Source organism: Hydrogenophaga sp. (genome assembly GCF_051858985.1).
Lineage (GTDB): Bacteria > Pseudomonadota > Gammaproteobacteria > Burkholderiales > Burkholderiaceae_C > Hydrogenophaga.
In genome coordinates this window covers 837,911-952,063 of record NZ_JBHYGM010000002.1, presented here as the reverse complement: position 1 = coordinate 952,063, position 114,153 = coordinate 837,911, and the positions used below count along the sequence as shown (strand labels likewise).

Genomic DNA, 114,153 nt, shown 5'->3' with positions numbered 1-114,153 from the left:
GGTGGTCGAGCTCGATACCAGCGCGCCCTTTACCGCCGCGCGTGGGCGCAATGCCGGGTTCATGGCATTGCACGCATCGGGCGACCTGCCGGAGTTCGTGCAATTCATCGATGGCGACTGCCTGCTGGTGCCGGGCTGGATTTCTGCGGGGCTCGCGCACCTGCGGTCTCGGCCCGACCTAGGCCTGGTCACCGGCTGGCGATCCGAGATCCACCGCGATCGCAGCGTCTACAACGCAATCTGCGATTTTGAATGGCACCGGCCGGCAGGGCCGATCGAGGCCTGCGGTGGCGACATGATGGTGCGAGCCCAGGCGTTTCTCAACCTGAAAGGCTTCAACCCGCAGGTGATTGCGGCCGAAGATGACGAGTTCTGTGTGCGACTGCGCAAATCCGGGCTCGGCATTGAAAGGCTGCCCCTGCCCATGACCCAGCACGACGCTGCCATGACACGGTTCTCGGAGTGGTGGCGGCGAGCGGTGCGCAGCGGTCACGGTTTTGCGCAAGTGGGCCATCTGCATCCCGAGCACTTCCGGCCCGAACGCCGGCGCGTCTGGCTGTATGGCCTGCTGCTGTCGCTGGTGCTTGTCGCGGGGTTGCTGCTGGCGATGTCGGGCGCCTTGCTGGCGGGTGGGCTGCTGGCGGGCGCTGCGCTCTCGGTGTATGCGCTCTCATGGGTGCGCACGGTGCAGGGCCTGGCGCGTGCAGGGCTTCCCAGGAGCGAAGCGATGCACCATGGGCTGTATCTCTCGCTGTCCAAGTACCCGAACCTGATCGGCATGCTGACCTACTGGGTCCGGCGCTGGCAGCGGCGCGACATGAGCATCATCGAATACAAATGATCCAAGGAGGAAATTGACATGACGGCAAGCACCCAGACCCGCGTGGGCATCATCGGGGCCGGCTACATCGCCACCTGGCATGCCGATGCGATCCGCGCTACCCCGGGCGCCAGGCTCGTCGCGGTCTGCGATGCATCGCGCGGCGCGGCAGAGGATATGGCCCGGGCCTATGGCCTGCAGGCCTATGGCTCGGTCGACGACATGATCGCGGCTGGCGTCTGTGACGCGGTGCATGTCCTCACGCCGCCATCGTCGCACCGGGATCTGGCCGTGAAATGCCTGCGCGCGGGACTGCATGTGTGGGTCGAGAAACCCGTCGCCGTGTCGGCGGACGAAGCCGCGGAAATGCATGCCACGGCGCTGGAATCGGGGAAGGTGCTGGGTGCGGGACACAACTTCCTGGGCATGCCGTCGTATGAGCGGCTCAAGGCGATGGTTCAGGCCGGTGAACTGGGGCGCATCTCCACCCTGCAGCTCAACTGGAGCCTTCCCCTGTCTCCATTGCGTTCGGGGCCGTTTGGCCTGTGGCTGCTGCGCGAACCCAGGAACCTGCTGCTCGAACTCGGCCCCCACCTCTACGCATTCGCCGTCGACCTGCTGGGCAAGCCCGAGGTGTTGCACCTGGAACTGGGCCAACCTGTCGAGCTCTCCGGCGGAGGCACGCGGCACCAGAGCTGGCGCGTCCTGGCCAGGGCAGGGGATGTCGATCTGAGTTTCCACATTGCGCTGGTCGAAGTGGTGGAAGACCGCTCGATCACCGTGCGCGGATCTTCGGCGATGGCGCGGATGGACTTTGCCGACGACACACTCATCGTCAGCAAGGACAACACCGCCGATCTGGTGCTGAACCCGTTCCTGCACCAGATGTCGCTGGCTGGCCAACACCTGCGTGAAGGCATTGCCAACGCCGCTCGGCAACTGGTCTCACTGAACCAGAAGTCACCCTTTGCGTTGAGCTTTCGCAACGCTTTCGGCGCTTTCTACGCCGCCATCCAGGGGCGAAAGGCACTGGATGCGCGGTTCGATTTCACCTCCGCCACAGCGGTCATGCGGGCGATCGACGACACGCTGGCCCACATGCCGCCACAAGCCAGGGATCCCGTTGCGCCGCACGGCGCGCCAGTGCCCAAGGTGATGGTGATCGGCGGCACGGGGTTCATCGGGCGAAACCTCACCCGAATGCTGGTCGCGCGCGGCCACGACGTGCGCGTCCTCAGCCGGGGCAGCACGGGACCGTTCGATGACATCGCCGACCACGTGGAAACGGTCCCCGTGTCCCTTCGCGACCAGGACGGCCTGACGAAAGCGATGCAGGGGATCGATGTGGTCTTCAATCTGGCCAAGTCGATGGACAAGACCTGGGAGGCTGCCCTGGAGAACGATGTGGGCACGGCCCTGCGCGTCGCAGAGGCCGCGCTCGCCGCCGGCGTCAAACGCCTGATCTATACCGGCACCATCGCGTCCTACGACATGTCGGACCCGAACCGGATCATCACCGAGGACACGGGATTCGGCGGCGACATGAGCGACCGCAACCTTTATGCGCGTTCCAAGGCGGAGTGCGAAACGCAGCTCATGGCCATGCAGCGCACGCGGGGCCTGCCGCTGGTGATTGCGCGGCCGGGCATCGTGGTGGGTCATGGCGGTCCGCTACAGCACTGGGGCATCGGGCGCTGGCATGGGGCGGGCGCCGTCCGGATCTGGGGCCACGGCCGCAACATCCTGCCTTTTGTGCTCGCCGACGATGTGTCGGATGGATTGATCCGCATGATGGACAACCCCGGTGTCGTGGGGCGGTCTTTCAACCTGGTGGGCGACCCGATGATGTCGGCGCGGGATTACTTCGATGAGATCCATCAGGCGCTGGGGGCACGCATCACCGTGACCCCAGGCGCGCTGCACGTGATGTGGATCGCTGACGGCATCAAGTACTTCCTCAAGCGGCACGCACTGCGGCGCAAGGGTGCGGTTCGGGCTTCGCTCGCAGACTGGAAAAGCCGGGCGCATTTCGCCCGCTTCGACAACAGCCTGTCCAAGAGCCTGCTGGGCTGGGCGCCGGAGCCAGACCGCAAGGCCTTTGTCCAGCGCGGCATCGTGCAGGCGAATCTTTTCGGTCTTTAGGCGCCTGCCTCGGCCCTGGTGCCCTGCAAGAGGGCCGGACTCAGGCCAGCGCGCCCATGAAGCCCAGGTCGCGCGAGGCGAAGCGACCGATGTTGGGCAACACGGTCGGCAGGTTGCTGACGGACACGCCAAACCAGCGGGCCAGCGTCGCCGCGTATTCGTCCACCGAGGTGGTGGGAATGAGCGCACCGCGTCCCGAGTCGTCAGGGCCATTGAGGGCCACCGTCGGGAACTGGCCGTACACGCGGTTCCCCTGCACCGCCCCGCCCATCACGAAGTGATGGCCGCCCCAGCCGTGGTCGGAGCCTCGGCCGTTGTGCTGAAGCGCCCGGCCAAAGTCCGAGGCCGTGAATGTGGTCACCTGGTTGGCCACGCCCAGCGCTGCGGTGGCCTGGTAAAACGCAGCCATCGCGTCACCCAGTTCCTGCAGCCGCAGGTTCTGGTCGGTCAGCAGGTTGTCGTGAAAGTCGTAACCGCCTTGCTGGACGAAAAACATCTGCCTGCGCTGTCCCAGCGCCCCTCGCGCAGCGATCATGCGCGCGACCATCTGCAACTGCCTTCCCAGACCGGTGGCCGGGAAAGTGCCGCCCGCGGTGACCCCGTTGAGGGCATTGCTCACCAGGGCTTCGGAGTCGATGGCGCGGCTGGAAATGCGGTTCAGTTCGCTCTGAAGCAGATCGGAGCGGCCCTCGGTCATCAAGCGCCGCATGGCCGCTCCGCCAGTGGCCGATCCGTACAGCGAATTCAACGCGCCCACACGCACTGCCCCGTTGGTGGTCAGCTGGTACTGGATCGTGTTGTTCCCGGCCTGCATGATGTTGTTGCCGGCCACCGACATCGCGATCGAGATCCCGCTGCCCGCGTTGTAGCTGCCTGCCAGCAGGTCGCCCATGCGCCCTTGCCAGCCGGTCTGCGAAGCCCGGTCGGGCAACCCGGTCTGCCAGGCGCCTTGCTGGTCGGAGTGAGATCCCAACTGCTGTGGCACCGCCACGGTGGGTTGCCCGGAGTTCCATTGCGCCTTCGTGATGGGAACCGCGAGGGTGCCCACGTTGGCCATCAGGGCGATGCGCTGCTGGTTGAAGAGGGGCTGGATGGCGGAAAGTGAGGGGTGCAGGCCCAACGGATTGCCGCTGTAACCGGTCGGGTTGATCGCCAGCAAGTTTGCCGCAGGCAGTGCCAGCGAAGGGCGGGCCTGCTGGTAGCTGTTGTAGCCAGCGCCGCTGCGGGGGACCACGGTGTTCGAATGGTCGTTGCCACCGGCGAGGAAGATGCAGACGAGGGCTTTGTGATCGCCGCCAGACTGCGCGCTGGCGGCACCAGCGGCCATCAGGTTCATGGCGAAGGGCGTGCCAGCGAAAGCGGACAGGCGCGCGGCCTGGCGCAGGAAGTCGCGACGGGCAAGGGAGCGGTGGATGTAGGTCATGGTCACAATCTCATTTCTGCACAACGAACTCAGGCGAGATCATGGTGAGCGTGATGGCGGTGTGCACGCGCGCGGTGGCTTGGGAAGAGGGGATCGCATTCACGGCGCCCAGAATGACTTGCTGCGTTGACGGAGTCATGCGGCCGGCCACCAGCAGCAGATTCAACCGCTCGAGCAACGCGGCCGGATTGCCGGCGAGAGCAATCTCGGGGGCGTAATTCGGCGCCACAATGGCGCTCGACATGGAATTGAAGCCTCGCTCTACAACATGCGTGACAAAGTTGGCATAGCCAGTCGCCGTCGTTTCATGGGTGATCTGGAACTCCGGCGCCACCAGACCACGGCTCATCACTTCACCAGGCGGCGCGTAATCCGGGCGAAACCAGTTGAACACGCTGGGTGACCTCAAGGGGTTTTGCCCAAGACTCGACACGCTGTCCTCCAGGTTCCAGATGGCGTACCTGTCCTGGGGAGAGCGTGCATTGAAGGCGCGCATCCAGGCACCAAACCGCACCATGGGTTCCCGCAACTTGCCCCACGTTGCTTGATTGGCCAGGCTCGGGTCCCTGGCCTCAGGGTCCAACAGAACGGCTCGAATCACCGCGCGCATGTCACCCCGCACACCGTTGCCGTTGTTGTTGAAAGCCGATGCCACCCGGCCGACGTAAGCAGGGCTGGGGTTGCTGGTGACCAACCGCTGGATGAGCTGGCGTCCAATGAACGGGCCCACGTTCGGGTGGTTGAACAAAGTGTCCAGCGCGATGCGCATGCTGTTTTCGCCCGAGGTATTGGCTGGAATGGTCACACCCAGGAAGCGCTTTTCGCTGCTTGAGTGGTAGTTCGGGTAGTTCTGCATCTGCTCACGCCAGTTCCGCAGCGCTGGAGCCGGTGGCACCTCACCTGCCCATCGCCCCTCACTCTTGTCTGGGCCGTTCCAACTCCAGCCCGTGAACACCCGAGCCAGCCCGGAGACGTCGTTCTGGTTGTAGGTTGGAATGAAGTTGCCGCTGCCATCGCGACGTCGTGAGCCGTCCGCGTTCAGTTGCCAGAGACCGATGCTGAACAGCTGCATGACCTCGCGCGCGAAGTTCTCGTCGGGAATCCGTCCCGTCGCCGCGTCTTCGCGCTGATTGCGGAAATGCGAGAGGTAGTGGCCCATGGCCGGGTGCGTCGCCACCTGTTCCAGCAACTGCCGATAGTTGCCAAAGGCGTTCCGCGAAAGCATGTCCAGATAGCTGGCGTGCGCAGGCTCGGTGCCTTCAATGACGCTGTTGACCGTGGAAACGACAAAGATTTCGCTCAGCGCCAGCACGGTGCGCTGCCGGAGTTGATCCTGGCCGCGAACGGCTTGCAACCAGAAACTCTCCATCACCGCGTTGATGTACCCGGAGTTGCAGGTGGTGCAGCCCGGAGCGCCGCGGCGAACCACGGTGTAGTCCCAGTGGGTGTCGATGCTGCCGGTGTTGAACTGTTGCTCGATCCATGCGGCAGGACCGATGCTTGCCACCAGATCGATCTCCGCCATGTTGGGGCCGTAGGTGGCCTGCGTCAGGAAACGTGCGGCCTCGGTGCGCGCAGTAGGCACGGGAGCCGGCGCAGGCGCAGGCGCCGGCGCAGGCGCAGGTGCAGGTGCAGGTGCAGGTGCAGGTGCAGGTGCAGGTGCAGGTGCAGGTGCAGGTGCTGGGGCAGGTGCAGGAGCAGGAGCAGGTGCAGGTGCAGGTGGACGCGGTGCGGGGGCCGGAGCTGGAGCTGGAGCCGGGGCTGGAGCCGGGGCTGGAGCCGGAGGTTTTGGGGCTGGGGCTGGAGCCGGAGCCGGAGCCGGAGCCGGAGGTTTCGGGGCTGGAGCAGGCGCAGGCGCCGGTGCCGGTGCGGGTTTGTTGGGGGTGGCCGGGATCGGGGCGGGAGCCGGCGTCGGCGCCTGCGTGATCGGGCTGAGGTTGGTGCCGCCGTCGGCGCCAGCTTCGCTGCCACCGCCGCAACCACTCAGCACCGCCAGGAACAGGAATGAAACCGAGAGTTGCGACAGGCGGGAGCGATGCGCCTTCACGTGATTGGCTGGAGTGGACATGGGTTTCACAAGAAATGTGGGGAGGCTGTCGGTGGTCAAACCCGCTGGAACTCCAGGCGGCTTATGTGCTCAAACGCACAATTGAAGGTTAGTGTGACTGGTACAACTGCAATCCGAGAAGATGCGGCAGGACAGCCGGCCAGTTTCACGGCTTCGACGGGAACGGAGTATCGCCGCACTGCAGCATACCCAACCACCGGGGGTAAACGCGCGTAACGAATTGTGCCCTCTGAGGGGCGTCAGCACGGGGAAAAGGGCGCTTTTTACCCGCTGATGGGACCCACCGACGGACGACACAAATCGTCACGTTTGATACGGCGCGCGCCGCTCGGCCGAATCTGGCCGTCCTCCCGCCGGGGTTCAGACTGAAATGTCGCCCCGGGCCTTGGCGATGTGCGCCCGCAAAGCGCTGGCGAGCACATCCACATTGGGTGGTTCCATGAAGTCCATGTGCCTGCCAGGCACCTGCTCCACGGCCAATCCTGGCACCAGCGATTTCCAGCCATAGGCCGGTTCGGCGGCAGCGTCGCCTCCCGCCTGCATGAAGGCCACCGGCACATTGCTGGCCCGGGCGTTGTAGCTGCGCATGGCCTGGGTGTAGGCCTGAATCCGCAGGCCACCCGGCTCCTGCCGCGTGGCGACCTGGTCCCGGTAGACCTTGAACACGTGCGTCAGGTGTGCAAGACCGTGCATGGAGATCAGGCGCCAGCGCCTTCGCGCGGCTGCCCACAGGTGCCGCAGACCCCGTCCGGGCAACATGGTGTCGAGAAGAATCACCAGTCCGATGCTTTCGCCCGCCTCGCGCAGTCGCTGCGCCACCTCGTAGGCCAGCGCCCCGCCGATGGAAAAGCCACCCAGGTAGTAAGGCCCCTGAGGTTGGACGCCGCGAATCAGTGCGAGGTACTCCAGGGCCAGCTTTTCGACCGACACCGGGGGCGGAGGGATGTCGGCAGGCCATCTCAACAGGTTGATCTCGGTCTGCGAATACACGCCGTAAACCGGCATGTCCGGGTCCAGCCGGCGCGCGAGCGGCAGGTAGCGTTCCGCGCCAGCCAGCAGAAAGAGTCCAGGCCCTTTGCCCTGCGGCTGAAGAACCAGCACGGGGACTTCCGAGGTGCTCTGAGGCGCAGACTCCGAAAGGGCGGCGGCCAGCTCGGCCACCGTGGGGTGATCAAACATCAGGCGCATCGTGCACGGACGCTCCAGCGCCGACTCGATCCGGCCCATGACCCCGACGGCGAGGATGGAATGACCGCCCAGGTCGAAGAAGTTGTCGTGGACGCCGATCTTCTCGATCTTCAAGGCTTCCTGCCAGATGGTCAGGATGGTCGCTTCCGTGGCGTTGCGGGGTGCCACCATGGCCGTGCTCGACACCGTGGGATTGATCGCAACGAGGGAGAGTGCCTTGCGGTCCGTCTTGCCGTTGGGCAACAGGGGAATGGTGGTCAATTCCACAAACTGACTGGGAACCATGGGGTCGGGCAGCCACTGGCGCAGATGCTGCTGGAGCGTTTCGCGATTGGGCATGGGCCCTTCAGGCACCACGTACGCGACCAACCTGACCTGGCCAGCGGGGTCTTCCCGCAACATGGCGATGGCGCGCGAGACCCCCGGGTGGCTGAGCAGGTGCGATTCAATCTCGCCGAGCTCGACTCGAAAGCCGCGCACCTTGACCTGGTCGTCCAGCCGCCCGCCGTGTTCCAGCGAGCCATCGTGCCGCCAGCGCCCCCGGTCTCCGGTGCGATAGATGCGACGGTTTTCGAGGACAGGAGCCTCTGGCCGGTCGATGAAGCGCTCCGAAGTCAGTTCCGGGCGCTTGTAGTAGCCCAGCGCGACTCCCGTGCCGCCGATGTAGATCTCGCCAGGGACTCCGATGGGGGTCGGCTGAAGGTACTCATCGAGCACCTGGATGGAGGTGTTTGCCACAGGTAGGCCCAGCGCAATGGCCTGCGGCATGTCGGATGAAACCTTCCAGCAGCTCGACCACACAGTGGTCTCCGTGGGGCCATACATGTTCCAGACTTCGGCACAGCGCGGCATCAGTTGTGCGGCCAGGCTGGGCGTGAGCGGTTCTCCCCCCACCAACGCCTTCAGTGCGGGGCTTCCAGTCCATCCCGAATCGAGCAGCAGGTGCCAGCGCGATGGTGTGGCCTGGAGCACGGTGATCTGCTCACGGGCCATCAGGTCGGCCAGGGCACGGCCGTCGGTGGCCTCCGCTTCGCTGGCAACCACCACGGTGCCGCCTGTTCCCAGTGGCAGCAAAAGCTCCAGCACCGCAATATCGAAGCTGGGTGTGGTCACGGCCAGCAGGCGGTCCCTGGCCGTGAAACCCGGCTCGCTGGCCATGCTGGCCAGCAGGTTGACGACAGCGCGGTGCGGCACGGCGACACCCTTGGGCGTGCCCGTCGAGCCAGAGGTGTAGATCACGTAGGCCGGATCCTCAGACCGGGAAGATTCTCGGGGCTCGACCTCGAGCGGGGCGCACGACGACGCTGCGGCCAACGCCGCATCGACATCGAGCAGCAGGCTCGGCGGCTGGGTACGCGCAGGCGCCACCGATCCCTCGGTCACCAGGAGCACAAGATCCGCATCTTCGATCTGGTGGTTCAACCGCTGGCTGGGGTAGGCCGGATCCAGTGGTACATAAGCAGCGCCTGTTTTGAGGATGGCGAGCAGCGCAATGACGATATTCAGGCCGCGTGGCAGACAGATGCCGACCCGGGTGCCGCGAACGACGCCGCGTTGACGCAGCAATCGGGCCAGCCGGTTGGACGCTTCATCCAGCTCCTGGTGGGTCAGTCGGCTGTTGCCGGAGACCACGGCCACCTGCTGCGGAGACAGTTGCACGCCCTTTGCCACCCAATCCACCACCGTTGGCGCCGAAGGCAGCCCGTTGGGACCCAGCGACCAGTCTTGCAGGCGTGCAAGCTCCATGTCGCTCAGCAGCGGGATCGTGGACACGCGGGTCTCAGGAGTCTCCACGGCGTTGCGCAGAATGTTCTGGAGATGCTCCCCCATCCTCTGCACCGTTTCACGGGCGAAGAGGTCGGTCGCATATTCGATCACGAGCGAGTTGTCGTAGATCATGTCGGCGACGACGGTCAGGTCGAACTGGGTCGATGCCCGGTCGAAATCGAACCTCGACCAGCTCAGCCCTTCGAATTCGGTGCCGCGGACCTTGGCGTTCACCTGGTTGAACATCACATTGAAGAGCGGTTGCCGGCTGGAGTCAGGCCGTCCCGCCAGTTCGCGCACCAGCAATTCGATGGGCATGTCCTGGTGCGCAAAAGCCTCCAGAGACACTTCTCGCACACGCGAGAGCACGGTCAGGAAATCCGGGTCGCCGCCCAGGTCGGTTCGGAACACCAGCGTGTTCACGAACGTCCCCAGCAGGTTTTCGGAGGCCAGGTGATGGCGGTTGGCAATGGGCACGCCCACGGCGATGTCGGTCTTTCCGGTGTGACGCAGCAGCATCACGTTGAGTGCCGCGATCAGCACCATGGACACGCTGGCGCCGTGGGTCGCACCGAGTCGGCGCAAGCCCTGGATATCTTCCGCGCCGAGGGGCAGGCGCACGGAAGAGCCGCGGAAACTTTGCTGCCTGGGTCGTGGGAAATCCTCGTTCAATGGAAGGGGTTCGAGCCCGCTCAACCGGCGTGACCAGAACGCCGTCTCCTGCGTCCGCCTTGCACCTTCGAACCAGCCGCGGTGCCAACCCGCGTAGTCTGCGTACTGCACGGGCAGACTCGGCAGCGACGCCGTGTTGCCGCTCACGGCGGCGCTGTAGTGCACGGAGAGTTCGCGCACCATCTGTGCGAACGACCATTGGTCCGTGACGATGTGGTGCAGCACCATCAACAGCACGGTCTGCTGGTCCGACACGCGGATGAGCTGCACGCGGAAAAGCGGACATTGGTCCAGCTGGAAAGGCGTGCATGCCACCTTGGCGAGATGACGGTGCAGCACATCGTCGGACGCCGGCGAGTCGTTGGAACTGAGGTCCACCTGTTCGATGATCGCATCCGGCACTGGCAGGATTTCGCCCGCCAGGCCATCCGGTGTCTTGATGAACCGGGTGCGCAGGATTTCGTGGCGTTCCACCACCCGTTCCAGTGCGGCGGTCATGGCCTCTACGTCTACCACCCCCTGCAGCCTGAGCGCCACCGGCACGTTGTACGCGCTGCTTTGCGGTGCCAGTTCGTGCATGAACCACATGCGCTCCTGGGAGAAGGACAGGTTGACGCGAGTACCCGGGACGCGAGGTACCGGCGGTTCCGCTGGCTCCCGCATCAGATGGGTGGTCGAGTCCTTGCTACCTCGCTGGGTTCGGGCCACCTGCTGGGCCAGGCCGCGTACCGTGGGGCTTTCGAACACGGCCCGAATGGGCAGGTCGATGCCCAGCCTCGTTCGCATGCGCGAAACCAGCTGCGTGGCGAGAAGCGAGTCGCCACCGAGGTCGAAGAAATTGGCATCGGGCTGGACGATTTCCTGCCCGAGCACGTCGGACCACAGTGCGACCAGTGTCTCGATCAGTGCGGCATCGACGTCCCCCTCAGCCGCGAGGGGTGCTGACGTGGCCGGCTCTGACGCCAGCCGCAGGGTCTCGAAAGCGCCCTCCATGTACAGGCGCCGCGCGACGCCTCGCTGCGGTTTGCCGCTGGAGGTGCGGGGCAGGGAGCCCGCGCGCATGGGCACGACGTCGAGCAACTCCAGCTGGTGCTCGATGGCCACCTGCTTGCGGATGTTGTCCAGCAGTTCCTGCACCGCGCGGGCCGAGGGACGCCGGCTGCACTCGATCAGGATCACCACCGATTCCTTCAGCCCATTGTCGACCGAAATGGCAATGACGCCCCCTGCACGGGTGTTGACCTGCAGCTGTTCGGCCGTCCTTTCTATGTCTTGCGGATACAGATTGCGACCGTTCACCACAATCAGGTCCTTGAGACGGCCGGCCACAAAAAGCTCGCCCGCGTGCAGGAAGCCCAGATCTCCGGTCCGCAGGAAGTGGGTGTCGCTGGTCGCTTCGTCAGCCAGCGTGGCTCCGAAGACGGTTGCGGAGGCTTCTTCCTGTCCCCAGTAACCCTGGCCGACACTGGGACCCGCTACCCAGATTTCCCCGATGCGGCCGGCAGCGCATGGCTGGCCAGTGGCGGGGTCGACGATGCGCAAGTCGAAACCGGGCAAGGCCGGACCGCAACCCACCAGCGTCCGGGTGCCGGACGCCTGCACGGCAACGGGTTTCACATCATGCCGTTCCAGGGCCTGTGCATCCACCGTCAACTGAAGGAGCGGTGCTTTCGTGTCGCGCACCGTCACGGCAAGGACCGATTCTGCGAGTCCGTAGGACGGAGCGAGCGCGGCGGCGTTGAATCCAAAGGGCTGGAAAGCGTTGACGAACTCGTCCACCGTGGTCGCGCGCACCGGTTCTGCGCCGCAGGTCGCGAGTTGCCAGGTGTCCAGGCGCGCGCTCCAGTCGGTGGATCTGGCCAGCGCCTTGACGCAAGCTGCGTAGGCAAAGTTCGGCGCGCCGCTGTGCGTGATGCGGTGTTTCGCCACGGCCTCCAGCCATCGCAACGGGCGCAGCATGAACTGGGCGGTGGACATCAGAAACGAAGTCCCTCCTGAATAGAAAGGCTGCACCACACCATGCACCAGACCATAGTCGTGAAACCAGGGGAGCCACACCAGTCCTCTCATGCGGTGCGTATCCGGCCCATTCATCAGGGCGCGGCATTGCGCCAGCACGTTGCCATGGGTCACGATCACTCCGCGTGGCGCACTCGTGGATCCCGATGTGTACTGGAGATAGGCAATCTCCGACTGCACGGCGTCGTCCATCGCCGTGCACCCTGCAGGGGTTGGGCGGGGTGCACCCTGCAAGGTGCGAAGCGAGTGCCAGGGCAGTTCGGGGAGGTGAAAACGGGCAGCGTCGAGGTGGGTGTCGTGGGTCAGGGCCAATACCGCGCCGGAATCGGCGCTGATGCCTCCGAGTCTTGATCGGTCGCGGTCCACCGTGGCTGGATCAGGCGCGGGCGCCGGAATGGGAATCACGCCAGCCTGGATGCAACCCCAGAACAGTTGCACCGCCTCCAGATCGTTGTTGAACGCCAGCAGCACGCGGTCTCCCGGCGACGTGTGCCTGCGCAGATGACGAGCGACGGTTTCGACGGCTGCGCCGAGGGCCTCGTAGGTCATGACCTCGGATGCCTCGAGATCGTTGCCCACAAACACATAGGCAGGGCGATCGCCGCCCTCCGCGATCCGGGTGCGCAGGAGGTCTTGAAGGTTGAAATCTTCGGAGACCAGATCGAGAGTGGCGTTCAGATTCTCTGGGGACATTCCAGCAATGCTCTATACATGAACCTGTGATCGACAAGCGACCAGGCCAGACCTTCGTGTGTGGGTATGCAGCTTTCGCCCGGACTTCCCTTGCGGGAAAGGACGGTCGGAGGTCGAACCAGCTGATGCTGGCGGTGGGAAGAAACTCTCTTGCAAAATTTGCCGATGCGCTCCAGATGCCAGCTCCGTCGGCTCCCGGCGTGTCGCAGGACTGACATCCGGAATCCTTGAGAGCATCTTCATTCTAGGGCGGCATCTCCGCGGCTAAGGAACACCAGAGATACATTCCGGTAAAAGTGCGCAGACCACGGGCTGTTCTTGCAAAAAAAGGCGGCTGAAAAGTCTGTCTCCGCTTTACATTGACTGGTCGAAACTTAAGGAAATGAAATGAGCCATCGTGTCTGGAGACAGAAAACCCTGAGCGCCCATCGCGGTCCTTGCCTCGCCGTCCTGCTGGCAACCACGTTCCTCGCGATGAGTCCACAGGCTGAAGCCGCGCGCGTGGAGGAGGTGGTGTCAGGGCTCCAGCATCCCTGGGCGGTCGCCTTCATTGAGGACGGCAGGATGCTCGTCACGGAACGGCCGGGCCGGATTCGTGTCGTGGAGGCGAATGGTGAACTCGGCAAACCGCTGGAGGGTGTGCCGCAGCTCGGTGCCCTGCGAGCGCACCGGGGCATGCTGGACCTGATCGTCGATCGAGATTTCGCCACCAACCGGCAGTTGTACTTCTGCTTTGCAGAATCGGAGAAAACCAATCAGGACGTTGCCTCCACGGCGCTCGCGCGCGCCCGGCTGTCCGCCGACCGTCGCACGCTCGAAGACGTGAAGGTCATTTTCAGTCAGCGGCCGAAGGTCTATGCGGATCACCACTACGGATGCCGGATCGTGCAAGCGCCGGACGGCCATCTGTTTCTGACGCTCGGCGATCGCGAGGACTACAAGGAAAACGCCCAGAAGCTCGGCACGCACGACGGCAAGGTGGTGCGCATCACCACCGATGGCAAGGTGCCCGCCGGCAATCCTTTTGCCGGCAGAGCCGGTGCCTTGCCCGAGACCTGGAGCTACGGTCATCGAAACATCCAGGCAGCGGCGATGTCGCCCTCCGGAACACTTTGGGTGGGCGACCATGGCCCTGCGGGAGGAGATGAGCTCAATGTAGTGATGCCAGGCAAGAACTACGGGTGGCCCATAGTCACCCACGGTAAGGATTACGACGGCAAACCCATCGGTATCGGGACGCAGGCCGAGGGCATGGAGCAGCCTGTCAAGCACTGGGGAGATATGGCCCCCTCGGGCATGGTTTTCGTTACCTCTGATCGTTATGCACCAAGTTGGAAGGGCTCGCTGCTGATGGGTTCGCTGCGTGGAGCAGTCGTCCGGCTGGAGCTGGACGGCAATCGCGTCGTCAGGGAGTACAAGGCCTGGGATGGACGAGGTCACCGCGTGAGGGACGTGCGCGAGGCACCGGACGGCACGCTCTGGCTGCTGACGGATCACCCCACCAACGGCAAGCTGCTGCGACTGCGCCCGTGAGCGCTGAAAGAACGCCTCCCTCGCTCAGTAGGCGTTCTTCCCAGTCAGCGCGCCCACGGTCCGCAGCAGGATGGTCAGGTCCAGCCAGAGCGACCAGTTGTTGATGTATTCAATGTCGGCCTCGATGCGTTGCTGCATGCGATCGATTTCAATGGTTTCACCGCGCAGCCCACGAACCTGCGCCAGGCCGGTGATGCCGGGCTTGATGTTGTGCCGTGCGAAATAGGTGTCGATGCCCTGTGAATACTCTTTGTCATGCTGCACCGCATGCGGCCGGGGACCCACGAGCGACATTTCACCTCTGAGCACATTGAACACCTGCGGCAGTTCGTCCAGGCTGGTCTTTCGAAGGAAGGCGCCAACCCGGGTCACACGGGGGTCGTTGCGCTGCGCTTGTTTGACCACGCCGGCTTCAGGCTGGTGCACGAACATGCTGCGAAATTTCCAGATGTGGAAGACCTTGCCGCTCCAGCCCATGCGGGCCTGACGGAAGAAGACCGGCCCCGGGCTGTCCAGTTTGATCGCGAGGGCGATCACCAGCAGCAGCGGCGAAATCAACAGCAGGATCAGGGAGGCGAGGACCGCGTCTTCAATGGCCTTGAGCAGCAGGCGCGTTCCCGTCAAGGGGGTTTCGGACAAGGTCAGCACGGGCAAGCCCGCCATCTCGCGCACGCTGTGATTGACGAGCAGCATCGAAAAAATATCTGGCACCCAGTGCACTGCCACGTGCCGGTCCAGCAACTCGAAATACATGTCTTCAATCAGGTCGGAATCACCCAACGGAATGGCGAAATAGACGGTGCGCACCTCATGCCGATCAATGATGGCCAGCATCTCGTCCAGCGGGCCAATGACGTTGGGTTCGCGCAGGGTGCCGAAGTCGGAGGTCTCGTACAGGGACGGACCCGAACGGCCTACTCGAGCCCGGTTTGAGGAGGGCAGCTCCAGACAGCCGACGACCTTCTGGTTCAGCCAGGGATTGCGCGAGATCTTGTGCTGGAGGTAACGGGCCAGCTTGCCGGTGCCCACGATGAGCACGTTCTCGGTCGGCACGGCATGCCGCATCACGCGTGTCTGGATTTCTCGACTCAGGTACTGAAGCAGTACTTGCAGCAGATAGCCTGCCACATACAGCTGAGCCGCCAGAAGACGGGAGAACGCATCGCTCTGCTTGGTGGCAAAGCCCACCACCAGCAGGAAGCCGAAGACCAGCGACCAAGCCTTGAAGAGGGTGAGGGCTTTGCGTGCAAAGCTGCTGTTGCTCCTGTACACGCCGAACTGGTCGTAGGCAAACACCATGCTCATGGCCAGCAGGAGCAGCAGCACCGCGTACTCGGTCGTGAGGCCGCCAATGTGCTGGCGGACGAGCAGCAAAGCCAGCCCCACCACCGCGACCAGATCCACCACACCCTGAACCGCAGTGGAAATGCTCCCGCGGCGTTTGAGAATGGATCGCGGGGGACTCTTGGAAAGCATCATCTTCGGCCAGTATAGGGGGCGGCAGTGGTGGCTGGCAGCGAGCCTGCTCAGGCTCGCGCATCGCCCCACACGAGCGCTGCATCCTCGTCGCCCACGTACTGCGTGTCTCCATGACGGTCAACGCGGTACTGGGGTGACATGATGACTTCGCTGGCTATCTGCCCGGTGCCGATGCGCGTGTACTCGAACAGCACGCTGCGCTCCACCGTGCAGCCCGAGCGCAGGTGGCTGCCGTGCCCGATCCAGGTGGGCCCGATCACCCTGGCGCCTGACTCGATGCGGGTTCCCGACCCGATGTAGACAGGTCCTTCGATCTCCACGTTGTCCCAGTCCACAGACGTGTTCAGGCCCACCCAAACGCCCGGACGCACTTGCTTGCCCGGCATGTCCATCTGGGCGATCTCGCCACGCAGCACGCGTTGCAGCACCATCCAGTAATCGGAAAGGCGGCCAATATCAATCCAGTTGAAGAAGCGCTTCTGGGCGTAGAAGGGCAGGTCTCGCTCGACGAGCATGGGAAACAGTTCGCTGCCGATGTCGAACTGCCGGCCAGCGGGCACGAGATCGAGCGCGGCCGGTTCGAAGATGTAGATGCCCGTGCTGGCGGCGGTGGACAGGGCATCGGCCGGACGCGGTTTTTCCTGGAAGGAGCGCACGCGACCCTGTTCGTCGGCCACCACGACGCCATAGTTCTGCACCTGATCCAAGGGGACGTCCAGCGTCACCACGCTGGCAATGGCCTGTTTGTGGCGGTGCTCTGCCAGTGCCCCCCCGATATCGAGGTCGACAATGGCGTCGCCGCACATGACCAGGGTGGTCTCGTCAAAGAACCCACTGAAGTCCTGGATCTTGCGCATGCCGCCGGCAGACCCCATGGCGCGCGGCACGATGTCACCGTGTTCGCGCGCGCCTTCGTACGAATACCCGATCTCCACGCCCCAACGGCGTCCGTCGCCGAAATAGTTCTCGATCTTGTAGTGGTTGAAGGCCACGTTGATCATGATCTCCCGGATACCGTGGCGCGCGAGGTGCTCGATCAGGTACTCGAGCACGGGCTTGCCCAGGATGGGGACCATGGGTTTTGGGGTCTTCTGCGTCAATGGACGCACGCGGGTCCCCTGACCCGCTGCCAGAATCATGCCTTTGGCCAAAACAACGCTCCCTAGTTGAAGAACTGGTGTCTTTCAGTGTCACCCAGTTGAGGCGCGTTGCGCAACACCCGATTTGGGGTATCGCGTGACATATTCCCAGACCAGCTCCTGCATGACGCGCGCGGCCTGCTCGGAAGGTGCCTTGTAGTCCGTTCCATCGAGGCGCTTGAGTTGATGGGGCAAGCCAACCGGACTGCGGTGGTACAGCACGGCGTAGTGCGTCAGGGCCACCACATAGTTCCCCAGGTCGTTGAGGTGGATCGGGTCCTGCGTGCCATCGGCGTTGCGCGCAAAGAGGTCTTCGCGGGACTTCAATCCGGGCAAATCACCTTCCTTCTCGATGCGCCGCACCACCTGGGCCATCACCTGTCCCGCGGGAATCACATGCACCGGACCACCGGTGTCGCCATGCGCCAGTCCCTTGGCGAGCAGCTCACCCTCCCAGTAGCGCGCCAGATCCTTGTCCAGTCGTTCGAGCCAGCCCTCGGGGTCATCGAGCTGATGCCAGGTTTCGTAGAGGTAGACGCGGGTGTCGCTCCGGTGGGTGCGCGCTTCGCGAGCCCACTTCCGAAGGTACTCGGGGCTGTCGAAGTATTTGATGGCCGCACGGATCTCGACCATTTCGGTGAGGACGAGGGCGTCGAATGTGCCGCTGCGAATCGCCTCCATGGGATCCTGGTAGTTGGGATGTTTGTTGGACTCTTCAAAGCCCGACACTGGGATGTCCGGCTCCCAGTGTGCCTGCAGTGTCGCACCCCAGCCGAGCTGCGACCTGTGCTCGTGGCCGGCGCCGGCCAGCTGGTCCAGCATGACAGGCATGTCGTGGTTGACGAGGCTGTGTCCGATGTGGAAGACCCGCAGCGGTTTGTCCGGAGGCGGCAATGGCGACGTGTAGAGGAGGTTCAGCTCCTCCATGGGCATGGATTTCTGGAAACCACAGGCCGTCAATGCCAGCAACAGAATCCACTTGGCGGTGCGAAGAATTTGCATGTCTGATTCCTGCTCAAGCCCGAAACCGAGGGATTCTAGGCACGACCGCTGCTCTGGGCGGCGTCAATCGTGGAAAGTGTGAGTTTTTGACGATCGTGGGCGATACGGTCGGCGCCACGCACCTTGTAGACGAATAAAGTCGTGAAGATCCAGGCTGCAATGACATTGCCTCGCGTTCGCCTGCGCGCGCATGCCGCGCGAACGCAAGCCCACCAGCCACCTCATACTCACCAGAACCGCACTTGCGTGGCGCGAAAACAATGAACAGTTCCGGAGGATTTGCTCGAATGGTTCCCCATCGCGCGACGGTCTGGCGAATCGCGGTTTTCGGAACCGTGGCAGCAGCAGGTGTCGTCGTCCAGCTGGCACTGCTGAGCCTGTTCTTCCGCTGGCTGGGCCTTCCCTACACACTGGCCCTCGGTGTCTCGGTGGTGTTGGCGATGATCTTCAACTTTGTGGTCCACAACGTGCTCACGTTTGGAGATCGACGATTGAGGGGGGTGGCACAACTCAGGGGCCTGGCATCCTTCTGCCTGGCGAGTGCGGTGGGAGGCGTCTTCAACATGGCCACCGCGACCTACTTCTTTTCGATCGGTTGGCACTGGGCCCTTTCCGCGTTGCTGGGTGCGGCGGCGGGCGGGCTGGTCAATTACACCCTCGCGTCCCGCTTTACATGGAAGCCCAGTGAACGTTGAACTGCCGTCCAGTGCCGATGTGATCGTCGTGGGCGCCGGCGTGTTTGGTTGCGCGCTGGCCATCCAGCTGGGGGAACAGGGGCACTCGGTGTTGCTGGTCGAGCGCGAGGAACAGCCTCTCACCCGAGCGTCCTTTCACAACCAGGCTCGCGTTCACCAGGGATACCACTATCCGCGAAGCATGCTGACGGCCATGCGATCACGGATCAACTTCTCCCGCTTCGTTGCCGACTACGGCGATTGCGTGGACCAGACGCGCCCTGCCTACTACGCCTTGGCGAGGTCTTTCTCAAAGGTCAACGCCTACCAGTTCCGTCGGTTCTGCGAGTGCATTGGCGCTGTCGCACGGCCGGCACCCAGCGCAATCAAGACGCTGTTTCACCGCCGTCTGATCGAAGAGGTCTATCACGTCGAGGAGCCCGTCTTCAATGCCGACCGGCTTCGCGAACGGTTGCTCGAACAGATTGGCAGGAGCCGCGTTCAACTGGGTACCCATCTGGAAGTGGTCCAGCTCTCCCGAGATGAGGACGGGATGGGCGCTTCGCTGCGGCACATGGGGGCACCCGAACGCGTGGCCAAGGTGAAGACGAAGCTGGTGTTGAATTGCACCTACTCGGGCCTCAATGGGTTGTTGAGACGCAGCAACCTGGAAACCTACACGCTCAAGCATGAGCTGACCGAAATGGCACTGGTCTCGTTGCCCGAATCCCTGGCCAACCTCTGCATCACCGTGATGGACGGGCCGTTCTTTTCGCTGATGCCGTTCCCCGCTCGTCCCGGGCTTCACACACTGAGCCATGTGCGTTACACGCCCCACTTCTCCTGGTGGGAGCGCGGGCCTGCAGATCCCTCCCTGCCGTCGGGCACCTCATGGCCACAGTTGGCGAGGGAGCAGCGGTCCAACTTCCGTTACATGAAGGCCGATGCGGCGCGGTATGTCCCGGCGCTGGCGCAGGCGCAGCACCACGATTCGATCTGGGAAATCAAGACCCTGTTGCCCCGCAGCGAAGTGGATGACAGCCGGCCCATTCTTTTTTCCTGCAACACGCAACACGAATCCGTGATCTCGGTACTGGGTGGCAAAGTGGATAATTTGTACGATGCGCAAGACAAACTCCGGGAGCACCTCGATGCACATCCCTTGCGCCACATTGGGGGTGAAGCATGAAGATGGATCGCTTGGTTTCCGTCGTTGTTCCGATCCGGAACGATGAAGACATCATCGGGAGTTTTCTCGATGAAACGGTTCAGGTGCTGCGTGACCACTACACGCATTTCGAAGTGATTCTGGTCGATGACGGATCTCCGGAATCGTCTCAGCCGCAACTCCTCAAACAGCTCAGCCGTCACGAGGGCGTTCGACTGATTCAACTCTCTCGCCGGTTCGGCGAGGAGGTGGCGATATCGGCCGGACTTGAATCTGCCATTGGAGACTACGTGGTCGTGGCTTTGGCGAGTTCGGACCCGCCCGCGATGATCCCGGAACTCGTGCAGAAATGCCTTGAAGGGCACGACATCGCCTATGGCGTGCGAAGCCGGCCCGTGCAGTCCGGGCTTCTTTACCGCGCGCTTTCGTCCGCTTTCTACGCCTACTGTTCAAGGTTCCTCGACCTTGAAATCCCAGCCAATGCGACGCAGTTCAAATGCTTCAGCCGGCGTGCGGTGAATGCGCTGTTGCGGATCGACGACCCCAGCAGGTACCTGCGTGTGTTCAGTTCCGTGGTGGGATTCAAGCGGGTTGCGGTTCCCTACGACACGGTTCAACGCGGTGATGAACGAAAGGGTCGCAATGTCATCAGCAGCATCGGCGTGGCGATCGGCGTGGTCTTTGAGAATTCTGCGCATCCACTGCGGGTGGTGACCTGGCTGGGCATCCTGGCTGCACTGGCGAACATCGTGTACATCTTCTACATCTTGCTGGTCTACCTGTTCAAGGAAGACGTGATGCCGGGCTGGACCACCATCTCGTTTCAGATGGCCGCACAGTTCTGCTTCATCACGGCGATCCTCGCCGCGCTGGCTGAGTACATCGGTCGGATCATGAGTCGGCTGCAGGATCGGCCCAAGTACTTCGTGATGGACGAGCACGAAGGCACCATGAACCTGCCCGGACAGAAGGGCTGGAACGTGGTGGACGCAGCCGTTGCATCTGCCCCGCGCCAGGCGGTGGATCAAGTCGATCTGGCATTGGAGAAAGAACGTGACTGAAAGCAGCCCTACCGCCCTCATCGGTCATACCGGTTTTGTTGGCGGCAATCTGGTGCATCAGGCCGAATTCGGTGCCCTCTACAACTCCCGCAACATCGATGACATCGATGGCAAGGCGTATTCGCACATCGTCGTCACGGCTGCGCAAGCCCGAAAGTGGTGGGCCAACCAGAATCCGCAGGAGGACTGGAGCGGGATCGAGAGATTGCTGGCTTCGCTCGCCCGCTGCAGGGCCAGACAGGTCACCCTCATCTCGACCATTGATGTGCTGGGGTCTTCAGCGGGATTGACCGAGCTGGATGTGCCTGTTGCCGAAGAGATGACCGCCTATGGACAGCATCGATTGAAGCTCGAGGAAGCGGTCCGTTCGCAGTTCGAACAGGTGTTGGTGGTTCGATTGCCGGGCCTGTTCGGGCTGGGCTTGAAGAAGAATGTGATCTTTGATCTCCTTCAACACAATGCTCTGGAAAACATCAATCCCCGGAGCAGCTTTCAGTACTACGACCTGAGCAACCTGTGGAGCCACATCCAGATCGCCTGGTCGCAGAAGCTGGAGCTCGTGCATCTCTTTCCCGCACCGATCTTGACGAGCGAACTGATCGACACATTATTCCCGGGTACGGTGGTCGGCGCAACGGCAGCACCCGAAGCGCATTACGACCACCGGACTGTGCATGGGCATCTGTTTGGGGGTGACGACCGGTACGTGTCAGACAAGGCGACCGTGCTGCAACAGCTAGACCACTTCATCCAGTCCCAGCGGAGTCAGTCCTCGTGAAGCTCGCCGTCTCGAACATCGCTTGGACCGATGACCTGCACGATCAGGCGCTGGAGGTCTTGAGCCAGCACGCGGTGCAGGGCATTGAAGTGGCTCCCACTCGCCTGTGGCCCGCCTGGGAGGGCATGTCGTTGGCCAGTGCCGCTGCCCTCCGCGGAAAAATGGCGGCGTCTGGCTTCCAGATGCCGTCCATGCAGTCGCTGCTTTTTGGCATGCCGCAGCTCAATGTATTCGGGAGCGAGGCCGTCCAGACTGCATTGTTCTCGCATCTGGAGCTTCTGTTCCCTGTTGCACATGCCCTGGGTGTCCGAGCGCTCGTTTTTGGTTCACCCAGGAATCGTGACCGCTCCGGTCTCTCCGATGAAGAGGCGCTCTCCCAAGCCGTGGCTTTCTTCGGGCGCGTCGCCCGGCGGGCTCATGAGCACGACGTGATCCTGTGCGTGGAGCCCAACCCGCCTCAGTATGGCGCCAACTTTGTCACCGGCTGGAGAGATGCGTTGTCACTCGTCCAGGCGGTTGATGCCCCAGGATTCGGGCTCCACCTCGACACGGGTTGCATTCACATGAACGGCGATGACCCGGCTCAAGCCATTCGCGAGTGCGCCGATGCGATCTGTCATTTCCACATCAGCGAGCCGCAACTGGCCGATTTTTCCAGCCCTCAGGTGGATCACGCCAGCGCTGCGCAGGCTCTCAGAAGCGTGGGCTATGAAGGCTGGATTTCCATCGAGATGCGATGTGGTGATGCCCCGCTGGACGCCCTGGACGGAGCGTTGCGCATGGTGACTAAGAACTACCTGAACGATCTGGCCGCAGCATGACCACCCAGGACAAGAGCCTCGGCCTGGCATCCATCGTGATCCCGGCCTACAACGAAGGCGAAACCCTTGCGCGGACGATCGAGGATCTCGTCGGTGCGCTTCGAACAGCGGGCATCCGGTTTGAGGTCGTGATCGTCAACGACGGCAGCAAGGACAACACCGGCGAAGTGATCGCGGCGCTGGAGAGTGCGCACCCTGAAGTCAAGGGCTTCTACAACGCTCCCCGACACGGTTACGGATACGCGGTGCGCAAAGGCATCGACAGTGCCTCGGGTGACGCCGTTGCGATCGTGATGGCCGATGGATCGGACAGCCCGGCCGACCTGCTGCGGTACCTCGATCTGATCGAGCAAGGCTACGACTGTGCTTTCGGGTCGCGCTTCGGTGGAGGTGCCGTGGTGGAAAACTATCCCCCGTTGAAGCGGATCGTCAATCGGGCGGGGAACTTCATACTCGCCCGGCTGGTGCGATCCGATTACGACGACTTCACGAACGGATTCAAAGCCTACCGCAGGGAAGTGTTGGACCAGATGCAGCCCTTGCGCTCTGGCCAGTTCAATCTGACCGTGGAAATGTCCATGAAGGCCGTGCGCACCGGCGCCCGTTTTGGGGTCACCCCCAACGACTGGCGTCAGCGAGAAGCGGGTGCATCGAGCTTCGGGGTCGTCAAGCAGTCGTTGTTGTACCTGATGACGATCCACTGGGTGCTGACAGGTCGCACCCGGTACATGCAACACATCGAGAAAGCAGCTCGCGTGGATCCCGCGTGAGGACGGTGACATGACCACACTTCGCAAAACATCGCCTGGAAACGCGCTGTGTCTCGGCGCGATTCTGGCGGGCGTCTTGATCTATCTGGGCTATGCCCTCTATATCGACTGGACCATCGGGGGAAATTCGTGGAAGCAGGGCGACTGGCTGATCCACGGCCTGGGCGAACCGGTGCGGCGCGGTCCTTTCGGTAGTGCCTTGCTGACGTTGTCGGATGCCTTGGGTACCAGTCCTCTCGCGGTGCTGCTTGTTTTTCAGGGCCTGGTCATTGCCCTGATCTTCGGCGTGGTGGGTGCGGCCGCAATCAGGCTCGGTGCTCCGGTGAAACTGCTGGTTCTCCTGCTCTCGCCCGCGTTCGTGGTCTTGTTCTGGTTCAACGATCCGCAGGGCTCGGTGCGCAAGGAAATGCTGGCGTACCTGGCGTTTCTTCCGCTCATTCTGGCGTCAATGTCCGGCCGAGGGCGCCATCTGGCACTCGCCCTTTCTATGGTGGCGTACGGCCTGGCCGTCGTCGCGCACGAAGGCAATGTGTTCTTCCTGCCGTTCCTGTGGCTGGCCATGTGGCTCGTGATGCCTTCGCACACCCCTCTTGCCGCGCGCCTCGCCATCCTTTCGGTGCCTGGCCTGCTGGCGTTCGCCGCTGGGGTCTACGCCGTTCTTCACCCCAACGTGCCCGACACGAGGCTGATCTGTACGCACCTGATGCAGAGAGGCTTGGACCTGTCGATCTGCGACGGTGCCATTGCCTACATGGAAACCACACCGGGTGAGGGTCGGATGCACCCCGGACGCTTGTTGTCCACGCATTTCAGAAACTTCCTGCTGCTCTACGCCGCCTGCCTGGTGTCCTTTCGCCTGCTGTTCCAGGGTGCGCGCCATCCCGATGCCTGGTTTGCGGCGGTCCTGGTGTCAGGTCTGGCGTTCGTTCCGATGTACTTGCTGGCCGGGGACTATGGCCGTTGGCTCAACTTTCACATCAGTGCGCTCGTCCTGGTCCTGCTCGTGTATTTTTCAGAGCGGAGGCCCGACTGGCTTTACGAAGCTCCCCGCAGGCTGGACGTCGCCTGCGTCCTCGCGCTGCAGTTGCTGGTCGTGGGCATTTCCCACTCCCCTGGCGAACTGATCGATGGTTTCGTCGTCAAGCTCGCACGAGGGATGGCGTCCCTGCTCTGACGGTGTGCGCCAGCGTGTGCAACGGGATGTCGTGCTCCACAGCCAGCCGATCCAGCTGCGCCCGCGTGCGGCCCTGAAAGAAGCTGGCGATGGCCTCATGGGCATTGGGCTCGAACATCGTCAAAGGTCCTGACATCTCGAACGCGGCGGCCTTGCACAAGGCCTTGGCGAAGTGGGGCTCCAGCGCCGCAACGGCCACACGTCCATCGCGGCAGGGGTAGACACGGTACCCGGCGTGAGCGCCGCCCACCGCGCCCTGGGGTTGCGTGAGACCCCATGTCCGGGGCAGGGCAAGCCAGTTCGCTGCTTCTGACAGGGCCACTTCATGGAAGGAGCCTTTGCCCGTCGTCTTCAACGTCAGGACGGCGCGCAGCACCGCTTCGCTGGCCATGAGCGCGCCGCCCATGTCGGCGAACAGCGTCGCGGGCAGGTCCAACCCGGTGACGAGCCCTGCGTCAGCCAGGTAGGTGAGGTCGTGTCCGGGCTCTTCCGCACGATCGGCAGGCGCGCCGACGATGGCCACGACAGAGAGCGCGGGGTAGCGCACTTTGAGCGAATTCCAGCCCAGGCCCAGTTTGAGCAAGGCTGAGGGGCGGAAAGATGTCAGCAGCACGTCGGTCCGTGCCAGTTCCTTGTGAAGCCTGGCCTGGCCGCTCTCCGACTTCAGGTCCCAGCTGACCACTTTGACGCCGTCGTGGAGGGTGGCGTACGCGGCGGCGTTGTATTGGCCCATGGGATCGCCCGATGTGCCCGCGGCGGCGCCTTTCGGCGCGGGTGGCTCGGCCTTGAGGCAGGTCGCCCCCATGGCCCGCACACGCATGAGCGCGGCAGGGCCCGGCAGGTTGAGCGCGAGGCTGAGCACGCGCACGCCGCGCAGCGGACGAGGGGATCTGGAAGTGGGGCGGGCAGGGGGTGTCATGCGCCCCACTGTAAGCGCTTCAGCCCTCGCCGAAGTTCAGTGGCAACCCGACGTAGTTTTCGGCAATCGTGCGCCGGCCGTGTTCGGAATGGATGAGGTAGTCGAGCTCTGCCTGCTGCAGCTTGGCAACGATCGGCCCGTCTTCAGGGAAGTTGTGCATGATGCCTGTGAACCACCAGGAGAAGCGCTCGGCTCGCCAGATGCGCTTGAGGCAACGTTCAGAGTACCCGTCGATGCCGGCCTCGCTGCGCTCCTGGTAGAACTCGGTGATGGCGTTGGACAGGTACTTCACATCCGTGGCTGCCAGGTTCAAACCTTTCGCGCCGGTCGGCGGCACGATGTGTCCCGCGTCACCCGCCAGGAACATGCGTCCGAAGCGCAGCGGCTCGGTGACGAAGCTGCGCAACGGCGCAATGCTTTTCTCCAGGCTCGGACCTGTCACCAGATTCGATGCGGCTTCAGGGTCCAGGCGCAGGCGCAGCTCATCCCAGAAGGCGTCGTCGGACCAGGCTTCCACCTTGTCGGTGAGCGGAACCTGCAGGTAGTAGCGGCTGCGGGTGTGGCTGCGCTGCGAGCACAGTGCAAAGCCCCGTTCGCTGCGCACATAGATCAGCTCGTGGTGCACCGGTGGCGTGTCGGCCAGCATGCCCAGCCAGCCAAAGGGGTAGACCTTCTCGAATTCCCGGATGGCGCCGCGGGGCACGCTCGCGCGGCACACGCCATGGAACCCGTCGCAGCCGGCGATGAAATCGCATTCGATCGTGTGCGCCTGCCCGTCCTTCTCGTAGGTGACGCGTGGCTGAGCGGTGTCGAAATCGTGCACCTGCACGTTGGCGGCCTCATAGACGGTGGTGCGGCCCACCTTCTGGCGCGCCTCCATCAGGTCGCGGGTCACTTCCGTCTGGCCATAGACGGTCACGCGCTTGCCCCCGGTCAGGGCTTCCAGATCGATGCGGTGGCGCTGGCCATCGAACAGCATGTCGAAGCCACCGTGAGGCAGGCCTTCCTTGAGCATGCGCTCGCCCACCCCCACCTCCTGCATCAGGTCGGTCGTCACTTGCTCCAGCACGCCGGCCCGGATACGCCCGAGCACGTACTCGCCGCTCTGCCGTTCGAGAATGATGTTGTCGATACCTGCCTGATGCAGCAACTGACCGAGCAACAGGCCGGACGGGCCTGCGCCAATGATGGCGACCTGGGTGCGCATGGGTTGTCTCCTGTGGATGAATCGCCCTCGAGAATAGGAAGCCGCACCGCCGGGCGCCATGGCGTGCGCGGACCATTGCGCGGTGATCGGACCGATTGCGCGATCATCGCGCAATATGGGGCGCCGCTGGCATAATCCGTCCCATGAACACCGCCCAACCGGCCATTGCCAAAGCCGATTTCATTGAAGGCATGGCCAAGGGCATGGCCGTGCTTGAAAGCTTCGACACCGAGCGGCAGCGCCTGAACGCCACGCAGGCGGCAGAACGAGCCGGCCTGACGCGCGCAGCAGCGCGCCGGCACCTGCTCACATTGGCGCACCTGGGTTATCTGGAGTCCGACGGCAGCCACTACTGGCTCTCGCCCAAGGTGCTGCGCTTCTCGGGCAGCTACCTCGCTTCGGCCCGCTTGCCCCGGTTGTTGCAACCCACGCTCAATCGACTCGCCGCGCTCACCCGGGAATCGTTCTCGGCCGCGGTGCTCGACGGCGACGAGGTGGTGATCGTCGCGCGCAACGTGTCCATTGGAGGTCAGCGTTTGATGGCGTATGGGCTGCACCTGGGTGCTCGCCTGCCTGCGCATGCCACGTCCACCGGTCGCGTGCTGCTGGCGGCGATGTCCAGGCCGGCGTTCAACGCGTGGCTCAAAGGTCGTGAGCTGCCACGCCTGACACCGCGCACCACGGTGGAACACAAGGCCTTTCGCGACATCGTCGGGCGCGTGCGCGAGGACGATCTGTGCGTGGCCCAGGAGGAGCACGAGCTGGGCGTGCACGCGCTGGCCGTTCCGCTTCGAAACATGCAAGGTCGCACGGTGGCTGCGCTCAATGTGGTGGCTTCGCCGGAGCGACTTGAACTGGCCGCACTCCAGAAGGATTTGCTGCCATTGCTGCTGGATGCGGCGCGCGAACTGCGGCCGCTGCTCTGAGGCCTTCAGACGCCCAGATGCTGCTCCAGCAGCTCTGGCTGCGCATGCAGCTGCGCCGACGTGCCTTCGAACACCACCTGTCCCTTGACCAGGATCACGTTGCGGTCGGTGATCTGGGTGACGTGTTTCCAGTTCTTGTCCACGATGACGCTGCTGATGCCGCTCTCCCGGATGAGGCCGCAGATGCGCCAGATTTCGCGCGCGATCAACGGCGCGAGGCCCTCGGTGGCTTCGTCCAGGATCAACAGGTCGGGGTTGGTCATGAGCGCGCGGCCGATCGTGAGCATCTGCTGTTCGCCACCGCTGAGCTGCTGGCCGCCGTGGTTCAGGCGCTCGGCAAGTCGCGGAAAGGTTTCCAGCACGCGTTCGTAGGTCCAGTCGCGCTGCCCCCGCGTGCCGGGCCGAGCCGACATCACCAGGTTCTCGCGCACGCTCAGGTTGCCGAAAATGCCGCGGCCTTCTGGCACGTAGGCCAGTCCCTGGCGTGCGATCTCGAAGGTGGCTGCACCAGTCATGTCACGCCCTTTCACCTGGACCTGGCCGCCACTGGGCTTGACGATGCCCATCAGCGACTTCAGCAGCGTGGTCTTGCCCATGCCGTTGCGGCCCATGAGCCCGATGGTCTGGCCCTTGCCCACGCTGAAATCGACCCCCCGCAGGATGTGACTGGCGCCATAGTGGGTGTGCAGCGCGCGTGCCTCGATCAGGTTCTCTGCGCTCATGCGTGCTCCTCGCCGAGGTAGGCGGCCTGCACGGCGGCATCTGCACGCACCTGTGCCGGGGTGCCACTGGCGATCACCTGGCCGTTGACCATCACCGTGAGCTGGTCCGCCAGCGTGAACACCGCGTCCATGTCGTGCTCCACGAGCATCATGGCGTGGTCCTTCTTGATCTTCTGCAGCAGCGCCACCATGCTCTCGGCCTCGGCCTGGCCCATGCCGGCCAGAGGCTCGTCGAGCAGCAGCACCGTGGGCTCGGTGGCGAGTGTCATGGCGATTTCGAGCTGCCGTTGTTCACCGTGGCTCACGGTGCCTGCCACGGTGTGAGCGCGTGCGGTGAGGCCGGCCAGCTCCAGTGCCCGTTCGCAGCGCTCGTTGACCGCCTTCATCGTGCTGGCGGCCGACAGCCACCGCGCAGGATTCCAAGCGCCGTGCCGCTCGCGGGATTGCGCGGCCAGGCGGACGTTGTCCCAGACGGTGAAGGGCAGGAAGATGTTGGTCTTCTGGTAGCTGCGTCCCAGGCCCAGGCGCGAAATGCATTCGGGGCTGAGTCCGGAGATCTGTGTGCCGTTGAGCTGGATGCGTCCGGAGGTGGGCGGGAGATCGCCCGAAAGCAAGTTGGTCAAGGTGGATTTGCCGGCGCCGTTGGGGCCGATCACCGCATGGATGCGATCGCGGAAAAGATCCACCGACACGTCGTTCACGGCAGCGAGCCCGCCAAACCGTTTGGTGAGGTTCTGTGCGTTCAGGAGAAGTTCGCTCATGACCCGCTCCGTTTACCGGAGATCCTGTGCACGATCCCCAGCAGACCACGGGGCGCGAACACGACCACCAGGACGATGAAACCCCCCATGAGCAGTTGCCAGTGTTTGGTGAGGTCCTTGAAGAAGTGCATCACGTATTCGAAGGCGAACGCGCCCACGATGGCGCCGGCAAAATTGCCCATGCCGCCCAGGATCACCATCATGATGGCGTGCGCGCTCATGTGGAATCCCATGAGCTCCGGATTCACATAGCCGGTCTGTGCTGCCCAGAGGAAGCCCGCCACGCCGGCGAGCGCGCCCGCCAGCGTGAAGGCTGTGAGCTTGTAGCTAAAGGTGCCATAGCCGACGGCGCGCATCCGGTGTTCGTTCACACGAATGCCCGCGAGCACCCGGCCAAAGGGTGAAAACAGCAGGCGACGCAGGAAGGCGTAGACCAGCACCAGCACCAGCAGCGTGAAGTAATAGAAGGTGGTCTTGTTCTCGAGGTCGATGCCGGTCCAGCCGAAGAGGGAAGCGTCGGGGCGGAAGTTCACGTACAGGCCATCGGACCCGCCCAGTGCCTTGTTGTCGAAGAAGAGGAAGAACACCATCTGCGCGAAGGCCATGGTGACCATGATGAAGTAGATGCCGTGCGTGCGCACCACGAAGAAGCCGATCACCAGCGCCGCCAGGCCTGCGGCCAGCGCAGCAGCCGGCAGCGACCACCAGAGGCTGATGGGCACGTCGGCGGGCGTGAGGAAGGCCAGTGCGTAACCCGCGAGTCCGAAATAGGCTGCATGACCCAGCGAGACGAGACCCGTGACACCCTGCAGCAGATCCAGGCTCATGGCGAAGATGGCCAGGATCATCATCTGCGAGAGCATCTGCAGGTAGAAGTCGGTGCCATCGATGGGCACGAACGGGAAGGCTGCCAAAGCGAAAGCACCCAGCAGAAGGATGAGCTGGATGCTGCGCGGCAGTTTTTCGAGTTGGGCTTTCGGAGCGCTCATTGTTTGAAGAGCCCTTCGGGCTTGTAGAGCAGCACGACGGCCATGAGCATGTAGACGGCCATGCCGGCGATCTGCGGCGCCAGCACCTTGCCGAGCGTGTCCACCAGGCCCACGAGCAGGGCAGCCACCAGGGCGCCCCGCACCGAACCGATGCCGCCGATGACCACCACCACGAAGCACATGATCAGCACCGAGCTGCCCATGCCGGGGTAGACGCTGGAGATGGGCGAGGCGATCATGCCGGCGATGGCGGCCAGCGCCACGCCCAGTGCGAACACCACGCCATGAATGAGGCGGATGTTGATGCCGAGCGATTCGGTCATTTCACGGTTGAACGCCCCGGCACGGATCTTCATGCCCAGGCGCGTTTTCGAGATCAACAGGTAAAGGCCCAGGGCGAGCGCAATGCACACGCCCGACATCACCAGCCGGTACACGGGATAGGAGAGGTTGTCGGTGAGCGGGATCGACCAGTTGAGCATCTCGGGCACCTGAACCGAGTGCACGTCGTCACCCCACAGGATCGACCGGACTTCTTCAAAGATGTAGATAAGGCCGAAGGTCAGCAGAACCTGGTCCAGGTGATCGCGGTGGTAGAAGTGCCGGAACAGCAGCCACTCGAGCAGCCAGCCAAACACCACCGCAAGGAGGGTGCCCAGCACGATGGCCAGCACCAGGCTCTCCAGTTGGCCCGCGAGAAACCACGCCAGGTAAGCGCCCAGCATGTAGAAGCTGCCGTGTGCCAGGTTGACCACGCCCATGATGCCGAAGATCAGCGTGAGCCCGGCGGCCAGCATGAACAGCAACAGGCCGTACTGCAAGCTGTTGAGCAACTGGATCAGGAAATTGGCGAAATCCATGGGACGGAATGCGGGGGAAGGGCAGAAGAGACGAGCAAAAAACAGACCAGCGCCTCAGGGGCGCCGGTTTGCTGGTCAGTCAGATGACGCGGGGGTTCGATCAGCCCATGCGGCAGCCGGCGGCGGAGTCGGCCACTGCCTTCTGCGCAATGCCGATCACCTTGTTTTCCTTGTTTTCCACCTTGCGCAGGTACATGTCCTGCACCGGGTTGTGCGCCTTGCTCATGGTCCATTTGCCGCGCGGGCTGTCAATCACGGCGCCTTCCATGGCGGCGTACAGCGGCTTCTTGTTGTTGAGATCGCCCTTGACGGCGTTGGCGCCCTTGATCAGGAGCAGGCCCGCGTCGTAACCCTGCACCGCGTACACGTCGGGCTGCAGGCGGAACGCCTTGGCGTATTCCAGCCGGAATTGCTTGTCGCGTGGCGTGTTGAGCGAGTCACCATAGTGCATGGTCGTGAGCACACCATCGGCCGCAGGTCCTGCGGCTTCGAGCACGCCTTCGGTGAGGAAGCCCGAACCGTAGAGCTGGATGGACTTGTTCAAGCCCGCAGCGGCGAAATCGCTCATGAACTTGGCCGCACCGCCACCCGCAAAGAAGCAGGCCACGGCGTCGGGCTTGAGCGAGGCGATTTCTGTCAGCAGGGCCTGGAATTCCACGTTGGGGAAGGGCAGGCCGAGCTTCTTGACGATGGTGCCACCTGCGGCGGTGTAGCTCTGCTCGAAGCCTTCAAAGGCTTCGTCACCGGCGGCGTAGTTCCAGGTGATCCACACGGCCTTCTTGTGGCCGCGGTCGACCATCGCCTTGCCGAGTGCCAGCGTCGGCTGGGAGTTGGTGAACGAGGTGCGGAACACGTTGGGCGCGCACTGGGCGCGGGTGGCCACGTGCACGCCGGCGTTGGGGATGAGGTTGAGCACACCGGTGTCGCGAGCGACTTTGTGGATGCCCATCTGCACGCCGGAGTGCACGGTGCCCACCAGCACATCGACCTTGTCGCGCTGAACCAGGCGGGTGGCGTTCTCGATGCCCTTGGCCGGGTTGGATTCGTCGTCGACCTTGAAATACTCGATTTCGCGGCCGCCCAGCTTGCCGCCCTGCTCGTTCACGGCCATGCGGAAGCCGTTCTCGATGGCCACGCCGAGCTGCGCGAAAGTGCCGGTGTAGGGGAGCATGAAGCCGACGCGGACCTTGTCCGACTGTGCGCGAACGATTTGCGGCAGCAACAGGCCTGTGGAGGCGGCGCCAATCACGGCGGCGCTGCGGGTCAGGACGAGTCGGCGGGTGGTCATGGTGGGATCTCCTGTGGATGGTTTGCCGGGATGCGGTTCACTGTAGACGGCAGGGCGGTCGTTGGCGATACAGAATTACCCGTACTTTAGGCCTGAACAATTTAAAAGTGAATTTAGACCGACCTGACACGATGGCATGAGCAATAGTGCATCCGGCTGGCCTGCAATATATTGCATATTGGCAATCGCGAAGTCCGGGAAAACCCTCGATACCTTCCGACATGCGCGTAAGTGGTCTTACCAATGAATGTTTGGTTGGTTGGATCCTATGATGAGGAAACACAATCACCAGGAGACCTCATCATGCTCAATCGCCGCCACGTTCTTTCGCTGGCCACGCTGGCTCCCTTCGCCGCCCAGGTGGCTGCTCAGGACAACTGGCCACAGCGCCCCATTCGCATCATCAACCCCGGAGCACCCGGCGGGACCAACGATGTCCTGTCGCGCTACGTCACGGAACCGCTGAGCAAGATCCTGGGCCAGCCGGTCATCATCGAAGCCAAGGCCGGAGCAGGTGGGGCCATCGGCACGCAGTATGTGGCGCAGCAGCCCGCTGATGGCTACACCATCCTCACGCACCACAACGGATTCGTCACCACGCCGCTGGTGCGCAACAACGCAGGCTACGAGTTCAAGGACCTGGTGCCCGTCTCGCTGCAGGGCACATCTCCGCTGCTGCTGATGGCGCACCCGTCCATGCCGGCCACGCTGGCCGAGTTCGTCGGCTTCGCGCGTGCGAACCCCGGCAAACTGGAGTGGGGTACCGCTGCGCTGGGCGGCGTGGGCCATCTGGCCACCGAGGTGTTTCACGACATGGCCGGCATCAAGGACATGGTCAGGATCGCCTTTTCCGGGTCTGCGCCAGCCATCCAGGGCCTGCTCAGCGGACAGGTGAAGTACCTGATGTCGACACCGTCTTCCTCGACCGCCGGGCTCGTCAAGGAAGGGCGCCTGCGATACCTGGGTTTGTCCTACCCGACGCGCTCACCCGCCATGCCCGACCTGCCGAGCATCGCGGAAGCGGTTCCGGGGTTCTCCGCTGACGTCTGGTTTGGTTTTCTGGCCAGGGCGGGCACGCCGACCCCCATCCTCGACAAGCTCGCTGCTGCCATGTCCACGGTGCTGACCCAGCCCGAGGTGGTGGCCCAGTACCAGTCGGTGAACGTGCTGGCCCGACCGGGCCGCAAGGAACTCGGTGACATCCTCCAGCGAGAAAACGCGCTGTGGGGCAAGGTGGTGAAGGAGAAGGGCATCCGCCTGGATTGAAGCGGATGCCGGTCGCGCGATACTCGGTGCATGCGCGACTTCATCTCCCGATACCGCATCGCCTTTGCCGTCCTCGGCTCGGCGGTGGTCACCCTGCTGGCCGTGCTGGCGGTCATGAACTTTTCCAGCGGCGAACCGCACATCGAAAGGCGGCTGGAACGTCTGTACGACGTGGAGGAACCGCGGTTCCGGCAGGAACTCGGCTTGCTCCTGGGCCCGCCCTTCGTCAATGGCAACCGTGTGCAGGTGCTTCGAAACGGGGACGAGATCTTTCCGGCCATGCTCGCGGCCATTCGGTCGGCGCAGCAGACGATCACGTTCGAGTCCTACATCTACTGGTCCGGCGACATCGGGCGCGAATTTGGCGAAGCGCTGGCCGAGCGTGCACGCTCGGGCGTGCGCACCCACGTGCTGCTGGACTGGATCGGCAGCAGCAAGATGGACGAAGCCATCATCCAGACGATGAAGGACGCCGGGGTGCAGGTGCACAAGTTTCATCCGCCACACTGGTACCACCTGCAGCGCATGAACAACCGTACGCACCGCAAGTTGCTGGTGGTCGACGGCAAGCTGGCGTTCACCGGCGGCGTGGGGATTGCCCCCGAATGGACGGGCAATGCGCAGGATCCGGAGCATTGGCGCGATACCCACTTCCAGGTCGAAGGGCCGGTGGTGGCGCAGATGCAGGCCGTGTTCCTCGACAACTGGATCAAGGTCACGGGCGAAGTGCTGCACGGCGCCCCGTATTTCGCGGAACTGGATGACGTCGGGAACAGTGCGGCCCAGATGTTCAGCAGTTCACCCACGGGCGGCGCAGAAAGCATGCAGCTCATGTACCTGCTCTCCATCACGTCGGCCGCACGCACCATCGACCTGTCGGCGTCGTACTTCGTCCCCGACGAGCTCATGCTGGACGCGCTGATCGATGCCATGAAACGGGGCGTGCGTGTGCGCATCGTGGTGCCCGGCGAACACATCGATGCCGAAACCGTGCGCCTGGCCTCCCGCGCCCAGTGGGGGCCGTTGCTGGAGGCGGGCGCCGTGATCGCCGAATACAAGCCCACCATGTACCACTGCAAGGTGATGATCGTGGACAACCAGCTCGTCTCGGTGGGGTCCACCAATTTCGACAACCGGTCCTTTCGCCTCAACGACGAGGCCACGCTGAACATCCTCGATGCCGACTTCGCCAGGGAACAGACCGCCATCTTCGAGGCGGACCTCGCGCTTTCACGGCCGATCAGTCACCAGGAGTGGTTGAACCGCCCCCTGCGTGAGCGGCTGGCTGAGCGGCTCGCGTCGCTGATCGACTCGCAGTTGTAGCGGGGTTGGGGCAAAGGGCAGGCGGGTGGTGGCCCGGAGGGGATTGAACAATGCTAAGAAAGCCGCGTGGGTGCTAGGTTTCCCTTGTTCTGGTTCTCTCCGTTCCCCATCTTGTTCCCCCGTCCGCCTCGAACACTCAGTTGACTCTCTGCAATGTGCCTTTGTGGGCTGGCAGAGGCAACGGGCACTATTTGTCGCCAATTGCTGGAGCGCGACCAACGTTAACTGTATATTAATACAGTGTTCTATGAAGTTATCCCCCTCCGTCGCAACGCGCAGCGCCTGCACCCAAAGGACTGGCCGGCACCCGAGTTCGGTCGCATATCGATGGCCACTTGGCGCCCAGGACGCACTTCGTTCAACAGAACCGTTCGGGTAGCGACGCTGTATCAGCCAGCCGGCTTGCTGCAGCGGCCGGTGATGATCTTGATCGAACCAAAGATTACGCACTTGCCGCTCGATGGTGAGGTGTGGCTGGGCACCGAGATAAAGAGCACGGACGCAGGCATCAACGAGGTTGAACAGGCCTGGCTGGTACGCCATCGAAGTAAGGACGGCCAGCCGCTTCCGACGTTCGACCTGAAGCGCTGGAAAGAGATCAACGCCGCATCGGCCGATCAGCGCGACGTGCCTGTCGGCAAAGGCTGGAGCAAGCCAGGGCAAAAACGCTATGACGAGTCGCTATCGAGCACTGGCGTGTTTACCCCTGTCGAAAAAGATGGGACCGCATCGAACAGTTCAACGGGTGCAAAGCACCACAAGTCTTGAGCCTCCTCAACGGTCCCAGCGAGCCACTGGTCCACATCGGATACTCGATCGGGATCACGCTGCGTTTGTCCTGACGATTGAAGGCACGAGGCACCCTTGTTGCGGTCTAGGTTAGGCCGATGCATGCGGCTCACTAAAAGATGCCAGTTGGCCTGGGTCGCGCCTGTGGAGCGCTGTCCCGGAGCCGGAGGTTTTTACAGGTGGCCTAGCGGTCAGCCTTTCGCATCTGGCGTTGTTCGTCGAAATTACGCGATGCGGTGGTGCGTCGCATTTACAGATTAGGCCGGTGGAAGTAACTCCACCAGTTCCTCTATGGCGAATGGCTTGCGTAAAACATGATCGAAGACCACGTACATTTCCGAATCGCGCAAGGTGCCGGCGTGGCCGGTCATTCCAATTAACAACGGCGCCTCAGGTCCGAGGGCATCCCGAATCCTCATAGCCGCTGTAAGCCCACTCATGCGTGGCATGTCGATGTCAGACAGTACAGCGTCGTAAGCAGCGCCGTCAGCCGTAGCGGCCTCTAAAAGTTGCACTCCGTCGAAAGCAAAAGTGACGTGGAAATGTGCTGCCACCAACCCAAGAAGTGCGCCTAAAACGTCGACTGAGTCGCGATCATCGTCCGCAAGCAGGAGCTGTAATTTTGGGTCCATACCACAAGTTGGGCAAAACGCATGCCTGAGGAGATTCACGCTTGGGACGACTCTTATGACACGTCTTTGACGACGGACCTATTTCGCTAAAAAAGATTCCCGACCAACACGAAAAGTTGACGAAAAATCAGCAAGCGATAAAAATTTGCCGATGCGCCTACGAACAAGTTTGCTGCTGCTTTGCGCCGGAACAGCACTACCGCTGATCATTGCTTCCGCGGTCGCCGCGCTGTACGTCTTTCATCAAGAGCGTGAGACCCTGATTGCGGCCGCGTTGGCAAGAAATCGCGCTGCAATCGAAGCGGTTGACGCGGAGCTTCGAGGCACGATTAACTTGCTGAACTCATTGGCCACTCGCGAAGGGCTGCTTGCGGGCGATGGCGCCAAGTTCCACGAGATGGCTCAGGGCGTTCTTGCAAGCCAACCCCAACTACAGAACCTTGTTTTGACCGCACTGGATGGACGCCAATTGTCGAACGCAAGGCTTCCATGGGGAACGCCGCTTCTGCAAAATGTCGTCGACCATGCGTCTTTTGCTGCTGTCATTGCGTCTGGCCAGCCATCGGTGGGCGATCTCAGTTTCGCGCCGAAGCTTGGGAATGAGGCTGGTGTGGCCGTGCGGGTTGCTGTGATGAATGGTGGTGCTGTCGCGGCCGTGATCACCGCAGTAGTGCGACCCTCAATTTTTCAGAACACATTGGAGCGTCAGGGCATCCCACCGGGTTGGGTGACGGGATTAGTAGGTACTGATGGGCGCTTCATCGCCAGAGTCCCAAGCGTGCAACTCGGAAGCCACGCGTCGCCAAGTTATCTTCAGGCGACTCAAAAGGCGCACGAGGGCTGGTACAGGGGCGTTACCGTCGACGGGTACGATTCATATTCTGCTTTCACAAAGTCGACGCTTACAGGTTGGAGCATCGGGTACGGAATCCCGGCGCAGAGTGTCACCGCCGGCCCTAATCGCACGATGCTGCTACTTTTGTGGGGCCTTTCCGCATCCTTCTTTCTTGCTGCTGCACTGGGTTACTGGTTGCTTCTGCGCATAGCGAGACCCATCGGCATATTGGCGAAAGCGGCTCCCCGCCTTCGCGAAGGCCACCAGCCGCCGCCCACAAACAAGGCTATCCGCGAGTTGGCTGCACTTGCGTTGGCGCTCGATGAGACGGCCAAGTCGATTCGGGAGAAGGACGCCGAATTACTGCGACATAGGGAGGAACTCGCTGCACATGCGGACGTACTCAGCAAGTTGGATGCTGCCAAGACACGTTTTCTGGCCCAAGTTTCGCATGAGCTCCGGGGTCCTCTCGGAACTGTACGCAACGGGATAGAGTTGCTCGACATGGCTCCCGATGCAGCCCAACAAAGAAAGGTACGACTGATGATGCGCCGGCAGGTCGACCTGCTGACACGTTTGGTTGGTGATTTCATCGATATAGGTCGCATCGAAAGAGGTCAACTTGATCTGTCGCTGGCGTCGATGGATCTGCAGTCAATCCTTCAGGACTGCCTAGACGTAGCCAAGGTGGACGCGGATGCGAAGAACCAGATGCTGCTGGTAACGTATGCCGTGGGTAGCTTGGAGATAAAAGGAGATGCGGACCGTCTAACCCAGGTCCTCTGCAATCTGCTTAGCAATGCGGTGAAATACACCCAGGTAGGGGGCTTGATCGCGCTTCGCCTGCTGCGCGAAGGCGATGAGGCAGTTGTTGAAGTGCAGGACAACGGTCAAGGGTTTAGCGAGGTGGACGGCGATCGCATGTTCGAGATGTTTGTTCGCCTTGATGGCTTGAACGGCCCTGTCCATGGAAGCCTAGGGATTGGACTCGCAGTTACAAAAGCAATCGTTCAAATGCATGGTGGCTCGATCACCGCCAGCAGCGATGGCCGGGGCAAGGGAGCACTTTTCGTTGTGCGATTGCCAATCGAAGCGAAAGTCGACGCAACGGCTGCGCGATCCTCCTATGAAGCCCCGACGGAACAAGTTCGATCTCCAAGTGCTTAAGAATCCCATGGGGCGAGGTGTTGCTGGGATGGGAGCAGCATTTGCAAGCTATGCCGTCAGCAACATCACGGGTTTCCGCACGGCGCGTGAATGAATCTCTTCATGGAAATCTGTCACTGACGAGTCGAGCTTGATCTCGAAGAGCTCTAGCCAGCTCTCGCATCATTGGTCTAGTTGCTCCTTTCCAGCCGTTGCGGCTAACCGTGGCCTTGCCTTCCAGGCTCTTCGGCCCGGTGGACTTTTCCCAAGGCTTCCAGCATTTGATGGCCTCGCGTTGCCGCTCCCGTTGCTCCTTCGTCCAAGCCCGTGCCGCCATGTTGCGCCCCTACTAAAAGTTTGGTTGGCTCGTTTCCGTTTTTCTCGTGCGCGCGCGCAGGTGTGCGCGTACTGGTCTCGAAACTCTTCGCAGCCCCGTTATTGACCTGCTGGGGGCCGTTGGAGATGTTGGCTTGCTTGGCAAACACCACGGGCGGGTTTTTGATGTTGGCGAGCGTCTCCAGGGTGTTCCGGCATTGGCTTTGGGCCTTCAGCGCAAGGCGCATGTAGCTCTCAGCGACTTGTGGGTAGGTCCCCATGTTGAGATATGAACGACAAGCCATCTCCGCGAACATCGTATTCAGCGCCACGGCCTGGCTGTAGAGCAGCGTTTCTGAGCTTTGCAGGTTGCCGGCATGCACGTCTTTCATCGTCGCACGAAGAGACTTCACGGCCTGCGTGATGCCAACTTCTCCGTGCATACGCTTCCCAAAGTTCTGCATCAGCATCATGTTCGACACCATCCCGCCGATCGCGACATCCGCATAGAGCTTCTCTCGGTCCAGCGGGTCGCCCTCAATCTCCAGCACGTTGCTCGCCGGGGTTTTTTTGCTGTTCTCAGCGGGTGCTGGAGGTTCCTTCTTGGTGGGCTTCGCCAGCTTCTTACTCGGTGCGTTCATTTGATTTCCTCCGATTGTTTTTCAACGGCGCTCAAGGCAATGGCCGGAAGGAGCCCGAACTTCGCCAGCAGTTGGCCTACCTCGTGCGCGAGATCGACGCAGGAGGCGTGAAACCTTCCTACCCAAGGCATGCCCAGCCCCCGGAGGGTGGAATGCCTCCAGCGCATCGTGGTGAGATGTCCTCGGGTTTCGGCTGAAGAGCCAGCCAGGAACCGAGTCCCCGGTAGCAGTTCGTCATGCTCCTTCATTGCAGGAAGCCCTCGCAGTCACCGCATAGGGTGGCAACATGTATAGGTGTTCAAAAATTGAAGCAACGAGAGAAAAGGCGGGTATTTGCATCGGAACCTCGAAACGCTAGTGTTCATGCGGGGTTGCAGCCGTTTGGCGTCTGCGCGTCTGCTTCAGTTCTTGAACAAGTGGAGAGGCCACTGCTTCAGAAACTGAATCGATAAAACGGGTTGACGCTTCATTTTTTGAACCGATACGCTTCAATTTCTGAAGGCCCAATGTGTTTTTGGTGGTGGCGTGCGCGGCATGGATGGCGGCCTTTGCCTGGCTCAGGTTCGTGAACTGTCGCCACTCATGCGTGGCCGGTGTGGCTTTCACTCCTACCTTGGGATGCTCGAACACCTGTTCATCGGTGAACCGGTACAGGCTGCAGACCTTCTGCCCGAAGGCAATGCCCCCTTGCCGTGTCATGCTGATCAGACCGACCGCCTGCAGGGCTCGGAGGGCCTTGGCGAGCGTTGCCGACGACACCATGCCGTAGTGCTTCATGTCGCCAAGGGTGCAGCTGAGATTGCCGTTGTTCGTGCCCTGCAGCTTGCGGCGCATCGCCAGGTACAGACCCACGCTCGACCAGTCCAGGGCGCGCCAGGCCATTGAGTCGATCAACTCCCAGTAGATGCGAACGTGACCGCCTCGCGGATCGGCTGGCTTCTTCGCCATGGTCAGCCCCCCAGCATGTCAGCCATGCGTGCCAAGTGGGCGCGCTCGGACTGTTCTGCGACCTTGGCCACCTGCAGCGCACCAATAGGCAGAAGAGCTTCCACCTCGGCCCGGAGTATCGAACGCAGGACGCGCGCCGGCATGGCCTCGGCCTCCACGGTGTAGGTGATGTGCTGTGAGCGTTTGTCGCCCTGTTTCCGGGGCTTGGTGGGCAGCTCGTTGAGCGCGACCTGTTCCTCGTTGATGGCAATGCGGCGGAAATCGAGTTCGATGTCGCTGCGCAGGTGGGTCCGCAGCTCACGCTCCAGTGACTGATCAATCAGCACGCCCGCAGGATCGAAGTCGCCGATGTAGAACACCACCAGCGGTCGGGTGTCACCCAGCCTGTTGTGCGTCTCGGCGGCCTCATGCACAAACGACAAGCTGCTGAACCCACCACACGGGTAAAGATCAACGGCCAGTTCCACGCAGTCGCGATGTACCACCGAAGCGATGCTTCGTGATTCGGCCCATACCTCACACCGGAAGTCGGCTTCGCGCCAGAGGTCGGCCCTGTAGAGCCCAGCCATCTGCCGAACAAAGTCGCCTGCGTTGCTAAAGGTGTTGACGAAGTATCCGCGCCGGCTCATGTCGGCGATCCAGTTGTATGGGATGCGGCCGGACCGGCGCAACTTCACGCACCGGTCCTGAACGTGTCGGTATCCTCGATCGGACTTTTCCACCGGCTCGGGCAATCTGGGGTCTGTCATCCGGTAGAAGACGTGGCGCACGCTTTGCGGGTGGTCCTCATGCAGGACTGCAATGATCTGTTCGTCGAGCAGATTCATTCGGGTCGATGAGCGCCGATCACGCTTTATCGCGCTGGCCCCATAGAGACGAGGTTTCACACGGTGTCCCCAGCCTCTAGGTCTTCTAGTCGCGAGCGCAGAGCCGTCAAGTCGGGGCAAACACGCGCCAAACCTTGGTGGATGGTGAAGTACACAACCGGCCCGTCGATCGGGCCCGACCTGTACGCTCGAGCGCCCCTTCGACTCGCCCGGGCGCGCAGGTTTGTCCACTCATTGAACAACTGGGTAGCGGAGTTCATACTGCCACCTTGGCGCGCAGCCAGTTGGAGACCTGGCCGGCAACCCAGCGGGTGCAGCGCGTGCCATCTTTGATGGGCTTGGGGAATTTGCCCTCAGCCACCCTTCGGCGGATGCTCGATTCAGAGAGTCCAGTGACTTCGATTACCGTCTGAATTTTGAGCAGAGCTTCCGGGATGTTTAGAGATTGGACCGATTGAAGCGGAGGCCTCTGACGGAATGGGAGCGGGTCGGTATGCATGGGGCATCTCGTGGTTGAACACGGATTCCATGGTCGTGCGTTAGCGGGTTGATGTCACTACCGGCTTGCCTGCAGACCGGCCGGTTTGCCAGCAGGCGGGGCATCTCTAAGCCACACTTCTCGCAACTGCTTCTCTGTCACTTTGACGAATCGTTCGTTCCATAAGCGAGCGCAATAGTCGCGCGCAAAGGCTGAACGATTTCCATCGTATGCCCCTCGATGAGTGGCCCACTCAGCGCGTATCCATTCGCGTGCTTGACGACCGTCGCGATGTTTGGCGTCCGCTCCGGAACGCGCGAGAGCGATCCGAGCCGAAGCAACACTTACCAGATTGGGACGTTGGCCCCCCATTAGTTGCACTGCGGCCTCCATCGCGCGCGCCAGCCCTACGCTGCGGGCTTGTTCATCAACCAAAGTTTTGCCGTTTTGAAGGACGGCTCTTTCGATGTTGAAAAAGAACGCGTCATAGAAAAATGCAAAGGCTTGGTCGTCGCTGAAAACTTCACGCTCTGGGTCTAGCAGGTCCTCTTCATACAAGGAACGGCTCGCAACACGCAACTGCAGAAGCGTGCCAAACCGCCTTTTCGCGAGAAGGCGCACAGTTCTGACGGTCTCCCACACAGGAACTCGCCAAAGGAACCCTTTGTCTTTGGGTCCAAGAATTGGATAAGCGAAGCCTACGAAAGAAACCGTGGAAGGTATGACATCGAATTCCGGAATCTTCACCCAGTTGTTGGGGTCGTTCTGGTGTACTGCCCAGTTGAAGTTCTTCTGCATTTCAAACATGCGCCCCTCGCGCCCCTGATTGAGATGCCAGCCCAGCCCGTCAGGGAAGCGGGTTTTCGGGGATCAGCCTAGGGCTGGCAAAACTGAAATGCCCGAAGGCGTGATAGCGAGTTAGGTATAGGCCTCAGCGATCGAATGATCTGCCGGACCTTTTCGCCTCCGGTACGGCGCAGGGCCTTCCGGTTTCTATCGCTTCTTGCCAAGCGTGGGTAAACCTCCTGATGAAATCTTGACCCAGCCTGTTCCGCGCTTGCTGGACAGTCGAGCCCATGGGCTAGGCTTGGCAGTTCCAGTTGATCGCAGTTGCTTGGCAGAAAGTGGCGCCTCTGGAGCTTTTGTTGCTATCAGTGATTTAAGAAGCTTGCGCACCTTAGAAGAGGCCCCGGCTCTCCTTGTAAGTTCGGCCAGTGCCGTCTTGTCCCCATCGCGGGCATATGCGCAAAGCTCCACCGTGACCAAGCTTGCCGCGTTGCCCTTGATTCGTAGTTTCACCATTGCAGAATCCACTTGGTCATGCGCGCAGCGGCACCACGTCGGCACCCGTGCGCAGCTTGTCTAGATAGTTTGCCCACTGGGTCATCATGGCCCGGCGCTTGTCGATGAATTGCGCGCGGTCATACGCGGCACCCAGCGGACCACTCTTACCGTGGGCTAGTTGTGCCTCGATCACATCGGGGTCGACGTTCATCTGCTCCACCATGATCGTCCGCGCCATAGCCCGAAACCCGTGTGCCGTCATGTCTTCGTTCGCGTAGCCCAGCCGGCGCAGGGCTGTGCGGATGGTGTTGTCGCTCATTGGCCTTTCACCAGTCAGCAGTGACGGAAACGCGTACTGGCCATGGCCGGTCAGGTTCTTCAGGTCTTTCAGAATGGCGACAGCCTGCGATGCCAGCGGCACGATGTGCGGACGCCCATTGAGCTTGCCGACCTTGGTACGCTTCATGTCGGCAGCGGGAATGCGCCACACCTTAGCGTCGAGGTCGACATCCGCCCACTTCATTTGACGGATGTTGCCGGGCCGCTGAAAGAGCAGGGCGGACAACTGGAGCGCGGCGCGTGTGGAGGGCTGACCTGAGTAGGTGGTGATCGCTCGCATCAACTCGCCGGCCTGCTTGGGGTCGAGCACGGCAGCCATGTGCTTCACGGTAATGGGAACCAGGGCGCCGTGCAGGTCGGGTGCAGGATTGCGCTCACAGCGCCCCGTGGCGATCCCATGCCGAAACACCTGGCCGCACCATTGACGCAACGTGTGCGCGCTCTCATGGGCGCCCCTGGCTTCCACCTTGCGCAGAACGTGCAGCAGCATTGGGGCGGTGATCGTGGACAAGGGCAGGGCGCCCAATGATGGGAATACATCCTTCCCCATCAACGAGAGCCAGCGTTCGGCGTAACGGGTGCTCCAGGCTGGCGACTTCACCTTGTGAAACTCTCGCGCAACGGACTCGAAAGTACCGTCCGCATCGATGCGATTCGAGAGCTTTTCGAGTTGCCGGCGCTGCGCTGGGTCCACCCCAGTCGCATGCAGTTTGCGCGCATCGTCGCGTGCGAAGCGAGCAGCTTTCAACGTGACTGCGGGATAGCTCCCGAGAGCGAGTCGCTTCTCCTTGCCTCCGTGCCGGTACTTCCAAAACCAGCGCTTCGATCCCGTGGCCGCGACTTCGAGATAGAGGCCACCAGCATCTGCATATCGAGCGCGGGGCTTGTCAGTGCCGCAGGAAGCGTTTCTGCATTGGGCTTCAGTCAACATGGGGGAACAACCTTGAAAATCCAGGGGAAAGCCCCTTCGTTCCCCCGGTTTGTACCCCCCTTCGACGTGCGTTGCAATGGCGCCTCATGACGGAACATGACGCGCATAGTGTGGCAAGCTATTGATCTGAATAGGGATTTTGACGGAACATGGCGCAACATGATTTGTTGCTATGGCCTGCCCGGAGGGACTCGAACCCCCGACCTGCTGCTTAGAAGGCAGCTGCTCTATCCGGTTGAGCTACGGGCAGACAGGGTGACCGGCGATACAAAAAAGGCCCACACTGTGGGCCTTCTTGTTTTCGATCAATGGTCGGAGCGGCGGGATTCGAACTCGCGACCCTCTGCTCCCAAAGCAGATGCGCTACCAGGCTGCGCTACGCTCCGACTAAGCGGTGAATTGTACCTGCTGCCGGCGTCATCTTCCCGGCCTCACCGTTTTTCGTACTGCGTCTTGCCGAACAGCACGTCGCGCGACTTGTCGTCGGTCAGCGGTTTGCGCGCATCCGCCAGCACCGCCACGCCCCGCTGGACCGCCGGCCGCGCTGCAATCGTGTCGAACCATTGCTTCAGTCGCGGGAAGTCGGCCCAGTCGATGCCCTGGTTCTGCCAGCTCCGCAGCCACGGAAAGATGGCGATGTCGGCCACGGTGTACTGGCTGCCGGCAATGAACTTGTGCTTGGCCAGCTGTCGGTCCATCACGCCGTAGAGCCGCTTGGCCTCGTTGGTGTAGCGGTTGACGGCGTAGTCGATCTTCTCCGGCGCGTAAAGGCGAAAGTGATGCGCCTGTCCCAGCATGGGTCCCACGCCGCCCATCTGGAACATCAGCCATTCGAGCGTTTCCCACCGGGCGCGGTCCGTCCTGGGCAAAAACCTGCCGCTCTTGGCGGCGAGGTACAACAGGATCGCACCGGATTCGAAGAGGCTGATCGGCTTGCCGTCCGGCCCCTGCGGGTCCACCAGGGCCGGGATCTTGTTGTTGGGGCTGATCTTCAGGAACTCGGGCGCGAACTGGTCGCCCTGGCCGATGTTGATGGCGTGGGCCTGCCAGTCGCGGCCCAGTCGGAGCCCGCACTCCTCGAGCATGATGTGGACCTTGTGGCCGTTGGGCGTGGCCCAAGAATAGACATCGATCATGGCAACTGGCCTTTCATGGCGCGAGGGCTGTTGGTTATGCTTGCTGGAAATTCACTCTACGGGAAAACACAAGTCCATGTTCGAGCGACTGGGAAAAGCGTTGGGCGGTCTTTTGGCATCCTCAGATCCTTCGGGTCCGCTGGCGCAGTGGGCCCTGTCGCAAGGGCTGGCTTACAAGTCCATGTTCGGTGGCGCGTACGCCATGGTGGGTCAGTGGCAGGGTCGAGGTGTGCGCATCGAATGCGGAGCGCCTTCGCGGCCTTACCTGCACGGCATGGAACTCATGGGCCGTGCCGATCTCGGGTTGGCCACGCCGGCCAGTGTGGTGTTGCTCAACCGCTCGCTCAAGCGCGCACTCGAGCAGCAGGCGACCGCGCTGTATGCCAGCTACACCGACAACCTGCAGACCAGCGCGGCCATGCTCCCGGAGGAAATCCGCTGGCTGGCGATGTACCGGGACGCGGGTTGGGCCGGGCCCGACGAGGCGTTCTGGGAGCGATACGCCGTCCTCACCGACTCGACGGAGGTCGCGAAAGCCTGGATCGACGCGAACGCCGTTCAGCGCCTCATGGAGTGGCCAGGCGACACCGTCACCCCTGCCACCCCTCTGCTGTTCATGTTGCTGCGCGGCAAGGTCTATCTGCGCATGCAGATCGACCAGACGCGTGACGAGCGTGCCGCATTGAATGCCATGGCGCTGTTCCGGCACCTGAGCGACCAGGCGAGCGCATTGGCCACGCCGCCCTGAGGCAGCGCGCTCGTCTTCAGAAGCCGCGCGTGACCGGCATCTCCACGTCGGTTTTCACCATCATGTGGCGTGCAAGCTCGAGCTTGGCGATCGACTGGCGATGCACTTCGTCAGGGCCGTCGGCCAGGCGCAGCGTGCGTTGGCTGGCATAGGCGTAGGCCAGCGGGAAATCGCCGCTCACCCCGCCACCGCCATGCGCCTGGATGGCCATGTCGATCACGTCGCAGGCCATATTGGGTGCCACCACCTTGATCATCGCAATCTCGGCCTTGGCCACCTTGTTGCCCACCGTGTCCATCATGTAGGCTGCCTTGAGCGTGAGAAGGCGCGCCATCTCGATGCGGCAGCGGGCATCGGCGATGCGTTCGTGCCACACCGATTGGGCCGACACCGGCTTGCCGAAAGCCACGCGGCTGTTGAGCCGCTGGCACATGAGTTCCATCGCGCGCTCAGCGGCACCGATGGATCGCATGCAGTGGTGAATGCGCCCAGGGCCGAGGCGGCCCTGGGCGATCTCGAAACCACGACCTTCGCCCAGCAGGATGTTGCTGACCGGCACGCGCACGTTCTCCAGCAGCACTTCCATGTGGCCATGGGGTGCGTCGTCGTAGCCGAAGACCGAGAGCGGGCGAAGCACCGAGATGCCTTTGGTGTCGGCCGGCACCACGATCATGGATTGCTGCGAATGGCGCGGCGCGTCCGGGTTGGTCTTGCCCATGACGATGTAGACAGCGCAACGCGGGTCGCCCGCGCCGGACGACCACCACTTGCGGCCGTTGATCACGTATTCGTCGCCGTCGCGCTCGATGCGACACTGGATGTTGGTGGCGTCCGAAGATGCCACCTCGGGCTCGGTCATCAGGAAGGCCGAACGGATTTCGCCGCGCAGCAGCGGCTCCAGCCATTCGTCTTTCAATGCCTCGCTGGCATAGCGCTCCAGCGTTTCCATGTTGCCGGTATCCGGCGCGGAGCAGTTGAACACCTCGGCCGCGAACGGCACGCGGCCCATGATCTCGCACATGGGTGCGTACTCGAGGTTGGACAGGCCCTGAGGCGCTCGCGGGCTGCGCGGCAGGAACAGGTTCCACAGGCCGGCGGCCAGCGCCTTGGGCTTGAGTTCTTCGATGATGGCGGTGGGCACCCAGGGGTTGCCCTTGGCCCGGTTGGCCGAGATCTCCTCAAAGAAGCGTGCCTCGTTGGGATACACGTGCTGATCCATGAACGCGAGCAGGCGTTCGCGCATGTCCTTGACCTTGTCGGTGTAGTCGAAATTCATCGTGTCTCCTGTGGGTGAGGCGTGGTCGCCTGGGGAAAAAGGGATCAGCCCGCGCTGGCGAAGCGCCAGGCCAGCTCTGCCATGGGCCGGGCGCCCGCCGCCGATTTCACGGCTTGCGCGCTGGATGCGGTGCCCGCTTCCACCCGCTTGGCAATGCCTTGCAGGATGGCCGCCAGGCGGAACATGTTGTAGGCCAGATAGAAATTCCAGTCGGCCTTGAGTTCATCGGGCCTGGCGAAGCCGGTGCGCTCGCAATACAGCGCGATGTAGTCGGCCTCGGACGGGATGCCCAGGGCCGGCAGGTCGAGCCCGGCGATGCCTCGAAACGCGCCGGGAGGAATGTGCCAGGACATGCAGTGGTAGCTGAAATCGGCCAGCGGGTGGCCCAGCGTGGACAGCTCCCAGTCAAGCACCGCGAGCACGCGCGGCTCGCTGGTGTGGAACATGAGGTTGTCGAGGCGGTAGTCGCCGTGCACGACCGACAGCAGGGATTCGTCGCGCGCCATGTCGGGCACATTCTTCGGCAGCCAGTCCATGAGCCGGTCCATCGCTTCGATGGGCTGCGTGACAGACGCCTGGTACTGCTTGCTCCAGCGGCCGATCTGTCTCTCGAAATAGTTGCCCGGCTTGCCGTAGCCCTCCAGGCCGATCTCCAGGGGCTTGACGGTGTGCAGTGCCGCCATCACGCGGTTCATCTCGTTGTAGATGGCGCCGCGTTGATCGGGCGTCATGTCGGGGAGCGACTGGTCCCAGAGCACGCGGCCATCCATGCATTCCATGACGTAGAAGGCGCGGCCAATCACCGATTCGTCTTCGCACAGTGCGTGCATGCGGGGCACGGGCACGCCGGTGCCGTGCAATGCGCTCATCACGCGGAACTCGCGCTCGATCGCGTGCGCTGAAGGCAGCAGCTTGGCCACGGGCCCGGGTTTGGCGCGCATCACATAGGCGCGCTGCGGGGTGATCAGCTTGTAGGTGGGATTGGACTGCCCGCCCTTGAACATCTCGACCGTGAGCGGACCCGCGAACCCTGGCACCTGGGCCTCGAGCCAGCTTGCAAGCGCCGCGTCGTCGAACGCATGCTGGTCTGCGACGGGCCGGGTGCCGGTGAAGTTCTGCTGGTCGCTCATGAAGCCGGTCCGCGTTTCGAGGTGGAAGAAAGGGAAGACCCAGCCGGCAGGTTCAAGCCGCTGCTCAGGACTCCGACTCGGCAATGCGCATGAGCATGTCGCGATTGCGCACGACCAATCCACCCTGTTCGATCCGGATTGCGTCTTCGCGCTCCATGGACTTCAGTTCCTGGTTCACGCGCTGGCGCGAGGCACCCAGCAACTGCGCCAGTTCTTCCTGAGCCAGTTGCAGGCCGATTCGCATCTCGCTGCCGTCCGACAGGCAGGGCACGCCATAGCTGCGCACGAGGTGAAGCAGCTGCTTGGCCAGCCGCGCGCGCAGGGGCAGGGTGTTGAGGTCTTCCACCAGACCGAAAAGCGTCCGGATGCGACGTGCCTGCAAGCGCATGAGCGCTTCGTAGAGCTCTACGTGCGTGCTGAGAATCTTCTGGAAATCGGTGCGGGCCACGCAGAGCATGGTCGTGGGTCCGTGGGCATACGCATCGTGCGTGCGCTGATCGCCGTCGAACATCGCCACGTCGCCAAACCACACACCGGGCTCCACGTAGGTCAGAGTGATCTGCTTGCCCGAGAGCGAGGTCGAGCTCACGCGCACGGCGCCCTTGGCCACGGCAGACCATTCCGAAGGAGGATCGCCCCGGGCGACGATCAGGTCGCCGTCCTTGAACCGCTTGACGTAGGCGCATCGGAGTATGTCGTGACGCAGGGAAGGAGAAAGGCTGGTGAACCAGCGACCGTTGTTGATCGCCTCGCGTTCTTCCATTGTCAGAATCGGTTCGTCCATGGGCTGTCTTTTGAGTGACTGGGAAAGCGATCATTGTCGCCACAGGGACGTGGCGACCGGATCAGGGTATGCGCGCAGGGCGCGCGCATGGGATCGATCAGCGGTAGCTGGCCGGCCGCTTTTCCATGAACGCGCTGATGCCTTCGCCGGCGTTGGCATGGTGCAGGCAGCGCACGAAGTGGTCGCGTTCGGCGGCGAGTTGCGCGTGCAGCGCCTGCGTGGGCGCTTCGTTGGCCAGCTCCTTGATGGCCGCCAGGGCGTTGGGCGCGCGCGCGTTGAGGCGCTCGCTCAAGGCCAGGGCTTCAGCCAGGGCCTCGCCCGGCGGGCTGACCTGGTTGATGACGCCAAGTTGCTGCAGGCGCTCGGCGCCGATGCGCTCGCCACACATCAGCAACTGCAGCGCCGTGGCGCGGGGCAGGGCGCGCATGAGGCTCCAGGTGGCGCCGCCATCGGGTGACAGGCCCACGTTGCTGTAGGCCATCACGAACACGCTGTTCTGCGCAGCCACGACCAGATCGCATGCGAGCACCAGCGAAAAGCCGGCCCCGGCGCACGAGCCTTCCACCGCCGCCAGCACCGGCTTGGGGAAGGCGCGGATGGTTTCCACCCAGTTGTGCAGTCCTTCGATGCTTTGAGCCTGCACCTCGGGCGGCTGCTGGCGGTTGGCCAGCAGCCGCTGAAGATTGCCACCGGCGCAAAAGTGGCTGCCTTCGCCGGTGATCACGACGCTGCGCACCTCGTCGCTGCTTTCGGCAACGTTCAGCGCCTCGACGCCGGCGGCGTACATGTCCGGGCTCAGGGCGTTGCGGTTCTCGGGGTTGCTGATGGTCAGCACCATGGTCTGGCCATGGCTGTGGCTCTTGAGGCTGGCGGTCATGGGGTGTTCTTCATTCCTCGTGGGTAAGACTCAGGCCCAGCGCGCCGCGCCGGCGCAGCCAGGGAGACGGGCGATAGCGCGGATCGCCGTATACGGTCTGCAGGTTGAACAGGATTTCGAGCACATTGGTGGGCCCGATGCGGTCGCCCATGGCCAGAGGGCCGGCGGGGTAGCCCAGACCGAGCGTGACCGCCACGTCCAGATCGGCTGGCGTGCAGATCCCTTGCTGGCACATGTCGGCCGCGATGTTGACGATGGTGGCCACCACCCGCTGAGTGACAAAGCCTCCGCTGTCACGGACCACGCTCACTGGTTTGTCGTCGCGCGCGAAAAGCGCGTGCGCGGCAGCTCGCATGTCGGGCCGCGTGGCGGGGTTGGTGGCCAGCACGCGTCGGCGCGTGGCGGCATCCTCCAGCATCATGTCGATGCCCATGGTGCGGGTGGCGTCCAGCCGCTCCACGGCGGCCAGGGTGGTCACGTCCAGGCCCAGCGGAGCCACCAGGATCAAGGCAGTTGCCGAAGGCGCTGCGCCGGTTTCGATGGTCGCCCCCAGGTTCTTGAGCAATTGGTAGAGCTCCTGGCGTCGCGCCGCCTTGGGAGACACCCACACCGGCGGCAGGTCGGCCACGTCGGGAGCCGGTGGCTCGGCAGCCATGCGCGCCACACCCTTGTCGTAGATGTAAAAACCTTCGCCCACCTTCTTGCCCACGACACCCCCGGCCAGGCGTTGTGCCGTGATCACGCTGGGCCGGTAACGCGGCTCCTCGAAGTACTGGTGGTAGATCGACTCCATCACAGGGTGCGATACGTCCAGGGCGGTCAGGTCCATCAACTCGAAAGGACCGAGTCGAAAGCCCATCTGGTCCTTGAGGATGCGGTCGATCGTGGCGAAGTCGGCGACCTGTTCACCCACCACCCGAAGCGCCTCGGTGCCGTACCCGCGCCCGGCGTGGTTGACGATGAAGCCGGGTGTGTCCTGGGCCGCGACCGGGGTGTGGCCGAACTGGCGGGTGTAGTCGGTCAGGCGCTGGCAGACCTCGCCACTGGTCTTCAGGCCGGCAATGACCTCCACCACCTTCATGAGCGGCACCGGGTTGAAGAAGTGGTAGCCCGCGAGCTGTGATGGGCGCTTGAGCGCGGCCGCAATGGCAGTGACCGACAGCGACGAGGTGTTGGTGGCCAGCACCGCGTCGGACTGAACGATGTCCTCCAGATCGGCAAACAGGCGTTGCTTCACGTCCAGCCGTTCAACCACCGCTTCGACCACCAGGTCGCACGGCGCCAGGTCGCTCAACGACGTGGCGAGCTGAACGCGTTCCAGGCAGGCCTCCATGGTGCCGGCGTCCATGCGGTTCTTGCCCACCAGCGTCTGCCAGGTGGTCTGAAGCGCGTCCCGGGCGGCCTGGGCGGCTCCCGGCTGAAGGTCGAAAAGCCAGACCCGGCTGCCGGCCTGCGCTGCCATCTGGGCGATGCCCCTGCCCATGGCACCGGTTCCAACAATGCCTGCCGAGGGAAAAATGGGTTGCATAAGTGTGTTGTATTTGGAATGAGACGCCCGGCGGCTATGACAAAATGACCGAACGAAAGAACGAAGGACATCCAACGTGCGCCAGACATGGACAGCCTGTATTTTGCTATCAACTGCCATGGGCAGTTCGGCAGTGACCTTGGGAAGGCACAGTGGCGCGGCCCTCATCGGGCAACCCCTTGATGTCCGGGTGCAGCTCCTCGTCGCACCGGAGGAAGACGCCACCAACCAGTGCGTGAGCACGGACGTGTTCTACGGCGATGCCCAGGTGTCCGCGGGCGCCGTGCGCAGCACGCCGCAGAGAGCCGCAGGGGCCGACGCCCAGGCCACGGTGCGCATCCAGTCCGCCCTGCCGGTGAACGAGCCCATCGTCACGCTGTACGTGAAAGCCGGCTGCAGCAATCCTTTCACCCGACGCTACGTCCTGCTGGCCGAACTGACCTCCGAGCCCAGTGCGGCCAGTTCTGCTGCGACGGCGCCGGCGCTGGCAGCGCCCGCGCGGCCACCCGCAGTCGAATCGTTGGCACCGCCGCGTGCCGCAGCGCCTCGGTCCGAGGGGAGTGCGGGAGCATCAGGATCGTCCTCGCGCCCGTCGACCGCCGCAGCGAACCAGGCCAACCCCCGTCCGGCCGCACCCACGACCCGACCACCGAGCGTCGTGCGCCGGACCGCGCCCGCCCCGGCGCCAGCACCGCGCCTGCAACTCGATCTGGTGGATCTGGATCCCGGCATCGAGCGCGACCCCACCCTCCGGCTTTCGCAGTTGATGCTCACCGAGCCCGAAGCCTCTGAAGAGGCAAGGGCAGCTGCCGCGGAGCGCTGGAAGGCGATCAACGCCACACCCGAGGACATTCTTCGCGATGCGCGCAAGCTGACCACCGTGGAAGCCGAAGCTGCTGCCTTGCGCGAAGCGCAGACAAGGGACCAGACCAGCCTGGCGGAACTGAAATCGCAGCTGGCACAGGCGCGAGACGAGCGCTACAGCAATCCGCTCGTCCATGCGCTGGGTGCCTTGTTGCTGCTGGCGTTGCTGGCGTTGTTGTTCGTGTGGAGGCGCAAGTCCCGGTCGCCGGGATCCGAGGCATCTCGCGCGTGGTGGTCGTCTCATCCCGACGACAAGTCCGCGGCCGACAAGCTCGGCGCACCGGTGGTTCGCGAGCCGCCTGCGCCTGCGGTGGTGGCGGCGGTGGAAGAGGACAAGGACATCGATTTCAACCTCGACGACGATTCGTCGTTCGACGTGCTGAACCCCAAGGCGGGGACCGTGCGAAGTGGCCGGGCACCGCTGTCGTCAGACCCCGTCCTCGCCCTGCAGACACGCGACAAGCGCGAGTTTTCGTCCAGCGCCATCGGTGGTTCGCGTTCCATTGCCACCGAGGAGCTCTTCGACATCCAGCAGCAGGCCGACTTCTTTGTCTCGCTGGGTGAAGATGGCCAGGCGATCGAAGTGTTGCGCAACCACCTCGCGGAAAGCCACGAGCCCAGCGCGCTGGCTTACCTCGACCTGTTCAAGCTCTACCACCGCCTCGGCAGGCGGCATGACTACGACCAGTTGCGAGACGAGTTCAACCAGGTGTTCAACGCCGGCGCGCCCCCGTTTGATCACTACATGGACGCCGGCCGTGGCCTGGAGGCCTACGAGACCGCCTTCAGCCGCATCCAGTCGCTGTGGCCAGAACCACGTGTGCTCGACCTCATCGAGCAGTCGATCTTTCGCGATGCATCCGACGACGAAGTCGAAGTTTTCGATCTCGAGGCCTACCGGGAGTTGCTGCTGTTGCACGCGATCGCCAAGGACCTCATCACCCGCGATGGCACACACCCGGCGGGGAACAGCGAGTTCCGCCACACCGCGGTGCAACCCCTGAAGGCGGCTGGCCGCCTGCTCGATGGCTCGCCCATCGCCCAGAAAGGAGTTCCACAGGATGTTCGAGAGCGAAACACCGAACCGATGGGGCTGGACGCCATGACGCCGGCATCTTCCCGCCTGGGGCTGGACGTGAATCTGGACGACCTTTCGGAGTTCTCGGCCTTCGAGGCCTCGCTGCCGGAGGTGGACGTCACGATCGAACCCACGGCCAAACCGTCTGAAGAGGATCGCCCCGGGGACTCCCGCGGCAACTTGATTGATTTCGAGGTTCAGGATTTCATGCTGCCGGAGCGCAGCGACCTCAACACGCCCGAAGGCGACCCTGACAAGAAGCCCTGAACAGCAGGAGGGGTCAGCGCCGCACCTGCAAAGCGCCCGGATTGACGATGTTGGTCGGGGTGCCCTTGATGAAGTTGACCACGTTGTCGAACGCGGCCGCGAAGTACATCTCGTAGCTGTCCTGCTCGACGTAGCCGATGTGTGGCGTGCAGATGCAGTTTTCCAGCCGCAGCAACGCATGTCCCTGGAGAATGGGCTCCGACTCGAAGACGTCCACCGCGGCCATGCCAGGATGGCCTCGATTGAGGGCTGCGATCAAGGCTTCAGGCTCAATGAGTTCCGCGCGCGAGGTATTGACGAGCAGGGCGCTGGTCTTCATGCGCGCCAGGTCTTCCGCTTTGACACACCCCGCGCTTTTTTCGCTCAGGCGCAGGTGCAGTGACAGCACGTCGGAATGCTCGAAAAGGGCCGTCTTGCTGTCCACCACATCGTGTCCGTCCGCTCGCGCACGGGCCCGCGCCTCCTCACTGCCCCACACCACGACCCGCATGCCGAACGCCCGGCCGTAGCCTGCCACCAACTGGCCGATGCGCCCGTAGCTCCAGATGCCGAGCGTCTTGCCTCGCAGCACCATGCCAAGACCAAAGTTCGAAGGCATTGCCGCCGCCTTGAGCCCGGCCTGCTGCCAGGCACCGTGCTTGAGGTGCGACACATATTGCGGAATGCGCCGCATGGCGGCCAGCACCAGGCCCCAGGTGAGCTCGGCCGTGGACACAGGGGAGCCCACACCTTCTGCCACGGCGATGCCGCGTTCCGTGCAGGCCGCGACATCGAGATGGCTGCCCACGCGCCCCGTCTGCGCAATCAATTTGAGGCGCGGCAGCTTCTCGACGAGCTGGCGCGTGACCTGTGTGCGCTCGCGAATCAGGACCAGCACGTCCGCATCGCGAAGGCGGATGGAGAGTTGCCCAACACCCTTGACCGTGTTGGTGAACACCTTGGCAGGATAGGGCTCCAGCTTCTCGGCGCATCGCAGCTTGCGCACCGCATCTTGATAGTCATCAAGGATCACAATATTCATGACCCTATTGTGCCTTCCCCTCCATCTGCCGCGCCGGGCCAGGCCGATGCGAAGCGCTCAGGCTGCGCGTGCGGATACCTCGGTCTCCTGATCTGCCAGCCGGTCCAGTTCGGCACAGACATCGTTGATGCGGCCCGAAATCACCAGCCGCACGCCAAAGGATGGAGAAGGCCTGGGATCGACCTGCCGCAGCACGCGGACGCGGCAGGGACCAGGGGTTTCAGAGCGCATGGCCGGCGCAACGCGTACGCCCTGCAGAGCGGGCCCATCGGCCACACGGCCCAGCCAGCCAGCGCGCGCAAAACGCTGCACCGCGCGACTGACCATGGGCTCGTTGGCCGCCTGCGTGCGACGCCCGGAAGGCTCAGGAAGCCAGCAATCGATGAGCTGCAGTGGCGCGCGCCAGGTGTTGGTGTTGAAGAGGATTCCCATGCGAAACTCCTTGGTGGGGGTTGAACACAGGCAGGATTGCTTGAAGGTCGCCAACGCAGGGATGTGTCCTGATGCGAAGCGCAAAGGCTCGCCGGACCAAACGCCCGCCACCTGCTGAGGCGACACGACCGGAGTCGGTCAGAGCTGGAAACTGTTGCGAATCAGGCCCACTGCCAGTCCCTCGATCTCGAAGGGCTCGCCCGGCTCGACCACGATGGTCTGGTAGTCGGGGTTCTCGGCATGCAGTTCGATCAGGTGCTGGCGCCTCATGAACCGCTTGACCGTGACGTCATCGCCCAGACGGGCGACCACGATCTGGCCGTTCTTGGCTTCCTTGGTGGCCTGCACGGCGAGCAGGTCCCCGTCCATGATGCCGGCGTCACGCATGGACATGCCTCGCACCTTGAGCAGATAGTCCGGCGCGCGCTGGAACAGGCTGCGCTCGACGTGGTAGGTCTGATCCACATGCTCCTGGGCCAGGATGGGCGAACCCGCCGCCACGCGACCGATCAAGGGCAGCATGAGCTGGGAAAAACCGGGGAGCGGCAGTGTAAGCTGGCGGGCCCGGGAGTCGTTGATGGAGCGCAGGTCCTCGCTGCGCAGGCGGATGCCGCGTGAGGTGCCGCTGACGAGTTCGATGACGCCTTTGCGGGCCAGTGCCTGGAGGTGTTCTTCGGCGGCATTGGCCGACTTGAAGCCCAGTTCGCTGGCGATCTCGGCCCGGGTGGGCGGTGCGCCCGTGCGGGCAATGGCCGTCTGGATCAGTTCCAGAATCTGCTGCTGCCGGGCGGTGAGCTTGGGCGCGGAAAGGGGCATGTCGGACATGGGGACCTCGTCGGGAACATGGCATGGGCCGGGGAGGACAAGCCAGGCTGGGCTGGAATACCCATACCTGTTTTCTTATCCAGTGGCTGTATTTTTAACCAGTTTCGGAGACTTGGCAAGTGGCGCAGGCAATACAGGGTCCTCGGTTGGTGTTGCTCGGCACGGGAGGCACCATCGCCGGTCGAGCGGTGCAGGCTGCAGACAACGTGGGGTATGTGGCAGGCCAGGTGGGCGTGGCCCAACTCGTGACCGCGGTGCCTGCGCTGGGCAGCGTGTCGCTGGATGTCGAACAGATCGCCCAGATCGACAGCAAGGACATGTCGCTGAGCGTGTGGCAAACGCTGGCCAGCCGCATTGCGGCCCATCTGGAACGCCAGGAAGTTCAGGCCGTGATCGTCACGCACGGCACCGACACCATCGAAGAAACCGCATTCGTTCTGCAGCGTTTGCTGCGCCCGGCCAAGCCCGTGGTGTTGACGTGCGCCATGCGGCCATCAACCGCCCTAGCGCCCGATGGTCCGCAGAATCTGAGCGATGCCGTGGCGGTGGCCCGCCATGCGGAAGCTGCCGGCGTTGTGGTGGTGTGCGCCGGGCAGGTGCACGGCGCCCGCGACGTCGCCAAGAGCCACACCTACCGGCTGGACGCTTTCGATTCGGGCGATGCCGGCGCGCTGGGGTGTGTGGAAGAGGGGCAGGTGCGTGCATTTCGCCCTTGGGACTCGGCTGGCGAATGCACTCCGTACGACCCGAAGGCGCTGGCGCGTTTTGTCGCCGTCGAGGATCTGCCGCGCGTCGAGTTGATCACCAGCCACGCCGACACCGATGGCAGCCTGGTTCGGGTCTTGCTCGCGCTGCCGCACGCCAGGCCATTGCGGGGGATCGTGGTCGCGGGCACGGGCAACGGCACGGTCCATCACCTGTTGTCTGACGCGCTGCGCGACGCCCAGGCGCAAGGCATTCGGGTGAGGCTCACTACCCGCTGTGCTGGCGGTCGGGTGGTGCCGCATCCGGGGCTGGCCTTCGAGGATGCGAAAGGTCTTTCGCCCGTCAAGGCGCGTCTGGCGCTTGCGCTGGACCTGTTGTTGGAGGCTTGAGCCGTGCTGGTCGCGCTGGGCGCTCATCCCTGGGCTTACCCCATGCTGGAGGTGGTCCACCTCGCGGGAGTTGCGCTGCTGCTCGGCAACCTGGTGCTTCTGGAGCTTCGCGTCTTTGGATGGGGCAAGGCCTTGCCCTTGGAGCCGCTCGCGCGATTGAGCCTGGGCCTTGCCGTGAGCGGCTTCGCGCTGGCGGCACTTTCGGGTTTGCTGATGTTCGGCACGCAACCTGGGGAACTGTTGGCCAACCGCGTGTTCACAGCCAAGATGGCATTGATCATGCTGGCCGGCTGCAACGCTGGCTGGTTCCATGCGCGACGGTCCCTGCAGCTGCAGGACCGCACGGCCCGCGTTTTGATGTCGTTGTCGACCGTGATGTGGCTGCTGGTGCTCACCTGTGGGCGCTGGATCGGTTATGTATGAACCAGACCTTGAAGGAGATCCGCATGCAGAGACGTGATTTGATGCAGGCCGGCGCATTGCTGGGCCTCACCGGGTGGGGCTCTGGCGCCCTGGCGCACCATGGGTGGAGCAGCTTTGACCAGGACCGGCCGATCTACCTGGAAGGCAAGGCCGTCGACGTGAAGTGGCGCAACCCTCACGTGGAGCTGGTACTGGAACTGCCGGACAACCTGATATTGCCGGCCGACCTGTCCAGGCGACCCTTGCCCGCGCAGACCGCCGGGATCGATGGTCCGGCGTTGCTGGGCAAGACGGTGCTGCCGAGCCGGCGAGAGAAGCGTTGGGAGATCGAGCTCGCCCCGCTGTTTCGCCTGGGGCAGTGGCAGATGCCCGAGATCAAGGTGGGCACGTCGCTGAGCGTGGTCGGCTTCACCTTCAAGGACGAGAAGGGTGAGGCGATCCTGCGAGCCGAATACATCTTCCTAGACGGCAAGACCTACGGGCTGCGATCCAGCCCGGCCTGAGGGCCTACTTCGAGAGCGCTTCCAGGGCGCGCGCCGTGATCTCGTCAACCGTGCCCATGCCGCTGATGGCGCGGTACTTGGGTGCGCCAGCCGGTTCAATGCGGGCCCAGCTGCTGTAGTAATCCACCAGTGGACGGGTCTGCGCGCTGTAGACCTCCAGCCGTTTCTTCACGGTTTCTTCGCGGTCGTCGTCGCGCTGAATCAGCGGCTCGCCCGTGACGTCGTCCTTGCCGTCCACCTTGGGCGGATTGAACTTCACGTGGTAGGTGCGGCCCGATCCGGGGTGCGAACGGCGACCGCTCATGCGTTCGATGATGGCCTCGAAAGGCACGTCGATCTCCAGCACGTAGTCCAGCTTCACGCCGGCCGACTTCATGGCGTCGGCCTGGGGGATGGTGCGAGGGAAGCCGTCGAACAGAAAGCCGTTGGCGCAGTCGGGCTGGGCGATGCGTTCCTTCACCAGGTTGATGATGAGGTCGTCACTCACCAGGCCGCCTGATTCCATGACCGCTTTGGCTTGCAGTCCGAGCGGGGTGCCGGCCTTCACCGCAGCGCGCAACATGTCGCCCGTGGAGATCTGGGGAATGCCGTATGTCTGGCAGATGAACGTGGCTTGCGTTCCCTTGCCGGCCCCAGGAGCACCCAACAGAATCAGTCTCATCGCTTTCCTTGTTCAGAGTTTCAATGGCTTGGCCGCCGGTCTCCAGCAGCGCGCCCGGGCCTGGGACCCGGGGCAACCGTTCGAGGATAGCACGGGCATTCCGGCGCCCGGCTTACAGCATCTGGTGCCGGTTCACCGGGGAAAACGGGGTTTCAGCCAGTGCGAATCAGGGCCCGCACGCGATCGAGGTCGGCGGGTGTGTCCACGCCGGGACCCGGCGACAAGTTCGTCACGTGCACGGCAATGCGGTACCCATGCCAGAGCACGCGCAGTTGCTCCAGCGATTCGGTGGCCTCCAGTGGAGCGGGCTCAAGCCGGGGGAACTGGCGCAGGAATCCGGCTCGATAGCCGTAGATGCCGATGTGGCGCAGCGGGGCTGGCGAGGGCAGGGCGGTGAGTGGCTCTGCCGAAGCCAGAGAGCCCAGGCCGTCGCGCCACCAAGCGATCGGCGCGCGGCTGAAGTACAGCGCGGTTCCCAGGCGGTCCAGCACCACCTTCACGACATTGGGGTTCATGAACTCGTCGGGGTGTGCGATTGCGTGGGCCGCGGTGCTCATCACGCAGTCGGTCCGGCGCGTCAACTCGGCGGCCACTGCGTCGATCAGCGCGGGCTCGATGAGGGGTTCATCGCCCTGCACATTCACCACCACCTCGTCGCTGGCCACATCCAGCAGGTCGCAGGCTTCAGCGAGGCGATCGCTGCCCGAGGCATGGTCGCCGCGGGTGAGCACCGCTTCGACGCCATGAGCCTCGCAGGCCTGGACAATGCGAACGTCATCCGCGGCCACCACGCAGCGCCGCGCGGCGCTCTCGCTCGCACGGCGTGCCACGCGCACCACCATCGGCAGGCCGCCGATGTCCGCCAGCGGTTTGTCGGGCAGCCGGCTCGACGCCAGGCGGGCGGGTATCAGGACGGTGTAGCCAGCCGATGCGCTCATTCCAGCGGCGTGGGCGCTGAAGGGCGCGCCGCTTCTTCTTCCGTCAGTGGGCGCGCTTCGTGTTCCAGCAGGATGGGGATACCGTCCCGCACCGGGTACGCCAGGCGGGCGCTGCGCGAGAGGAGCTCCTGCTTCTCGCGATCGAAGATCAGCGGTCCCTTGGTGACGGGGCAGACCAGCAGTTCAAGCAGTTTGGTGTCCATGGCGCGATGATAGTCGCGCCAGGTGCGCATCCACCTGGTCGAGGAAGGCGCGTTCGGGCGCCAGTTCCAGTGGCACTGCCCAGGCCTGCAGCGAGCCACCAGCAGGCAGAAGCGGGAAGAGCTTGACCGCATCCTTCTCGGTACAGATCAGGGGATGGCGGGCGCTGCGGACGGCCGCTTCGTAGTCCGTGGCGTCTGCGTGGTCGGGCAGCGACACGCAGTCAGCCAGCGTGAGACCCCGCTCTCGAAGCATCTCGAAGAAGACTTCGGGTCGCGCGATGCCGGCGATGGCCACCAGCGGCTGTCCATGCAGGTCTTTCAGCGGCTTGTGGTGTCCGTCGGGCGCCACGGCCGAAGCGGCCAGCTGACGCACCGCGTTGAACACGGGCATGCCATCGTGCGGCGACACGCTGCGGATGGCGCATCCGGCGCGACCCTGCTGGAGCACGAGATCGGGACGGCCCGGAGAGCCCGGGGCCGGCGGCCAGGGCTCCCGAAGCAGGCCGGCGGGCAACAACCATCCGTTGCCCAGTCCTCGCTCGTCGAACACCGCCACTGTCAGGTCGCGTCCCAGGGCCAGGTGCTGCATGCCGTCGTCGCAGATCAGCAAGTTCACCTCCGGATGCGCCCGCAGCAGGGCCTGGGCCGCCTCCACCCGACGGCGCGCCACACACACGGGTGCGCCCGAGCGCCGACGGATCAGCAGCGGTTCGTCGCCAGCGTGGTGGGCAGGTGTGTCGGGCTCGACGTGCACGACGCCGTCACCACGCCGCCCATGTCCGCGCGAGATCACGCCTGGGCGCCAGCCTCGGGCTTGCAGGTGCGCGACCAGCGAGAGCGTGGTCGGCGTCTTGCCGGCGCCGCCCACCACGACGTTGCCCACCACGATGACCGGAACCTCCAGTTTGTGGGTTACGCGCAGACCCAGTGCATAGAGCCGACGGCGAAGCGCGATGAGAAAGCGGTAGATCAGAGAGACGGGCCAGAGCGAACACGCCAGCGGGCCACGACGTTGCGCACTTTGAAGCCAGGCTGATGCCCAGGCCGCTCGTCTGTTGGCCTGGCTCATGACGGGCGCCGGGCGGATGCTGCCCGCGTCAGGGTTTGCCGCGGGCGGCCGATGCACCCGTCTGCTGCGTGGCAAACGTGATCTGCACCAGGCCGGCGCGGCGCGCGGCATCCATCACGTTGATAACCGACTGGTGGGTGGCGGCCGCGTCGGCGCTGATGACGATCACCGTCTCGCGACTGTTCTGGCCGGCCTGAGAGAGCACTCGAGTCAGCGCATCCACGCCCACGCCTTCGAGGATCTGACGGTTGATGGAATAGCGGCCATCGGCGCCAACAGCCACGACCACCTCGCGCGGATTCTGCTTCGGAGCTTGCGCATCGGCCACGGGCAGGTTGACCTGCAGCTCCGTGAACTTGCTGTAGGTGGTGGTGAGCACCAGGAAGATCAGCACCACCAGCAGGATGTCGATGAACGGGATCAGGTTGATCTCGGGCTCATCGCGCGTTCCGGGGCGAAAGTTCATAGCGGCGTCCGGCGCAGGCTCAGCAGGTGGCGGGTGAAGCGCTCGGCGGCAATTTCCATGGCCAGCAGGTAGTCGTCCACCCGAGCCCGGAAGTACCGCCAGAAGATGAGGGCGGGGATGGCCACGATCAGCCCAAAGGCCGTGTTGTAGAGCGCGATGGAGATCCCGTGGGCAAGCTGGCCGGGGTTGCCCATGCCGGGCACGGCGCCGGCGGCGTCCGTGGCCTGGGAGCCGAAGATCTCGATCATCCCGATGACGGTGCCCAGCAGGCCCAGCAATGGCGCCGCGGACGCAATGGTGGCCAGGGCTCCCAAGTAGCGCTGCAGCTTGGCAGCAGCCTGGCGACCCGCGCCTTCCAGGCTCGCACGCAGGTCGTCTTCACTGGCGCGCGGATTGCTGTTGAAGGTCCGGAAGCCGCTCGCCAGCACCGAGCCCAGCACCGAGTTCTGTTCAAGCTGGGTCACCACGTCGGGACCGGGGATGCCGTTGCGCGACACCATGATGGCTTCGTCGAGCAACTTGGGCGGCACGATCTTGCTGGATTTCAGGCTGATGAAGCGCTCGATGACCAAGGCCAGACCCAGCACGGAACAGATGATCAGAGGCCAGATCGGCCAACCGGCGGCTTGTATGATGGAAAACAAATCGGGGCTCCTGTCGTCGGCCACCCGAAGGGGGGGCCCGTACGGTCGAACGATTATGTCTCAGCCCCTGCGCTTCCCCGGGGTGGCCATCCCCTCCAGCACGCCGGATGTCGGGCCACATCCACACGCCCGCTCAAGCCGCATGCCATGCACAGATTCTGTGGATAACTTTGTGAAGAACGCGCCCGGATCCGGTCCCGAAGCGGCTCGCAGCGCGGTCTGCGACGGATCGATGACAAAACAGGCAGGTCAAAAAGCTTTGAAATCAACGCACTCGCGCCAGCGCCGCGCCCCATCTACGCGCCCGCGCCTGAAAACCAGCATCTGCGCGGCTTGTGGACACATTTGCATGAGAAACGCCCGTGGCTGAATCCTTTTCTGACGCCGATGCCCGCACGGCGCGGCGAGTGTGGGCGGTTGGGCCGCTGATGCGAGCGGTGGCGGACACCCTGGCTGCTCGCTTCAATCCTGTGGCGGTTCGGGGCGAACTTTCCGGCTTCTCGCGCGCAGCCAGTGGTCATTGCTATTTTTCCCTCAAGGACGAAGGCGGGCAGGTGCGCTGCGCCATGTTTCGACGGGCCGCCGACCAACTCGATTTCACCCCCCGAGATGGCCAGCTAGTGGAGGCACGCGGCAAGCTCGACGTCTACGGACCGCGCGGCGATCTTCAGCTCATCGTGGAGAGCCTCAAGCCCGGAGGTCAGGGCACGCTGTTCGAGCAGTTCCTCCAGCTCAAGGCGCAGCTCGAGGCAGAAGGCTTGTTCGAAGCCGCGCGCAAGCGGCCGTTGCCGGCGCAGCCACGTGGCATCGGCGTGGTCACCTCGCTCGGCGCAGCGGCCTTGCGAGACGTGGCGACCGCGCTCAGGCGCCGCGTGCCGCACATCCCGGTGGTGATCTACCCTGCCGCCGTACAGGGCACGCATGCGCCTGGCGAACTGTGCGCGGCGCTCCAACTGGCCTACTCCAGGGCGGAATGCGATGTGCTCCTGCTGGTTCGCGGCGGCGGATCGCTGGAAGACCTCTGGTCCTTCAACGACCCCACGCTGGTGCGCACCATTGCCCGGGCAGCCATGCCGGTGGTTTGCGGTGTCGGCCACGAGACCGATTTCACCCTGGCCGATTTCGTGGCCGACCTGCGCGCGCCCACGCCCACCGCCGCCGCCGAGCTCTGCGCACCGCCCCGCGATCAGCGCCTGGGCGAACTGGATTACCTGGATGAGCGCCTGACGTCCACCGCAATGGGCATGCTGGACCAGCAAGGCCAGCGGCTGGACCGGCTGGCGCAGCGGCTCGGGCGCCCATCGACCCGCCTGCACGACAGCCAGCAGCAACTTTCACGCCTGCAACACCGCCTGCAAAGCGGCGTGCTGCTTTCAGCGCAGTCGCAACGCAACCGACTCCTGGCCCTGAAGACCACCTTGCCGCAGGCGCGCCAACGGGCGCTGGACCGGCAGAACACCCGCCTGCAGCGCGCCGAGGTGGCGCTGGGCATGCTCGATCCGCGCCTGGTGCTGCAGCGCGGCTATGCGTTCCTGACCGACGAGCAGGGTCGCGCACTCACGCGCGCCACACAGGCCTCCCCCGGACAGGCCGTGCGAGCCACCCTGGCCGACGGCGAACTCGGCCTTCGGGTTGATTCCTGAGCCTACGTTCGCGGTGCGAGAAACCATGCTCGCCTTGCCGTTGGCAGCCTTGCCTACAATGCATCGCTGTTGACCTGCTGCTCCTTGCGCCGCAGCCAGGCACGTGTCACTACTCCAACACAAGAGGACCCCCCATGGAACACACCCTGCCCGCATTGCCCTACGACCTGGATGCACTGGCTCCGCACTACAGTCGCGAGACCCTGGAGTTTCACCACGGCAAGCACCACAACGCGTATGTGGTGAACCTCAACAACCTGCAGAAGGGCACCGAGTTCGAGAGCATGGACCTCGAGTCCATCGTGAAGAAGTCCAGCGGCGGCATCTACAACAACGCCGCCCAGATCTGGAACCACACCTTTTTCTGGAACTGCATGAAGCCCAGCGGCGGTGGCGAGCCCTCAGGCAAGCTCGGCGAAGCGATCACGGCCAAGTGGGGCAGCTACGCCGCGTTCAAGGAAGCCTTTGTCAAGTCGGCTGTGGGCAACTTCGGTTCTGGCTGGACCTGGCTCGTGAAAAAGGCCGACGGCACGGTGGACATTGTGAACATGGGCGCCGCAGGTACCCCGCTGACCACGGGCGACAAGGCCTTGCTGACGGTGGATGTGTGGGAGCACGCTTACTACATCGACTACCGCAACCTGCGCCCCAAGTTCGTCGAGACCTACCTCGACAAGCTGGTGAACTGGTCTTTTGCCGAAAAGAACTTCGGCTGAAGCTGCCTGGCACATGAGCAGGGCTCGAGGGGCAAACCTTCGGGCCTTTTTTCTTGATCGCGCGCGAAAAAAATGAAGATTTTCGGGTCGCTGTTCTGCATTGTGGGAATGGCGTTCCAAAATCGACGGTCTGCGCGGGTCTGGGAAAGCAAAATCACGGGTGGTCCCGGACGCATGCCCGGACGACTTGACCGGCACGGCCGGCGGCCTACCCCAACAATCCCTGGAGATACGCAATGAGCAGCCAGCAACCCACCATCATCTACACGCTCACGGACGAAGCACCCCTGCTGGCCACCAGTGCGTTTCTGCCCATCATCCGCACCTTCGCCGCACCTGCGGGCGTGAACGTGGCCACCAGCGACATCTCCGTGGCCGCTCGCGTGCTGGCCGCTTTTCCCGAGTGCCTGACCGAGGAACAGCGCGTGCCTGACTATCTGGCCGAGCTGGGCAAGCTCACCCTCAAACCGCAGGCGAACATCATCAAGCTGCCCAACATCAGTGCCTCGGTGTCTCAACTGATGGCCTGCATCAAGGAACTTCAGGCCAAGGGCTACAAGATTCCGGACTACCCTGAAAACCCGAAGACGGACGAGGAAAAGGACATCCGTGCGCGCTACTCCAGGTGCACGGGCAGCGCGGTCAACCCCGTGTTGCGCGAGGGCAATTCGGACCGCCGCGCCCCCCGGGCCGTGAAGGAGTACGCGCGCAAGAACCCGCACAGCATGGGGGAGTGGAGCCAGGCGTCGCGCTCGCACGTCTCGCACATGCACGCCGGTGACTTCTACCATGGCGAAAAGTCCATGACGCTGGACAAGGCGCGCGACGTGAAGATGGAGCTGATCACCACGAGCGGCAAGACCATCGTGCTCAAGCCAAAGGTGTCGCTGCTGGACCGCGAGATCGTGGACTCGATGTTCATGAGCAAGAAGGCGCTGCTGGCCTTCTATGAAAAGGAGATCGAGGACGCCCACAAGACCGGCGTGATGTTCTCGCTGCACGTCAAGGCCACCATGATGAAGGTGTCCCATCCCATCGTCTTTGGCCATTGCGTGAAGATCTTCTACAAGGAAGCCTTTGAAAAGCACGGCAAGCTGTTCGACGAGCTCGGCGTCAACGTCAACAACGGCATGGTCGATCTCTACAACAAGATCGCCACGCTCCCGCAGAGCAAGCAGGACGAGATCAAGCGCGATCTGCACGCCTGCCATGAAGGCCGCCCCGAACTGGCCATGGTCGATTCCGCCAAAGGCATCACCAACTTCCATTCCCCGAACGACGTGATCGTTGATGCGTCCATGCCCGCGATGATCCGCAACAGCGGCAAGATGTGGGGCGCCGACGGTCGACTCAAGGACGTGAAGGCGGTCATGCCGGAGTCGACGTTTGCCCGCATCTACCAGGAGATGATCAACTTCTGCAAATGGCACGGCGCATTCGACCCCAAGACGATGGGCACCGTGCCCAACGTGGGTCTGATGGCGCAGCAGGCCGAGGAGTACGGCTCGCACGACAAGACTTTCGAGATCCCCGAACACGGTGTGGCCAACATCACCGACCTGGCCACCGGCGAGGTGCTTATGAGCCAGAACGTGGAACAGGGCGACATCTGGCGCATGTGCCAGGTCAAGGACGCTGCGATCCGCGACTGGGTGAAGCTCGCCGTGAACCGGGCGCGCAATTCAGGCATGCCCGTGGTGTTCTGGCTCGACCAGTACCGTCCGCATGAGGCGCAACTCATCACCAAGGTCAAGATGTACCTGCACGAGCACAACACGGCTGGTCTGGACATCCAGATCATGAGCCAGGTGCGAGCCATGCGCTACACGCTGGAGCGTGTGATCCGTGGCCTGGACACGATCAGCGCCACCGGCAACATCCTGCGCGATTACCTCACCGACCTGTTCCCCATCATGGAACTGGGCACCAGCGCCAAGATGCTGTCCATCGTGCCGCTGATGGCGGGTGGCGGCATGTACGAGACCGGTGCCGGCGGCTCGGCGCCCAAGCATGTGCAGCAACTGGTGGAAGAGAACCACCTGCGCTGGGATTCGCTCGGCGAGTTCCTGGCCCTGGCCGTGTCGCTCGAAGACCTGGGCTTGAAGACGGGGAACGCGCAAGCCAAGATCCTGGCGCGCACGCTGGATTCGGCGACCGGCAAGCTGCTGGACAACAACAAGAACCCGTCACCGAAGACGGGACAGCTCGACAACCGTGGCAGCCAGTTCTACCTGGCGCTGTACTGGGCGCAAGAGCTCGCGGCGCAGACGGAGGACGCGGCACTGGCGGCGAAATTCGCGCCTCTGGCGAAACAGCTCGCCGACAACGAGAAGACCATCGTCGCCGAACTTGCTGCGGTGCAGGGCAAGGCGGTTGACATTGGGGGGTACTACAAGCCCGACTTCGACAAGCTCGAGACCATCATGCGTCCCAGCAAGACGTTCAACGCCGCACTCGAATCGATCAAGGCCTGAGGCGGCCAGCAGGCCGGGGAATTCCCCGGCCTAACGGGTGAAGGGACCGCCCGACAACCTTGAGCCCGCCTTCAGGCCCCGCTTGCCAAACCAGCCCTGGTGCATTTCCAGCACATAGCGCACCGGCTTGGCAGAGCAATGTGAATCCAGGCTCTGGGGCTGCATGTCCGCCAGGTTGACGATGGTGCCGTCGTCCGCCACAAACGCAGCCGTGAGGGGCAGCAACGTGTTCTTCATCCAGAAGCATTGGCTGGCGGGCTGCTCGAACACGAACAGCATGCCCTCGTTGGCCGGCATCTCCTTGCGAAACATCAGCCCGGTGGCCCGCTGTTCGGGTGTGCTCACCACCTGGGCGTTGATCAGGAACATGCCTGCCGACAGCTGGACCCGGGGCAACTGCAGCTGAGGCGCATCGGCTTGCGACCAGACAGGTCCGGTGGCAGCGAAAAGCAGGCAGAAGAGGGGGATGAGAAGGCGTTTCATGGGGGCAGGGCGTTGGACCGCGATCAGGGCCGCATTGTGCGCCACCCGTCTCGCATGCAGGGCCCGGACTAGAATTTCCCCCTCATCCCGCCATACGCAGACGCCAGCCCATGTACCAGCACATCCAGGTTCCCGCCCAGGGTCAGAAGATCACGGTCAATGCCGACATGTCCCTGAACGTGCCTGACGAGCCCATCGTGCCGTTCATCGAGGGAGACGGGACTGGAGTGGACATCACGCCTGTGATGCTCAAGGTGGTCGATGCCGCTGTGGCCAAGGCCTATGGCGGAAACCGCAAGATCCACTGGATGGAGGTGTACGCGGGCGAGAAGTCGACGCGCGTGTACGGGCCGGACGTCTGGCTCCCGGAGGAAACGCTTGCCGTGCTGCGCGAGTACGTGGTGTCCATCAAGGGGCCACTGACGACGCCGGTGGGCGGCGGCATCCGCTCCCTCAATGTGGCCCTGCGACAGGAGCTCGACCTTTACGTGTGCCTTCGCCCGGTGCAGTACTTCAAAGGCGTTCCATCGCCGCTCAAGGAGCCCGAGAAGACCAACATGGTGATCTTCCGCGAGAACTCGGAAGACATCTACGCCGGTATCGAATACGAGGCGGAGTCGGAAAAGGCGAAAAAACTGATCAGGTTCCTCACCGAAGAGATGGGGGTCACCAAAATTCGCTTCCCCAATACATCGGGCATCGGTGTCAAGCCGGTTTCCCGGGAAGGCACCGAGCGCCTGATGCGAAAGGCGGTTCAGTACGCCATCGACAACGACAAGCCCAACGTGACCATCGTGCACAAGGGCAACATCATGAAATACACCGAGGGCGGGTTTCGTGACTGGGCCTATGCGCTGGCGCAGAAGGAATTCGGCGCCCAGCCCATCGACGGAGGCCCGTGGTGCCGTTTCAAGAACCCGCGAAGCGGACGCGACATCTTGATCAAGGACAGCATTGCCGACGCTTTCCTGCAGCAGATCCTGCTGCGTCCGGCCGAATATTCGGTGGTGGCGACGCTCAATCTCAACGGCGACTACATTTCTGACGCCCTGGCGGCACAGGTGGGCGGTATCGGCATTGCGCCGGGTGCCAACCTGTCGGACACGGTGGCCTGTTTCGAGGCGACCCACGGCACGGCGCCCAAGTACGCGGGCAAGGACTACGTGAACCCGGGTTCGGAAATCCTTTCGGCCGAAATGATGCTCAGGCACATGGGCTGGAAGGAAGCCGCTGATCTGATCATCAGTTCCCTGGAAAAGGCCATCCTCAGCAAAAAGGTGACCTACGACTTTGCCCGCCTGATGGATGGAGCCACGCAGGTGAGCTGCTCGGGGTTTGGCGAGGTCATGATCGAGCACATGTAGCTCGGGGCCTCTCCGGGCCTCCGTCTGTCGGCGCGTCGGGCAGACGAACAGCGGTTCGAATGACGGCTTTCTTCACGGTTTTCCTGCCGGCTTTGGATTCACAATGAGGCATGGACGATCGCGCCGCTGCCAAGCCTCCACGGAGTCCGGGTTCAGGCTTCCCAAGCCAGATCCGGATCATCCTATGCCCGCACGTCGTTGCGGACACGGGCGCGCCGCTAGAATCATTTTCATGGCCACCCAGAACCCGAAAAAACCACCCACTCCCGTTGCTCCGCCCAGTGTGGGCAGCGACGATTCGGTGGTGCTCGAGCGTCGCGCACAGCGCACACAACCGCCCCAGATGTTCCAGGTGGTGCTGCTCAACGACGACTTCACCCCCATGGAGTTCGTGGTCCACGTCATCCAGGAGTACTTCAGCAAGGATCGGGAGACGGCGACCCAGATCATGCTCAAGATCCATCTGGAGGGAAAAGGGATCTGCGGCGTCTATTCCCGCGACGTGGCGAGCACCAAAGTGGATCAGGTCCTCCAGGCTGCCCGCGCATCGGGGCATCCTTTGCAATGCATGAGTGAGCCGGTTGAATAAACCCAAACCCACCCCATTTGAACTCCGTACCCCATACTTGAATCCAGAAATCGATTGCTCATCTCCTCATCCCCATCCCAAAGGACGTGCCCATGATTGCCCAGGAACTTGAAGTCAGCTTGCATATGGCCTTCGTCGAGGCCAGGCAGCAGCGGCACGAATTCATCACTGTCGAGCACCTGCTGCTTGCCCTGCTTGACAACCCCAGCGCAGCCGAGGTGCTGCGAGCCTGTTCGGCCAACATCGACGACCTGCGCAAGTCCCTGACGAATTTCATCAAGGACAACACACCCCAGGTCGCCGGGACCGATGAGGTGGACACCCAGCCCACCCTGGGATTCCAGCGCGTGATCCAGCGCGCCATCATGCATGTGCAGTCCACTGGCAACGGCAAGAAGGAAGTCACCGGCGCGAATGTGCTTGTGGCCATCTTCGGCGAGAAAGACTCGCACGCCGTGTATTACCTACACCAGCAGGGCGTGACCCGCCTGGACGTGGTGAACTTCATTGCCCACGGCATCCGCAAGAGCGACCCGCCTGAGCCCACGAAATCGGGCGAAAGTGCTGCCGAGAACGAGGAAGCCGGCGAAGCCAAGGGAAATGAAAAGGCTTCGCCCCTGGAACAGTTCACCCAGAACCTTAACCAGCTTGCCAAGGACGGCAAGATCGACCCGTTGATCGGGCGCGAGTACGAGGTCGAGCGCGTGATCCAGATCCTGTGCCGTCGCCGCAAGAACAACCCGCTGCTGGTGGGAGAAGCTGGCGTGGGCAAGACCGCTATCGCGGAAGGCCTGGCCTGGCGCATCACCCAGGGCGACGTGCCCGAAATCCTTGCCGACTCGGCCGTGTACTCGCTGGACATGGGTGCGCTGCTCGCCGGTACCAAGTACCGGGGCGATTTCGAGCAGCGACTCAAGGGTGTGCTCAAGTCGCTCAAGGACAAGCCCAATGCGATCCTCTTCATCGATGAAATCCACACCCTGATCGGGGCCGGCGCGGCCTCGGGCGGCACGCTGGACGCGTCCAACCTGCTCAAGCCGGCGCTTTCCAGCGGCCAACTCAAGTGCATTGGCGCGACCACGTTCACCGAGTACCGTGGCATCTTTGAAAAGGACGCCGCACTCTCCCGCCGGTTCCAGAAGGTCGACGTGGTCGAGCCCACGGTCGAGCAGACGGTCGACATCCTCAAGGGCCTGAAGTCGCGCTTCGAGGAACACCACAACGTCAAGTACGCCCTGGCTGCTCTGCAAGCGGCGGCTGAACTGAGCGCCAAGTACATCAACGACCGGCATCTGCCCGACAAGGCCATCGACGTGATCGACGAGGCGGGTGCTGCGCAGCGCATCTTGCCGGTGTCCAAGCGCAAGAAGACCATCAGCAAGGCCGAAGTCGAGGAAATCGTGGCCAAGATCGCACGCATTCCCCCGGCCAACGTATCGAACGACGACCGCAGCAAGCTGCAGACGCTGGAACGCGACCTGAAGAGCGTGGTGTTTGGCCAGGACAAGGCGCTGGAGATCCTGGCTTCTTCCGTGAAGATGGCGCGTTCGGGCCTCGGCAAGAACGACAAGCCGATCGGCGCGTTCCTGTTCAGCGGCCCTACGGGCGTGGGCAAGACCGAGGCCGCCAAGCAGTTGGCCTACATCATGGGCATCGACCTGATCCGCTTCGACATGTCGGAGTACATGGAGCGCCATGCCGTGAGCCGCCTGATCGGCGCACCTCCCGGATATGTGGGCTTTGACCAGGGCGGATTGCTGACGGAAGCCGTGACCAAGAAGCCGCACTGCGTGCTGTTGCTCGACGAGATCGAGAAGGCGCATCCGGACATCTTCAACGTGCTCCTGCAGGTGATGGACCACGGTACGCTGACCGACAACAACGGGCGCAAGGCCGACTTCCGCAACGTCATCATCATCATGACGACGAACGCGGGTGCCGAGACCATGAACAAGTCGACCATCGGCTTCACCAATCCGCGCGAGGCGGGCGACGAGATGGCCGACATCAAGCGCCTGTTCACGCCGGAGTTCCGCAACCGCCTGGACGCCACGGTGAGCTTCAAGGCGCTTGATGAGAACATCATCATGCGCGTGGTCGACAAGTTCCTGCTGCAGCTGGAAACGCAGCTGGCCGAGAAGAAGGTGGAAGTGACCTTCACCGACGCGCTGCGCAAGCACCTGGCCAAGAAGGGTTTCGATCCGCTGATGGGAGCTCGCCCCATGCAGCGCCTGATCCAGGACACGATCCGCCGTGCGCTGGCCGACGAACTGCTCTTTGGTCGCCTGACGGAAGGCGGTCGCCTCACCGTGGACATCGAGACCAAGCTCGACGAAGCAGGCAAGGAAACGCAGGAAGTCCAGCTCGACATCCAGCCCCTGCCGAAGAAGGAAGGCAAGGCCAAGCCCGAGGAAGCCACCGCGGGCTGAGATAGCCGTCGCCATGCACAAGGCCCGGTCTTGCCGGGCCTTTTGCTTTTCGTGGTGATGGGGCCCCGAGCCTCAGGGTGCTGTCAGATACGCCGCCCGAATCGCTTCGATGCGCTGCCGGTTGACGCCGAAGTCCTCCCGCCCCAGTCGGCTGGCACTGCGCAGCTCAATCACGCCAGCGGTGGGATTGGCCCAGAATTCCAGATCGTCGACAAACTTGAGCCAGCGCGTCTGTGCCTGGGCTTGGAGGTAGTCGGCGCGCTGCTCGACCACAGTGATGCCCGGAAAGGTACGCAGCGCGGTCTCCAGCGAACGGATCGACTCGGTAGGTCCACCCGCCTTGAACGGCAAGGGATCGATGGCGGCGTAGCTGCGCTGGGGATGGTCCGGGTACAGCGCCGCCTGGCTGCTCACACTGTTGCGGGTGAGCGAAGGCGGTTTCAGGCGGCCCTCCTTCACGCCCAGGTCGCCAGGGCGCTGCCCACCCAGCAAGCCGACTTGCGCGGCCACAAGCGCCAGAACGATGGCCGCAAGAACGATGTAGAACGCGATTTTCATGGGATCTCCGATCAGCGCTTGCCGCCCAGCAATCCGCCGAGCACGCCGCGCAGGATCTGCCGCCCAAGCCCACTGGCCACCGTGCGCGCGGCGGTCTTGGCCATGGTCTGCACCAGGCCGTCGTATTGACCGCCGCGAGGGCCGGTGCGGCCAAAGAGCGCTTCATTGATGGCGCTCTTCTCGACTGGCGTTTCCTTGGGAGTGCCGGGAATGCGCGGGGTCCTCGCGGCGGGTTTGGCGGCTTCGGGCTCGGCCTCGGTGCCACGGGCACCGGCATGGTTGCGGAACATCTCGTAGGCGCTCTCGCGGTCCACCACCTTTTCGTACACGCCCGCCACCAGCGATTCCTGCCGCAGCTGGTTGCGCTGGGCATCGGTGATGGGGCCGAGTTGACTGCCCGGCGGAATCACGAACACGCGCTCGGTTTCGCTGGGCCGTCCTTTCGAGTCCAGAAGGCTCACCAGCGCTTCGCCCACGGCCAGCTCGGTGATGGCGGCCTCAATGTCCAGGCCAGCCTTGGGTCGCATGGTCTGGGCGGTGGACTTCACGGCCTTCTGGTCGCGCGGGGTGAATGCGCGCAGCGCATGCTGCACCCGGTTGCCCAGCTGGCCCAGCACGCTGTCGGGAATGTCCAGCGGGTTCTGCGTCACGAAGTAGACGCCGACGCCCTTGGAGCGCACGAGGCGCACCACCAGTTCGATGCGCTCGATGAGCACCTTGGGTGCCTCGTTGAACAGCAGGTGGGCCTCGTCAAAAAAGAAGACCAGTTTGGGCTTGTCGGGGTCTCCGATCTCGGGGAGGGTCTCGAACAGCTCCGACAGCATCCACAGGAGAAACGTGGCGTACAGGCGCGGCGCATTCATGAGCTTGTCGGCCGCCAGGATGTTGATCACGCCCTTGCCATCGACCGTCTGCATGAAATCGCTGATGTCAAGCATCGGTTCACCAAAGAACTGGTCGCCGCCTTGCTGCTCGACCTGCATCAGCCCGCGCTGGATGGCGCCGATGCTCGCTGCGCTGATGTTGCCGTACTCGGTGGTGAACTGCTTGGCGTTGTCGCCGATGTGCTGCAGCATGGCCCGCAGGTCTTTCATGTCCAGCAGAAGCAGCCCGTTGTCGTCGGCGATCTTGAACACGAGGTTGAGCACGCCCGCCTGAGTGTCGTTCAGGTTGAGCATGCGTGCCAGCAGCAGTGGCCCCATGTCGCTGATGGTGGCCCGCACCGGATGGCCGAGTTCGCCAAACACGTCCCAAAGCGTGGTCGGGCAGGACTGAGGGGCCGGCAGGGTGATGCCACGTTCCTGCAAGACCTTGGTCAGCTTCTCGCCGAAGCTGCCCTTCTGGCTGATGCCCGACAGGTCGCCCTTCACGTCGGCCATGAAGACTGGAACGCCGATGTTGGAGAACTGTTCAGCCAGCGTCTGAAGCGTCACCGTCTTCCCCGTGCCGGTGGCACCGGTGATCAGCCCATGGCGGTTGGCCAGTCCCGGCAGCAACTGGCAGCTGGTGTGGGCGTTCTGGGCGATCGGCATCGGTTCGGCCATGGCGGTTCTTCCTGGAGGTGCGTTGTTCGGGGCAGGGCGGGTGAAAACGTAAAATCGCAGGCTATTAGATCAAAGCCAGAACAGGCTGAAGGACAAATTTCGTGGCCGGACACAGCAAATGGGCAAATATTCAGCACCGCAAAGGTCGTCAGGACGAGAAGCGGGGAAAGATCTGGACGCGCGTCATTCGTGAGATCACCGTCGCCGCTCGCCAGGGTGGTGGCGACCCGGCCATGAACCCCCGCCTGCGCCTGGCCATCGAGAAGGCCAAGGCCGCCAACATGCCGGCCGACCGCATCAAGTACAACGTCGACAAGGCATCGGGCAACCTGGAAGGCCAGGCGCTCGAGGAGATCCGCTACGAGGGCTATGGCATCGGCGGCGCGGCGGTGATCGTGGACACCATGACCGACAACCGCGTTCGAACCGTGGCCGAAGTGCGCCACGCGTTCAGCAAATACGGCGGCAACCTGGGCACCGACGGCTCGGTGTCCTTTCAGTTCAAGCACTGCGGCCAGATCATCTTTGCGCCTGGCACGTCAGAAGACAAGGTGATGGAGCTTGCCCTTGAAGCCGGTGCGGACGATGTGATCAGCGACGACGAGGGCGCCATCGAGGTGCTGACTTCACCAATGGACTTCGAAGCGGTGAAGAACGCGCTGGAAGCTGCTGGCCTGAAGCCGGAAGTGGCCGAGGTGACGATGAGGGCTGAAAACAGCATCGAACTCACAGGCGACGAGGCGGCGCGCATGCAGAAGCTGCTGGACGTGCTCGAGGACCTGGACGACGTTCAGGACGTGTTCCACAACGCTGAAATCGCCGAATGAAAGTCCTTGTCATTGGCGGTGGTGGCCGCGAACACGCGCTGGCCTGGAAGCTCAAGCAAGCCGAAGGTGTGACCGAGGTGTTTGTGGCACCCGGCAATGCCGGTACCGCGCGAGACCCGGGGCTCACCAATCTCGCCATCAGCGACAAGGCCGCGTTGCGCGAATGGGCGATGAACAACGGGATCGGCCTGACGGTCGTAGGACCTGAAGCGCCGCTGGCTGCTGGCGTGGTGGACGAATTCCGCGCCCATGGGCTGGCGATCTTCGGCCCCACCCAGGCCGCTGCTCAGCTGGAAAGTTCCAAGGCCTTTTCCAAGGCCTTCATGGAACGCCACGGCATTCCCACCGCGAAATACCGGACCTTCACCGACGCCGACGCTGCGCACGCCTACGTGACTGCCGAGGGCGCGCCCATCGTCATCAAGGCCGACGGGCTGGCCGCTGGCAAGGGCGTGGTGGTGGCCATGACGGTGGCCGAGGCGCACGAAGCCATCGATTTCATGTTGGTCGACAACGCCCTGGGTGTGGTGCACAACGAGGGCGGCGCACGCGTGGTGATCGAGGAATTCCTGGCCGGCGAGGAAGCCAGCTTCATCGTGCTCTGCGACGGGGAACACGCGCTGGCCCTGGCCACCAGCCAGGACCACAAGCGACTGCTGGACGCCGACCATGGACCCAACACCGGTGGAATGGGCGCGTATTCGCCCGCGCCGGTGGTCACGCCGGTGGTTCACGAGCGGGCCATGAACAAGGTGATTCTTCCCACGCTGCGTGGCATGGCGGCCGATGGCATCCCCTACACCGGCTTTCTGTACGCGGGCTTGATGATCGCGCCGGACGGAACCGTGAAGACGCTGGAATTCAACTGCCGGATGGGCGACCCGGAAACCCAGCCCATCCTCATGCGCCTGCGCAGCAACCTCGCGCAGGTGCTGCTCAGCGCCACGCGCGCCGAGCTGGACCGTGTCACGCTGGAGTGGGATCCGCGCGTTGCACTTGGGGTGGTGCTGGCCGCCTACGGCTATCCGCTCAACCCCCGAAAAGGCGATGCCATCATCGGCTTGTCAGCCGACGAGCCCGACTGCATGGTGTTCCACGCGGGCACCACGCTGGCTGGAGCGCACGTGCAGGTGTCGGGCGGGCGGGTGCTGTGCGTCACGGCCTTGGCGGAATCCGTGTCCCAGGCGCGCGAGCGCGCTTACGAAGCCGTGGCATCCATCGCCTTTGACGGCATGCAGTACCGCCGCGACATCGGGTACCGCGCGCTTTGAACGGTCCGCTCGACTATCCCGGGCCTCACGAGGTGCGTTTCAAGGGTTCCGCCCTGGCGCGAGCGCTTCTGGGCAGCATCGGCTGGAGGTTGCAGTACGAAGGCTTCCCGTCGCTGCAGGGTGTGGCCATCATTTACCCGCACACCAGCAACTGGGACTTTGTGGTCATGATCCTCGCCAAGTGGGCGATCGGCATACCCGCCCGCTTCTGGAGCAAGGATTCTCTGTTTCGCGTGCCGCTGCTGGGGCGCTGGCTGAGCTGGCTGGGCGGGATCGCCTTGCAGCGCGGTTCTCCGCAGGGCATGGTGGGCAACATGGTGAACCTGATGAATCAGCACCGGCAGGAAGGCAAGGTGCTCTGGCTGGCGCTGTCGCCCGAAGGCACGCGCCGTCGCATGCCCGGCTGGCGCAGCGGTTTCTACCGGGTGGCGCTGGGTGCAGACGTGCCGGTGGCGCTGGTTCACCTCGATTACAGTCACAAACTGGTCAAGGTCATGGATTTCCTGCGCATGAGTGGAGACATCGAAGCCGACTATGCCCGCATTGCCGCCGCTTACGAGGGTGTGGGCGGATTGCGCAAGGACGGCGCCAGCCCCGTGCAACCCTTGGCCAGGCCTTTTTCTGCCGATACGGTGTGAGCATGCAACAGAGTCCCCAGTCACTGGTTCGTGAGTACCTCGTCGATCTGCAGGAGCGAATCACCTCCACCGTGGCTCTCGTCGATGGCGGTCGCTTCGTGGTCGATTCGTGGACAAAGCCGCGCGGCGAGGCGCTGCAAGGCAATGGCGTCACGCAGATCCTGGAGGACGGCGCTGTGTTCGAGCGCGCCGGGTGCGGCTTTTCCCATGTGAGCGGTCCGCGACTGCCGCCCTCGGCCACGCAGCACCGGCCAGAACTCAGCGGCGCCCCCTTCGAAGCCATGGGGGTCTCGCTGGTGTTCCATCCGCGCAATCCCTACGTGCCCACGGTTCACATGAACGTTCGCATGCTGGCGGCCAAGCCCGCCGGTGGCGAGCCGGTATGCTGGTTCGGTGGTGGCATGGACCTCACGCCCTACTATGGTTTTGAGGAAGACGCGGTGCACTTCCACCGATCCGTCAAACAGGCCCTGGATCCTTTCGGTGTCGACAAGTACCCACGCTTCAAGAAATGGTGCGACGAGTACTTCTACCTCAAGCACCGCGACGAGCAGCGCGGCATCGGAGGCGTGTTCTTCGACGACTTCTCCGAACTCGGCTTCGACGGCAGTTTTGCCATGATGAGTTCGGTCGGTGACGCCTTCCTCGACGCCTACCTGCCTCTCGTGGACCGCAGGAAGAACACACCCTATGGCGAACGCGAGCGAAGCTTCCAGCTCTACCGCCGCGGCCGTTATGTCGAATTCAACCTGGTGTGGGATCGGGGCACCCACTTCGGCCTGCAATCCGGTGGGCGCAGCGAGTCCATTTTGTTGTCCATGCCACCGCTGGTCAGTTGGGCCTACAACCGGAAGACCAAGAAGGGCACGCCCGAAGAGCGCCTCTACAAGGATTTTCTGGTGCGCAAGGACTGGCTCTGATGGCCGCTCGGCGCGTGGGGATGTTCGGCGGCGCTTTCGACCCGCCCCACCGCGCCCACCGTGCGCTGGCGGAGACGGCGCTCGAACAGCTCCAGCTGGACGTGTTGCACATCCTGCCCACCGGCCAGGCCTGGCACAAGTCGCGCACGTTGTCAGCAGCAGAGCATCGCGTGGCCATGTGCCAGCGGGCATTCGGGGATCTGCCGCGGGTGGTGCTGGACGAGCGGGAAATCCATCGCCTGGGGCCGAGCTACACCGCCGACACACTGAGCGAACTGCAGCGCGAATACCCGGGCGCCGAGCTCTTTCTTGTGCTGGGCGCTGACCAGTTGCTTGCCTTCAAGACCTGGGTGCGCTGGGAGGAAGTGCTGGAACTTGCCACGCTGGCGGTGGCCAACCGCGCGGCCGACATTGGCGCCCACGCCGCGCTGGACCAGACCAGGGAAACCGATCTTTCGGGGGTTGAACTCCCCTTTCAACCGCTGCGCATGCCGCTCAGGAACATCAGCGCCACCGATGTGCGAGCGCGCGTGGGCCAGTCGGCACCCGATGCCGGCGCGCTGGGCGTTCTGGTGCCAGAGGCCGTCGCAAGCTATATTTCACAACACCACCTCTACCAGCCTCCTCAATGACCAGCGAAACCACAGCCAAAAAAGACATCCAGAAACTCCAGCGTGCCATCGTCGATGGGCTCGAGGACGTGAAGGGTCAGGACATCGTGGTCTTCAACACCGAGCACCTCTCCCCGCTCTTCGAACGTGTGATCGTCGCCAGTGGCACGTCGAACCGTCAGACCAAGGCCCTGGCCGCGAGCGTGCGCGATGCCGTGCGGGAGGCGGGCTTTGACAAGCCGCGCATCGAGGGTGAGGAAAATGGCGAGTGGATCATCGTGGATTGCGGGGCGGCCGTGGCACACGTGATGCAGCCCGTGATCCGCCAGTATTACCGCCTCGAGGAAATCTGGGGTGCCAAGCCCGTGCGCGTGAAACACGGTGCCGAAAAGCCCGCGGCGCCGGTGAAGCCTGCCGCGAGGAAGAAGCCGGCCAAGGCGCCCGAGGTCGCACCGGTTTCTGCCAGGACCGTGGCGCGCAAGGCGGCTTCCAAAGCCGCACCGGCGCCGGTGGCGACGAAGAAAACCCCTGTCCGCAAGGCCACGCCGACCAAGACTTCTTCGCCGAAGAAGGTGGTGGTGGTTGGCAAGCCCGCGGCGAAGAAATCCGCCGCGAAGCCCGCTGGCCGAACCCTCAGCAAGCCGGCCGCCAAGAAGAAGGCATGAAGCTGCTGATCGTCGCGGTCGGGCAGAAGGTGCCCGACTGGGCCCAGACCGCCTACGACGATTACGCCAAACGCTTTCCACCCGAGTTGCGGGTGGAAATCAAGACCGTGAAGACCGAGCCGCGTGCTTCCAGAACGCTGGAGACGCTGTTGTCCGCCGAGCGGGAGCGCATCGAAGCCGCCGTTCCGCGCGGCAGCAGAGTGGTCGCGCTCGATGAGCGAGGCACCACCCTGACCACCAGAGCGCTGGCGGTGCAACTGCAGGCGTGGCAACTGGAAGGTGATGACGTCGCGCTGGTGATCGGCGGACCGGACGGGCTTGACCCGGCTTTTCGCGCTGCCGCACACCAGCGCATCCGCCTGTCCGACCTGACCTTGCCGCATGCCATGGTCAGGGTGCTGCTGATCGAGCAGCTCTACCGCGCCTGGTCCATCAACGCCAACCACCCCTATCACCGCGAATGAGTGATTTCATCTACCTCGCTTCGCAGAGCCCGCGCCGCCTGCAACTGCTCGAACAATGGGGCGTGCGCTGCGAGCTGCTGCTGCCCGACGCCCTCGAGGATGCGGAGTCGCTGGAGGCGGTGCTGCCGGGCGAAGCGCCTGCAGCCTACGTGCAGCGCGTGACGGGGCTGAAGTTGCAGGTATCGCTGGCGCGCCTCAAGCGCCGCGGCCTGCCCAGCGCGCCCGTGCTCTGTGCCGACACCACCGTGGCACTGGGTCGACGCATCCTGGGCAAACCGGCCGATGCCGCCGAGGCGCGCGCCATGCTCACCGCCCTGGCCGGCCAGCGCCACCGCGTGTTGACCGCCGTGGCCGTGGGGCGCGCAGGGCCGCGCACGAATCGCACCTGGCGCGCGTTGTCCACTTCGTGGGTAACGTTCGAGCCCCTGAGCCCAGCACGCATCCGGCGTTACGTGGACGGGGGCGAGCCCATGGGCAAGGCCGGCGCCTACGCGATCCAGGGCAAGGCCGGGCTCTGGGTCAGCCACATCAGCGGCAGTTATTCGGGCATCATGGGATTGCCCGCGCACGAGACGGCACAGGTGCTCTCGGCCGCTGGCGTGCCACTGGACTGAACCACCACAACAATGCCACGGAGACGGCCGACATGAGCCAGGACATTCTGATCAACTGGTCACCGCAGGAAACGCGTGTGGCGGTGGTGGAGCAGGGGGCCGTGCAGGAAGTTCACCTGGAGCGCACGCTCGAGCGCGGTCTGGTGGGCAACATCTACCTGGGCAAGGTGTCGCGCGTGCTGCCGGGCATGCAGTCTGCATTCATCGACATCGGCCTGGACCGCGCGGCGTTCCTGCACGTGGCCGACCTCATGCCCAACATCGCAGCCAAGCACGCGGCGCCGCGCGAGCGGGCGCCGCAGATGGGCGTGGGCGACGCCGAGGCTGCCGCACCGGCTGTGCCGGCCACGGTGGTGAATAGCGCACCCAAGGTGCTCACGCCCAATCCGGTGCTGCCCATTGAACGACAGATCTTCGAAGGTCAGGCGCTCATGGTGCAGGTGCTCAAGGACCCCATCGGCACCAAGGGCGCGCGCCTGACGGCGCAGATCAGCATCGCCGGGCGCCTGCTCGTGTTCCTCCCGCAGGACAACCACATCGGCGTCTCGCAGAAGATTCCGCCGGCCCAGCGCGAGGCCTTGCGGCAACGGCTGGTGAGGCTCACGGCCACCAGCGACGGCAGCCCGGCGGGCGGCTTCATCCTGCGCACCAACGCAGAGGACGCCACCGACGAAGAATTGGTGGAAGACACGGCGTATCTGCGCAAGACCTGGTTGCGCATCAAGGAAGCGTCCACGCGACAGCCCTCGGCGACGCTGTTGCACGAAGACCTGAACCTCATGCAGCGCGTGCTGCGGGACCTGGTGGGCGCACAGACGCAATCGATCCGCATCGATTCACGCGAACAGCACGGCCTGCTCACCGCCTTCGCGGGCGAGTTCATGCCGGACACCGTGACCAAGCTGCAGCATTACAGCGGCGAGCGTCCGATCTTCGACCTGTTCAACATCGACGAGGACATCGTGCGAGCGCTCAGCCGCCGCGTGGATCTGAAGTCCGGTGGCTACCTGGTGATCGACCAGACCGAGGCGCTCACCACGGTGGATGTGAACACCGGGGGCTTCGTGGGGGCACGCAACTTCGACGACACGGTCTACCGCACCAATCTCGAGGCCGCGCAAGCCATTGCGCGGCAATTGCGCCTGCGCAACCTGGGCGGCATCGTCATCGTGGATTTCATCGACATGGTGCGCGAAGACCACCGCGAATCGGTGCTCTCCGAGTTCCGCAAGCAGCTCGCGCGCGATCGCGTGAAGACCATGACGGGCGGTTTCTCCCAGCTCGGCCTGGTGGAGATGACCCGCAAGCGCACGCGCGAGTCGCTGGCCCACATGCTCAGCGAATCCTGCGCGGCCTGTTCGGGGCGGGGCGTGGTGAAGACGGCGCGCAGCGTGTGCTACGACATCCTGCGCGAGATCCTGCGCGAGGCGCGTGCCTTCAATCCGCGCGAATTCCGCGTGGTGGCTTCGCCCAAGGTGATCGAGTTGTTCCTCGATGAGGAACGGGCGCATCTGGCGGGTCTCTCGGACTTCATCGGCAAACCGATCTCGCTGCAGAGCGAGAACTCCATGACGCAGGAGCAGTACGACATCGTCCTGCTCTGAAGCGCCTGGCTGCGCTCAGCCGCTGGAGCCCAGCCCTTGAGAGTGCAGTCGCGCGTAAAGGCCGTCGGCCGCGAGCAATTGCGCGTGCGTTCCCTGCTCGGTGATGCGGCCCTCGGCCAGCACCACCACGCGGTCGGCGTGCTCGATGGTGGACAGGCGGTGGGCGATCACCAGGGTGGTGCGCCCTTTCATGAGACGCGCCAGCGCTTCCTGCACCAGGCGCTCGGATTCGTTGTCCAGGGCCGATGTGGCTTCGTCCAGGATCAGGATGGGTGCGTCCTTGTAGATCGCCCTGGCAATGGCCAGGCGCTGCCGCTGTCCACCCGAGAGTTCCGTGGCGTTGTGTCCCACCGTGCTGTGGACGCCCTGGGGCAGGCGCGTCACGAGCTCGCTCAGGTTGGCCGATGCCAGCGCCGCGTGCACGCGCTCGATATCGATCTGCGCGTCGGACGCGCCCAGCGCCACGTTGGCGGCCAGTGTGTCGTTGAGCATCACCACGTCCTGGCTCACCATGGCGAACTGGCGCCGCAGGTTGGCCAGTTCCCAATCGGGCAGGGCCACGCCGTCCAGCAGCACCTGGCCTTCGTCCACCTCCACGAAACGCGGCAGCAGGTTGACCAGCGTGGTCTTGCCCGAACCCGATGGACCCACCAGGGCGAGCACCTCGCCGGGCTTGATGTCCAGCGAAATGCCACGCAGCGCGGTGCGTCCGTGCTCGTCTGCCTGACTGGACTCAGCGCCTTCCTTGGCCGGATATCGGACCCATACCGAACGCAGCTGGATCTCGCCCAGCACACGTTCGGCGCGGTGGGAGCCGCCGGTCTGTTCCGGTGTGTGCTCGATGAGTTCGAGCCCGCGCTCGAGGGCAGCCAGGCCACGCGTGACGGGCGCGGTGATCTCGGCAAGGTGCCGGATGGGCGTGATCAGCATGAGCATGGCGGTGACGAAGGCCACGAAGTTGCCCACCGTCACGCCGCTGGAGCTGCTTTGCCAGAGCGCAACGGCGATCACCGCCGAGAGCGCCGCCGAAGCCAGCAGCTGCGTGAGCGGCGTCATGGCGGCCATGGCCACGGTGGACTTCAGCGCCAGGCGCCGCAGCGCCACGCTGAGCAGGTCGAAGCGTTCGGACTGGCGTTGCTGCGCACCGTGCAGGCGAACCATGCGGTGGGCCAGCGCGTTCTCTTCGACCACATAGGCCAGTTCGTCGGTGGCGTGCTGGTTGTCGCGGGTGAGCTGGTAGAGCCGGCGCGATAGCACCCGCATGATGAAGATCAGGCCCGGGAACACCGTGAGCACGATCAGGGTGAGGCCCCAGTTCAGGTAGAACAGATAGCCCAGCAGGGCGAGCACGGTCAGGCTGTCCTTGGTGAGCGTCAGGATGGCAGAGACCAGCATCTGCGAGCCGTTCTGCACCTCGTACACCAGGGTGTTGGAAAGCTTGCTGGCGCTCTGCCTTGAGAACAGCGTCATCTGCGCATCGTTGAGCTTGATGAACATGGCCCGCCGCAAGTTGAGCAGACCCAGGCTGGCGGTGTAGGACAGGGTGTACTGCGCCACGAAGCCGGCCATGCCGCGCAGGCCGAACAGGCCCATGAGCGCCACGGGCACCATCCACAGCGGAATGCTTCCTTCGGTGAACCCCTGGTCGAGCAACAGCTTGAGCAGGGCGGGAATCATGGGCTCGGTGAGCGCGCCGATCACCGTGCTCACCGCGGCCAGCACGATGCCTGTCTTGGCCGAACGGAAATAAGGCCACAGTCGCATGAGGCGCTGCGACAGGGTGCCCTCCAGAGGCTTGTGCGGGGTGTTGGCTTCGGTCAATTGCAGGTCGATTCGGGATTTCGCGGGATTCTGCGGAACATTGCGCGGCGGCCGGAATCAAGCAGCCACCTCCAAACCCCTGACCGCGCTCACATCTTGTCACGGTAGGGGGTAAGGCCTCCGTTATTATCAGTTGGTTGGTACCGGCAACCCGAGCCGGGCCGCCACCCAGGAAAAGCGACACACACAGGATGCTGGATTTGACCCGACCCGAAATGCTGGCCCCCCTTCCGAGACGACGCGTGCTCGGCCTGGTTTCTTCACTGCCGCTGCTCACCTGGCCCCTGACCGAGGCACGCGCCCAGTTTCGCGTCGAGGTGTCTGGTGTGGGTCTCACCCAGTACCCGATTTCTGCCGTGGGCTTCCGTGGCAACGACGTGGCCAGCGAGAACATCGCAGCCATCGTTCGTGCCGACCTGGAGCGCAGCGGCCAGTTCCGTTTTGTGGAACCCATCAGCGCCGGGCTGGACGAAACCTCGCGTCCCGATCTGGGGCCCTGGCGAGAGAAGGGTGCCGACTCGCTGCTGACCGGCAGCGTCACAAAGCTCGCGGATGGTCGCTTCGACGTGCGCTTCCGACTCTGGGACGTGGTGCGCGGACAGGACCTGGGTGGCTTGAGCTACCCGGTAAGCGCACAGGACCTGCGCCTGGCGGCCCATCGGGTTGCCGACCATATCTTCGAGAAGATCACCGGGGTGAAGGGCGTGTTCTCCACGCGCATCGCGTACGTCACCAAAGCGGGGCCGCGCTACAACCTGTGGGTGGCCGACGCCGATGGCGAGAACGCACGGGCCGCGCTAACCAGCCCGGAGCCCATCATCTCGCCAAGCTGGGCCCCCGGCGGCGCACAACTGGCCTATGTGTCCTTCGAGGCCCGCAAGCCAGTGATCTATGCGCACGACGTGGCGTCCGGCAAACGTCGCCTGCTGGCGAACTTCAAGGGCTCGAACAGCGCACCGTCCTGGTCGCCCGACGGCCGCTCGGTGGTGGCCACGCTCTCGCTCTCCGGCAACACGCAGATCTACGCCATGGATGCCGCCGGCGGCGAGCCGCGCCGACTGAGCCAGACCGCGAGCATCGACACCGAACCCGTGTTCAGCCCCGATGGCGCCAACATCTATTTCGTCAGCGACCGAGGTGGTTCTCCGCAGATCTACCGCATGAGCGCGCAAGGCGGCAGTGCGCAACGGCTCACCTTCAACGGCAACTACAACATCTCGCCCGCCCCGAGCCCGGACGGGCGGTGGCTGGCGTTCATTTCGCGCATCGGCGGAGGCTTCCGTCTGCACGTGATGGACATCGCCAGTGGCACCGTCACTGCGCTCAGCGAATCCAACGCCGACGAAAGCCCGAGCTTCGCCGCCAACAGCCGCATGATCATCTACGCCACGCGCGACCGTGGACAGGAGGCGCTCATGACCACGACCGTCGACGGGCGCATCAAGACCCGTCTGGCAGGTTCGCAAGGCGACATCCGCGAGCCGGAATGGGGTCCGTTCCTGCGCTGAGCTGACCCTCGCCAGCCGGTCCGATTCCTGCATTCACCCAACCGTTTTTTCATTCCATCCGATTCAGAGGAAATCCCATGTCCCACATCCCAACTTCCGCCCGACTTGCTCCCCGTGACCGTCTTGCCCAGCGCTGGCTGCGTCTGATCGCCGGCCTGGGCATGGTTGCCGTGCTTGCCGCCTGCAGTTCCGGCGTCAAGCTCGATGACGTGCCCGTGGAAGACCGCGCTGGTACCGCCACAGGTGCGGGTGGCGCCGGTGCCGGTGGCCAGGGTGGTGCGGTGGATCCGCGCGGTGTCTCGGGCGTGTCGGTGGCCGGCTCTGACGCCGCGCAACCCAATGCACTGACTCGCGTGGTGTATTTCGACTACGACAGCTTCGAGGTGAAGGCGGAGTTCGCTGCCACGCTGGAAGCCAATGCGCGTTACCTCAATGCCAACCGCACGCGTCGTGTCGGTCTGGAAGGCCACACCGACGAACGCGGTGGCCGTGAGTACAACCTGGCGCTGGGCCAGAAACGCGCAGAGGCCGTTCGCCGCGCGCTCAGCCTGCTCGGCGTGAGCGAAGCGCAGATGGAGGCGGTGAGCTTCGGTGAAGAAAAGCCGGCGCAGACGGGCCTGGACGAGTCGGCCTTTGCCAAGAACCGCCGCGTTGAACTGACTTACCGTTGATTTCCATGGCGAACCCGCTGCGCTCCGCACCTGGCCTGCTGGGCTCGTGCGCCCTGGCCGTCGCGGCCCTCTGGCCTGTGCATGCCCACGCCATCTTTGGCGACGACGAGGCACGCCGGGCCATCATCGAGTTGCGTCAGAAGGTCGACAAGAACCAGGCGGACACGGCCGCTGCGAACGCCGAGGCCAGGGAAAATTCGGCTGCCACCAGGCGCAGCCTGCTGGAGTTATCGAACCAGATCGAGCAGTTGCGAGCCGAGCTTGCCCGACTGCGCGGACAGAACGAGCAACTCGCGCGCGAAGTTTCTGAACTCCAGCGCCAGCAGAAGGACGTGCAGGCCGGCGTCGAAGAGCGCCTCCGTCGAGTTGAGCCGCTGCGCATCGAGCACGACGGCCAGAGCTTTACCGCCGCGCCCAACGAGAAGCGCGACTTCGACGCGGCCATGGACCTGCTGCGCAAGTCCGAGTTTGGCCCGGCGGCAACGGCGTACGCGGGCTTCCTGCAGCGTTACCCCGCCAGCGGTTACACGCCCTCCGTGCTCTACTGGCAGGGCAACGCGCAGTACGCCAGTCGCGCCTACAAGGAGGCCGTGGAGAGTCACCGCCGACTGCTGCGCGATTTCCCCGACCACATGCGCACGCCGGAAGCCATGCTCGCCATGGCCAATAGCCAGTTCGAGCTGAAAGACCCGAAGGGCGCTCGCAAGACGCTCGAGGATCTGGCGAAGGCCTATCCGCATTCCGAAGCCGCGGCCGCCGCGCGCGACCGCATCGCCCGCCTGCGCTGAACGCTGCGGCACGCATGCCCTCGCGGGCGTGCGGGCGAGGGCCCCCACCTACAATGGCGGCCATGGAAATCGCCGACCTACTCAAGTTGCAGACCCAGGTGCTCTGGGCAGCATTCGCCGTGGCCGTGGCCTTTGGCTTCATTGCGCAGCGCACCCATTTCTGCACCATGGGCGCCATCAGCGACATCGTAAACATGGGCGACTGGACCCGCATGCGCATGTGGGGCATGGCGGTGGGCGTGGCGATGATCGGCTTTTACGGCATGGCCTGGCTGGGCTGGATCGACGGTGGCAAATCGATCTACACATCGGGCCGCATCATCTGGCTTTCGGCCCTGGTGGGCGGCGGATTGTTTGGTCTGGGCATGGTGTTGGCCTCAGGCTGTGGCAGCAAGACCCTGGTGCGCATCGGTGCGGGCAGCCTGAAGTCGCTCGTGGTGTTCTTCGTCATGGGCTTTGCCGCCTTTGCCACGATGCGTGGCGTCATGGCGGTGCTCAGGGTGAACACCGTGGATCGCGTGGCCTTCGAGATTCCGGCCGGGGGTGCCATACCTTCCTGGTTCTCGAGCGGCATGGGCGTCGATCCCTCCATCACCGGACTGGTCGTCGCGCTGATCGTGGGTGGTGCGCTGTTGGTGTGGGCGTTGGTTGGTCCCGGCTTTCGCACCTTCAACAACCTGCTAGCCGGTCTGGGCATTGGCCTGGTGATCGTGGTCATGTGGTGGGTGAGTGGCCATTTCGGCTTCGTGCCGGAGCATCCCGAAACGCTGGAGGCCGTCTACCTCGCCACCAACACCGGGCGCATGGAATCGCTCACGTTCACCGCGCCCATGGCGTACACGCTCGACTGGGTGATCTTCTTCAGCGACACCTCCAAGGTACTGACCTTCGGCGTTGTCACCGTGGTGGGCGTGGTGGTGGGTTCGCTGGTGTGCTCACTGATCGAAGGCAGCTTTCGGTGGGAGGGCTTTCGCACCACGCAAGACACCGCACTTCACCTCGCCGGTGCCGCGTGCATGGGCGTGGGTGGGGTGACGGCGCTGGGTTGCACGGTGGGGCAGGGTCTCTCGGGCCTGTCCACCTTGAGCATCACCAGCGTCATTGCGGTGACCGGCATCGTCCTCGGCGCCATCGTCGGGTTCCGGTTCCAGATGTGGCTGCTGGATCGCGAGTGAACGACGACACGCCAGGCGCCGAGTCCTTCGAACGCCGCTTCGGTGGGCTGCGGCGGCTCTACGGCGTTGAAGGCGCGCAGCGCATCTTCGATGCCCATGTCGTGGTGGTCGGCATCGGTGGCGTGGGCTCGTGGTCTGTGGAAGCCCTGGCCCGCAGCGGCGTACGCCGACTCACGCTGATCGACCTGGACCACGTGTCCGAATCCAACATCAACCGCCAGATCCATGCGATGGAAACCACGCTGGGTCAGGCCAAGTCCGACGCCATGCGCGAACGCATCGCACTGTTCCACCCCGCCTGTGTGGTGGACGTGATCGACGACTTCGTGACGCCTGACAACTGGCCGGGCGCGTTGAACGCCTTGCCCGGGATGGCGCAAGGTTTGCCTTCGGCGCTTGTGGATGCCTGCGACCAGGTTCGCGCGAAAACCACCCTGGCGGCCTGGGCGCAGGCGAATCAGGTTCACTTTGTGACCGTGGGCGCCGCCGGTGGGAAGCGCCAGGCCCAGCAGGTGGAGGTGGCCGATCTGGCCGAGACCACACACGACCCGCTCCTGGCCCAGCTTCGGTACCGCCTTCGCAAGCAGCATGGGGGTGCACGCAGCGGCCGCATGGGCGTGGCCTGTGTGTTCAGCAGGGAACCCGTGGCGCCGCCCGATGCCTCCTGCGGCATTGAATCGGGAGACGGCTCGCTCAACTGCCATGGGTACGGATCGGCCGTGAGCGTGACGGCGACGTTCGGCTTCAGTGCGGCTGGCGCGGTGATGAACGTCCTGGCCGCTGGCGCGGTAAAAAAGAAAGGCGCTGCTCAGAGCGCCGCAACAATGACGCTATAATTTGAGGCTTCGCGTAGCAGTCCACAAGACTCGAATCCAGGCTCGGCGAGCTCGTTTTCACGCACATCCCCCCGGGGGCGTTAGCTCAGTTGGTAGAGCAGCGGACTCTTAATCCGTAGGTCGAGTGTTCGAGTCACTCACGCCCCACCAGCGTTTCTCCGCTGGTTGTCCATGGCAACCAGGCCGTTTTTGATGGGACGTTAGCTCAGTTGGTAGAGCAGCGGACTTTTAATCCGTTGGTCGGCAGTTCGAGCCTGCCACGTCCTACCAGACAGCCCCCACGGGGCTTAAAAAGCCTGCTATCTAAACCGTAGCAGGCTTTTTCTTTTGCATCTCCGCACCGGTGGCGCGCCCATCACCCGCAGTGTGCACATTTCAATGCGACTTTGTCCTACAGCCGACGTGATCTTCGCGCGCGAAACTCCGGCGTCCCCGTCGTCAACTTTTTCCTCTGTGGAGGCCGCATGAGATCCGCTGTGGAGTTCTGCATCTGTGGAATCGCCCTGTTCGTCGCCGTCGTCTCTGGCCTCTACCTGGCCATTGCGCTGGGTTTCGGGGAGCCGATCTGGGAGCCTCTGGCGACGATGGCGGTGGCCATCGGTGCCATGGGCTTGTTGGGATTGTTGCGGACGGACGAAGACCTTGAGCAAGGACTTCACAGCGTGGTGGTGGAGCCCGACTCGCCGCATTGATCCCGCTCAGGCGCCGGCAGTGGCCTGCGCCTGCGTCGGCTTTCGAAGAAAGAGGTTGGGCACGAGGGTGGACTGCACGACCTCGCCGCGCTGGTTGATCACGTCCCGGGCGAACTGGATCACGCCGAACGCGGGTTTGCGGGTGGGGCGCTTGGAGGTGACCGTGACCTTCACGTGAAGGGTGTCGCCGGCCTTCACGGGATGAAAGATCTCCCATTTGTCCAGGCCCAGCATAGCCACCACGCGGCCGTGCTGGAATCCTGTCTGATAGGTAAGGCCTGCCGCTATCCCGAAGACCATCCAGCCGTGAGCCAGTACTTCGCCATACGGCTGCTGGCTGCAGAACACGTCGTCCACATGCGGGGCATTGAAGTCGCCCGACATGCATGAAAAATTGACGATGTCTGCCCGCGTGATGCTGCGTGAGGGGGAGATGAAGACGTCACCGACGTCGAGCTCTTCGTAGTACCTGCCGCGCGTGGGGCCTTGAGGGGTGGTGGTCATGCTGCTCCTAGATCATTGGGTCGATGATCCAGAAGTGTATTATGGTCTGACCATTTTCAAGCAAGCCACCCCCGGCTCTGGATCATTTCTTCTTGATGAAGCCGTAGATCACCAGCAGGATGATGGCGCCGATCACCGACGCAATGAACCCCACAGGCTCGCCTTGTTGGTAGAAACCGAGCGCCACGCCGAGGTAGCCCGCGAGGAAGGCGCCAGCCACGCCCAGGATGGCGGTCATGATCCAGCCCATGCCGTCGTCGCCGGGTTTGAGGGCCCGGGCGATGAAGCCGGCGATGAGACCGATAAAGAGAGTTCCGAGAATCGACATCATGGCGGGGGCCTTCCTTTGAAATGAGGGATCCCTCAGGATACCTCAGGCCCCCACCGCGTCGATGGCTTCCTGCAGTTCCAGCCATCGAGACTCAAGGGTCTCGTTCTCGTCGTTCAAGGCCTTGAGGCGCTTGCCGGCATCGGCAATCTCGGCCGGACTGAGCGGTTGTCCCATGGCCGCTTCGAGGCGTTGCTTCTCCTGCGCCAGCGCGGCCATGCGTTTCTCGGTCTGTTCCAGTTCCTTCTTCAGCGGCCTGGCTTTCTCAGCCAGCTGCTGCCGACGCTGCTTCTGCTCGGCCGCGGGTACCACCACCACCGGTGCGCGCTGCTGCTCACGCTGTTCCTGCCGTTGGGCCTCGCGCGACTGCTTGGCCATGTCCAGCAGGTAGCGCTGGTAATCGTCCAGGTCGCCATCGAAGGGCTCGATGCCGCCGCGCGACACCAGCCAGAACTCGTCGCACACCGCACGCAGCAGCGCCCGATCGTGGCTGACGAGCATCACGGTGCCCTCGAATTCATTGAGCGCCACCGACAGCGCTTCCCGTGTGGCGAGGTCCAGGTGGTTGGTGGGCTCGTCGAGCAGCAGCAGGTTGGGGCGCTGCCACACGATCATGCAGAGGACGAGACGCGCCTTCTCGCCGCCGCTCATGCTGCCCACGGTCTGCTTGACCTGATCGCCGCTGAAATTGAAATTGCCCAGGAAGCTGCGCAAGTCCTGTTCGCGCGTGGGCTGGCCGCTCAAACGGCCTTCGGCGGTGCATTCGCGCACCAGTCGGATCATGTGCTCCAGCGGCGTATCGGCGGGGCGCAGCACGTCCAGTTCCTGCTGGGCGAAATACCCGATGTTCAGGCCCTTGCCCTCGGTGATCTGGCCTGCCAGTGGCTGCAGGTCGCGCGCAATGGTCTTGACCACGGTGGACTTGCCCTGGCCGTTGGCTCCGAGGATGCCGATGCGCTGGCCCGCCAGCACCGAGCGGCTGATGTTGCGCACGATGACGGTGGGTTCGCTGCCTTCGTCGGGCGGTGGATAGCCAAAGCTGGCGTCTGCCATGGCCAGCATGGGGTTGGGCAGGTTCTGCGGCTCGGCAAATTCGAACGTGAACTCCGCGTCGGCCAGTACCGGGCCGATCTTCTCCATGCGCTCGAGTGCCTTCACGCGGCTTTGCGCCTGCTTGGCCTTGCTGGCCTTGGCCTTGAACCGGTCGATGAACTTCTGCAGGTGCGCCATCTTGTCCTGCTGGCGTGCGTAGGCCGACTGCTGCAGCGCCATCTGTTCGGCCCGCATGTCCTCGAAGCGGCTGTAATTGCCTCCGTAGCGCGTGAGCTGGGCCGCGTGAATGTGGATCGTGACGTCCGTGACGGCGTCGAGAAACTCCCGGTCGTGGCTGATGACGAGCATGGTGCCTTCGTATCGCTTGAGCCAGGCTTCCAGCCAGACCAGGGCATCCAGGTCCAGGTGGTTGGTGGGTTCGTCGAGCAGCAGCAGGTCGCTCGGGCACATGAGCGCGCGCGCGAGCTGCAGGCGCATGCGCCAGCCGCCCGAGAAACTGTCAACCGGTCGCTCGAGCTCGTCGGTGCGAAAGCCCAGGCCCAGGATGAGGGCCTGCGCGCGGGCAGCGGCGTCGTGCTCACCGGCGTCGTGCAGAGCCATGTAGGCGTGGGCCATGCGTTCGCCGTCGCCGCTGTCTTCGGCTGCGCTCACTTCCTCACGCGCCTGCAGCAGGGTCACGTCGCCTTCGATGACGAACTGCGTGGCCGGCATGTCGGTCTCGGGCATGTCCTGGGCCACCTGCGCCATGCGCCATTGCGGTGGCACGTAGAAGTCGCCCTTGTCTTCGTGCAGGGTGTGGTTGAGCAGGCCGAACAGGCTGGACTTGCCGGCGCCGTTGCGGCCGACCAGACCGACTTTCTCGCCGGGGTTGATGGTGCAGGAAGCGCCATCGAGCAGCACCTTCGCACCGCGGCGAAGGACCAGATTTTTCAGGGTGATCATGGGGAGGGCGCTTGCGAGAGCGGCAGCGCCAGCAGCGATTCGTGGGTGAGCAGAAGGACCTGGTCGTCGCCGGCGCTGGTGGCCAGCCAGACGGCTTGCAGACCGGGGAAGGCGGCCTCGAAGTGCTCGCGTTCGTTGCCGATCTCGAGCACGAGCACGCCGTGGGGGGTGAGGCATGACGGCGCGTCGCGGAGCAGGGCGCGGACGAAGTCCATGCCATCGGTGCCTCCGGCCAGCGCCATCACGGGTTCGGCGCGGTATTCCGCCGGCAACAACGCCATGCTTTGCGCGTTCACGTAAGGCGGATTGCACAGGATCAGGTCCCAGGGACCCGGGCAGGCGGCCAGACCATCGGACTCGACCAGCGCGATGCGGTCGGCCAGACCGTGGCGGTGGACGTTGATGCGGGCCACTGCGAGGGCATCGGCGGAAAGGTCGGCTCCCGTGACGCGCACGTCCGGGTAGGCCAGGGCCGCCAGCACCGCGAGGCTGCCGTTGCCCGTGCAGAGGTCCAGCACGTCACGGGTGCCTTCGTCCAGCCAGGGATCGATCGAACCTTCGGCCAGCAGTTCGGCGATGAAGCTGCGCGGCACGATGGTGCGTCGGTCGACATGGAAGGACACGCCCTGGAGCCAGGCTTCCTGCGTCAGGTAGGCGGCGGGCTCGCGGGAGTCGATGCGCCGCTGGACCAGCGCCAGGGCGCTCGACTGTTCGTCTGCCGTGACCGGACGTTGGGCCAGCGCGTCCACATCGCTGTCCAGCGGCAGACCGAGCTGCCACAGCACCAGCCAGACGGCTTCGTCGCGGGCGTTGGTGGTGCCGTGGCCGTAGGCGAGCTGCGCCGCTTGTAGCCGCTGGCACGACACGTCGAGCAGGTCGGACAGATTCACCGGCTCCCTTTCACGCGCCGGCGCCGGTCGCGCTCGAGAGCAACTCCAGCGTGCGCCGGTAGACGTTCTTCACCGGTTCGATGTCGGCCAGCGCCACGTGCTCGTCGATCTTGTGGATCGTTGCGTTGGGCGGGCCGAACTCGATCACCTGGTCGCAAACCTGCGCAATGAAACGCCCGTCGCTGGTGCCGCCGGTGGTCGACAGCGTCGTCTGCACGCCCAGTTCGTCCACGATCGCCTGGCGCACCGCGTCCACCAGGGTGCCGGGCGGCGTGAGGAACGGCCGGCCGCCGAGTGTCCAGGCCAAGTCGTAGTCGGTACCTTCGGCCAGGCCGTGGCGCTGCAGCAGTTCACGCACACGCTGCTGCAGGCCTTCGGGCGTGGACTCGGTGGAGAAACGGAAATTGAAGTCGATCACCACGGTTCCGGGAATCACATTGCTCGCACCCGTTCCAGCGTGGATGTTGCTGATCTGCCAGCTGGTCGGCGGAAAAAACGCGTTGCCCTCATCCCAGGTGGTGGCGACCAGTTCGGCCAGCGCGGGTGCGGCCACGTGGATGGGGTTCCTTGCCAGATGAGGGTAGGCGATGTGGCCCTGCACGCCTTTGACGGTGAGCTTGCCGCTCAGGGTGCCCCGCCGGCCATTCTTGATCATGTCGCCGGTGCGCTCGACCGAGGTGGGTTCGCCCACGATGCACCAGTCCAGCCGTTCACCACGTTGCTTCAAGGTGTTGCACACGATCACGGTGCCGTCCACCGCAGGGCCTTCCTCATCGCTGGTGAGGAGGAAGGCAATGTCGATGCCAGGTTGCGGATGGGCGGCCAGGAACTCTTCGCATGCCACGACCATGGCCGCGAGCGAGGTCTTCATGTCGGCGGCCCCCCGCCCGAACAACTTGCCGTCGCGGTGGCCGGGCACGAAGGGATCGCTGGTCCAGGCATCCAGCGGGCCGGTGGGGACGACGTCGGTGTGGCCAGCAAACACGAGCGTGGGACGCAGTCCGGTGCCGAGCCGGGCCCAGAGGTTGGTGACGCGGAAATCCGCCGGTCCGCTCTCCAGCGTTTCGCAGGTGAAGCCCATGGACGTCAGCCGCTCAGCGATCAGCGCCTGGCAGCCCTCGTCCCGGGGGGTCACGGAGGCGCGCGCGATCAGTTGCTCGGTGAGTCGCAGGGTGGCGGACATGTGGAGGTCAGAACTTCACGTCCAGCGTGAACTCGGTGAAGGTGGCCACGTCGGTGTTCTCTTCTTCGCCCGGCGAGGCAGCGTCGGCCGCCTTGGTGGAGTTGAAATCGTTCTGCAGACGCCAGAGCAGGTTGTTGGGGGAGTCGGCGTGGGCCAGGCCTTCGTTGCGCGACACCAGTCCGTCGCTGATGAGCCGGGAAAGGTCTTGCTCGAAAGTCTGAGAGCCCTCGGCCAGCGATTTCTCCATGGCTTCGCGCACACCCGAGAAGTCGGCCTTCTGGATCAGGTCGGCAATCAACGACGTGTTGAGCATCACCTCCATGGCCGGAACGCGCCCGCCGGTGTGGGTGCGCAACAGCCGTTGCGAGACGATGGCGCGCAACGCGGCAGCGAGGTCGCCCAGCATGGTGGGACGCACTTCCACCGGGTAGAAGCTCAGGATGCGGTTGAGCGCCTGGTAGCTGTTGTTGGCGTGAAGGGTGGCCAGGCACAGGTGGCCGGACTGCGCGTAGGCGATGGCCGCCGACATGGTCTCGCGGTCGCGGATCTCGCCGATCAGGATCACGTCCGGCGCCTGGCGCAGGGCGTTCTTGAGGGCGATCTGCAAGGAAGCCGTGTCTGGCCCGATCTCGCGCTGGTTCACCACCGATTTCTTGTTGCGGTAGACGTATTCGATCGGGTCCTCGATCGTGAGCACGTGTCCGGTGGTGCGTTCGTTGCGGTGATCGATCATGGCCGCCAGCGTGGTGCTCTTGCCGGCGCCGGTCGCCCCCACCATCAGCACCAGGCCGCGCTTTTCCATCACCAGTTCGGCGAGCACCGGCGCCACGTTGAGGGAGTCCAGCGCAGGGATGTCGCCCGGCACGAAACGGATCACCACCGCGATGTGGCCGCGCTGGCGGAAAGCACTGACGCGGAAGTTGCCCAGGCTGTCCAGCGGCACGGCCATGTTGAGTTCGCCGGTTTCGTGCAACTCTTCCATGCGCGTGGCCGGGACGATTTCGGAGAGCAGGTTGCGCGGCGCTTCCGGCGGCAGCACCTGGCTGTTGATGGGGATGGTCTGCCCGTTGATCTTGATCATCGCGGGCGCATGCGCCGTCAGGTACACGTCCGAGGCCTTCTTGTCGGCCATCAGGCGCAGGATGCGTTCCATGGTTCCGCTGCTCATGCCGTGTTCCTTTGTGGATTCAAGTTGCCGGAGCGACCTGGCCTCAATCCCTGAGGAGGTCGTTCAGACTGGTTTTCGAACGTGTCTGCGCGTCCACCCGCTTGACGATGATGGCCGCGTACAGGCTGTACTTGCCGCCGTCCTTGGGCAGGCTGCCGCTGATCACCACCGAGCCCGAAGGCACGCGGCCGTAGCTCACTTCGCCCGTGGCGCGGTCGTAGATGGGGGTGCTCTGGCCAATGTAGACGCCCATGGAGATCACCGAGTTTTCTTCCACCACCACACCCTCGACCACTTCCGAGCGTGCGCCGATGAAGCAGTTGTCTTCAATGATGGTGGGGCCAGCCTGCAGGGGTTCGAGCACGCCGCCAATGCCGACACCACCCGAGAGGTGCACGTTCTTGCCGATCTGGGCACAGGAACCCACGGTGGCCCAGGTGTCGACCATGGTGTTCTCATCCACATAGGCGCCGATGTTGACGTAGCTCGGCATGAGGATCGCACCCTTGGCGACGTAGCTGCCGCGGCGTGCGACGGCCGGCGGCACCACGCGCACGCCGGTGGCCTTCATCTCTGCTTCGCTCAGGTGGGCGAACTTGGTCTTGACCTTGTCGAAGAAAGCCAGGTCGCCGCTGCGCATCACCTCGTTGTCCTTCAGGCGGAACGACAACAGAACGGCTTTCTTGATCCACTGGTGCACCGTCCACTGGCCCACGCCCTGCCGGGTGGCCACGCGAAGGCGGCCCTTGTTGAGCTCGGCAATCACGTGCTCGACCGCTTCCAGCACTTCCTTGGGCGCGGAGGCAGGCGAGAGTTCGGCGCGGTTGTCCCAGGCGTTGTCGATGAGGGTTTGCAGTTGTTGGGTCATGGAACTTGGAACAAATGTGAACAGGAGAGGGACGAAGAGGAGCCGCGCCTCAGACGCGGCGCGAAACGAACTCGACGATGCGGCTGGCGGCTTCGAAACACTCGGCGGGTTCCGCCACCAGCGCCATGCGAATCCGGCCCGTGCCGGGGTTGACGCCGCCGGTCTCGCGGGCGAGGTAGCTCCCGGGCAAGACCGTCACATTGTATTGAGCCAGCAACTCGCGGGCGAAGGCCTCATCGGGACTCAGGCCCCCGCTGGCCCGGGCAAAGGATGCTGGCACGCCCGCCCACAGATAGAACGCGGCATCGGGCAGGGCGACGTCGAGCACCTGGGCCAGCAGCGGGGTGACCTGGGCGAATTTCTCGCGGTACTGGCGCCGGTTGTCCACCACGTGGGCTTCGTCGTTCCAGGCGGCGATGCTGGCGGCCTGGACCGCGGGACTCATGGCGCCGCCGTGGTAGGTGCGGTAGAGCAGAAAGGCCTTGATGAGCGTGGCGTCGCCGGCCACGAACCCGCTGCGCAGGCCGGGCACGTTGCTGCGCTTGGACAGGCTGGTGAAGCTCATGAGCCGCGGGAATCCGGTGCGGCCCAGGCGCTGCGCCGCCTCCAGGCCGCCCAGTGGCGGTTCTTCCCGGAAATAGATCTCGCTGTAGCACTCATCGGAGGCAATCACGAAGCCATGCCGGTCGCTCAGCTCGAACAGGCGTTGCCATTCCTCCAGGGGCATCACGGCGCCCGTGGGGTTGCCGGGCGAACACACGTAGAGCAATTGCGTGCGGGCCCAGACGGCCTCGGGCACGCTGTCCCAATCAGTGGCGAAATTGCGCGCCGCGTCGCTGGCCACGTAGTGCGGCTCTGCGCCGCCCAGGAAGGCCGCACCCTCGTAGATCTGATAGAACGGATTGGGCATCACCACCGTGGCGCCTTCGCGCGTGGGATCGATCACCGTCTGCGCGAAGGCAAACAAAGCCTCGCGCGAACCGTTGATGGGCAGCACCTGGGTGGCCGGATCGAGCGCGATGCCGTAGCGCCGCTGCACCCAGCCTGCACAGGCTTTGCGCATGGCGGGTTCACCTGCGGTGGCGGGGTAGCCGGTGAGGCTGGTGTCGAGCGATTCGGCCAGCGCCTTCTTGAGAAAGTCGGGAGTGGCGTGGCGGGGTTCGCCGATGCCGAGGCTGATCGGTCGCAGGGCCGGGTTGGGGGTGACGTCCGAGAAGAGCCGGCGCAGCCGTTCGAAGGGATAGGGCTGCAGGCGCGCGAGCAATGGATTCATGGCAGGGGATTATCGGGGCTGCTGCCCACGGTATCATCGACCACCGCGGCGGCGCAGACGTCGCGGTAAAAATGCCTTTGAATTCAATCACTTGGCTTTGCCACGGGGCCTTCCAGCGTGCGTCTCAACTCGATCAAGCTCTCCGGCTTCAAGTCCTTCGCCGAACCGACCAACTTCATGCTGCCTGGTCAGCTGGTGGGCGTGGTCGGGCCCAACGGCTGTGGCAAGTCGAACATCATGGACGCCGTGCGCTGGGTGCTGGGCGAATCCAAGGCGTCGGAACTGCGTGGCGAGTCCATGCAGGACGTGATCTTCAACGGCACCAACACGCGCAAACCCGCCAGCCGCTCCAGCGTGGAGCTGGTGTTCGACAACAGCGACCACCGCGCCGGTGGGCAGTGGGGCCAGTTCGGTGAGATTGCCGTCAAGCGCGTGCTCACGCGCGACGGCACCAGCAGCTACTACATCAACAACCAGCCCGTGCGCCGGCGCGACGTGCAGGACGTCTTTCTGGGCACCGGCCTGGGGCCGCGTGCCTACGCCATCATCGGCCAGGGCACCATCAGCCGCATCATCGAGAGCAAGCCCGAAGAGTTGCGTCTGTTCCTCGAGGAAGCTGCCGGCGTCTCCAAATACAAGGAACGCCGCCGCGAGACCGCGCACCGCCTGGCGGACACGCGCGAAAACCTCACGCGCGTGGAAGACATCCTGCGCGAACTCAACGCCAACCTGGACAAGCTGGAGAAACAGGCCGAGGTGGCCGCGCGCTACAACGCGCTGCAGGCCGGCGCCACGCTCAAGCAGCACCAGCTGTGGTTCTTGAAGCGCAGCGAAGCAGAGTCCGACCAGGTGAAGGTGAAGACCGACGCCGCCCAGGCCGTGAACGACCTGGAGGCGCGCACCGCCGACCTGCGACGCATCGAATCCGAACTGGAAACCATCCGCCAGGCGCACTACGCCGCGGGCGACCAGGTCAACCAGGCGCAGGGCAGGCTGTACGAGGCCAGCGCCGAGGTCGGCAAGCTCGAAGCCGAGATCCGTTTCGTGGTGGAAGGCCGCCACCGGGTTGAGCAGCGCTTGCAGCAATTGAAGGAACAGATTGGCGCCTGGGCCACCCGCAGCCAGGACGCTGCGGTGGAACTGGAACAGATCGCCGAGTCGCTCGTGCAGGCCGAGGATCAGTCGGTCGTGCTGGCGGCGCAGGGCGAAGAGCAATCGGTCGCACTGCCTGCACTGGAAGACAAGCTTCGCCAGGCCCAGGCGCGTGCCAATGAGCAACGCACCAGCGTCACGCAGGTGCAACAGCAGATCCAGGTGCTGGCGGCCGAACAGCGCAATGTGGAAGAACAGAGCCGCGCGCTCAACCAGCGCCGCGAGCGCCTGGTGGCCGACCGCAATGCCCTGGCAGCGCCGGACGAAGCGCGCCTGCTGAATGCTCAGGCGCAACTGGCCAGCGCGCAGGAAACCGCCGAGATGGCCGACGCGGTGTTGCACGAACTGCAGGACAGCGTGCCCCAGCTCGACGAGGGTCGCCGAGTGGCGCAGCAGGCGGTGAACCAGGAATCCGCACGGCAGGCCGATCTGTCGGCGCGCATGGAAGCGCTCAAGGCGCTGCAGGAAAAAGTCAAGACCGACGGCAAGCTCGCGCCCTGGCTGGCCAAACATGGCCTCGACGGCCTGCAGGGCCTGTGGAGCCGCATCCACATCGAAACCGGCTGGGAGAACGCGCTGGAAGCCGCGCTGCGCGAGCGCATGGGCGCGCTGGAGGTGTCGCGCCTGGAGATGGTTCGTGCCTTCGGCAACGACGCGCCGCCGGCCAAGCTGGCGTTCTACAGCCCGCCTGCCGGCGCTGCTGCCTCTGCCAGCGCCACGGGACTCAAGCCCCTGGCGGGCTGGTTGCGCCTGAACGACGCCGGGCAGCAGGCTCTGCTGGCCGAATGGCTGCACGGCTGCCTGACGGCCGCCAGCCTGGAAGAAGCACTGGCCGAGCGCGAACGGCTGCAACCCGGCGAGGTGATCTTCGTCGCCAGCGGCCACGCCGTCACCGCGCACAGCGTGAGCTTCTACGCGCCCGACAGCGAGCAGGCCGGTCTGCTCGCGCGCGCACAAGAAATCGAGAACATCGACAAGCAGGTCAAGGCGCAGGTGCTGATTGCCGAGCAGGCCCGCGCCGCCCTGATCCGGGCCGAAGCCGCTTACACCGACGCTTCCCAGCGCCTGGTGAGCGCGCGGCGCGAAGCCGCTGAATCGCGTGGCCGTGCGCATGAACTGCAGGTGGAAGCGCTGCGCCTGACCCAGCTGGCGGAGCAGACCCGCGCTCGCAGCGAGCAGATCGCTGGCGACCTGGCCGAGGTGGATGCGCAACTTGAAGAACTGCAGGAACGCCGAGTCACGGCCGAAGCCCGGTTTGAAGAGCTGGACATGCAGCTGGCGGACAGCCAGGAGCGCCATGCCCAGCTCGACGACCACGTGATCGAAGCCGAGCGTGCGCTCAATCAGGCGCGGGAGCAGCAGCGTTCGCTCGAACGCACGGCCCAGGAGGCCACCTTCGCGCTGCGCAGCCTGCAAGCGCGGCAGGGCGAACTGCAACGCGCCATGGAGACGGCTGCCTCGCAGGAAAAATCACTGGCCGAAGAGCAGCAGCGTGCCGGCGACGAGTTGGGCCGGCTCAACGATGCTGCCGCCCAGGCTGGCCTGCAGGACGCGCTGGCCATGAAGCTCGAGCGCGAACAGGCCCTTGGCGCACTGCGCAGCCAGTACGACGACCTCACCGCCAAGCTGCGCGCCAGCGACGAACGCCGCCTGCAACTGGAACGCGAGCTCGAGCCGCTGCGCAACCGCATCACCGATTTCCAGCTCAAGGAACAAGCTGCGCGCCTTGGGGTGGAGCAGTACAGCCAGCAGCTCGAAGAGGCGCAGGCCGATCTCGCCGCCGTGGCACAGAGCATCACCGAAGGCAATGTGCGCCTCTCGGGCCTGCAGGGTGAGATCGACCGGCTGCACCGGGAGATCCAGTCGCTCGGCGCGGTGAACCTCGCGGCGCTCGACGAGCTCACGGCCGCCAGCGAGCGCAAGACCTTCCTGGACGCGCAGTCGGCCGATCTGGTCGAGGCCATGAACACGCTGGAAGACGCGATCAGGAAGATCGACAACGAAACACGCGATCTGCTGGGCAGCACGTTCGAGACGGTCAACACGCACTTCGGCAAGATGTTCCCCGAGCTGTTCGGGGGCGGCAACGCGCGGCTGGTGATGACGGGCGAGGAGATCCTGGACGCCGGCGTGCAGGTGATGGCCCAGCCGCCCGGCAAGAAGAACCAGACCATCCACCTGCTCTCGGGCGGTGAAAAGGCGTTGACGGCCATTGCGCTGGTGTTCGCCATCTTCCAGCTCAACCCCGCGCCCTTCTGCTTGCTGGACGAGGTGGACGCGCCGCTCGACGATGCCAACACCGAACGCTACGCCAAGCTGGTGATGACCATGGCGAAGGAAACGCAGTTCCTCTTCATCAGCCACAACAAGATCGCCATGGAAATGGCCGAGCAACTGATCGGCGTGACGATGCAGGAGCAGGGGGTCTCGCGCATCGTGGCGGTGGACATGGAATCTGCGGCCGGCATGCTCGAATCGACCTGACACCACACCAGCGGGACCACACCACACCATGAGCACGCTGCAAATCGGCCTGGCCATCATCGGAGGACTCGTGCTGGCGGGCGTGGTCGCCTACAACGCCTGGGTGACCGGCAAGAGCGTGCCGCGCACCGCACGGGAGCGCGGCGCCCCTGCCGCCGACGACGCGGCGGGCGACGAAACGCTGCCGTACTCACCAGCAGACCTGTCAGAGAACGAAATCCAGCGCATTGATCCGGTGCTGGGCGACATGCCGGGCGCGCCCGCTCCACCCGAGCCTGCCGTGGTCGCCGCCGCCATCGCGTCCGTGAGCGTGAACCCGCTGATGGCGCAGCCTGAGAAGAAACCGGGCCTGGACGCACTCATCGACGTCATCGCGCCCCTGCAACTGGAGCACGAGGTCTCGGGCGATGCCGTGCTGGCCGCCTTGCCCGGCACGCGCCGCGTGGGGAGCAAGCCGTTCGCGGTGGAAGGGCTTTGTGAGGTGACGGGCGAGTGGGAAAGCCCGCGCCTGGGCCAGCGCTACCGCAGCCTGCAGGCCGGCGTGCAACTGGCCAACCGGTCCGGGCCGCTGAATGACATCGAGTTTTCCGAGTTCGTGGTGAAGGCTCAGGCTTTTGCCGATCTGCTGGCGGCAGCGCCCGATTTTCCCGACATGCGCGCCGAAGTGGCACGGGCCCGCGAGCTCGACGCTTTCGCCAGCGGCCACGATGCGCAGCTCGGCTTCACGCTGCGTGCGCGTCGCACCGCCTGGAGTCCGGGTTACGTGGCGCAGCACGCCTCACGCCTGGGGTTCATTGCCGGTGCGCTGCCAGGGCGCATGGTGTTGCCGGGCAGCTCGAACGGCCACGCGGCGATCCTGAGCCTGGTGTTCGATCCGCAAGCCGCCATGGCCGAGGACCCGGAGCAGACGGCCTTGCGCGAGATCGCGCTGTCGCTCGAAGTCACGCACGTGCCGCGCAGCGAGCAGCCCTTTGTGCGCATGCGCCAGGCGGCCATGGCGCTGGCCGAGGCCATGGACGGCGTGGTCACCGACGACGCGGGCCAGCCGCTCTCCACCGACACCATGGACCGCATCGGTGCCGACCTGGAAAGCCTGTACGACGCGCTGGACAGCCGCGACCTGTCCGCAGGCTCTGCTCAGGCCAGACGGCTGTTTTCCTGATGTCCGAGGACCTGTTCGGCCAGCCGGCCGTGCGAGCGGCGGAATTGCGAAAGCAACTCCACCACCATGCCCACCGTTATTACACGCTCGACGAACCGGAGATCCCCGACGCCGAGTACGACCGCCTGTTCAAGGAGCTGCAGGCCCTTGAAGCAGCGCACCCCGAGCTGCTCACGCCCGATTCGCCGACCCAGCGGGTGGGCGGCGCGATCCTCAAGGAACTCGTGCCCGTGCGCCACGCGATGCCGATGCTCAGCATCCGCACGGAAACCGACACCGAGGCCACGGGCGCTGTAGCGTTCGACACGCGCGTGCGGCGAGAGCTCAAGCTCACAGACGCCGACCCACCCGTGGAGTACCTGGCCGAACTCAAGTTCGACGGCCTGGCGATGAGCCTGCGCTACGAGCAAGGCTTGCTGGTGCGTGCGGCCACGCGCGGCGACGGCGAAACCGGCGAGGACGTGACGCACAACGTGCGCACGATCCGCCAGATCCCACTTCGACTGCCAGACGGTGTGCCCGACGTGCTCGAGGTGCGCGGCGAGGTGTACATGCGGCGAGATCAGTTCGACGCGCTCAACGAGCGCCAGCGCGAGAAGATCGCCGGCGGTGCCAAGGGCGAGAAGACCTTCGTGAACCCGCGAAATGCCGCAGCCGGTGCTGTGCGCCAGCTCGACTCGAAGATCACCCGCGAGCGCCCGCTGAGCTTCTTCGCCTATTCCTGGGGCGAGGTGTTGGGCGATGCGGCGCCACCTGCCACGCAATACGACTGGCTGATGCGCCTGAAAGCCTGGGGATTCCCGGTGGCAGAGCAGACCTCTCGTTGCCGTGGCGCAGACGAACTGGTGGCCTTTCACCGCCGCATCGGCGATCTGCGCGACTCATTGCCTTTCGACATTGACGGCGTGGTGTACAAGGTCGACGCGCTCGAACTGCAGAAGCAGCTCGGCTTCGTCACCCGCGAGCCGCGCTGGGCAGTGGCCCATAAATACCCCGCACAGGAACAACTCACCACCGTGCAGGCCATCGACGTTCAGGTGGGCCGCACGGGCAAGCTCACGCCGGTGGCCAAGCTGGCGCCGGTGTTCGTCGGCGGCGTGACCGTCACCAACGCCACCTTGCACAACGAACTGGAAGCGCGCCGCAAGGACGTCCGGGTGGGGGACACGGTGGTCGTGCGCCGCGCTGGCGATGTGATCCCCGAGGTCGTGTCCGTGCTGGTGGACAAACGCGTTGGAAATCCGCCTCCCTTCACCATGCCCACGCACTGCCCGGTCTGCGGCAGCGACGCGGTGCGGGAGGAGGGGGAAGCCGACCACCGCTGCACGGGAGGCCTGTTCTGCGGCGCGCAGCGCAAGGAAGCCATCCTGCATTTCGCCCACCGCCGCGCGGTCGATGTCGATGGGCTGGGTGACAAGCTGGTGGAGCAACTGGTGGACACGGGCGTGGTCAAGACCCTGCCCGACCTGTACCGCCTGGGCCTCACCTCGCTGTTGGCGCTGGACCGCATGGCGGAGAAGTCGGCGAAGAACATCCTGGCCGCCCTGGAGAGATCCAGGCAGACCACACTGCCGCGTTTCCTCTTCGGCCTGGGCATCCGACATGTGGGCGAAGCGACCGCCAAGGAACTCGCGCGCCACTTCGGCCAGCTGGACCGCATCATGGACGCGAGCGTGGAAGCCCTGGCCGAAGTGAACGACGTGGGTCCGGTGGTGGCGCAGAGCATCCACACGTTTTTCGAACAGCCGCACAATCGTGAGGTGGTGGAGCAATTGCGTGCCTGCGGCTTCACCTGGGAAGAGGGCGAGCCGGCAGAACAGGCACCGCAGCCCCTGGCGGGCAAGACCTTCGTGCTCACCGGCACGTTCCCCACCCTGAGCCGCGACGAGGCCAAGGACCTGCTGGAAGCCGCTGGTGCCAAGGTGGCTGGTTCGGTGAGCAAGAAGACCGATTACGTGGTGGCCGGCGCCGAAGCGGGCAGCAAGCTGGAGAAAGCGCAGGCGCTGGGCGTCGCTGTGATCGACGAGCCGACCATGCTTGAACTGCTGAACGCCTTTCCGAAACCGCCATGACCATCCACACCATCCTCAAGATGGGCGACCCGCGTCTGCTGCGCGTGGCCCAGCCTGTGACCCGGTTCGACACACCAGAGCTGCACCAGCTGGTCGTCGACCTGCAGGACACCATGGCCGCTGCCAACGGCGCGGGCCTGGCCGCGCCCCAGATCGGTGTGGACTTTCAGGTGGTGATTTTTGGCAGCGGGCAGCCCAATCCGCGTTATCCGGCCGCGCCGGTCGTGCCGCGCACGGTGCTGGTCAATCCGGTGATCACGCCCATTGGCGATGAGGAAGAAGAAGACTGGGAGGGCTGCCTGTCGGTACCGGGGATGCGCGGTGTGGTGCCGCGCTGGCGTCGCATCCGCTACCAGGGATTCACGGAACATGGTCAGACCATCGACCGCGAGGCCGAGGGCTTTCACGCTCGCGTGGTGCAACACGAATGCGATCACCTCTGGGGCAAGCTCTACCCCATGCGGGTGCGCGATTTCTCCCGCTTCGGTTTCACCGAGGTGCTGTTTCCCGGGCTGGATGCGCTGGACGACGACTGACTGCGTGGGGGCTGGCGCCTTCGTTACAAAACGAGAAGCGTTTGAAATATTCGGCGGCAGAAATCGAATAGAGTCGAGCCCGACCGAAAACGCAACAGGGAATCACCTTTCATGAAGCGCAAGCTTGTCGTGCTTGCGGGCGCTGCCATCCTCAGCGCCTGCAGCCTCACCAAGCCCCCGGCCGACCCGGCCGTTCCGCTGCCCCCGTCCTGGTACGCACCGCCCCTGGCACACCAGGGCAGCGTCCAGCAACTGGACGCCTGGTGGAGCCGGTTCGACGACCCGGTGCTGGCCGACTGGATCGCCCGCGCACAGGCCCAGAGCCCGACCGTGGCGCAGGCGCGGGCGCAGGTGTTTGCAGCGCGCGCCGCGCGCCTGGGTGTGGAAGCTGAAACCGGGCCGCAGGCGTCCCTGGTGGCCAATGCCAGCCGCGGTATCACCGATCCCACCATTCCTCTGGGCACGCAACTCAGCGCAGGTCTGCAGGCGTCGTGGGCCGTTGGCCTGTGGGGCCAGACCGAGGCGCGCCGCAGCGGTGCCGCGGCACGGCAGGATGCGGCGGGCGCTGCATGGCACGATGCCCGCGTGCTGGTGGCGGCCGAACTCGCCGAGCTGTATTTCGCCCAGCGCCTGTGCCGCGAGCAGCTCGGGGTGGCCACGCGCGACCGGGACTCTCGCGCCGTATCGGCGGAGAACAACGCCGTGTCGGAGCGCGCAGGGTTGACCGCACCTGCCGTGGCCGCGCTGGCGCGTGCCAGCGGTGCCGAAGGCGTGGCGCGCGAGCGCGCGCAAGCCGAGCTCTGCGAGCGGCAGGTCAAGTCGCTGGTGGCGCTCACGGGCGTTCCCGAACCCGAACTCCGCCGGCAACTGGCCAGCGCCCCAGGGCTGCCTGGCCTGCTGGCGTCGGAGCGCCTGGACCGCATGCTGTCGGTGAGCGCCGTGCCGGCGGAGGTGCTGCGACAGCGGCCCGATGTGTACCAGGCGCAACGCGAACTGGTGGCCGCGAGCGAAGACGTGGGCGTCGCGCAGGCCGCCCTGTATCCCGGCCTGTCGCTCTCGGGCAGCCTCCTGCGCAACCGCATTTCAGGTGCAGGGACCCAGGCCACGTTCAACACCTGGTCCATCGGTCCCATCACCCTGAGCCTGCCGCTGCTCGGCCGCGACGCCTTGCGCGCCAACACCGACAGCGCCCAGGCCCGCTACGAAGCCGCCGCACTGGGCTACGCAAGCACCCTGCGCCAGGCCGTGGCCGAGGTGGAGCAGTCGCTGGTGCTGATCTCGAGCTTGCGCGAGCGACTGGCCTCCACCGACATCGCCGTCGCCGGTTATGGTCAGTCGTTCCAGGCCACGGAAGCGCGCTACCGCGTCGGACTCGCCAGCCTCAACGAGCTGGAAGAGGCGCGCCGTCTCAAGCTGGCCGCCGACAGCAGCGCCGTGGCGCTGCAGCAGGAACGCATCAACGCCTGGATCCGCCTCTATGTCGCCCTGGGTGGCGGCTTCGACCCCGTGAACCCTCCCAACATCGTGAAGAGCCCCACATGAACGCGACCCTTCCACAAACGCGCCGGCGCACGCGCTGGATCTGGCTGGGCCTGGGCCTGGCGCTGGTGTTGGTCGTGGTGTTCTGGGTGTTCCTGAAAAATCCTGCCGACGCCACCCCACCCGCCGAAGCCGGAGCCACCGGGCCCAGGCCCTCACTGACCGTGACCGTGCAGAAGCCCACGCGTGCCAGCTTGCCCATCAGCCTGCAGGCCAATGGCGACATCAGTGCGTGGCAGGAAGCCAGTGTCGGCGCCGAGGTGAACGGCTTGCGCCTGGCCACGGTGAATGTGAACGTGGGCGATGTGGTGCGCAAGGGCCAGGTGCTGGCGGTGTTCGCCAGCGAAACCACCCGGGCCGACAGCCTTCAGAGCAAGGCAAGCGTGATGCAGGCCGAGGCCAGCTATGAGAACGCCAAGGCCGACGCCGACCGCGCGCGGTCCATTCAGGACACCGGCGCGCTGTCGCGCTCGCAGGTGGCCCAGTACCTCACGCAGGAAAAGGTGGCGCGCGCGCAGTGGGAAGCCGCCAAGGCCGGGCTCGAAGCCAATGAAGTGCGCCTGGGCAACACCAAGGTGCTGGCACCGGACGACGGCATCATCTCGGCCCGCGCGGCCACGGTGGGCTCGGTCGTGGCGCCGGGTCAGGAATTGTTCCGCCTGGTGCGCCAGGGTCGCATGGAATGGCGTGCCGAGGTCACGCCCAGCGAGGTCGGGCGCATCCGCGTGGGCCAGAAGGCGCAGGTCACGGCGGCCACGGGCCTGGAGATCAGCGGACAGGTGAGGGCCATCGCGCCCAGCGCGAACCCGCAGACGCGCAACATTCTGGTGTTCGTGGACCTGCCGAAGCACAACGACCTCAAGTCCGGCACCTTTGCCAAGGGGCGTTTCGATCTGGGCCAGAGCGAGGCACTCACCGTGGCCAGCGAGTCGGTGGTGGTGCGCGACGGCAGCAACTACGTGTTCGTGATCGACGACCAGAGCAAGGCCAGCCAGCGCAAGGTGCAGACCGGTCGGCGCGTGGGCGAACGCGTGGAGATTCTCGAAGGGCTGAAGGCAGAGGAGTCGGTGGCGGTGCAAGGCGCGGGCTTCCTGAACGAAGCCGACCTGGTCAAGGTTGTGCAGTGAGGCCAGCAGCATGAACGTCTCCGCCTGGTCGATCCGCAACCCCATCCCGGCGGCGATGCTGTTCGTCATGCTCACGCTGGCGGGCCTGTTCTCCTTCAAGCAGATGAAGGTGCAGAACTTCCCCGACCTGGACGTGCCCAACATCACCGTCCTGGCCACCCTGCCGGGCGCCTCGCCCAACCAGCTCGAGAACGACGTCGCCCGCATCATCGAGAACAGCCTGGCTTCGCTGCAAGGTCTCAAGCACATCTACACCAAGGTGGAGGACGGCACTGTGTCGATCACGGCCGAGTTCCGCATCGAGAAGAACACCCAGGAAGCGCTGGACGATGTCCGCTCTGCGGTGGCCAAGGTGCGCGGCGACCTGCCTTCCGACCTGCGCGATCCCATCGTCAGCAAGGTTGAACTGGCGGGCGGTGCGGTGCTGGCCTACACCGTGGCCTCCGACAAGATGGACGCCGAAGCGGCTTCCTGGTTCGTGGAAAACGACGTGGCCAAGTTGCTGCTTTCGGTGCCCGGCGTGGGCGCGGTGAACCGCGTGGGCGGAGTGGACCGGGAAGTGCAGGTGCTGCTGGATCCGCTGAAACTGCAGGCGCTGGGGGCCAGCGCCACCGACATCTCGCGCCAGCTCGCCAGGGTTCAGATCGAAAGCGCGGGCGGCCGCGCAGACCTGGGCGGGAGCCAGCAGCCCATGCGCACGCTGTCGTCGCTGCGCTCGGCCGAAGAACTGGCTCGCCTCGAACTCTCTCTCACGGATGGCAGAAGCGTCAGGCTTGACCAGATTGCCGAGGTCAAGGACACCGTGGCCGAGCCCACCGCAGCAGCCTTTCTTGATGGCAAGCCGGTGGTCGGTTTCGAAGTGGCGCGCAGCCGGGGCGCCAGCGAGATCGAGGTGGGCAACGGCGTGCGGGCCAAGCTCAAGACGCTGCAGGAACAGCGACCCGACCTCACCATCACCGAGTCCTTTGACTTCGTGACACCGGTGGCCGAGGAGTTCGACGGCTCCATGAAGCTGCTCTACGAAGGCGCCATCCTTGCCGTGCTGGTGGTGTGGCTGTTCCTGCGCGACTTCCGCGCCACCGTGGTCTCTGCGGTGGCGCTGCCGCTCTCAGCCATTCCCGCGTTCATCGGCATGTACTACATGGGCTTCACCATCAACGTGGTGACGTTGCTGGCCATGTCGCTGGTGATCGGCATCCTGGTGGACGACGCCATCGTGGAGGTGGAGAACATCGTGCGCCACATGCGCATGGGCAAGACGCCCTACCAGGCGTCCATGGAGGCGGCCGACGAGATTGGCCTGGCGGTGATCGCCACCACTTTCACGCTGATTGCGGTGTTCCTGCCGACGGCTTTCATGTCGGGCATTCCGGGCAAGTTCTTCAAGCAGTTCGGCTGGACGGCGTCCTTCGCGGTGTTCGCTTCGCTGGTGGTGGCGCGGGCGCTCACGCCCATGATGGCGGCCTACCTGCTCAAGCCCGTGGTGATGGCCAAGGACATGCCCCGCTGGGCGCGCAGCAACCGCGTGACCGGTGCGATCTGGAAATGGATGACCAACCAGGACGAACCGGCCTGGCTCAACACCTACCAGGGGTGGGCTGCCTGGTGCATTCGCCACCGCTGGATCACCATGCTGGGCGCTGGCGCGTTCTTTGTCGGTTCCATCATGCTGATCCCGCTGTTGCCGCAGGGCTTCATTCCGCCCGACGACAACTCCCAGACCCAGGTGTACCTGGAACTGCCGCCGGGTGCCACGCTGCAGCAGACCATTCGAACCGCGGAGCGCGCGCGCCTCCTGGTGGCGGCGGTGCCGCATGTGAAATCGGTCTACACCACCATTGGCTCAGGTTCCGCCGGCACCGACCCGTTCGCGCCACAGGGCACGGCAGAGTCTCGCAAGGCTGCGTTGACCATTCAGCTCGACGCGCGGGGCACGCGCCCGCGCAAGCAGGTGATCGAAAACCAGCTGCGCGATGCCATGTCCAACCTGCCTGGGGTGCGCAGCAAGGTCGGCCTGGGCGGGTCGGGCGAAAAATACGTCCTCACGCTCACGGGCAACGACGCAGCCGCCATGCAGACGGCGGCCACCGCCATCGAGCGCGACCTGCGCACCATCCAGGGCGTGGGCAGCATCCAGTCGACCGCTGCGCTGGTGCGCACCGAGATCAGCGTCACACCCGATCTTGCGCGTGCGGCCGAGATGGGCGTGACCAGCAGCGCCATCGCCGAGACGCTTCGCATTGCCACGGTGGGCGACTACGACAACGCCTTGCCCAAGATGAACCTGCCGGAGCGGCAGATTCCCATCGTGGTCAAGCTCGACATCGGTGCCCGCCAGGACCTGGACCTGCTCTCGCGCCTGCCGGTGCCGGGCAGCAAGGGGCCCGTGATGCTGGGCCAGGTGGCCACACTGAGCTTTGGTGGTGGCCCGGCGGTGATTGACCGCTACGACCGCTCGCGCAACATCAACTTCGAAGTCGAACTGGCGGGCATCGCGCTCGGTGACATGAAGATGGCGGTAGAAAAGCTGCCGAGCCTGCGCAACCTGCCGGCGGGTGTGAACGTGATCGAGATCGGAGACGCCGAGGTGCAGGGCGAGCTGTTCGCCAGTTTCGGCCTGGCCATGCTCACGGGCGTGCTGTGCATCTACATCGTGCTGGTGCTGCTGTTCAAGGCGTTCCTGCATCCGTTCACGATCCTCGCGGCGTTGCCGTTGTCGCTGGGTGGCGCCTTCGTGGCGCTGTTGCTGACCAACAAGAGTTTCTCCATGCCCTCGCTGATCGGTCTGATCATGCTGATGGGCGTGGCCACGAAGAACTCGATCCTGCTGGTGGAATACGCCATCGAGGCACGGCGCGAGCACGGCATGAACCGGCTGGACGCGATCCTGGACGCCTGCCACAAGCGAGCGCGTCCGATCGTGATGACCACCATCGCGATGGGCGCAGGCATGTTGCCGATCGCGATTGGCTGGGGTGCGGCAGACAGCAGTTTCCGCTCACCCATGGCGGTCGCGGTGATCGGTGGATTGATCACTTCAACGTTCCTGAGCCTGCTGGTGATTCCGGCGGTGTTCACGCTGGTGGACGATGTGGGGAACTGGTTTTCCGGCTTGTTCCGGCGCAAACCTGAATCTCCTCAGCCCGTCGAAACCGTTCGCGCATAGGTGTTGGCGAGATCAGGAGGACATCGCCCTCCTGATCCTGCTGGCGGGTTGGCTTGCATCGAGCGCACTGACGTCTGCGGGCCGATGAGGCTGGCTGGGCGACGCAGCGAAATAAAGGAGGAGAGGCGGCGAAGCCGACTCGGGGGACATTCGCGGAGTCGCCCAGCCAGCCTCATCGGCCAGCCAACCACTCACTCAACCCTCCAGCGTCTCCAGCAACTCCGTCTCGATCTCGATCTGACGCTTGTTCATCTGCAACTGCGCGCCGCTGATGAGAAACGTGTCTTCCACACGCTCCCCAAGGGTCGTGATCTTCGCCAGCTGCACACTGATGTCGTTGCGGGCCAGTACCCGCGTGATGCCATAGAGCAGGCCTGCGCGGTCGCTCGCCGACACCGACAACAGCCAGCGCTGGGCTTTTTCGTCGGGCCGCAAGTCCACACGGGGCGTTACCGGAAAACTCTTGACGCGGCGAGAGAGACGGCCCTTCGTGGGCGTAGGCAGCGGCCCACGTTCGTCGATGGTGTGAGCCAGGTTGTTTTCCACCATCGCAATCAGTTCGCGGTAATGCTCCGACAGCGACGGTGCCACCACCTGGAATGTGTCCAGCGCATGGCCGTCGCGCGTGGTGTGTACGCGCGCGTCCAGGATGCTGAAGTGCGAGCTGTCGAAGTAGCCGCAGATGCGGGCGAACAGGTCGTGCTGGTCGGGCGCGTACACCAGCACCTGCAGGCCCTCACCCTCGGGCGAGAGGCGTGCGCGGACGATGCACTTGTCGATGGCCGGGGGGGCTCCTTCGACAGGCGCGGGCAAGGGATTCTTCGCCAGGTGGGCGGCGCTCTGTGCAATCTGTCGCGTGAGCACGCGCGTGTGCCAGGCGATCTCGTCGGCCTGGTGGCGCATGAAGTAGCTCACGTCCAGCGTGTCCCACAACGCCTTGTGGGCCTGGTGGGGCAGGGCGTGCAGGGCCAGCATCGACAGAGCTTCCCGCTTGCGGCCCTCGATGACGGCGCCCGGATCGGGCGCACGGCCGCCGAGCGCGCGCAGGGTGTACCGGTACAGGTCCTCCAGCAGCTTGCCCTTCCAGGCGTTCCACACCTTCGGGCTGGTGCCGCGGATGTCGGCCACCGTCAGCAGGTACAGGGCGGTGAGGTAGCGCTCGTTGCCCACGCGCCGTGCAAAGGCCGCGATCACGTCCGGATCGCTGAGGTCTTCCTTTTGCGCCATGCGGCTCATGGTCAGATGCTCCGCGACCAGGAACTCGATCAGCTTGCAATCTTCGCGGGCGATGCCGTGCTGGCGGCAGAAGACGCGCACATCGTGCGCGCCCAGTTCGGAATGGTCGCCACCGCGGCCCTTGGCGATGTCGTGGAAGATGGCCGCGATGTAGAAGATCCAGGGCTTGTCCCAACCGGCGGCCAGCTGCGAGCAGAACGGGTACTCGTGCGAATGCTCGGCGATGAAGAATCGGCGCACGTTGCGCAGCACCATCAGGATGTGCTGGTCCACCGTGTACACGTGGAACAGGTCGTGCTGCATCTGGCCGACGATGTGGCGGAACACCCAGAGGTAGCGCCCGAGCACGGAGGTCTGGTTCATCAGCCGGATGGCGTGCGTGATGCCCTCGGGTTCCTGCAGGATCTTCAGGAACAGCGCGCGGTTGACCGGATCGGCGCGAAAGCGCGCATTCATCACGGGGCGGGCGTTGTACAGCGCGCGCAGCGTGCGCGCGGAGAGGCCCTTGATACCCACCGTGGTCTGGTAGAGGTGGAAAGTCTCCAGGATGGCGTGTGGTTGCTGGACATAGAGGTTGTCGCTCGCCACTTCGAGCGTGCCCGCCTTGTCGAAGAAGCGCTCGTTGAGCGGGCGCAGGCGGTCCACGCCCGCGACGTCGCTGCGCAGCCGTTCCTGGATGTTGAGCAACAGGATCTGGTTGAGCTGCGTCACGGCCTTGGCCGCCCAGTAGTAGCGCTTCATCAGCGCTTCGCTGGCGCGGCGAGTGCCCCGTGCCGTGGGAGCCACGTGGGGCATGCCGGGCTCACCCGGGGTGATCACGGCCGGCACTTGCGCCTTGAAGCCAAACGATTCCGCCACCGCGGTCTGCAGGTCGAACACCAGGCGGTCCTCGCGCCGGTTGGCCAGGAGGTGGAGCCGCGCACGGATCAGGCTGAGCAGCGCCTCGTTGGCCTTGATCTGGCGCGCTTCCAGCGGTGTGGCCAGGCCCTTGCGCGCGAGTTCGTCCCAGCTGCGCCCCAAACCGGCGGCCTTGGACACCCACAGGATGATCTGCAGGTCGCGCAGGCCCCCCGGGGACTCCTTGCAGTTGGGTTCGAGCGAATAGGGCGTGTTCTCGAACTTGGTGTGGCGCTGGCGCATTTCCAGCGTCTTGGCGACGAAGAAGGCCTTGGGATCCATGGCCTCGCCCAGGTCGCTCACGAGTCGGGCGAACGCGTTCTTGCTGCCCGCGATCAGCCGGCATTCGAGCAGCGAGGTCTGAACCGTCACGTCCTTGGACGCCTCGTACACGCAGTCGCCGATGGTGCGCACGCTGGAACCGATCTCCAGCCCCAGGTCCCAGCAGCCACCGATGAAAGCCTCCAGGCGAGACTTCAGCGCCGCGTCCGCATCGGGCTGGCTGCCATCGGGCAGCAACACCAGCACGTCCACATCGGAAAACGGAAACAGTTCTCCGCGCCCGTAGCCGCCGACGGCGACCAAAGAGAAGCCAGGACCAAAGCCCGCGAGGGACCAGAGTTCGCGCAAGGTCTGGTCCGTCAAACGGGAGAGTTCCTGCAGCGCCTTGCGCACGCCCCGGGTGGAGGACCCCTGCAAACCGAGCCGGGCCAGCAGCGCGGCCTTGTTGCTGCGGTATTCCAGGCGCAGCGTGCCCAGGTCGCCCATGATGGAGGGCGGTGCGGCCGCGGTCATGGAATCAGGCGACGGCCACAGCCGGAGGGGTCACGAATTCCGGCACGGCAGGGCTGCCGGCGGACAGGGTGAGAACCTCGTAGCCCGTCTCGGTCACCAGCACCGTGTGTTCCCACTGCGCCGAAAGCGAGCGGTCGCGGGTCACGATGGTCCAGCCGTCGCCCATTTCCTTGATGTCGCGCTTGCCGGCGTTGATCATGGGTTCGATGGTGAAGGTCATGCCCGGCTTGAGTTCCTCAAGCGTGCCCGGCCGACCGTAGTGCAGCACTTGCGGATCTTCATGGAAGCGCTGGCCGATGCCGTGCCCGCAGAACTCACGCACCACCGAAAATCCGTTGCCTTCGGCGAAGGTCTGGATGGCGTGTCCGATGTCGCCCAGGCGGATGCCAGGGCGGACCATGACGATGCCCTTCCACATGGCTTCGAAGGTCACCTTGCTCAGGCGTCGAGCCTGCACCGAGCAGGCGGCCTCGCCACCGATGAGGAACATGCGGCTGTTGTCGCCAAACCAGCCGTCCTTGATCACGGTCACGTCCACGTTGAGGATGTCGCCCTTCTTGAGCGGCTTCTCGTTGGGGATGCCGTGGCACACCACGTGGTTGATGGAGGTGCACAGGTGGCCAGGGTACGGGGGGTAGCCCTGCGGCTGGTAGCCGATCGTGGCCGAAACCGTGCCCTGCTGTTTCATGTACTCGGCCGCCAGGCGGTCGATTTCGAGGGTCGTCACACCCGGCTGGATCAGCGGTGTGAGGTAGTCCAGCACTTCGGAGGCCAGCCGGCAGGCGGTGCGCATGCCCGCGATGCCGGCCTCGTCTTTGTAGGTGATGCTCATGGGGCGCGATTATCCCATCAGGCCCGCCCTGACGGCACCTCCAGCGGGCAAGGCCATGGGGGCGCGCGGGTAAAATCCCCGGTTTTCCACCCGGCCCCACCGGGTCAACGCACCTCAGGCTCCCAACGTGTCCCTGCACCTGCGCACCTTCGACGGCGGCGCCGCCATCAGCGGCTTCAAAGTCCAGCAAATCCTGCCCCGACTCGCGGGCATTTCCGACAAGATCACCAGCCTCTCGGCCCGCTTCGTGCACATCG

99 protein-coding genes and 4 tRNA genes (2 of these 103 only partly in view) are annotated in these 114,153 nt (G+C 64.2%); 52 read left to right on the top strand and 51 right to left on the bottom strand.

Going from position 1 to position 114,153, the window contains the following annotated elements:
- On the top strand, positions 1-841 hold the 3' portion of the coding sequence (locus ACTIEY_RS10885) for a glycosyltransferase (RefSeq protein ID WP_439519119.1). 158 nt of this gene lie to the left of the window's left edge; the window shows 841 of its 999 coding nt (coding positions 159-999); its start codon lies off the left edge, out of view; the stop codon is at positions 839-841.
- 18 nt (positions 842-859) lie between these two features.
- On the top strand, positions 860-2,962 hold the full coding sequence (locus ACTIEY_RS10880; protein WP_439519118.1) for an NAD-dependent epimerase/dehydratase family protein: 2,103 nt from the start codon (positions 860-862) through the stop codon (positions 2,960-2,962).
- 40 nt (positions 2,963-3,002) lie between these two features.
- Here ACTIEY_RS10880 and ACTIEY_RS10875 read toward each other — a convergent pair whose 3' ends face one another.
- Positions 3,003-4,385: a DUF1501 domain-containing protein gene (locus ACTIEY_RS10875; RefSeq protein WP_439519117.1), complete on the bottom strand. Its 1,383-nt coding sequence runs from the start codon at positions 4,383-4,385 to the stop codon at positions 3,003-3,005.
- A 10-nt stretch (positions 4,386-4,395) separates the two neighbouring features.
- Positions 4,396-5,970 (bottom strand): DUF1800 domain-containing protein, encoded by a 1,575-nt coding sequence (locus ACTIEY_RS10870; protein ID WP_439519116.1) that lies wholly within the window; start codon positions 5,968-5,970, stop codon positions 4,396-4,398.
- Positions 5,971-6,008: 38 nt separating this feature from the next.
- On the opposite strand from ACTIEY_RS10870, the gene ACTIEY_RS10865 reads away from it, so the two are divergent.
- Entirely contained in the window at positions 6,009-6,311 is a 303-nt protein-coding gene (locus tag ACTIEY_RS10865) for a hypothetical protein (RefSeq protein WP_439519115.1), read from the top strand.
- 502 nt (positions 6,312-6,813) lie between these two features.
- Here the strand turns inward: ACTIEY_RS10865 and ACTIEY_RS10860 are convergent.
- Positions 6,814-12,792, bottom strand: a complete 5,979-nt coding sequence (locus ACTIEY_RS10860) for an amino acid adenylation domain-containing protein (RefSeq protein WP_439519114.1) — start codon at positions 12,790-12,792, stop codon at positions 6,814-6,816.
- 387 nt (positions 12,793-13,179) lie between these two features.
- Here ACTIEY_RS10860 and ACTIEY_RS10855 point away from each other — a divergent pair, with 387 nt between their 5' ends.
- Positions 13,180-14,325 carry a PQQ-dependent sugar dehydrogenase gene (locus ACTIEY_RS10855; RefSeq protein WP_439519113.1) on the top strand — a complete coding sequence of 382 codons (1,146 nt, stop codon included), beginning with the start codon at positions 13,180-13,182 and terminating at the stop codon, positions 14,323-14,325.
- Between the two features lie 24 nt (positions 14,326-14,349).
- Here the strand turns inward: ACTIEY_RS10855 and ACTIEY_RS10850 are convergent, their stop codons facing one another.
- From ACTIEY_RS10850 to ACTIEY_RS10840, 3 genes are read right to left on the bottom strand one after another with little or no spacing between them, the layout of a single operon-like run.
- Positions 14,350-15,804 carry an undecaprenyl-phosphate glucose phosphotransferase gene (locus ACTIEY_RS10850; protein WP_439519112.1) on the bottom strand — a complete coding sequence of 485 codons (1,455 nt, stop codon included), beginning with the start codon at positions 15,802-15,804 and terminating at the stop codon, positions 14,350-14,352.
- A gap of 47 nt (positions 15,805-15,851) precedes the next feature.
- Positions 15,852-16,943: a sugar phosphate nucleotidyltransferase gene (locus ACTIEY_RS10845; protein ID WP_439519111.1), complete on the bottom strand. Its 1,092-nt coding sequence runs from the start codon at positions 16,941-16,943 to the stop codon at positions 15,852-15,854.
- A 51-nt stretch (positions 16,944-16,994) separates the two neighbouring features.
- Entirely contained in the window at positions 16,995-17,945 is a 951-nt protein-coding gene (locus ACTIEY_RS10840; RefSeq protein ID WP_439519110.1) for a hypothetical protein, read from the bottom strand.
- Between the two features lie 287 nt (positions 17,946-18,232).
- On the opposite strand from ACTIEY_RS10840, the gene ACTIEY_RS10835 reads away from it, so the two are divergent.
- The 7 genes from ACTIEY_RS10835 to ACTIEY_RS10805 are packed head-to-tail and all read left to right on the top strand — an operon-like array spanning position 18,233 to position 24,391.
- Positions 18,233-18,640: a GtrA family protein gene (locus ACTIEY_RS10835; RefSeq protein ID WP_439519109.1), complete on the top strand. Its 408-nt coding sequence runs from the start codon at positions 18,233-18,235 to the stop codon at positions 18,638-18,640.
- A 28-nt stretch (positions 18,641-18,668) separates the two neighbouring features.
- A complete protein-coding gene (locus ACTIEY_RS10830; protein ID WP_439519108.1) occupies positions 18,669-19,808 on the top strand; it encodes an FAD-dependent oxidoreductase in 1,140 nt (379 codons plus the stop codon).
- A complete protein-coding gene (locus ACTIEY_RS10825) occupies positions 19,805-20,848 on the top strand; it encodes a glycosyltransferase family 2 protein (RefSeq protein ID WP_439519107.1) in 1,044 nt (347 codons plus the stop codon). The genes ACTIEY_RS10830 and ACTIEY_RS10825 overlap by 4 nt, the downstream gene beginning before the upstream one ends.
- The gene (locus tag ACTIEY_RS10820) at positions 20,841-21,626 is read left to right on the top strand and encodes an NAD-dependent epimerase/dehydratase family protein (RefSeq protein WP_439519106.1); all 786 of its coding nucleotides are present in this window, start codon (positions 20,841-20,843) and stop codon (positions 21,624-21,626) included. The genes ACTIEY_RS10825 and ACTIEY_RS10820 overlap by 8 nt, the downstream gene beginning before the upstream one ends.
- Positions 21,623-22,447 (top strand): sugar phosphate isomerase/epimerase family protein, encoded by an 825-nt coding sequence (locus ACTIEY_RS10815; protein WP_439519105.1) that lies wholly within the window; start codon positions 21,623-21,625, stop codon positions 22,445-22,447. Before ACTIEY_RS10820 ends, ACTIEY_RS10815 begins: the two co-directional genes overlap by 4 nt.
- The gene (locus ACTIEY_RS10810) at positions 22,444-23,217 is read left to right on the top strand and encodes a glycosyltransferase family 2 protein (protein WP_439519104.1); all 774 of its coding nucleotides are present in this window, start codon (positions 22,444-22,446) and stop codon (positions 23,215-23,217) included. Before ACTIEY_RS10815 ends, ACTIEY_RS10810 begins: the two co-directional genes overlap by 4 nt.
- Before the next feature lie 10 nt (positions 23,218-23,227).
- Positions 23,228-24,391: a hypothetical protein gene (locus ACTIEY_RS10805; protein WP_439519103.1), complete on the top strand. Its 1,164-nt coding sequence runs from the start codon at positions 23,228-23,230 to the stop codon at positions 24,389-24,391.
- Here ACTIEY_RS10805 and ACTIEY_RS10800 read toward each other — a convergent pair.
- Both ACTIEY_RS10800 and pobA read right to left on the bottom strand, forming a co-directional pair.
- Positions 24,357-25,310: a CoA transferase gene (locus ACTIEY_RS10800; RefSeq protein ID WP_439519102.1), complete on the bottom strand. Its 954-nt coding sequence runs from the start codon at positions 25,308-25,310 to the stop codon at positions 24,357-24,359. The two genes, ACTIEY_RS10805 and ACTIEY_RS10800, sit on opposite strands and share 35 nt — an antisense overlap.
- Before the next feature lie 19 nt (positions 25,311-25,329).
- Positions 25,330-26,517 (bottom strand): 4-hydroxybenzoate 3-monooxygenase, encoded by a 1,188-nt coding sequence (gene pobA, locus ACTIEY_RS10795; protein ID WP_439519101.1) that lies wholly within the window; start codon positions 26,515-26,517, stop codon positions 25,330-25,332.
- A 143-nt stretch (positions 26,518-26,660) separates the two neighbouring features.
- Between pobA and ACTIEY_RS10790 the strand changes: the two genes are divergently transcribed.
- Positions 26,661-27,443 (top strand): IclR family transcriptional regulator domain-containing protein, encoded by a 783-nt coding sequence (locus tag ACTIEY_RS10790; RefSeq protein WP_439519100.1) that lies wholly within the window; start codon positions 26,661-26,663, stop codon positions 27,441-27,443.
- Positions 27,444-27,448: 5 nt separating this feature from the next.
- Here the strand turns inward: ACTIEY_RS10790 and ACTIEY_RS10785 are convergent, their stop codons facing one another.
- The 5 genes from ACTIEY_RS10785 to ACTIEY_RS10765 form a co-directional block, all read right to left on the bottom strand.
- Positions 27,449-28,165, bottom strand: a complete 717-nt coding sequence (locus ACTIEY_RS10785) for an ABC transporter ATP-binding protein (protein WP_439519099.1) — start codon at positions 28,163-28,165, stop codon at positions 27,449-27,451.
- Entirely contained in the window at positions 28,162-28,926 is a 765-nt protein-coding gene (locus tag ACTIEY_RS10780) for an ABC transporter ATP-binding protein (protein ID WP_439519098.1), read from the bottom strand. Before ACTIEY_RS10780 ends, ACTIEY_RS10785 begins: the two co-directional genes overlap by 4 nt.
- Positions 28,923-29,915: a branched-chain amino acid ABC transporter permease gene (locus ACTIEY_RS10775; protein WP_439519097.1), complete on the bottom strand. Its 993-nt coding sequence runs from the start codon at positions 29,913-29,915 to the stop codon at positions 28,923-28,925. Before ACTIEY_RS10775 ends, ACTIEY_RS10780 begins: the two co-directional genes overlap by 4 nt.
- Positions 29,912-30,775 (bottom strand): branched-chain amino acid ABC transporter permease, encoded by an 864-nt coding sequence (locus tag ACTIEY_RS10770; RefSeq protein WP_439519096.1) that lies wholly within the window; start codon positions 30,773-30,775, stop codon positions 29,912-29,914. The genes ACTIEY_RS10775 and ACTIEY_RS10770 overlap by 4 nt, the downstream gene beginning before the upstream one ends.
- Positions 30,776-30,875: 100 nt before the next feature.
- Entirely contained in the window at positions 30,876-32,063 is a 1,188-nt protein-coding gene (locus tag ACTIEY_RS10765) for an ABC transporter substrate-binding protein (protein WP_439519095.1), read from the bottom strand.
- Positions 32,064-32,366: 303 nt separating this feature from the next.
- On the opposite strand from ACTIEY_RS10765, the gene ACTIEY_RS10760 reads away from it, so the two are divergent.
- The 3 genes from ACTIEY_RS10760 to ACTIEY_RS10750 all read left to right on the top strand — a co-directional run bounded on the left by ACTIEY_RS10760 (position 32,367) and on the right by ACTIEY_RS10750 (position 35,420).
- Positions 32,367-33,329, top strand: a complete 963-nt coding sequence (locus ACTIEY_RS10760) for a Bug family tripartite tricarboxylate transporter substrate binding protein (protein WP_439519094.1) — start codon at positions 32,367-32,369, stop codon at positions 33,327-33,329.
- 30 nt (positions 33,330-33,359) lie between these two features.
- On the top strand, positions 33,360-34,652 hold the full coding sequence (locus ACTIEY_RS10755) for a phospholipase D-like domain-containing protein (RefSeq protein ID WP_439519093.1): 1,293 nt from the start codon (positions 33,360-33,362) through the stop codon (positions 34,650-34,652).
- 420 nt (positions 34,653-35,072) lie between these two features.
- Complete coding sequence (locus tag ACTIEY_RS10750; RefSeq protein ID WP_439519092.1) at positions 35,073-35,420, top strand: hypothetical protein; 348 nt, start codon at positions 35,073-35,075, stop codon at positions 35,418-35,420.
- A gap of 278 nt (positions 35,421-35,698) precedes the next feature.
- Here ACTIEY_RS10750 and ACTIEY_RS10745 read toward each other — a convergent pair whose 3' ends face one another.
- Positions 35,699-36,112, bottom strand: coding sequence for a response regulator (locus ACTIEY_RS10745; protein WP_439519091.1), 414 nt, complete (start codon positions 36,110-36,112; stop codon positions 35,699-35,701).
- Positions 36,113-36,224: 112 nt separating this feature from the next.
- On the opposite strand from ACTIEY_RS10745, the gene ACTIEY_RS10740 reads away from it, so the two are divergent.
- A complete protein-coding gene (locus ACTIEY_RS10740) occupies positions 36,225-38,075 on the top strand; it encodes a sensor histidine kinase (protein ID WP_439519090.1) in 1,851 nt (616 codons plus the stop codon).
- Between the two features lie 197 nt (positions 38,076-38,272).
- Here ACTIEY_RS10740 and ACTIEY_RS10735 read toward each other — a convergent pair whose 3' ends face one another.
- The 9 genes from ACTIEY_RS10735 to ACTIEY_RS10695 all read right to left on the bottom strand — a co-directional run bounded on the left by ACTIEY_RS10735 (position 38,273) and on the right by ACTIEY_RS10695 (position 44,953).
- Complete coding sequence (locus tag ACTIEY_RS10735; protein ID WP_439519089.1) at positions 38,273-39,010, bottom strand: hypothetical protein; 738 nt, start codon at positions 39,008-39,010, stop codon at positions 38,273-38,275.
- A gap of 354 nt (positions 39,011-39,364) precedes the next feature.
- Positions 39,365-39,958, bottom strand: coding sequence for a hypothetical protein (locus tag ACTIEY_RS10730; RefSeq protein ID WP_439519088.1), 594 nt, complete (start codon positions 39,956-39,958; stop codon positions 39,365-39,367).
- A gap of 2 nt (positions 39,959-39,960) precedes the next feature.
- On the bottom strand, positions 39,961-40,785 hold the full coding sequence (locus ACTIEY_RS10725; protein WP_439519087.1) for a hypothetical protein: 825 nt from the start codon (positions 40,783-40,785) through the stop codon (positions 39,961-39,963).
- A gap of 256 nt (positions 40,786-41,041) precedes the next feature.
- Complete coding sequence (locus ACTIEY_RS10720) at positions 41,042-41,284, bottom strand: helix-turn-helix transcriptional regulator (RefSeq protein ID WP_439519086.1); 243 nt, start codon at positions 41,282-41,284, stop codon at positions 41,042-41,044.
- Between the two features lie 57 nt (positions 41,285-41,341).
- Positions 41,342-42,070 carry a hypothetical protein gene (locus tag ACTIEY_RS10715; RefSeq protein WP_439519085.1) on the bottom strand — a complete coding sequence of 243 codons (729 nt, stop codon included), beginning with the start codon at positions 42,068-42,070 and terminating at the stop codon, positions 41,342-41,344.
- Positions 42,071-42,581: 511 nt separating this feature from the next.
- The gene (locus tag ACTIEY_RS10710) at positions 42,582-43,817 is read right to left on the bottom strand and encodes a tyrosine-type recombinase/integrase (RefSeq protein ID WP_439519084.1); all 1,236 of its coding nucleotides are present in this window, start codon (positions 43,815-43,817) and stop codon (positions 42,582-42,584) included.
- Between the two features lie 173 nt (positions 43,818-43,990).
- Positions 43,991-44,067 (bottom strand) — tRNA-Arg (locus ACTIEY_RS10705).
- Between the two features lie 59 nt (positions 44,068-44,126).
- A tRNA-Pro gene (locus ACTIEY_RS10700) sits at positions 44,127-44,203 on the bottom strand.
- A gap of 45 nt (positions 44,204-44,248) precedes the next feature.
- Positions 44,249-44,953, bottom strand: coding sequence for a glutathione binding-like protein (locus tag ACTIEY_RS10695; RefSeq protein WP_439519083.1), 705 nt, complete (start codon positions 44,951-44,953; stop codon positions 44,249-44,251).
- Positions 44,954-45,029: 76 nt separating this feature from the next.
- Between ACTIEY_RS10695 and ACTIEY_RS10690 the strand changes: the two genes are divergently transcribed.
- Positions 45,030-45,701 (top strand): hypothetical protein, encoded by a 672-nt coding sequence (locus ACTIEY_RS10690; RefSeq protein ID WP_439519082.1) that lies wholly within the window; start codon positions 45,030-45,032, stop codon positions 45,699-45,701.
- 16 nt (positions 45,702-45,717) lie between these two features.
- Here the strand turns inward: ACTIEY_RS10690 and ACTIEY_RS10685 are convergent, their stop codons facing one another.
- The 5 genes from ACTIEY_RS10685 to ACTIEY_RS10665 form a co-directional block, all read right to left on the bottom strand.
- Positions 45,718-46,977 (bottom strand): acyl-CoA dehydrogenase family protein, encoded by a 1,260-nt coding sequence (locus ACTIEY_RS10685; protein ID WP_439519081.1) that lies wholly within the window; start codon positions 46,975-46,977, stop codon positions 45,718-45,720.
- 44 nt (positions 46,978-47,021) lie between these two features.
- Positions 47,022-48,107, bottom strand: a complete 1,086-nt coding sequence (locus ACTIEY_RS10680) for a phosphotransferase (RefSeq protein WP_439519080.1) — start codon at positions 48,105-48,107, stop codon at positions 47,022-47,024.
- Between the two features lie 64 nt (positions 48,108-48,171).
- Positions 48,172-48,891, bottom strand: a complete 720-nt coding sequence (locus tag ACTIEY_RS10675; RefSeq protein WP_439519079.1) for a Crp/Fnr family transcriptional regulator — start codon at positions 48,889-48,891, stop codon at positions 48,172-48,174.
- Between the two features lie 97 nt (positions 48,892-48,988).
- On the bottom strand, positions 48,989-49,768 hold the full coding sequence (locus ACTIEY_RS10670) for an oxepin-CoA hydrolase, alternative type (protein WP_439519078.1): 780 nt from the start codon (positions 49,766-49,768) through the stop codon (positions 48,989-48,991).
- 10 nt (positions 49,769-49,778) lie between these two features.
- Positions 49,779-51,296, bottom strand: coding sequence for a 3-hydroxyacyl-CoA dehydrogenase (locus ACTIEY_RS10665; RefSeq protein WP_439519077.1), 1,518 nt, complete (start codon positions 51,294-51,296; stop codon positions 49,779-49,781).
- A 190-nt stretch (positions 51,297-51,486) separates the two neighbouring features.
- On the opposite strand from ACTIEY_RS10665, the gene ACTIEY_RS10660 reads away from it, so the two are divergent.
- Positions 51,487-53,505, top strand: coding sequence for a hypothetical protein (locus ACTIEY_RS10660; protein WP_439519076.1), 2,019 nt, complete (start codon positions 51,487-51,489; stop codon positions 53,503-53,505).
- A gap of 13 nt (positions 53,506-53,518) precedes the next feature.
- On the opposite strand, the gene ACTIEY_RS10655 is transcribed toward ACTIEY_RS10660, so the two are convergent.
- From ACTIEY_RS10655 to lexA, 3 genes are all read right to left on the bottom strand, one after another.
- Positions 53,519-54,526: a D-2-hydroxyacid dehydrogenase family protein gene (locus ACTIEY_RS10655; RefSeq protein ID WP_439519075.1), complete on the bottom strand. Its 1,008-nt coding sequence runs from the start codon at positions 54,524-54,526 to the stop codon at positions 53,519-53,521.
- A gap of 57 nt (positions 54,527-54,583) precedes the next feature.
- Positions 54,584-54,958, bottom strand: a complete 375-nt coding sequence (locus ACTIEY_RS10650; RefSeq protein WP_439519074.1) for a hypothetical protein — start codon at positions 54,956-54,958, stop codon at positions 54,584-54,586.
- 138 nt (positions 54,959-55,096) lie between these two features.
- A complete protein-coding gene (gene lexA, locus ACTIEY_RS10645; RefSeq protein ID WP_439519444.1) occupies positions 55,097-55,774 on the bottom strand; it encodes a transcriptional repressor LexA in 678 nt (225 codons plus the stop codon).
- Positions 55,775-55,902: 128 nt separating this feature from the next.
- Between lexA and ACTIEY_RS10640 the strand changes: the two genes are divergently transcribed.
- Genes ACTIEY_RS10640 through ACTIEY_RS10630 form a run of 3 tightly spaced genes read left to right on the top strand, consistent with a single transcriptional unit; the run spans position 55,903 to position 57,803 of the window.
- On the top strand, positions 55,903-56,877 hold the full coding sequence (locus ACTIEY_RS10640) for an asparaginase (protein WP_439519073.1): 975 nt from the start codon (positions 55,903-55,905) through the stop codon (positions 56,875-56,877).
- Positions 56,878-56,880: 3 nt separating this feature from the next.
- The gene (locus ACTIEY_RS10635; protein WP_439519072.1) at positions 56,881-57,300 is read left to right on the top strand and encodes a hypothetical protein; all 420 of its coding nucleotides are present in this window, start codon (positions 56,881-56,883) and stop codon (positions 57,298-57,300) included.
- A gap of 23 nt (positions 57,301-57,323) precedes the next feature.
- Complete coding sequence (locus tag ACTIEY_RS10630; RefSeq protein WP_439519071.1) at positions 57,324-57,803, top strand: DUF6152 family protein; 480 nt, start codon at positions 57,324-57,326, stop codon at positions 57,801-57,803.
- A 4-nt stretch (positions 57,804-57,807) separates the two neighbouring features.
- On the opposite strand, the gene adk is transcribed toward ACTIEY_RS10630, so the two are convergent.
- From adk to ACTIEY_RS10600, 6 genes are all read right to left on the bottom strand, one after another.
- On the bottom strand, positions 57,808-58,464 hold the full coding sequence (gene adk, locus ACTIEY_RS10625; protein ID WP_439519070.1) for an adenylate kinase: 657 nt from the start codon (positions 58,462-58,464) through the stop codon (positions 57,808-57,810).
- Positions 58,465-58,616: 152 nt separating this feature from the next.
- A complete protein-coding gene (gene kdsB, locus ACTIEY_RS10620; RefSeq protein ID WP_439519069.1) occupies positions 58,617-59,402 on the bottom strand; it encodes a 3-deoxy-manno-octulosonate cytidylyltransferase in 786 nt (261 codons plus the stop codon).
- Positions 59,399-59,605 carry a Trm112 family protein gene (locus ACTIEY_RS10615; RefSeq protein WP_439519068.1) on the bottom strand — a complete coding sequence of 69 codons (207 nt, stop codon included), beginning with the start codon at positions 59,603-59,605 and terminating at the stop codon, positions 59,399-59,401. The genes kdsB and ACTIEY_RS10615 overlap by 4 nt, the downstream gene beginning before the upstream one ends.
- A complete protein-coding gene (gene lpxK, locus ACTIEY_RS10610; RefSeq protein ID WP_439519067.1) occupies positions 59,586-60,674 on the bottom strand; it encodes a tetraacyldisaccharide 4'-kinase in 1,089 nt (362 codons plus the stop codon). Before lpxK ends, ACTIEY_RS10615 begins: the two co-directional genes overlap by 20 nt.
- A gap of 28 nt (positions 60,675-60,702) precedes the next feature.
- Complete coding sequence (locus tag ACTIEY_RS10605; protein WP_439519066.1) at positions 60,703-61,140, bottom strand: ExbD/TolR family protein; 438 nt, start codon at positions 61,138-61,140, stop codon at positions 60,703-60,705.
- Entirely contained in the window at positions 61,137-61,784 is a 648-nt protein-coding gene (locus ACTIEY_RS10600; protein WP_439519065.1) for a MotA/TolQ/ExbB proton channel family protein, read from the bottom strand. Before ACTIEY_RS10600 ends, ACTIEY_RS10605 begins: the two co-directional genes overlap by 4 nt.
- Positions 61,785-62,212: 428 nt before the next feature.
- On the opposite strand from ACTIEY_RS10600, the gene xseA reads away from it, so the two are divergent.
- The 3 genes from xseA (at position 62,213) to ACTIEY_RS10585 (ending at position 66,617) form a co-directional block, all read left to right on the top strand.
- Positions 62,213-63,427 (top strand): exodeoxyribonuclease VII large subunit, encoded by a 1,215-nt coding sequence (gene xseA, locus ACTIEY_RS10595; RefSeq protein WP_439519443.1) that lies wholly within the window; start codon positions 62,213-62,215, stop codon positions 63,425-63,427.
- Positions 63,428-63,561: 134 nt separating this feature from the next.
- Entirely contained in the window at positions 63,562-64,143 is a 582-nt protein-coding gene (locus tag ACTIEY_RS10590) for a superoxide dismutase (protein ID WP_439519064.1), read from the top strand.
- 236 nt (positions 64,144-64,379) lie between these two features.
- The gene (locus ACTIEY_RS10585) at positions 64,380-66,617 is read left to right on the top strand and encodes an NADP-dependent isocitrate dehydrogenase (protein WP_439519063.1); all 2,238 of its coding nucleotides are present in this window, start codon (positions 64,380-64,382) and stop codon (positions 66,615-66,617) included.
- Between the two features lie 30 nt (positions 66,618-66,647).
- On the opposite strand, the gene ACTIEY_RS10580 is transcribed toward ACTIEY_RS10585, so the two are convergent.
- Positions 66,648-67,100, bottom strand: a complete 453-nt coding sequence (locus ACTIEY_RS10580) for a DUF192 domain-containing protein (protein ID WP_439519062.1) — start codon at positions 67,098-67,100, stop codon at positions 66,648-66,650.
- A 110-nt stretch (positions 67,101-67,210) separates the two neighbouring features.
- Between ACTIEY_RS10580 and icd the strand changes: the two genes are divergently transcribed.
- From icd to clpA, 3 genes are all read left to right on the top strand, one after another.
- A complete protein-coding gene (gene icd / locus ACTIEY_RS10575; RefSeq protein WP_439519061.1) occupies positions 67,211-68,464 on the top strand; it encodes an NADP-dependent isocitrate dehydrogenase in 1,254 nt (417 codons plus the stop codon).
- A 232-nt stretch (positions 68,465-68,696) separates the two neighbouring features.
- Positions 68,697-69,053: an ATP-dependent Clp protease adapter ClpS gene (gene clpS, locus ACTIEY_RS10570; protein ID WP_439519060.1), complete on the top strand. Its 357-nt coding sequence runs from the start codon at positions 68,697-68,699 to the stop codon at positions 69,051-69,053.
- Positions 69,054-69,145: 92 nt separating this feature from the next.
- A complete protein-coding gene (gene clpA / locus ACTIEY_RS10565) occupies positions 69,146-71,482 on the top strand; it encodes an ATP-dependent Clp protease ATP-binding subunit ClpA (RefSeq protein WP_439519059.1) in 2,337 nt (778 codons plus the stop codon).
- 72 nt (positions 71,483-71,554) lie between these two features.
- Here clpA and ACTIEY_RS10560 read toward each other — a convergent pair whose 3' ends face one another.
- Both ACTIEY_RS10560 and ACTIEY_RS10555 read right to left on the bottom strand, forming a co-directional pair.
- Positions 71,555-72,040 carry a DUF1499 domain-containing protein gene (locus ACTIEY_RS10560; protein ID WP_439519058.1) on the bottom strand — a complete coding sequence of 162 codons (486 nt, stop codon included), beginning with the start codon at positions 72,038-72,040 and terminating at the stop codon, positions 71,555-71,557.
- Between the two features lie 11 nt (positions 72,041-72,051).
- On the bottom strand, positions 72,052-73,584 hold the full coding sequence (locus ACTIEY_RS10555; protein WP_439519057.1) for a helicase HerA-like domain-containing protein: 1,533 nt from the start codon (positions 73,582-73,584) through the stop codon (positions 72,052-72,054).
- Between the two features lie 101 nt (positions 73,585-73,685).
- Between ACTIEY_RS10555 and ACTIEY_RS10550 the strand changes: the two genes are divergently transcribed.
- From ACTIEY_RS10550 to ACTIEY_RS10510, 9 genes are read left to right on the top strand one after another with little or no spacing between them, the layout of a single operon-like run.
- A complete protein-coding gene (locus ACTIEY_RS10550; RefSeq protein WP_439519056.1) occupies positions 73,686-74,411 on the top strand; it encodes a YebC/PmpR family DNA-binding transcriptional regulator in 726 nt (241 codons plus the stop codon).
- Positions 74,408-75,682, top strand: coding sequence for a phosphoribosylamine--glycine ligase (gene purD / locus ACTIEY_RS10545; RefSeq protein ID WP_439519055.1), 1,275 nt, complete (start codon positions 74,408-74,410; stop codon positions 75,680-75,682). Before ACTIEY_RS10550 ends, purD begins: the two co-directional genes overlap by 4 nt.
- Entirely contained in the window at positions 75,679-76,320 is a 642-nt protein-coding gene (locus ACTIEY_RS10540; protein WP_439519054.1) for a 1-acyl-sn-glycerol-3-phosphate acyltransferase, read from the top strand. Before purD ends, ACTIEY_RS10540 begins: the two co-directional genes overlap by 4 nt.
- Before the next feature lie 2 nt (positions 76,321-76,322).
- Positions 76,323-77,240 carry an oxygen-dependent coproporphyrinogen oxidase gene (hemF, locus tag ACTIEY_RS10535; protein ID WP_439519053.1) on the top strand — a complete coding sequence of 306 codons (918 nt, stop codon included), beginning with the start codon at positions 76,323-76,325 and terminating at the stop codon, positions 77,238-77,240.
- A complete protein-coding gene (gene nadD / locus ACTIEY_RS10530) occupies positions 77,240-77,872 on the top strand; it encodes a nicotinate (nicotinamide) nucleotide adenylyltransferase (RefSeq protein ID WP_439519052.1) in 633 nt (210 codons plus the stop codon). The genes hemF and nadD overlap by 1 nt, the downstream gene beginning before the upstream one ends.
- Complete coding sequence (gene rsfS / locus ACTIEY_RS10525; protein WP_439519051.1) at positions 77,869-78,516, top strand: ribosome silencing factor; 648 nt, start codon at positions 77,869-77,871, stop codon at positions 78,514-78,516. The genes nadD and rsfS overlap by 4 nt, the downstream gene beginning before the upstream one ends.
- Entirely contained in the window at positions 78,513-78,980 is a 468-nt protein-coding gene (gene rlmH / locus ACTIEY_RS10520) for a 23S rRNA (pseudouridine(1915)-N(3))-methyltransferase RlmH (RefSeq protein WP_439519050.1), read from the top strand. Before rsfS ends, rlmH begins: the two co-directional genes overlap by 4 nt.
- A complete protein-coding gene (locus ACTIEY_RS10515) occupies positions 78,977-79,594 on the top strand; it encodes a Maf family protein (RefSeq protein ID WP_439519049.1) in 618 nt (205 codons plus the stop codon). Before rlmH ends, ACTIEY_RS10515 begins: the two co-directional genes overlap by 4 nt.
- A gap of 32 nt (positions 79,595-79,626) precedes the next feature.
- Positions 79,627-81,198, top strand: coding sequence for an Rne/Rng family ribonuclease (locus ACTIEY_RS10510; RefSeq protein WP_439519048.1), 1,572 nt, complete (start codon positions 79,627-79,629; stop codon positions 81,196-81,198).
- A 15-nt stretch (positions 81,199-81,213) separates the two neighbouring features.
- On the opposite strand, the gene msbA is transcribed toward ACTIEY_RS10510, so the two are convergent.
- Positions 81,214-82,962 carry a lipid A export permease/ATP-binding protein MsbA gene (gene msbA / locus ACTIEY_RS10505; RefSeq protein WP_439519442.1) on the bottom strand — a complete coding sequence of 583 codons (1,749 nt, stop codon included), beginning with the start codon at positions 82,960-82,962 and terminating at the stop codon, positions 81,214-81,216.
- Between the two features lie 248 nt (positions 82,963-83,210).
- On the opposite strand from msbA, the gene tolB reads away from it, so the two are divergent.
- The 8 genes from tolB to ACTIEY_RS10465 all read left to right on the top strand — a co-directional run bounded on the left by tolB (position 83,211) and on the right by ACTIEY_RS10465 (position 88,689).
- Positions 83,211-84,527, top strand: a complete 1,317-nt coding sequence (gene tolB, locus ACTIEY_RS10500) for a Tol-Pal system beta propeller repeat protein TolB (RefSeq protein ID WP_439519047.1) — start codon at positions 83,211-83,213, stop codon at positions 84,525-84,527.
- 161 nt (positions 84,528-84,688) lie between these two features.
- Positions 84,689-85,198, top strand: a complete 510-nt coding sequence (gene pal, locus ACTIEY_RS10495; protein WP_439519441.1) for a peptidoglycan-associated lipoprotein Pal — start codon at positions 84,689-84,691, stop codon at positions 85,196-85,198.
- A 5-nt stretch (positions 85,199-85,203) separates the two neighbouring features.
- Positions 85,204-85,986, top strand: a complete 783-nt coding sequence (gene ybgF / locus ACTIEY_RS10490; protein ID WP_439519046.1) for a tol-pal system protein YbgF — start codon at positions 85,204-85,206, stop codon at positions 85,984-85,986.
- Positions 85,987-86,048: 62 nt separating this feature from the next.
- The gene (locus tag ACTIEY_RS10485; RefSeq protein ID WP_439519045.1) at positions 86,049-87,161 is read left to right on the top strand and encodes a YeeE/YedE family protein; all 1,113 of its coding nucleotides are present in this window, start codon (positions 86,049-86,051) and stop codon (positions 87,159-87,161) included.
- Positions 87,158-87,997 carry a tRNA threonylcarbamoyladenosine dehydratase gene (locus ACTIEY_RS10480; RefSeq protein WP_439519044.1) on the top strand — a complete coding sequence of 280 codons (840 nt, stop codon included), beginning with the start codon at positions 87,158-87,160 and terminating at the stop codon, positions 87,995-87,997. Before ACTIEY_RS10485 ends, ACTIEY_RS10480 begins: the two co-directional genes overlap by 4 nt.
- Before the next feature lie 74 nt (positions 87,998-88,071).
- A tRNA-Lys gene (locus ACTIEY_RS10475) sits at positions 88,072-88,147 on the top strand.
- Positions 88,148-88,191: 44 nt separating this feature from the next.
- Positions 88,192-88,267, top strand: a tRNA-Lys gene (locus tag ACTIEY_RS10470).
- A 194-nt stretch (positions 88,268-88,461) separates the two neighbouring features.
- Entirely contained in the window at positions 88,462-88,689 is a 228-nt protein-coding gene (locus tag ACTIEY_RS10465) for a hypothetical protein (protein WP_439519043.1), read from the top strand.
- A gap of 6 nt (positions 88,690-88,695) precedes the next feature.
- Here the strand turns inward: ACTIEY_RS10465 and ACTIEY_RS10460 are convergent, their stop codons facing one another.
- The 8 genes from ACTIEY_RS10460 to dapC form a co-directional block, all read right to left on the bottom strand.
- Positions 88,696-89,193: a MaoC/PaaZ C-terminal domain-containing protein gene (locus ACTIEY_RS10460; protein ID WP_439519042.1), complete on the bottom strand. Its 498-nt coding sequence runs from the start codon at positions 89,191-89,193 to the stop codon at positions 88,696-88,698.
- A gap of 82 nt (positions 89,194-89,275) precedes the next feature.
- Positions 89,276-89,524 (bottom strand): GlsB/YeaQ/YmgE family stress response membrane protein, encoded by a 249-nt coding sequence (locus ACTIEY_RS10455; RefSeq protein WP_439519041.1) that lies wholly within the window; start codon positions 89,522-89,524, stop codon positions 89,276-89,278.
- 42 nt (positions 89,525-89,566) lie between these two features.
- Positions 89,567-91,516 (bottom strand): ABC-F family ATP-binding cassette domain-containing protein, encoded by a 1,950-nt coding sequence (locus ACTIEY_RS10450; protein ID WP_439519040.1) that lies wholly within the window; start codon positions 91,514-91,516, stop codon positions 89,567-89,569.
- Positions 91,513-92,406: a 50S ribosomal protein L3 N(5)-glutamine methyltransferase gene (gene prmB / locus ACTIEY_RS10445; protein WP_439519039.1), complete on the bottom strand. Its 894-nt coding sequence runs from the start codon at positions 92,404-92,406 to the stop codon at positions 91,513-91,515. The genes ACTIEY_RS10450 and prmB overlap by 4 nt, the downstream gene beginning before the upstream one ends.
- 10 nt (positions 92,407-92,416) lie before the next feature.
- Positions 92,417-93,589 (bottom strand): succinyl-diaminopimelate desuccinylase, encoded by a 1,173-nt coding sequence (gene dapE, locus ACTIEY_RS10440; protein WP_439519038.1) that lies wholly within the window; start codon positions 93,587-93,589, stop codon positions 92,417-92,419.
- A gap of 7 nt (positions 93,590-93,596) precedes the next feature.
- On the bottom strand, positions 93,597-94,757 hold the full coding sequence (locus ACTIEY_RS10435; protein ID WP_439519037.1) for a PilT/PilU family type 4a pilus ATPase: 1,161 nt from the start codon (positions 94,755-94,757) through the stop codon (positions 93,597-93,599).
- A gap of 43 nt (positions 94,758-94,800) precedes the next feature.
- Positions 94,801-95,625 (bottom strand): 2,3,4,5-tetrahydropyridine-2,6-dicarboxylate N-succinyltransferase, encoded by an 825-nt coding sequence (dapD, locus tag ACTIEY_RS10430; protein WP_439519036.1) that lies wholly within the window; start codon positions 95,623-95,625, stop codon positions 94,801-94,803.
- A gap of 49 nt (positions 95,626-95,674) precedes the next feature.
- A complete protein-coding gene (gene dapC / locus ACTIEY_RS10425; RefSeq protein WP_439519035.1) occupies positions 95,675-96,898 on the bottom strand; it encodes a succinyldiaminopimelate transaminase in 1,224 nt (407 codons plus the stop codon).
- Between the two features lie 117 nt (positions 96,899-97,015).
- Between dapC and smc the strand changes: the two genes are divergently transcribed.
- The 7 genes from smc (at position 97,016) to ACTIEY_RS10390 (ending at position 110,136) form a co-directional block, all read left to right on the top strand.
- Positions 97,016-100,534: a chromosome segregation protein SMC gene (gene smc, locus ACTIEY_RS10420; RefSeq protein WP_439519034.1), complete on the top strand. Its 3,519-nt coding sequence runs from the start codon at positions 97,016-97,018 to the stop codon at positions 100,532-100,534.
- A 28-nt stretch (positions 100,535-100,562) separates the two neighbouring features.
- A complete protein-coding gene (locus tag ACTIEY_RS10415; RefSeq protein ID WP_439519033.1) occupies positions 100,563-101,696 on the top strand; it encodes a cell division protein ZipA C-terminal FtsZ-binding domain-containing protein in 1,134 nt (377 codons plus the stop codon).
- Positions 101,696-103,768, top strand: coding sequence for an NAD-dependent DNA ligase LigA (ligA, locus tag ACTIEY_RS10410; RefSeq protein WP_439519032.1), 2,073 nt, complete (start codon positions 101,696-101,698; stop codon positions 103,766-103,768). The genes ACTIEY_RS10415 and ligA overlap by 1 nt, the downstream gene beginning before the upstream one ends.
- Positions 103,765-104,304, top strand: a complete 540-nt coding sequence (def, locus tag ACTIEY_RS10405; RefSeq protein WP_439519031.1) for a peptide deformylase — start codon at positions 103,765-103,767, stop codon at positions 104,302-104,304. The genes ligA and def overlap by 4 nt, the downstream gene beginning before the upstream one ends.
- Before the next feature lie 111 nt (positions 104,305-104,415).
- The gene (locus tag ACTIEY_RS10400; protein WP_439519030.1) at positions 104,416-105,846 is read left to right on the top strand and encodes an efflux transporter outer membrane subunit; all 1,431 of its coding nucleotides are present in this window, start codon (positions 104,416-104,418) and stop codon (positions 105,844-105,846) included.
- A complete protein-coding gene (locus ACTIEY_RS10395) occupies positions 105,843-106,970 on the top strand; it encodes an efflux RND transporter periplasmic adaptor subunit (protein ID WP_439519029.1) in 1,128 nt (375 codons plus the stop codon). The genes ACTIEY_RS10400 and ACTIEY_RS10395 overlap by 4 nt, the downstream gene beginning before the upstream one ends.
- Positions 106,971-106,980: 10 nt before the next feature.
- Positions 106,981-110,136 carry an efflux RND transporter permease subunit gene (locus ACTIEY_RS10390; RefSeq protein ID WP_439519028.1) on the top strand — a complete coding sequence of 1,052 codons (3,156 nt, stop codon included), beginning with the start codon at positions 106,981-106,983 and terminating at the stop codon, positions 110,134-110,136.
- Positions 110,137-110,331: 195 nt separating this feature from the next.
- On the opposite strand, the gene ACTIEY_RS10385 is transcribed toward ACTIEY_RS10390, so the two are convergent.
- Together ACTIEY_RS10385 and map are read right to left on the bottom strand one after the other, a co-directional pair.
- Entirely contained in the window at positions 110,332-113,064 is a 2,733-nt protein-coding gene (locus tag ACTIEY_RS10385; protein ID WP_439519027.1) for a [protein-PII] uridylyltransferase, read from the bottom strand.
- Positions 113,065-113,068: 4 nt separating this feature from the next.
- Complete coding sequence (gene map / locus ACTIEY_RS10380) at positions 113,069-113,896, bottom strand: type I methionyl aminopeptidase (protein ID WP_439519026.1); 828 nt, start codon at positions 113,894-113,896, stop codon at positions 113,069-113,071.
- A gap of 127 nt (positions 113,897-114,023) precedes the next feature.
- Here map and purL point away from each other — a divergent pair, with 127 nt between their 5' ends.
- Positions 114,024-114,153, top strand: the 5' end (the start) of a protein-coding gene (gene purL / locus ACTIEY_RS10375; protein ID WP_439519025.1) for a phosphoribosylformylglycinamidine synthase. 3,971 nt of this gene lie beyond the right edge of the window; only the first 130 of its 4,101 coding nucleotides appear in the window; the start codon lies at positions 114,024-114,026; its stop codon lies beyond the right edge, outside the window.

Bases quoted from the DNA above. Each gene is read 5' to 3' on its own strand.
- ACTIEY_RS10390 (WP_439519028.1), top strand. From the start codon at position 106,981: ATGAACGTCTCCGCCTGGTCGATCCGCAACCCCATCCCGGCGGCGATG.
- ACTIEY_RS10695 (WP_439519083.1), bottom strand. From the start codon at position 44,953: ATGATCGATGTCTATTCTTGGGCCACGCCCAACGGCCACAAGGTCCAC.
- ACTIEY_RS10675 (WP_439519079.1), bottom strand. From the start codon at position 48,891: ATGGACGAACCGATTCTGACAATGGAAGAACGCGAGGCGATCAACAAC.
- map (WP_439519026.1), bottom strand. From the start codon at position 113,896: ATGAGCATCACCTACAAAGACGAGGCCGGCATCGCGGGCATGCGCACC.
- ligA (WP_439519032.1), top strand. From the start codon at position 101,696: ATGTCCGAGGACCTGTTCGGCCAGCCGGCCGTGCGAGCGGCGGAATTG.
- ACTIEY_RS10835 (WP_439519109.1), top strand. From the start codon at position 18,233: ATGGTTCCCCATCGCGCGACGGTCTGGCGAATCGCGGTTTTCGGAACC.
- ACTIEY_RS10750 (WP_439519092.1), top strand. From the start codon at position 35,073: ATGATCTTGATCGAACCAAAGATTACGCACTTGCCGCTCGATGGTGAG.
- ACTIEY_RS10560 (WP_439519058.1), bottom strand. From the start codon at position 72,040: ATGAAAATCGCGTTCTACATCGTTCTTGCGGCCATCGTTCTGGCGCTT.
- ACTIEY_RS10555 (WP_439519057.1), bottom strand. From the start codon at position 73,584: ATGGCCGAACCGATGCCGATCGCCCAGAACGCCCACACCAGCTGCCAG.
- ACTIEY_RS10605 (WP_439519066.1), bottom strand. From the start codon at position 61,140: ATGAACTTTCGCCCCGGAACGCGCGATGAGCCCGAGATCAACCTGATC.
- ACTIEY_RS10680 (WP_439519080.1), bottom strand. From the start codon at position 48,107: ATGAGCGACCAGCAGAACTTCACCGGCACCCGGCCCGTCGCAGACCAG.
- ACTIEY_RS10875 (WP_439519117.1), bottom strand. From the start codon at position 4,385: ATGACCTACATCCACCGCTCCCTTGCCCGTCGCGACTTCCTGCGCCAG.
- ACTIEY_RS10760 (WP_439519094.1), top strand. From the start codon at position 32,367: ATGCTCAATCGCCGCCACGTTCTTTCGCTGGCCACGCTGGCTCCCTTC.
- ACTIEY_RS10715 (WP_439519085.1), bottom strand. From the start codon at position 42,070: ATGTTTGAAATGCAGAAGAACTTCAACTGGGCAGTACACCAGAACGAC.
- lexA (WP_439519444.1), bottom strand. From the start codon at position 55,774: ATGCCCCTTTCCGCGCCCAAGCTCACCGCCCGGCAGCAGCAGATTCTG.
- ACTIEY_RS10655 (WP_439519075.1), bottom strand. From the start codon at position 54,526: ATGAATATTGTGATCCTTGATGACTATCAAGATGCGGTGCGCAAGCTG.
- ACTIEY_RS10855 (WP_439519113.1), top strand. From the start codon at position 13,180: ATGAGCCATCGTGTCTGGAGACAGAAAACCCTGAGCGCCCATCGCGGT.
- ACTIEY_RS10840 (WP_439519110.1), bottom strand. From the start codon at position 17,945: ATGCAAATTCTTCGCACCGCCAAGTGGATTCTGTTGCTGGCATTGACG.
- clpA (WP_439519059.1), top strand. From the start codon at position 69,146: ATGATTGCCCAGGAACTTGAAGTCAGCTTGCATATGGCCTTCGTCGAG.
- ACTIEY_RS10460 (WP_439519042.1), bottom strand. From the start codon at position 89,193: ATGACCACCACCCCTCAAGGCCCCACGCGCGGCAGGTACTACGAAGAG.
- pal (WP_439519441.1), top strand. From the start codon at position 84,689: ATGGTTGCCGTGCTTGCCGCCTGCAGTTCCGGCGTCAAGCTCGATGAC.
- ACTIEY_RS10845 (WP_439519111.1), bottom strand. From the start codon at position 16,943: ATGATTCTGGCAGCGGGTCAGGGGACCCGCGTGCGTCCATTGACGCAG.
- ACTIEY_RS10450 (WP_439519040.1), bottom strand. From the start codon at position 91,516: ATGATCACCCTGAAAAATCTGGTCCTTCGCCGCGGTGCGAAGGTGCTG.
- ACTIEY_RS10615 (WP_439519068.1), bottom strand. From the start codon at position 59,605: ATGGACACCAAACTGCTTGAACTGCTGGTCTGCCCCGTCACCAAGGGA.
- dapD (WP_439519036.1), bottom strand. From the start codon at position 95,625: ATGACCCAACAACTGCAAACCCTCATCGACAACGCCTGGGACAACCGC.
- ACTIEY_RS10790 (WP_439519100.1), top strand. From the start codon at position 26,661: ATGAACACCGCCCAACCGGCCATTGCCAAAGCCGATTTCATTGAAGGC.
- ACTIEY_RS10415 (WP_439519033.1), top strand. From the start codon at position 100,563: ATGAGCACGCTGCAAATCGGCCTGGCCATCATCGGAGGACTCGTGCTG.
- ACTIEY_RS10510 (WP_439519048.1), top strand. From the start codon at position 79,627: ATGAGCCAGGACATTCTGATCAACTGGTCACCGCAGGAAACGCGTGTG.
- hemF (WP_439519053.1), top strand. From the start codon at position 76,323: ATGCAACAGAGTCCCCAGTCACTGGTTCGTGAGTACCTCGTCGATCTG.
- ACTIEY_RS10780 (WP_439519098.1), bottom strand. From the start codon at position 28,926: ATGAGCGAACTTCTCCTGAACGCACAGAACCTCACCAAACGGTTTGGC.
- ACTIEY_RS10585 (WP_439519063.1), top strand. From the start codon at position 64,380: ATGAGCAGCCAGCAACCCACCATCATCTACACGCTCACGGACGAAGCA.
- ACTIEY_RS10785 (WP_439519099.1), bottom strand. From the start codon at position 28,165: ATGAGCGCAGAGAACCTGATCGAGGCACGCGCGCTGCACACCCACTAT.
- ACTIEY_RS10735 (WP_439519089.1), bottom strand. From the start codon at position 39,010: ATGAACGCACCGAGTAAGAAGCTGGCGAAGCCCACCAAGAAGGAACCT.
- ACTIEY_RS10435 (WP_439519037.1), bottom strand. From the start codon at position 94,757: ATGAGCAGCGGAACCATGGAACGCATCCTGCGCCTGATGGCCGACAAG.
- ACTIEY_RS10770 (WP_439519096.1), bottom strand. From the start codon at position 30,775: ATGGATTTCGCCAATTTCCTGATCCAGTTGCTCAACAGCTTGCAGTAC.
- ACTIEY_RS10725 (WP_439519087.1), bottom strand. From the start codon at position 40,785: ATGAATCTGCTCGACGAACAGATCATTGCAGTCCTGCATGAGGACCAC.
- kdsB (WP_439519069.1), bottom strand. From the start codon at position 59,402: ATGAGCGCATCGGCTGGCTACACCGTCCTGATACCCGCCCGCCTGGCG.
- ACTIEY_RS10825 (WP_439519107.1), top strand. From the start codon at position 19,805: ATGAAGATGGATCGCTTGGTTTCCGTCGTTGTTCCGATCCGGAACGAT.
- ACTIEY_RS10740 (WP_439519090.1), top strand. From the start codon at position 36,225: ATGCGCCTACGAACAAGTTTGCTGCTGCTTTGCGCCGGAACAGCACTA.
- tolB (WP_439519047.1), top strand. From the start codon at position 83,211: ATGCTGGATTTGACCCGACCCGAAATGCTGGCCCCCCTTCCGAGACGA.
- ACTIEY_RS10775 (WP_439519097.1), bottom strand. From the start codon at position 29,915: ATGAGCGCTCCGAAAGCCCAACTCGAAAAACTGCCGCGCAGCATCCAG.
- ACTIEY_RS10755 (WP_439519093.1), top strand. From the start codon at position 33,360: ATGCGCGACTTCATCTCCCGATACCGCATCGCCTTTGCCGTCCTCGGC.
- ACTIEY_RS10650 (WP_439519074.1), bottom strand. From the start codon at position 54,958: ATGGGAATCCTCTTCAACACCAACACCTGGCGCGCGCCACTGCAGCTC.
- xseA (WP_439519443.1), top strand. From the start codon at position 62,213: ATGCGAGCGGTGGCGGACACCCTGGCTGCTCGCTTCAATCCTGTGGCG.
- ACTIEY_RS10765 (WP_439519095.1), bottom strand. From the start codon at position 32,063: ATGACCACCCGCCGACTCGTCCTGACCCGCAGCGCCGCCGTGATTGGC.
- ACTIEY_RS10730 (WP_439519088.1), bottom strand. From the start codon at position 39,958: ATGGCGAAGAAGCCAGCCGATCCGCGAGGCGGTCACGTTCGCATCTAC.
- ACTIEY_RS10810 (WP_439519104.1), top strand. From the start codon at position 22,444: ATGACCACCCAGGACAAGAGCCTCGGCCTGGCATCCATCGTGATCCCG.
- ACTIEY_RS10465 (WP_439519043.1), top strand. From the start codon at position 88,462: ATGAGATCCGCTGTGGAGTTCTGCATCTGTGGAATCGCCCTGTTCGTC.
- ACTIEY_RS10395 (WP_439519029.1), top strand. From the start codon at position 105,843: ATGAACGCGACCCTTCCACAAACGCGCCGGCGCACGCGCTGGATCTGG.
- ACTIEY_RS10590 (WP_439519064.1), top strand. From the start codon at position 63,562: ATGGAACACACCCTGCCCGCATTGCCCTACGACCTGGATGCACTGGCT.
- rsfS (WP_439519051.1), top strand. From the start codon at position 77,869: ATGACCAGCGAAACCACAGCCAAAAAAGACATCCAGAAACTCCAGCGT.
- def (WP_439519031.1), top strand. From the start codon at position 103,765: ATGACCATCCACACCATCCTCAAGATGGGCGACCCGCGTCTGCTGCGC.
- ACTIEY_RS10485 (WP_439519045.1), top strand. From the start codon at position 86,049: ATGGAAATCGCCGACCTACTCAAGTTGCAGACCCAGGTGCTCTGGGCA.
- ACTIEY_RS10805 (WP_439519103.1), top strand. From the start codon at position 23,228: ATGACCACACTTCGCAAAACATCGCCTGGAAACGCGCTGTGTCTCGGC.
- ACTIEY_RS10630 (WP_439519071.1), top strand. From the start codon at position 57,324: ATGCAGAGACGTGATTTGATGCAGGCCGGCGCATTGCTGGGCCTCACC.
- dapC (WP_439519035.1), bottom strand. From the start codon at position 96,898: ATGAATCCATTGCTCGCGCGCCTGCAGCCCTATCCCTTCGAACGGCTG.
- ACTIEY_RS10800 (WP_439519102.1), bottom strand. From the start codon at position 25,310: ATGACACCCCCTGCCCGCCCCACTTCCAGATCCCCTCGTCCGCTGCGC.
- ACTIEY_RS10385 (WP_439519027.1), bottom strand. From the start codon at position 113,064: ATGACCGCGGCCGCACCGCCCTCCATCATGGGCGACCTGGGCACGCTG.
- purD (WP_439519055.1), top strand. From the start codon at position 74,408: ATGAAAGTCCTTGTCATTGGCGGTGGTGGCCGCGAACACGCGCTGGCC.
- pobA (WP_439519101.1), bottom strand. From the start codon at position 26,517: ATGCGCACCCAGGTCGCCATCATTGGCGCAGGCCCGTCCGGCCTGTTG.
- ACTIEY_RS10515 (WP_439519049.1), top strand. From the start codon at position 78,977: ATGAGTGATTTCATCTACCTCGCTTCGCAGAGCCCGCGCCGCCTGCAA.
- nadD (WP_439519052.1), top strand. From the start codon at position 77,240: ATGGCCGCTCGGCGCGTGGGGATGTTCGGCGGCGCTTTCGACCCGCCC.
- ACTIEY_RS10690 (WP_439519082.1), top strand. From the start codon at position 45,030: ATGTTCGAGCGACTGGGAAAAGCGTTGGGCGGTCTTTTGGCATCCTCA.
- ACTIEY_RS10850 (WP_439519112.1), bottom strand. From the start codon at position 15,804: ATGATGCTTTCCAAGAGTCCCCCGCGATCCATTCTCAAACGCCGCGGG.
- clpS (WP_439519060.1), top strand. From the start codon at position 68,697: ATGGCCACCCAGAACCCGAAAAAACCACCCACTCCCGTTGCTCCGCCC.
- ACTIEY_RS10670 (WP_439519078.1), bottom strand. From the start codon at position 49,768: ATGACCGCCAGCCTCAAGAGCCACAGCCATGGCCAGACCATGGTGCTG.
- msbA (WP_439519442.1), bottom strand. From the start codon at position 82,962: ATGCGACTGTGGCCTTATTTCCGTTCGGCCAAGACAGGCATCGTGCTG.
- ACTIEY_RS10455 (WP_439519041.1), bottom strand. From the start codon at position 89,524: ATGATGTCGATTCTCGGAACTCTCTTTATCGGTCTCATCGCCGGCTTC.
- icd (WP_439519061.1), top strand. From the start codon at position 67,211: ATGTACCAGCACATCCAGGTTCCCGCCCAGGGTCAGAAGATCACGGTC.
- dapE (WP_439519038.1), bottom strand. From the start codon at position 93,589: ATGTCCGCCACCCTGCGACTCACCGAGCAACTGATCGCGCGCGCCTCC.
- ACTIEY_RS10720 (WP_439519086.1), bottom strand. From the start codon at position 41,284: ATGCATACCGACCCGCTCCCATTCCGTCAGAGGCCTCCGCTTCAATCG.
- ACTIEY_RS10880 (WP_439519118.1), top strand. From the start codon at position 860: ATGACGGCAAGCACCCAGACCCGCGTGGGCATCATCGGGGCCGGCTAC.
- ACTIEY_RS10710 (WP_439519084.1), bottom strand. From the start codon at position 43,817: ATGTTGACTGAAGCCCAATGCAGAAACGCTTCCTGCGGCACTGACAAG.
- ybgF (WP_439519046.1), top strand. From the start codon at position 85,204: ATGGCGAACCCGCTGCGCTCCGCACCTGGCCTGCTGGGCTCGTGCGCC.
- ACTIEY_RS10580 (WP_439519062.1), bottom strand. From the start codon at position 67,100: ATGAAACGCCTTCTCATCCCCCTCTTCTGCCTGCTTTTCGCTGCCACC.
- ACTIEY_RS10665 (WP_439519077.1), bottom strand. From the start codon at position 51,296: ATGCAACCCATTTTTCCCTCGGCAGGCATTGTTGGAACCGGTGCCATG.
- ACTIEY_RS10400 (WP_439519030.1), top strand. From the start codon at position 104,416: ATGAAGCGCAAGCTTGTCGTGCTTGCGGGCGCTGCCATCCTCAGCGCC.
- lpxK (WP_439519067.1), bottom strand. From the start codon at position 60,674: ATGAGCCAGGCCAACAGACGAGCGGCCTGGGCATCAGCCTGGCTTCAA.
- ACTIEY_RS10860 (WP_439519114.1), bottom strand. From the start codon at position 12,792: ATGTCCCCAGAGAATCTGAACGCCACTCTCGATCTGGTCTCCGAAGAT.
- rlmH (WP_439519050.1), top strand. From the start codon at position 78,513: ATGAAGCTGCTGATCGTCGCGGTCGGGCAGAAGGTGCCCGACTGGGCC.
- ACTIEY_RS10685 (WP_439519081.1), bottom strand. From the start codon at position 46,977: ATGAATTTCGACTACACCGACAAGGTCAAGGACATGCGCGAACGCCTG.
- adk (WP_439519070.1), bottom strand. From the start codon at position 58,464: ATGAGACTGATTCTGTTGGGTGCTCCTGGGGCCGGCAAGGGAACGCAA.